This is a genomic window from Nonomuraea sp. CA-141351 (assembly GCF_050944675.1).
Classification (GTDB): domain Bacteria; phylum Actinomycetota; class Actinomycetes; order Streptosporangiales; family Streptosporangiaceae; genus Nonomuraea.
The window spans coordinates 3,603,800-3,719,142 of record NZ_CP191982.1 but is presented as its reverse complement, the minus strand read 5'-3'; the positions used below and the strand labels follow the sequence as shown (position 1 = coordinate 3,719,142).

Sequence of the window (115,343 nt, the reverse complement as noted above, 5' to 3'; positions counted from 1 at the left end):
GCGGCGGCCGAGACGGTGGCGGGCTGGCGACAGCCTCCGACCGCCGTGTGCGCCTACAACGACGAGGTGGCCCTGGCGCTGCTGGCCGGCATGCGGAAGCTGGGCACGAGCCTGCCCGTGATCGGCGCCGACGACATCCCTGCGGCCCGTTTCGCGGTCCCGCCGCTCACCACGGTCGCCCAGGACAGCGGTGAACTCGGCGCGCGCATCGCCGCCGCCCTGCTCAGGGCGCTGAACGGCGAGCCCTCACAGCTTGACGTGCTGCCGGATGCCGGCATCCGGGTGGTCGAGCGCGAGTCCGCCTGAAAGTGCTGGGGGCGGGCGACTCGCGCTCGGCCGTTCATGGCGCCCGGAGATCAACGCTACTATCACGTGTAAGTGCTGTGAACCGATACCGGCCGGAGGCTGAGAACCCATGTCCCCGCAAGACGTGACCGTCACCGGCGATCATCCGCCTGTCCCCGTACGGGTGTATCCGGGGACCGGGGAGCCCGGCAGACCCGGTCTCGTCTGGATGCACGGCGGCGGCTTCATCGGCGGCTCCCTGGACATGCCCGAAAGCGATGCGGTCTGCCGCGCGCTGGCCGCGAACGGGATCACCTGCGTGAGCGTCGGCTATCGCCTGGTTCCCGGCTTCGGCGACCGCCGTGCCCAGCGCGCTGCCGACGCCGTCCGGTTTCCGCTTCCTCTCGACGACTGCGAGCGTGCCTGGGCGTGGGCGCGGCACCATGTCGACGACCTCGGCGTCGACCCGCGCCGCCTGCAGGCGGCCCTCCCTCCGCTGGGTCCGGAGCTGCGCCGCAGCCTGCGCGGCCTGCGGCGGCTGGGGATTCTCCCCCACCTCGGTGTCCTGGATGGCGCGCAACTACGTTGGGCGCGCGAACCTGGATCGGCTGCCGGAGGCCTTCCCCGGCGGCCGTGATCTCACAGGCTGCCCGCCGACGATGATCGTCAACTCCGAGCGGGACAGCCTCCGCGCCTCCGGCGAGGCCTGCGCGGACGAACTGCTCGCCCACGGGCGGCCTGTGGAGGTGAGGACGGAACCGGGCACCTCCCACGGCCTTCTGAACCGTCCGCGGCGAACGGCCTTCCACCAGACCATGGGCACCTTCAGCACGTGGCTGTCCCGATAGGCGCCCGGCGGCGGGCCTGGCGCGTCGGCGAGGGCAGGACCGGTCGCCGTGGCCGATGTCAGGTGAGCGTCGCAGGTCACATGTGAGCGCCGCCGTCGATGCGGATCTCGGTGCCGGTGATGAACGCGCCGTCGTCGGAGACGAGCATGGCGACGACGCCGGCGACGTTCTCGGGGCCGGGCAGGCCGTCGCTGATGGCGGAGGTCAGCTTGAGGAAGAGGTTCCAGTCGGTGTCCTCAGGCACGAGGGAGCCGATGTTGTTGGTGATGCCGCTGCTGATGCCGCCGGGCACGACGTTCACGGCGCGCAGGCCCTGCTTGGAGTACTCCAGGGCGAGGCTGTGGGTGAAGGAGGCGATGCCGCCCTTGCTGGCCGAGTAGGCGGCCATGAACGGGTGGGCGTAGAAGGCGGCGGTGGAGCTGAAGTTCACCACGACGCCCCGGCCGGACTCCAGCAGGGCCGGCAGGGCGGCCCTGGTCATGAGGAAGGTTCCGGTCAGGTTGACGGTGATGATGCGGTTCCACAGCTCCAGGGAGCAGTCGTGGGTGTGCGCGCCGCGCAGGATGGCCGCGGTGTTGACCAGGGCGTCCAGCCCGCCGAGCCCGCTCACCGCCGAGGAGACCACCTCGATGACCGAGCCTTCGTCGGCGATGTCGGCCGGGGTGACGGTGAGCCGGTCGGCGCTGCCTTGCTCGGTCGCCAGGGCGAGCGTCTGCTTCAGGCCGTCCTCGGCGATGTCCGTGGCCACCACGCGGGCGCCTTCCGCCAGCAGCCGCAGTGCGGTGGCCTGGCCGATGCCGGAGGCCGCACCGGTGATGAGGATGCGGCGGTCGGTGAGTCGCTGCATGAGAGGGTTCACTCCGTTTCAGTCGATGGTGCAGGTCAGATGGTGCAGGTCAAAGGGAGGTCGGAGGCGGAGCGGCCGATGCGCAGCCGGTGTGGGCGGCGGGACGGCTCGTGCGGGGCGATGCCGATCCGTACCGTGATCGTCTGGCCCGGTGCGGCCTCGGCGGCGGCGAAGCCGGCCAGGCGCAGAGCGCCGTCCTGCTCCAGATACGCCTGGACGACCTCGCGGCCCGGGCGGTCGCCGGCGTTGCGGAGCGTCACCTCCACGGCGTCGTCCGCGGTCTCGGCGCGCAGGTATTCCCAGGTGGTGTAGGACAGGCCGTGGCCGAACGGGAACAGCACGCCGTCGGGCCGGTAGGCGCGGTAGCCGATGCGGTCGCCCTCGGCATAGTGCAGTACACCGTCGACGGGCTGCGTGGACAGGGTCGGGACGTCGGCCTCGGTGGCGGGGAAGGTGGTGGGCAGCCGGCCGCCGGGTTCGGCGCCGGTCAGGATGTCGGCGATAGCGTCGCCGCCTTCCTGGCCGGGGAACCAGGACCACAGCAGCGCCGCCGGTTCGTGCGCCCAGGGCATCAGCCACGGCGCTCCGGCGTTCACCACGACCACGGTGCGGGGATTGGCCGCGCAGACCTGGCGGACCAGCTCGTCCTGCCGTCCGGGCAGTGCCAGGCCGGCGCGGTCGAGGCTCTCGGTTTCGGTGTCGGCGTCGCTGCCGACCACCACGATCGCCACGTCGGCGGCGCGTGCCGCCGAGAGGGCGGCCCGCAGCTCCTCTTCGTCGGTGCCGCGCGGCGCCTCGTAGCCAAGCCCGGTCAGGGTGACCGGGTAGGGCAGGTTGCGTTGCGGGCTGATCAGCAGTTCGACGTCGATCGGGCCCGCGTCGGCGGTGAAGGTGAAGGTGTGCGAGGGCGGGTTCAGCAGCAGGGCGGCGATGTCGTCGCCGTCCTGGAGCCGTTCGCAGGACTGGTCGGCGTTGCCGGGAACGCGCAGGGTGTGGCGGCCGGTGCCCAGGACCGACAGCCGGTGCACGCCGGCGGCGGGCAAGGTGAGGCGGGTGCGTACGACCAGCTCGGCGACCTCGTCGCCGAGGATGATCGGGAACCACCAGGGAGCGGGGTCGCGGTGCTCGGCCGTCAGCACGGTGCCGTCGGCCGCGCGGTGCTCCAGCCGTACGCCCTGCTCGCCGGTCTCGGGGTCGGTGGCCAGACCGGGCGGCAGAGGCCGCAGCTTGGCGTGCGGGAAGATGCCGGCGTGGACGGTGATCTCGGTGTCCTCGCCGAGCACCCTGCGCAGCCCTTCGAGCGGCGTGACCACGTGCTCGGGGGTGACGTGGGCGCTGCCGCCGCCCTGGGCGGTGAACCGCACCGCGTTCGGCCCGATCAGCGCGACCTTGCGCAGGCCCGGCCGCAGGGGCAGCAGGCCGTCGTTGCGGAGCAGGACCGAGCCGCGGATCGCCAGCTCGCGCAGGCGGTCGCGGACGTCGCCGGGAACGGGCGGGGCCGGGGTGGCGGGGACGCCTTCGAGCGCGCCGGTGCGCGCGGCCAGCCGCAGGATGCGCAGCACCTTGTCGTCCACGACCTCGGCCGGGACGCGCCTGTCCTCGACCGCCGCCACCAGCGCGTCCCCCCATGGCCCGTCCGGGCCCGGCATGACCAGGTCCAGCCCGGCCAGGGCGGTGGCCTCGCAGGACCGGGCGGCGGTCCAGTCGGAGACCACGACGCCGTCGAAGCCCCATTCCTCCTTGAGCACGCCGGTCAGCAGGTCACGGTGCTCGGTCATGCTCTCGCCGTTGACGCGGTTGTAAGCGGCCATCACCGCCCAGACGCCGGCCTCGCGCACCGCCGCCTCGAACGGCGGCAGATACACCTCGCGCAACGTGCGCTCGTCGATGCGGGCGTCGTAGGTCATCCGGCCGGTCTCGGAGTCGTTGCCCACGAAGTGCTTGACGGTCGCCGCGACCCCCGCCGACTGCACGCCCTGGATGAAGCCGACGGCGATGCGGGAGGTGAGCAGCGGGTCCTCGGAGTAGCACTCGAAGTGGCGGCCTCCGAGAGGCGAGCGGTGCAGGTTGACCGTGGGGGCGAGCAGGACGTGGATGCCCATCTTGCGGGCCTGGGCGCCCATCAGCCGCCCGGCTTCGCGCGCCGTCTCCTCGTCCCAGGCCGCCGCCAGGGAGGTCGGGCTGGGGAACAGCAACGAGGGCGGGATGTCACCGCCGAAGGAGGTGCCGCGCGGCCCGACGGGGCCGTCCGACAGGGCCAGCGCGGCCAGCCCGGCCGACGTCACCGGGGTCAGCGTCCAGGCGTCGGCCCCGGTGAGGAGGGCGACCTTCTCCTTCAGAGTCATGGCGGCGAGGCGGCGCAGCAGGTCCGCCTCATCGATCAACGGCACGGTGTCAGTCCTTCTGGAGCCCGGCGAAGCCGGTCTCGATCTCGGTGGGCAGGTGGTCGGCGTTCGGGATCAAGGCGATGGCCTCGCGGACGGTCATGTTCTGGGCGGCGGAGTCCAGACCCGTCTTCACATACTCGGCGATCTCCGGCATGTGCCGGACGATGGCGTCGGTGACGACGCGCATCGCGCCGGGCCGGTCGGCCACCTCGGCCAGGGTGCTGTCAAGGGTGAGCGGCGCGGAGGCGGCATGGATCTCGGCGTAGGGAGAGGTCCAGCGGTGGGTGCCGGAGCCGACCGTGTGCCGGTCGCCGCCGGGCAGCGTGACGTGCGCGGTGGTGTTCGGTGGGACCACGGCCTCGACGGCGAGCGTGCCGTTGCCGATGCGCCAGGAGGCGGCGGCCAGGCCGTAGGGGGTGCGCAGCCGGGCGGCGGCATGGGTGAGCCCGCCGCCGGGCCGGGGACTCACGGAGATCTCCCGGTAGCCCGGCGCGGCCGGGGCCAGCCCCGCGACCGTGCGGTGCAGCCAGTCGGCGACGGCGCCGAAGGCGTAGTGGTTGAAGGAGGTCATGCCGCTGGGGTTGACGGTGCCGTCGGGCAGCAGGCTGTCCCAGCGCTCCCAGATCGTGGTGGCGCCCTGCGTGACCGGATACAGCCAGGACGGGCACTCGCGCTGCAGCAGCAGCCGGTACGCGGCCTCCGTCTCGCCCGCCTCGGCCAGGGCGTCGCAGATGAGCGGGGTGCCGACGAAGCCGGTGGCGACCTTGTAGCCGCTCGCGCGGACCAGCTCCACCAGGCGGGAGGCGGCGCGGGCGCGCCGGCCCGGCTCGGGGAGCAGGGCAAACTCCAGGGCCAGGGCGTAGGCGGTGGGCGAGTCGCTCAGCAGCCGCCCGGAGCCGGTGACGTACTCGGCGGCGAAGGCGCGGCGCACCTGGTCGGCGAGCTCCCGATGGGGAGCGGCGTCCTGCCCGATGACCTCGGCCGCCTGGGCGAGCAGGTCGGCCGAGCGGGCGAAGTACGCGGTGGCCACGATCTCGGGATAGGTGCGGGCCTGCTCGGGCCGGTTGGCGGGCGCGGCAGGGTCGAGCCAGTCCCCGAACTGGAAGCCGCTGTCCCAGAGCCGGTCCGGCCCGGCCAGGCCGGCGACGTGCTCGACCCAGGCGCGCATGCTCGTGAACTGCCGTTCCAGGATGCCGGTGTCGCCGTAGCGGCGGTACAGCACCCACGGGACGATCACGGCGGCGTCGCCCCAGGCCGCGGCGGCGTTGGAGGCGGAGGTGACGTTCGGCACGACGTGCGGCACCAGGCCGTCCTCGCCCTGCTCGGCGGCCAGGTCGGCGAGCCAGGAGGACAGGAGGCCGGCGCTGTCGAACAGGAAGGACGCCGTGGGAGCGAAGACCTGCAAATCGCCCGTCCAGCCCAGGCGCTCGTCACGCTGCGGGCAGTCGGTGGGCACGTCGAGGAAGTTGCCGCGCATGCTCCACACGACGTTCTCGTGCAGCCGGTTGACGAGAGGGTCGGAGCAGTCGAACCAGCCGGTGCGCTCCAGGTCGGAATGGCAGACGACGGCGACCACGTCGTCCACCGGTCCCGACACCTCGGCGTAGCGGAAGCCGTGGAAGGTGAAGCGCGGCTCCCACGTCTCCCCTTGCGCGTCGCCGCGCAGGAGGTAGGTGTCGGTGGCCTTGGCGGTGCGCAGTGGTGTGACGCACAGCTCGCCGTCCTGCAGGATCTCGGCGTGCCGCAGCGTCACCTGGTCGCCGGCGGAACCGGTGGCGGTGATACTGAGGCGGCCGACCAGGTTCTGGCCGAAGTCGTAGACGGTGGCGCCGCTCGGGGTGACGCGCTTCTCGACGGGGGCAAGGGTCTCGGTGCGGCGCACCGGCGGCCCTTCCGGCGCCACCAGTGTGCCCAGGTCGCGGTCCACGATCTCGACCGGCGACCAGCCGGAGTCGTCATGGCCGGGCGACGACCAGCCCCGGCGTTCCAGCCGGGCGTCGTGGGTCTCGCCGTCGTACAGGTCGGAGGAGAGCAAGGGCCCGGACGCGGCCCGCCACGACTCATCGGTCACGTGCCGCTCCACCGTGCCGTCGTCGTAGACGATCTCCAGCTGGGCCAGCCAGGCGAGCCGATCGCCGTACAGGGCCCGCTTGCCCTCGAAGCCCAGCCGTCCCCGGTACCAGCCGTCGCCCAGGGTCGCGCCCAGGCAGTTGGTCCCCTCGCGCAGCAGGTCCGTCACGTCGAAGGTCTGGTAGCGCAGGCGGTGCTGATAGGCGGTCCAGCCGGGTGCCAGCACGTGGTCGCCGACGACCTCGCCGTTCAGCTCCGCCTCGTACACGCCCAGCGCGGTGGTGTAGAGCCGGGCGGCGCGCACGCCCCGCCGGACCTCGAACTCGCCGCGCAGCAGCGAGCCCTCCCCCGGGCTGACGAACGCGGCCGACCAATCCTCCCGCGCCAGCAGCCCCGCCTCCACGAGCGCGGGCTCGCTCCACGCCGACCACCCGTCGGGGCCTTCGACGCGCACCCGCACCGCCGCTCGCTCGCGCGCTGCCAGCGGCGCGAACGGCCAAGGCACCAGGACGGATTCGGCCGACTCGGCCCGGACTCGCTCGCCCCGGGCCTCGACCTCGTAGGCGCTCTGCCGCCAGTCCGGCGTGCCGGTCTCGACGGACCATGACAGGCGGGGTGTGGGGGGTGCCGATGCCCAGCGGTTCACGCAGGTGCTCGAAGCGGATGGTGATCACTCGGACGAACTCCTTGCTTACACGTGTTAGTGCGGTCACCGTACACCCTTGGCGAGCCGGCCCGTCAACCCGGCGACATACTGTGGCAGGGTGCCGACCGGCCCGCGTCACCCCACACCGGCGGCGCCGACCTGCTGTCTCAGGTGCTGACCGGCAGATCGCCGGACAGGGTGGCGCCATCGACCACCCGGCCTTCGGCGACCCACAGAACCGGCTCACCAGACCGAACGCGGCGTCTTCCCAGAATGAAGTTCCGGATCGTACTTGCACGTGTTAGTAGCGGTGGTTAACATCCGGGACACATCTCCGCCTTCTCCCTCTGTGGGGTCCACATGAGCCTGCACCCCGGTGGCAGCGCGTCGCCAGCACCCACCCTCCCGAGAGTGGGCCCTCGATACATCTGGTTGATGGTCCTGGGCCAGTTCGGGGTCTTCTTGGCCTTCATCACGCCGTTGGCCATCTCCCTGTCCGTCAAGGTCAGCCAGCTCGCACCCGGACGCGAGGAGTATCTCGGCTACATCACCGGCATCGGCGCTCTCGTGCCGCTCCTGATCGGACCCCTGTCCGGCACGTGGAGCGACCGCACCCGCACCCGGCTGGGCCGCCGCCGTCCCTTCATCATCGGCGGCATGCTGCTGGGCGTCATCTCCCTCGTCGTCATGGCGACGGCGCCCAGCGTCCTCGTCCTCGGCGCCGGCTGGGTACTGGCCCAGCTCGGCTGGGGCACCACCTTCGGCGGATTGAACAGTTCCCAGGCCGACCGGCTACCCGAGGAACAGCGCGGCAAGGTGGCCGGGCTGTGCGGCTTCGCCACGCTGGTCGCACCGGTTGCGGGAGTCGCCCTGGCCGGAGTCCTGGGCGGGGATCCCCTGCTGCTGTTCCTCGTCCCCGGCGGGGTCGGCGTACTGTCCGTGCTGTTGTTCGTCTGGCTGGTCGGCGAGGCCGACAGCCGCGGCCTGCCCGCCGCCGAGCCGCTGACCGCCCGGTCGCTGCTGCTGAAGTACACCTGGAGCGTCCGGCGCTTTCCCGACTTCTCCCTCAACTGGCTGGGCCGCTTCGCCTTCTACTTCGGGCTCACGCTCAACACCACCTTCACCGCCTTCTTCTTCGCCTCCCGGCTGGGCGTCACCGTCGAACAGGTCGCGGGCACCATCGCGGCGATCTCCGGCATCGGCGTGCTGGCCACCGCCGGAGGCGCGCTGGGCGGCGGCTTCCTGTCGGACAAGCTGCGCCGCCGCCGCGTGTTCGTCCTGGGCGCCGGCGTGATCTATGCCCTGGGCACGGTCACCATAGCGCTGTCGTCCGACGTCCCGCTGCTCTTCACCGGATCGATCATCAGCTCGCTGGGCCTGGGCGTGTTCTCCGCCGTGGACCAGGCCCTCGCCCTCGACGTGCTGCCCGAGCGGGAGACCCACGCGGGCCGCTACCTGGGCGTCTTCGGCTTCGCCACCTCCATACCGCAATCCGCCGCGCCGTTCCTCGCGCCCCTGCTCCTGGCCGTCGGAGCGGGCGGCGCGGAGAAGAACTACACGTTGCTCTACCTCGTGGCCGCCGCCTGCACGCTGGCCGGCGGCCTGATCGTCCTTCGCATCAAATCCGTCCGCTGAGGAGCGGCCGGCCGTGACCTGAGGCCGCCGCGTACTCCCCTCGCGTTCATCCCCGGCGTCTCCGGCGAACTGCGCAACGACCTGAAGGAAGCCCTCTCATGAACCTGCAAGACAAGGTATCCCTGCTGTCCGGCCGGGATTTCTGGAGCACCAAGCCGGTCGGCGACGTGCCCTCCGCCGTGCTGAGCGACGGCCCGCACGGCGTGCGCCGGCAGACTCGGGAAGCCGACCACGTCGGCATCCACGAGAGTCTGCCCGCCACCTGCTTTCCTCCCGCGGTGGCGGTCGGCTCCAGCTGGGATCCGGCCGTCGCCGGCCGCCTGGCCGCCGCCGTGGCCATCGAGGCTCGCGCGCTGGACGTCCAAGTCAGCTTGGGGCCGGGTGTGAACATCAAGCGCTCGCCGCTGTGCGGGCGCAACTTCGAGTACTACTCCGAGGACCCGCTGCTCACCGGCGTGCTGGCCACCGCCCATGTCAAGGCGCTGCAGGCGGGCGGCGTCGGCGCGTCGGTCAAGCACTTCGCGGCCAACAACCAGGAGACCGGCCGCATGCGGGTCAGCGCCGAGATCGACGAGCGCACCCTGCGCGAGACCTACCTGCCGTCCTTCGAACGCGTCGTCAAGCAAGCCAGACCCGCGACGGTCATGGCCGCTTACAACAAGGTCAACGGCCTCTACGCCAGCCAGCATCCCTGGCTGCTCACCCGGGTACTGCGCGAGGAATGGGGGTTCGACGGCGTCGTGGTCTCCGACTGGGGCGCCGTCAACGACCGGGTCGCGGCGCTGAAGGCGGGGCTGGACCTGGAGATGCCCGGCAACCCCGCGAACGACGCCACGATCGTCCAAGCCGTCCGGGACGGCGAGCTCGACGAGGCGGTCGTCGACCGCTCCGTCGCGCGGGTGCGTGCCATGGCGCGCTCCTGGCGGCCGGAGCCTGCCGCGTTCGACGTCGATGCCCATCACGCGCTGGCCCGCGAGCTGGCCGCCGAATGCGCCGTGCTGCTGAAGAACGACGGTGACACCCTGCCTATCAGGCCGGAAGTACAGACGATCGCGGTCCTCGGGCCCTTCGCCGCCGAGCCGCGGTTCCAGGGCGGTGGCAGCTCCCACGTCACCCCCACCCGCGTCGACAGCCCGCTGGAGGAGATCAGGAGGCTCGCCGGCGACCGGGTCATCACCTCCGACCCCGACAACGCCGACCTGGCGATCGTCTTCGCCGGGCTGGCCGACCTCGACGAATCGGAGGGGTACGACCGGGCGGGCATCGATCTGCCCGCGGAACAGGTCGAGCTGATCCGCGCCACCGCCGCCGCGGCCCGCCGTACCGTCGTGGTCCTGTCCAACGGCGGGGTGGTGTCGTTGGAGGGCTGGCACGACGAGGTGGACGCCATTCTGGAGGGGTGGCTGCTCGGCCAGGCGGGCGGGGGCGCGATCGCCGATCTGCTGTTCGGCGTCGCCGCGCCCTCCGGGCGGCTGGCGGAGACCATCCCGACGCGTCTGCAGGACACCGCCAGTTACCTGAACTTTCCCGGTGAGCAGGACGTGGTCCGCTACGGCGAGGGCGTCATGGTGGGTTACCGCAACCACGAGACGGCCGGGCGGCCGGTCCGCTATCCCTTCGGCCACGGGCTCACGTACACGACTTTCGCTGTCAGCGACCTCACGGTGCGGGCCACCGGCGACGACAGCGCGCGCGTTTCCGTCACCGTCGCCAACACCGGCAGGCGGTACGGCAAGCACGTCGTCCAGCTCTATGTCGCCACGCAGGCCGGACCGGTCCGTCGCCCGGCTCGCGAGCTGCGCGCCTTCACCAAGATCGGCCTCGAACCCGGCCGGTCCACGACCGTGACCTTCGACCTGGACGCCCGTGCCTTCGCCTACTGGGACATCAAGGAGGGCCGCTGGCTGGTCGCGCCGGGCGACTACACCGTTCAGATCGGTGAGAACGCCTCGGCGATCGTCGTCGAGGAGACGATCAAGCTCGCCGGTGAAGTGATCGCCAAGGAGCTCACCATGGACTCCAGCGTCGGAGAATGGTTCGCCCACCCGCAGGTGGGCCCGGTGCTCATGCGACACATCGCCGCCACCATGACCGAGGAGCAGCAGGCCGTGGCCGCCGAGCACCAGGACCTGCTCAAGATGATCGAGTCGCTGCCCATGCACCAGTTCCTCAGCCCCATGGGGGTGCAGCTCCCGGATGAGGCCGTGCAGGAGATGATCGAGCTGAGCCGGAGGCCCCAGTGAACACGCCGAGCCGGCTGAGGGTGGACCACCTCGGCGAAACGCTGGGCACAGACGTCGCCCGGCCGTGCCTGTCCTGGTGGCTGCCCGCAGGATCGACCCATCAGCTCGCTTACCGGATCCGCACCCAGGACTGGGACTCCGGCCGGATCGAGAGTGACCGGAGCCTATTGGTTCCCTACGTCGGGCCGGAACCGGCCGCCGGTCAGCGGGTGACCTGGCAGGTCAAGGTCTGGACCGATCTCGGCGAGAGCGGCTGGTCCGCGACCTCGTTCTGGGAGCGGACGATCGGCGCCTGGACGGCCCGCTGGATCGAACCGGCCGAGGACAGCACACCCGAGCCCGGCAGACGCCCCGCCTACCTGCTGCGGCACGAGTTCACCCTCGACGCCGTGCCTGCCCGGGCACGCCTGTACGCCACGGCCCACGGCGTCTACGAGGTGTTCGTCAACGGCGTGCGCGTCGGCGACCAGGAAGTCACGCCGGGCTTCACCGCCTACCACTCCCGCCTGCACGTGCAGACCTATGACGTCGGCGCGCAGCTGCGCGCGGGATCCAACGTCATCGGCGCGGTGCTGTCGGACGGCTGGTACCGGGGACGGACCGGCTACGAGCGGATCCCCGACGGGTACGGCACGCGCACTGCCTTCCTCGCCGAACTCCACGCCGGTGACACGGTGATCGGTACCGGCCCGGACTGGCGCTCGACCACCGGGGAGATCGTCGCCGCCGACCTCATGGACGGCCAGGAGAGCGATTTCTCCCGTGCGATCCCGGGCTGGTCGCGCCCCGGGCTGGACGTCAGTGCCTGGCAGAAGGTGAGGCTGCCGGACCTGACGGCCGAGGGCAGGCTGACCACCAGCCCCGCCCCGCCCGTCCGCCGGATCGAAACCCTCACGCCAGTGGCGATCACCAGCCCGCGTCCCCGCGTGCAGGTGGTGGATTTCGGGCAGACCATCAGCGGCTGGGTACGGCTGAGCGCACCGCCCGGGCAGGTCACCCTGACCCACGGGGAGGCACTCGGCCCCGACGGCGACCTCACCATGGACCACCTGGCGGCCGTGGACCACGCCACCGGGACGAAGCTCGACACCGGGCAGCAGGACCGGGTCACCGCCGCGGGCGGCGAGGTGTTCGAGCCGCGCCACACCACGCACGGCTTCCGCTACGTGCGCGTCGAGGGCCACGACGGGCCACCGGACGTCGAAGCCGTGGTCGTCCACACCGACCTGCGCCGCACCGGCTGGTTCACGTGCAGCGACGAACGGATCAACCGGCTGCACGAGGCGGCGGTGTGGAGCTTTCGCGGCAACGCCTGCGACATCCCCACCGACTGCCCCACCCGCGAACGCGCCGGCTTCACCGGCGACTGGCAGATCTTCCTGCCCACCGCCGCGTTCCTGTACGACGTCGCCGGGTTCTCGATCAAGTGGCTGCGTGACCTCGCGGCCGACCAGTGGCCGGACGGACGCGTCCCCAACTGGGCCCCGGAACCGGGCCGCGACCGGCGCGCGGACGAGACCTACACCTACATGAACGGGTCCGCCGGATGGGGTGACGCCGCCGCCATCGTGCCCTGGCAGACCTACCTCGCCTACGCCGACGAGCGCATTCTGGCCGAGCAGTACGCGTCCATGACCCGATGGGTCGATTTCGCCGCCACCCGCGCCCGCGAGGGCCGCCATCCCGAGCGTGCCGCCGCCCGCCCGCAACCGGCTCCGCACGAGGAGTACCTGTGGGACACGGGCTTCCACTGGGGGGAATGGACCGAGCCGCAGCAGGATCAGCCGTTCTGGGCCATCGACCAGGGGATCGTGGCCACCGCGTACCTCCACCTGTCCGCGAAGCTGCTAGCCCGCACTGCCGCGGTGCTGGGCAAGGACACCGACGAGGCCCGCTACGCGGCCTACGCGGACAACGTCCTGGCCGCGTGGCGGGCGGAGTTCATCCGTGCCGACGACACGCTGACCGTCGACACCCAGGCCACCCACGTGCGCGCGCTCGCCTTCGGTCTCGTGCCGCCGCGACTGCGCAAGCAGACCGCGCTGCGCCTGGTCGAGCTGATCCGCGCGGCCGGCACGCACCTGGGCACCGGGTTCCTCGCCACGCCGTTCCTCCTGCCGGTGCTCGCCGACACCGGCCACCTCGACGTCGCCTACGAACTGCTGTTCCAGGACAGCGTCCCGTCCTGGCTCGCGATGATCGACCGCGGCGCCACCACGATCTGGGAGGACTGGGACGCCATCGCCGACGACGGCACCCCGAAATCGTCCCAGAATCACTACAGCAAGGGTGCGGTCATTTCCTTCCTGCACCGCTACACCGCCGGCATCCGGCCGCGCGACGACGCGCCGGGTTACCGGCACTTCGACATCCATCCCCAACCCGGCGGCGGCCTCACCTCCGCCGAAGCCCAGCTCGACTGCCCCTACGGGGGTATCACCAGCCGCTGGAGGATCGACGACGGCACGTTCCACCTCACCGCCACCGTCCCGCCCGGCACCCGCGCCACCCTCACCCTCCCGGACGGAACCACCGTCGACGTCGGCCCGGGCCTGCACCAGCACACCTGCCCGGCCACATGAGCACTGGGCCACCCAGCCGGCCGGGCCGGGTTCGTGCGGGCCTGTCATGGGCGTCGCGGCTCCTTCTTCCGTGGACAGGAGCGATGTCCTTTTCGACATGACGGAGTGGCACACCGTGTGGTCGCAGGCCATCGACGAGCGTGGGCCGGTAGCGCGGTGCGCGGCGTAAAGCCTCGAGCTTGTGGGTGCGGGCGTAGCGCTTGACGGTGCCCCGCGACAGGTTCAGGCGGCGTGCGCATTCCAGCAGGCCGACACCCTTGCCCAGCAGCTGGTGGATCTGCTCCCAGCACTACCGTGGCCCATGCCGGAGGACGTCCTCGACTAGGGTTCTGACCTGCGAACTTATTGCTTCTGGGCCGCAGGAGGGTGATTTCCACTCTCTCGCTACCCATGCGTTTGACCTGCGCCTATTCACCGGGGCCAAAGTCACGGGAAAGGTGGGAGACCGAAAGGAGACCGCGAGTTCCGGGCTGGCACCGCGAGCCCTGTGCCGAGCACCGCACGGGCTGCCAGCTTGTCCTGATGTATCCGTACCGTCAGTGTGCCGGTGGGGTGGTGTCCGAAAGTCGGCCGACCTGATCGCCGGATCGGCCCATTCGGCATTCCCAGGCCAGGGCCGTGACCACACCGATGGCATAGGCGACCAGGTCCCATGGGTCGGGGAACGCGCCGACCAGGACACCGCCGATGCCCGGCGGCGTCATACCGACCGTCTGATAGATCTCGACGGCGGCGGCGATCGCGGCTGTGGCCAGGGCGCGGCGTGCGGCGGTGGTGCGCCACAACAGGCCCAAGAGCGCGTAGACCAGCATGGTGGCGCTGACGTCGCTCACGTAACCGCGAATGAACGGTTGTCCCGGACCCCGGTAGAAGAGGACGAACGCGCCGATGACCAGGGCGAAACCACCCAGAAGGAGCATGGCGCGGCGCATGAGGCTGACGTCTTCTCCGTATTTCGGCCATCAGGACGAACCTGATCATAGAACTCGTCGCTCATGACCGCACGCTGATCGCGTTCGGCCTGAAAGACGACACCTTCCCGGGCTGGGCGGAGCAATTGCCAGGCCCCACCCGCGCGCCTCATGCACCTGGTCGGAGGTGACGCCGTCGAGCGCGCTCGTGACTTCGTGGGCAACGAGCACCTGCCAGTCGGCGAGCAGCGCCCTCGCCACCCCCAGGCGCTGCCGCTCGCCGCCGGACAGTTGGTGCCCTTCCTGGCCGATCGTGGTGTCCAGGCCGTCCGGCAGCGACGACCTGCTCGGCCACGCTCACCCGGTCGAGGGAGGATGTGATCGACTGCGGTGGATCAGTAGCCGACGATTCCGATGCCCGGGGAGGGCAAGCGGACTCGTCGTCATGTGAAAGGCCCGTCACTGTCTCTGCTTCGGAGTCAGGGAAAGTCGGGTCCGGTCCCCTAGCCAGGCCGCTTCGAGGATCGCGGTCAGGCTGGCGGTGTCGGTCGGGCCTGGATGGTTCTGGATCAAGCGGGTGACGCCACCGGCCATCTCCGCGAAGCGCGGGAGGTCGGCGCGTGCCACGCCGATGTCCGCCAAGGTAGCAGGAATGCCGATGTCGGCAAGGAGCCCGTCGAGCCAGGTGAGGAACGTATCCGCGGCCTCGGCATCCGAGGCGTCGGTCACGTCGAGCCCGCACACCCCGGCGAGGATGGCCAACCGGTCGCCGATGGCATCCCTGGCCGCGTCCAGCGCGTAGGGCAGCAGCAGCCCGACGCCCAGGCCGTGCGGTGTGTGGGTGGCTGCGCCGATGGGGTACTGGAGCGCGTGCGGAGCCGCGTTGCCCGCGTGGGAGAACGCGAGCCCGGCCAGCATGGACCCATAGGACATGTCCGCGCGCGCGTCCTTGTCGCCTCCGTCCCTGACGACATGGGGCAAGCTGCGGGCGATCCGCTCCGCGGCCAGGAGCGCGTAGTGATCGGTGATCGGGTTGCGGCCGAGGAAGACCTGTTCCACCGGGTCGCGCGGTCCGTGGGCCCGGGGTCGCGCGGTGTAGCTCTCCACCGCGTGGCAGAACGCGTCGATGCCGGAGTGGGCAGTGACGGTCGCCGGGCAGGTGTAGGTGAGCTCGGGGTCTACGATGGCGAAGTCGGGCACGATGTGGACGCTGGAGACCCCCACCTTCAGCTCGCGGTCCGGGTCGGTCAGCACCGAGACGGGCGTGAGCTCGGAGCCGGTGCCTGATGTCGTCGGGACCGCGACGAGAGGCGTCGTCGGCCCCGGCACCTTCGACTCCCCGTAGAAGTCGCGCGGCGTCCCGCCGTGGCACCGGATGACGCCGACGATTTTGGCGAGGTCGATCACCGTGCCGCCCCCGATGGCGAGGATGACGTCGGCGTCCACCTCCGCGGCGGCCGAGACGGCCAGGGCGACATCGGTGAGTGGCACGTCCGGGGTCGCGTCGGCGAACACCCCGACGACTTCGACCTTCTCCCGTACGGCGGCCACGATCTCGGCCACGCCCGGCTGCCCCAGAAGAACCCGGTCGGTCACGATGAGGACTCGCGAGCCACACTCGGCCACCACTCGTGGGATGTTCTGCGCGACCCCTTCGCCCACTATCAGCTGGCGTGGTCCGCGGACGGTCTCAAGCATGTCAGTGCCTCTCTGGAACGTCGGCGGTGATGTGCCGGGCGGACGTCCGGGTCACCTGCGAGACCGGGACGGCGTCGGCAAGGTGGGCTGCCGGGTGGCGCGGGCGCGCACGCCGGCGGAGTCGGCGGCGTCCCGGGGTGCCGGCGGGTCCGTGCCGGCCATGGTCAGGGTCCCGCCCCACGGGTGGAGGCCGGTCAGGTCATGTGCGGGCAGGGCGCGGTGATCCCCGGCGGGCGCCCGGAGCAGAAGGCCGGTCACGGTAGGTCGATCGCCGCGTAGGTGACGTCGAGATACTCGAGGATGCCCTCGTGCGACCCCTCCTTGCCGATCCCGGACTGCTTCACCCCTCCGAACGGAGCTGACGGGTCCGAGATCAGACCGCGGTTGATGCCGAGCATGCCCGTCTCCAGCCGCTCGGCGAACCGGAGCGCCCGCTGGAGGTCACGGGTGAAGACGTATCCGGCCAGGCCGTGCTCGGTGTCGTTGGCCTTCGCGATCACCTCGTCGTCGGACGTGAACGAGATGATCGGGGCCACCGGGCCGAAGATTTCCGTCTCCAGCATCCGCGCGTCGTCGGGCACGTCGACGAGGACCGTGGGCGGGTAGAAGTGGCCCGGCCCATCCGGGCGCTCGCCGCCCACCAGGACACGGGCTCCGCGATCGACGGCGTCGGCGACGAGCTCGTCGATCTTGGTGACCGAGGCCTCGTCGATCAGCGCTCCGACGTCCACGCCGTCGTCCAGACCATGGCCCACCGAGAGCGCGCCCATCCTCTTGGCGAAGCGTGCCGTGAACTCCTCGTGCACCGGCTCCTCGACGTAGATGCGGTTGGCCGCGATGCAGGACTCCCCGAGGTTGCGCATCTTGGCCACCATGGCACCGTCGAGCGCGACGTCCAGGTCCGCGTCGGCACACACGATCAGGGCCGCGTTGCCGCCCAGTTCCATGGAGGTGCGCAGCACCTTGTCCGCCGCCTGCCGGAGCAGAACGCGCCCGACCTCGGTCGACCCGGTGAACGAAAGCTTGCGGGTCCGACGGTCGGCCAGCAGCGCCGAGACCACCTCGCCGGCACGCTTGGTCGTCACGACGTTGACGACGCCCGGAGGAACACCGGCCTCCTCCATGATGCGGGCCAGGAACAGCATGGTGAGGGGCGTCTGGGCCGCCGGCTTGGTGATCGTCGTGCAGCCCGCCGCCAGCGCAGGAGCGATCTTGCGGGCGCCCATGGCCAGCGGAAAGTTCCATGGCGTCACGAAGACGCACGGTCCGACCGGCCTCGGCACGGTGAGGATGCGATATCCACCGGCGGGAGCGGTGTTGTAGCGCCCCTCCACGCGCACCGCCTCCTCGGCGAACCAGCGGAAGAACTCGGCGCCGTAGGCCACCTCTCCGCGAGCCTCCGCGAGCGGCTTGCCCATCTCGAGCGTTATCAGCCGGGCGACCTCTTCGGATCGCTCGGTCAGTGCCCGGTACGTCGCGGTCAGCAACTCCGACCGTTTTCGCGGTGGGGTCGCCGCCCACTCCGCCATTGCCTTGCTCGCCGCGTCCAGAGCGGCGAGCCCGTCAACGACGTCGGCGTCCGCCACCTCGGCGATGGTCTTGCCGGTGGCCGGGTCCTCGACGGTAAAGGTGGCTCCGCCGGCAGCGTCGCGCCAGGCGTCGCCGATCCGGAGCCGCCGGTGCTCGGGGGCCAGGACGTTCATCGGGTCACTCATTGCGTCGTCTCCTGTGATGTTCTCGGTGATGTCCGGCGTGACCTCAGCGATTGACCTCGCCGTCCTGCGCGATCACCTTCCGGCCTCGGACAGCGCCAGCCCGGTGTCCGCATCGAACAGGTGCGCACGGTCCAGGTCGACCGTGACAAGCAGCCGCTCGCCCGGCGTGCCGGTGACGGTGGTTCGTGCCTTGACCTTGAGGATCTCCGTCCCCACCCGGACGTCGACCACCGTCCGGTCACCGAGCGGCTCAAGGCCGTAGAGCTCACCCGGCAACGACGCGTCCCCACGCTGCTCGACGGACAGGTCCTCCGCGCGCAGGCCCAGCAGCAGCGGACGACCGTCCTCAGCCGTGGTCCAGCGGGGCCGCGGCAGCGTCCAGCCTTCCGCGCCGACCAGACGATCTCCCTCGGCGTGGCAGGCGAGCAGGCTGATCGGCGGGCTACCGACGAATCCCGCGACCCACTGGTTGGCCGGACGCTCGTACACCTCGGCCGGCGTTCCGACCTGTTGCACCTTTCCCTCCTTGAGTACCGCGACCTGGTCGGCCATGGACAGGGCCTCGACCTGGTCGTTGGTCACGTAGACGAAGGTCGCTCCGAGGCTCCGGTGGATGCGGGTGAGCTCGGTGCGCATCTCGACGCGGAGCTTGAGGTCGAGGTTCGTCAGCGGCTCGTCCATGAGGAACGCGCGCGGACGACGGACCAGCGCCCGGGCCAGGGCGACCCGCTGCATCTCACCACCCGACAACTGCGCGGGACGACGCTGCAGCAGACGTTCGATGTGCAGCAGGCTCGACATCCGCTCGACGGCAGCGGCGATCTCGCTCGAGGAACAGCGGCGTGCCCGCAGCGGCGAAGCGATGTTCTCGTACGCCGTGTGCCGCGGGTAGAGGGCGTAGTTCTGGAAGACCATGGCCAGGTCGCGTGCGGCCGGGCTGTCACCGGTCGCGTCCCTCCCGTCCAGGTGCACCGACCCGGCGTCAAGCTTCTCAAGGCCGGCGATCGCTCGCAGGGTCGTCGTCTTGCCTGCCCCGGAGGGTCCGAGCACGACGAAGAACGAGCCGTCCGGTATGTCCAGCGTCACCCCGTCCAGGGCCTGGACTTTGCCGAAGGACTTGCACAGCCCGCGCACTGCCACGGTTCCCATCAGGCCACCAGCTCTTCCGTGCTCACGTCGTAGACCGGCGGGGGCCCGCCGGTGTGCCGCAGCCCGACCGGTGCGTCAGCGGTGAAACGGACAGTCGGTGGCATCCGAACCCGTACGTCGCGCTGTCCGTCGTGGTCGACCACGTAGATGATCTCGTCGCCCAGCCACTCCGCCGAGACCACGCGGGCCGGGACCGAACATTCCGCCCCTGGTTCCGTGACTTCCAGCGCCTCCGGCCGGACGCCCGCGACAAGGCGACGGTCGCGCGGCAGGCCCGGCGGTGGCGTGAGGGCCAGCCCGCCCTGACTGCGCAGCTTCCCGTCGGCCACCTCCACCTCGATCAGGTTCATCGGCGGGGAGCCGATGAACGCGGCGCAGAAAAGACTCGCCGGACGGTCGTAGACTTCCAGCGGCGTGCCGATCTGCTCGACGCGGCCCTTGTTGAGGATGGCGATTCTGTGGCCGAGCGACATCGCCTCGACCTGGTCGTGAGTGACGTAGACCATCGTCGTCCCCAGCTCCCCCTGCAGGTGCTTGATCTCCGTGCGCATGTCCGCCCTCAGCTCCGCGTCCAGATTGGTGAGGGGTTCGTCCATGAGGAATGCGCGCGGTCGTCGCACCAGGGCGCGGGCGAGCGCGACGCGCTGCTGCTCCCCGCCGGACAGCCGGTGCGGTCGCCGGTCCAGGAGCGGACCGAGCCGCATCAGCCGGGCGGCCTCGTCGACCCGTTTGCGCACCTCCGCCTTGGGCAGTCCCTCGGCCCGCAGCGGGAACGCCAGGTTGTCGCGGGTTCTCAGGTGCGGGTAGAGAGCGTAGAACTGGAACACCATGGCGATGTCGCGGTCGGCGGGCGGCAGGTCGTTGACCAGCGTGTCGCCGATGCGGATGTCGCCCGTCGTCTGCCTTTCCAGGCCGGCTACGGCTCGCAGCGTGGTCGTCTTGCCGCAACCCGAAGGGCCGAGCATCACGAACAGCTCTCCGTCGCGGATGGACAGGTCTACGTGATCGACTGCGACCGTCCCGTCCGGGTAGCGCTTGTGCAGGGCGCTCACCTCGATGCCCGCCATCAGCGTCGCACCGCCCCGAGCGTCACACCGGCGACGAGGTGCTTGCGCACCAGGTAGGCGAAGACGAGCACCGGCAGGGCGAACACCACGGAGGCGGCGGCCACGAGACCCCAGTCCACTGTGGTTCCGCCGATGAGGCCGGCGATGGCGGGCGGGGCCGTCCGCACGTCGTCACTGGAGGTGAGGAAGATGGCGAACACGAACTCGTTCCAGGAGAAGATGAGTGCGAAGACCGCCGTCGCGGCGATGCCGGGCAGGAGCAGGGGAAGGGTGAACCGCCAGAACGCCTGCAAGCGGGTGTAGCCGTCGAGCATGGCGGCGTCCTCGTACTCCGCGGGCACCTCGTCGACGAACCCCTTCATCATCCAGATCGTGAACGGGACGTTGAAGGCGGTGTAGATGAGGATCAGGCCGAGCTTGGTGTCGATGAGCCCGACTTGGCGGTACATGAGGAAGATCGGGATCACGACCACCACGGGCGGCATGAAGCGGGTGGACAGGATGAAGAACAGCTGGTCCTTCTTGGCCTTCACGGCGAAGCGTGAGTAGGCCCAGGCCGCCGGGACCCCCAGCACGGTGGCCAGCGCCGTGGAGACCCCGGCGACCAGGACGGAGTTGAGGAACGAAGCGGACAAGGTCGAACGACCGCCGCCGGAGGCGACGAACACGTCCTTGAAGTGCTCCATGGTGACCTTGAAGTCGAAGAACTTGGCCGGGATGGCGTAGACGTCCCGGTTCTCCTTGATGGACGTCTCGATCATCCACAGCACCGGGAAGAGCATCACGATGGCCAGCACGGTCAGCAGCGCGACCTCCAGCACGGCGCGGCCCCGGCCGCCGAAGCGGCGCGAGGGGGGCGTGTGATCCCGGGCTGAACCTGTGGACACGGCCTCGTCGACGGAGAGGGCCATCAGTCCTCCTTGAGCTTGTTCAAGTAGCGCAGGTAGAGCTGCGTAAGGACGATGACGATGAGGACCATGAGAATCCCGTACGCCGAGGCGGTTCCGGTGTTGAAGCCCAGGAACGCGACCTTGTAGACGTGGAACGACAACGTCTCGGTGGAGACCCCCGGGCCTCCGCTGGTGAGGATGTAGACAAGGTCGAACAGCCGGAAGGCCTCGATGGCCCTGAACAACACGGCGATGAGGAGCAGCGGCCACACCAGCGGAAGAGTGATGGTGCGGAACTGGAACCACTCGGACGCCCGATCGATCGCGGCGGCCTCGTACAGGTACTTGGGAACCGCGGTGAGGCCCGCGAGTGCGATGAGCATGATGAACGGCGTCCATTGCCAGGTGTCGACCAGGATCAGGGAGATCAGTGCCGTTCGCTGCCGGGTGAGCCACTCCACCTGCCCCAGGCCGAGCGAGCCGAGCATGCTGTTGATCACGCCGAATTGCGCGTCGAGCATGAATCGCCAGAACAGCCCGACCACGACCGGCGACAGCATCATCGGAACCAGGAACAGGGTGGTCAGCAGTCCTCGTCCGTGCGTGCGCCGTGAGATCAGGTAGGCGATGGTGAAACCGAGCACGGTCTGCAGGGTGACCGCGCCGGCCACGTAGATCAACGTCGTCAGGGCCCTCTGGTGGACCTGCGGCGAAGTCAGGATGGCGGTGTAGTTCTCGAACCAGAGGAACTGGGCGGGCCCCCCGCGAGTGGCCGAGTAGTCGGTGAAGGACAGGTACAACGCCCACAGCAACGGGAACACCGACATGGCGAGCAACAGCAGCAGCGCGGGAGAGGTGAAGGCCACGGCGAGCCCGCGGTCGCTCAAGCGGCGGGACCTGCCCGGTGCGGGCGGCGTCGCGGACGCCACCTGCCCGGGGTGGTCGGTCGTCAGAGGGGCGGAGTCACTCACAGTCCGCCGCCGCCCTTGCCGCTGCTGGCGTTGAGCACGCCCTGCTGCTGCTTGGCGATGTCGTCGAGCGCGGCCTTCGGCGCCTTCGCGCCGTTGAGAGCCGCGTTCACGTTGGTGTTCTCGATGTCGACGAGGCGCGCGTACTCGGGCACGTTCCACATGTCCCGCATCCGCGGAACCGAGTCGGTGTACACCTGGTTGAACGGCTGGGCGTTGAGGAACTCGGGCGACTCCAGGGCGTCCGTACGCGATGGCACGCCACCCGCCGCGGCCCACTTCTTCTGGATGTCACCCTGCTCGAACCACTTCATGAAGTTCAGGGCCTCCGCCTGGTTCGCCTCGGGCGAGTAGGCCGACACGTGCATCCCCATGCCGCCGAGAGGCACCAGGTTCGTCTTCTGGCTCGGCAGGGTGGCGAAGCCCAGCTTGTCGAGAATCTGCTCCCGCGTGGTGCCGAGCGTCGACTGCTTCGGGTCGAGCAGGCCGCCGCTCGCGGCGATCCAGTTGAACGCGATGCAGGCCTTGCCCTGGGCGACCGCCGCGTTCACCTCGTCGATGAACCAGTTGCCGGAGCCCTTGGCGGTCAGCGGCTTCATCTTGTTGACCAGGACGTCCATCGCCTCCTGGCCCGCGGCGTCGTTGAGGACGCCGTCGATCTTGCGCGTCTTGGGGTCCCAGAGGTTGCCGCCGTAGACGCCGTTGACCGTGTTGTAGGTTACGGCCGCGGCGTCGGAGCCGTTGGCCTGGTGGAAGGCCAGCCCGCTGACGCCAGGGTTGTCCGCCTGGCACTTCTCGGCGACTGAGATCATCTGGTCCCAGGTCTGCGGTGGCTTGTCGCCGATCAGGTCCTTACGGTAGATCATCGTCCAGGTGTCGCCGAGCAGCGGCAGTCCGTACAGGCTGGCGTTTTCGTCGCGCTTCCCGGTCTCCGCCTGGGGGAACTGGCCGTAGGCCGCCAGAAGGTACGGGTTGTAGGCCTTGACGTCGATGTTCTTCTTGACGAAGTCGGTGATGTCGAGGATGTTGCCGTTCGTCACGGCCTCGCCGATGTGTTGCGAGTCCAGGATCGGGATGTCGAAGTCGGTCTTGTGTGCGGCGAACTGGGTGAACATCGCGTCGTGCCAGTTCGCGTTCGGCACGGTCTTGACCTTGATGGTCACGTTCGGCCGCCCCTTGGTGTACTCCGCGTTCGCGAAGGCTTCCAGCGCGTGGGCGGGGGGCCAGTCGAACCAGATGAAGCTGAGGGTCAGCGGATCCTTGGTGAGCTCCGGGATGGTCGACGGCGCCTTGGGGGCGCTGCCGTCCTGACCGCCGCAAGCCGCCACGGTCGTGGCCACTAACATGGCCGCCGTAGCCAGCCGCGCCTTTCGACCGGGAACCGACAATCGTCCTGTTCGCTTGGGATACCGCATCTTCTTGCCTGCTTTCTGGGGGGATTTGTGGAGCCTTGCCGCGTGCTTCGCCGAGCAGTTGCTGGGTTGGTCAGGCGTGTTGCCGGCTGTCGCAGGGGCTGATCAGCAGACCGGCGTCACGAGTACGCCGCGACTTCATGGGGCTTCAAGCAGTCGGGAAGTCCTTCGGGTCCTGGTACGGCCCGAAGGCGAACCGAAGAGGACGTCGAGCATGCTCATAAGAGCTCCAACTGATCGAAGCGGAGCGATGGCGGGCGATTCCCCGATGGGTGAAGGATGGCTGGCGTCCGCCACCTTTCCTATACGATCCGAGTGGGAGCGTCAACATCCCGCAATACCGCGACCGATGCCGGCAGGTTCCCGAAGACGCAAGAAAGGACCTCACGTGACGATGGACGACGAAGCGATGATCGCGCGGCGCCGTGGGGCCATGACGGGCGGAATCCCGCGGGGAAGATCTCGCGGCCGGCTCGCCGACGAGGTGTACGACACGCTGCTCGGACAGATGATGTCGCTACGGATCGAGCCGGGCTCCCGCGTCACGATCGACGCCCTGGCGCGAGAGCTGGGGGTCTCACAGACGCCGATCCGGGACGCTCTGAACCGCATGGAGGCCGAGGGCCTGGTCGTGCGTGTGCCTCACGCCGGCTATCGCATTCCCCCCCAGATCACCCGTCACCGATTCGAGGACATGCTCGAGGTCCGCCTGCTCCTCGAGCCGGCGGCGGCGCGCCGATCCGCCGAACGCGCATCCTTGCAGCAGGTGGCCGGTCTGCGGCGGCTGCTGGAGGAGATGGCGGAGCTGGAGGGAGGCGACGGGCTCATGGCCTATGGCGCCTTCGGGCTGCGCGACGCCGCTTTTCACGATCTCGTCGCCCTGAGCGCGGAGAACCAGGTCATCCGCGAAGCGCTCGCCCGCCTGCACACGCACGTGCACCTGTTCCGGCTTCTCCACGACACCCAGGTCACTCACCTGGCCATGGCCGAGCACGAAGAAGTCCTGACCGCGATCGCCGCGCGTGACCCCGACGCCGCCGCCTACGCCATGCGCCGGCACATCCTGCGGTCCGGCGAGCGGTTCCGGCGATTGTTCGACGAGGCCGAGGGCGCGGACGGAATGGTGGTGGAGGCTTGACGGGCGGGCCGGGCCGGGGAATGCTAAGTCAACCCGATCGGATCGGATTGGATCCATCTCACCCGCCCCCGATGCGAGGAGAAGCAGGTGCCCAGAGCGCTGCTCCTGACCGGCGACGCCGCCGAGGAGCTCGACACCATGTATCCCTACTATCGCGTACAGGAGGGCGGCTGGGACGTCGACGTCTCGTCACGGACGATGCGTGACGTTCAGCTGGTCATCCACGAGTTCGACCCCAACTCCGACGCCTACGTGGAGAAGAACGGCCGGAAGTTGCCGGTCGACGTACCCTGGGCCGAGGTCGACGTCGAGCGCTATGACGCCCTCATCATCCCCGGGGGACGTGCCCCCGAGTGGATCCGGGTCGACGCCGACGTCAGGCGCATCACCGAACACTTCTTCGCGCGCAACCTCCCGATCGCGCTGGTGTGCCACGGCGCGCAGGTGCCGGCTGTGTACGGGCTGTTGAAGGGCCGCAAGACGGCGTGCTTCCCGCCCATCACCGGTGACATGGAGAACGCGGGCGCGACGGTCATCGACGCTCCCGACGTCGTGGACGGCAACCTCGTCTCCTGCAGGGGGTGGCCGGACATGCCGAAATTCGGCAGGGCGATGATGGAGGTCTTCTCGAAGTCCATCAACTCCGCATCGGCATGAGCGCACCTGGCCCGTCCCGGTGACGGCATCCCGGACCGTCACAGTCGACGGCTCCCCCGTTCACGTCATGGAGAGCGGCACCGGGCCCGCGGTGCTGATGCTGCACGGCTCCGGACCCGGTACGACCGGATCCGGCGCCTGGGCAACGACGGCACAGGCGCTGGGCGCGTCCTGGCACCTGGTGGCTCCTGACCAGGCGGGGTTCGGCCGCACACCGCTCCCGGCCGGCTCCAGGGGCGGGCTCCGGCTGTGGACGGAGCAGGCCGCGGGCCTGATGGATGCTCTCGGTGCCGAGCACTACGCCGTGGTGGGCCACTCCATGGGCGGCGCCGTGGCGCTGGCGTTGGCGGCCGCGCGTCCCCGGCAGGTCACCCATGTCGTGGCGGTCTCGACGATGGGCGCCCCCGGGGCACCGCTGTCCGCCGAGCTCGACGCGATCTGGGCCGCCCCTGCCGACCCGCTCGGGGCACGAGACATGTTGAGTCGGCTCGTCCTCGACCAGGCGCTCGTGACCGAGTCGGCCGTCGCCGCCCGTGCGGCCGCGATGCGAGCCGGGGCGGCCGCATTCGCGTCGTTGTTCCCTCCACCCAGGGCACGCTGGGCCGACGACCTCACCCTCTCGGCACGAACGCTGGCAGGGGTGCGCGCGCCCGTGCTGCTCATCCACGGTGCCGAGGACCGGGTCACCCCGCTCCGGACGGCAGCCCTGCCCCTCCTCGAGCACCTGGCCGATGTCCGTCTGCACGTGCTCGGCCGGTGCGGGCACGTGCCGGCGCTCGAACACCCGCACGACTTCAGGCGACTCCTGTCGTGCTTCCTCGGCCGGGAACGAGGTCCCTGACTCATATCCGTGGGCCGTGGGTTCAAGCCCCGCCCACCCTGCCACTGCGCCTGCCGGAAATTCCATCCGTGCAGTTCAAGCGGCATGTGAGTACTCGTGGAGAAGGGCTTGGTGGGCGCGGTGCCGGTTGTAGAACTCTTCGTACTCACGCGCAGGTGGCGTTCGTTCCAGAGCAGGCAGCGGTCAAGCAACTCGCGGCGGCACGACCGCATCCACCACTCCATGATCGCGTTCATTCGCTCAGATCATCATGCCGCGGCGGTGCAGACCTCACGCCCCCGAGACTCGAGGTACGTAATCACCATCCAGCGCTGGCCTGCACGGATGAATTTTCGGCACCCGCACCGCGCCGAGGGCGTGGAACTGGTCGGTGAGAACGGGTTGTTGGGCTGGCTGACGAAGCTGGTGCTGGAGTCCGCGCTCGAGGGCGAAATCACTGACCATCTCGGTTATGACAAGCACGAGCGAGGCGGCGGGAACGAGAGCGGCAACAGCCGTCGCGCACGGTGCTGGGCGGTATCCGAAGGCCGGCTCCGGCCAGTTCACCGCTGATGCGCTGGTAGCCCCATGAGGGATTCTCCCGGGCCAGGCGCAACACCGCCTCCCGGACGTCCGCGCGGGTAGAGGGACGGCCCGGGCGCTTGGACCGGTAGGTCCACCGGCGCGTCACTGGGGCACGGTGCCAGCGCGGCAACGTCGCGGGAGTGAGGAAGAAGGCATCCCACGACGGGCGAGGAATCAGCCGTAACAAGGCCGCGAGCGCGGCCCGATCCCCCGGATGGAGATCGGGCCGGTTCACTTGACGGAGCAATACGGCAACCTGATGACGAAGCACCACGATCTCCGCTGCCTTGGCCCGATCATCGCGACCCAGCAGGACCAGGAACTGAAAGACACGCCCGAGGAAGAGGCAGAGGGAAGACCACAGCACCGTCAGCAGGATGCCCGAGACCTCATCATGCTCGAGCCACGAACCCCCACGTCAACTTCGGCGGCTGAGTTTCCGCACCCCACAGGGCCCTCGCCATGGCAGTCCGTCACCCCGGTGGCCACCACCGGCCCGGAGCGCGAGGACCTCGGCCGCGCGGAATGCCTGCGCCTGATCGGGCAGCGCGGCTCGGGCCGGATCTCCTTCGGCGACACGCTGCTCCCCGTCGGCTACGCGGTGCGCCCCCACACGGTGACCTTGCGCTCACTGCATGCCGTCCACGCCGACCTCGCCGACGGGACGTCCTTCGTCTCAGGGGCGGCCGTCGTCCTCCAGGTGCACCGCATCGACCCGCACCGGCTGCACGGCTGGAACGTCCTCATCCAGGGCCCGCCCGGCCGCTGCACGCGGACGGGCTGCCCGGGCTCCGCCTCGAACTCGTGCCGCACCAGGTCACCGGACACCTGGTCTACGAGCCATCCCTGTTCCGAGGCCCTATCTCAGGCCGCCGACGGACAGGCCGCCGCGCCAGTGTCGCTGAAGCGTGAAGAAGGCGATGACGAGCGGGATGACCGACACGAGCGCGCCCAGGATGATGAGGCTCCAGAGGGACGTGCTGCCCGCGTTGTTGGCCGAGGCGATGCCCTGCCACATGCCGAGCCCGACGGTGACGGGGAAGAGGCGGTTGTCGGAGAGCATGGCGAGGGGCAGGAAGTAGTTGTTCCAGGAGGCCACGGCGGACAGGAGCAGCACCGTGACCACCGCCGGCCGCATCAGCGGAAAGGCGACCTGGACGAACGTCCGGATCTCCCCCGCCCCGTCGGCCCGCGCCGCGTCCAGAATCTCGTCGGGGACCGCGTCGCGCGCATATACGTGCATCAGATAAACGCCGAACGGGTTGAGCAGTGAGGGCAGGATCACCGCCCAGATCGTGTTGGTCAACCCCAGTTGCGAGAACATCATGAAGGTAGGAATCACCAAGGCCGTCGCGGGCACCATCAACGCGCCGAGCACGAGGGCGAAGGAGAAACGCCTGGCGGCGAAGCGGTATTTGGCGAATCCGTAGCCGGCCATGACGGACAAAACCGTGGCCCCGGCCCCGCCCGCGATCGCGTACAGGGTGGAGTTGAGGATCCACCTGCCGTAGATGCCATTGTCGTAGGTGAACAACTGCCGCAGGTTGCCGAGATAGTCGATGTGGCCGGCGAACCACAAGGTGTTGCCGCCCCCGAACAGTCCGGGGGCGTCCTTGGAGCTGTTCACGATGACCCACCAGAACGGCACCAGGAAATACACGACCAGAAAGCCGAGGAGCACCTGCAGCGGGAGGTGGCGTGACGGCCGGCGGCGGGCGCCGGCCAGGAAGCGGTCACTCATCACAGAAAGCTCCTCCGCTTGCGAGTGAAGAACAGAAAGGCGTAGACGCCGACGAACACGATCCCGCCGAGAGCGAAGGAGATCGCCGATCCGTAGTTGAAGTTCGCGAGTGCGAACGCCTGCTGGTACGCGTACATGTTGGGGGTGAAGTCAGGACCGATCGTGCCGGCCGCGAGGGAGCGCAGGATTTGCGGTTCGTTGAAGAACTGCAAGGTGCCGATGAGCGAGAAGACCAGGATCAGGGCCAGCGCGGGGGTGATCAGCGGGATCTTGATCCGCAGCGCGATCTGCCACTTGCCGGCGCCGTCCATGCGGGCGGCCTCGTAGAGCGCCGGGTCGATGCCCTGGAGCGCCGCGTACAGGATGATCATGTAGTAACCGGCCCACTGCCAGGTGACGACGTTGACCAGGCCGTAGAAGATCAGGTTGGTGCTCAGGAAATCAGGCGGCGTGGTGCCGAACCAGCCGAAGACTTCGGTGAGCGGCCCGAAGCTCTTGCTGTACAGGAATCCCCACATGACCGCCCCGATGACTGTGGGAATTGCGTAGGGAAGGAAGATCATGAGGCGCGAGAGGCGGGTGAACAGGGAGGTCACGGCGTCCAGGATCAACGCCATCCCGAGCGCGACGATGATCTGCAGCGGGATGGACACCAGCGAGAAGCGAATGACGAACCACGACCCCGAGAGGAAGCTGGGGTCGGTGAACGCCTTCACGTAGTTGTCGAGAAAGACGAAGCTGGTGCCGCCGATCAGCTTCTTCTGGAAAAGACTCAGATACAGCGCGTACCCGAGCGGCGCGATGAGCAACGCCAGGAAGACGATCCCGAATGGCCCGACGAAGAGCCACCCCATCAGATGCTCACGGAGGCGCACCTTACCGCGGATCTTGTGTGTCTTCTCTTGGGTGCTGGACACACCCTCTTCTAGCAGGAGGGACATCTTGGGCTCCGGGAAGTCGATGCGGGGAAACAGCGGGCAGGCCGGCCGGCCTCAGACGGCGCGGCCCCACCCTGCTCGTCACTGAACGGTGAAACCTTGCTCTTTGGCGTACTTCACCACGTCTTCCTGCAGCCGGTCGGCGGCCTGCGCACCGGTGACGGAGCCCTCGATGAGCGCGCTGACCTGCTTCGTCAAGGCGTCGAAGTAGTACTGGCCGAACGGGCTGTAGGTCATGCCCTTGTAGGCGTTCGCCGCGGGCACGTAGACCTCCTTGTTCGCCTGCTGGCCGTCGAAGAACGCCACCTTCAGGTTCACGAACTCGGGGGAGTTGAGCGCCTTGAGGTTCAGCGGGAAGATGATCTGGTTGGTCCAGCCGTCGGTGAGCGACTCCTTGTCGGCGTACAGGCCGTACGCCACCTTCGCCGCGAGTTCGGGGTTCTTCGCCTGGCTCGTCACGGAGAAGGCAGACCCGCCCCAGTTCACCTGCACCGGGTTGGCGGGATCCCACTGCGGGAGCGGCGCCACCGCGAACTTGCCGGTGTCCTCGCCCTTGCCGACACCGGCACCGGTGAGGTAGCCGGGCGCCCACGCCGCCGAGATGTACGTGGCGTATTTACCGTTGATGACGCCGGAGATGTACTCGGGGGTGAACTGGTCCTGCGTCCCGACCAGCCCCTTCTTCGCCAGGCGCGCCCAGTAGTCGAGCACGTCCTTGGAGCCCTGGTCGTTCAGCTTGACGCCGACCTTTTCTGGCTGCGCCGGGTCGTAGGCGAACGGAGACGCGCCCTTCTGTATCTGCAGTGCCATCGTGAGGGCTGAGACGTTCGCGGCGAAGTCGCCGAAGTGCGGGCCGCCCGCGTCCTTCATCTTCTGCGCGGCCTGCTCGTACTCGTCCCAGGTCTTCGGCGGCTTGATGTCGTACTTCTCGAAGAGGTCCTTCCGGTAGATCATCGCCATCGGACCACCGTCGACCGGCACGCCATAGACCGCCTGACCGACGGAGACGTCCTTCCACGCGCCCTCGCTGTAGTCGGCCTTGACGCGGTCATAACCGTACTGCTTGATGTCGACGAGCGACTTCTGGATCTGGAAGGTCGGGATCCGGTCCATCTCGATCATGATGACGTCGGGCGCCCCTGTGCCCGCCGAGATGGCCGTCTGGAACTTGTCGTACTCGTCGCTGCCCTGGCCGACGTTGGTCCAGCAGACCTGCACCTCACCGTTCTGCTTGTTGAAGTTGTCGACGACGAGTTGCGTGTTGGGGTACCAGCCCCACATCGTCACGACCGGCAGGTTCTTCTTGGGGATCGTGTTCGTGCAGTTGCTGGCGACGGCGTTTCCGCTCGGGTTGCTCGGGTTGCTCGCGCTGCCGGCCTGCTGGCCGGAGGAGCAGGCGGCGAGCGCGGAGGTGGCGGCGAGCAGGGCCGCCGCGGCGATGATCCTGTTTTTCTTCATTGGCTTGGTTCCCTTGGGGATCGCTGTAGGAGAGCGATCGAACGGGACGGGGAACAGGTGACGCCACCCGAACCCCGCCCCCGTGTCGATTCTCTTGTGAGCGTTAACATTGCCCCGGGTGCGACATGTCGCCCGGGCCGGGCTTCCGTCAGCGCTTGAACAGGCGCGGTGCCAGGTCGATGAGGTTCTTCTGCCACACGTCCCAGCCGTGCGGCCCCGGAGTGACCCCGTCGAACTCGTAGCGGATACCGAGGTTGTTCAACGTGGTCAGGGACGTCATGAACGACGGGTAGACGAAGTCGGTCTGGTCGCCGACGTACAGGCGCAACAGCTTCGTCCCGTTGTTGATCGCCTGCGCGTCGACGCCGGCGCCGCTGCCGAACCCGGCCGAGAACGCCGCGACGTACGCGAACTGACCCGGGCGCGCTTTGAGCAGCGTGAGCGTCTGCCCACCTCCCATCGAGAGGCCGGCGAGGGCCTGCCGCGACGGGTCGCTGGAGATGTGGTACCGGGCACGGGCCGCCGGAACGATGTTCTCCAGCAGTTCCTTGGTGAAGTCGGACACGTTGCCGTTGCCCATCACCACCACCATCGGCACCAGGTCCCCGTCGAGGAACCGGTGGTCGAGGATCTGCTTGGCGCGGCCCATCTCCACCCAGTCGGTGTAGCTCTGGCCGCTGCCGTGCTGGAGGTAGAAGACGGGGTACGGCTCCGCGCGGTTCGGGTCGTATCCCGGCGGGGTCCAGACCAGCGCGGCCCGGTCCTGGTTCGCGACGGTGCTCCGGTACGTCAGGCTCTCCACCTTTCCGCCCTGGCCGGCGGGCACGTCGGAGAGCAGCCGCGACCTCTCGCCGTTGACGAGGAAGGTGCTCCAGGTCGGCTCGGAGGTCACCTTCGTCGGGTTCGACACGTCCTTGACCGAGACGCCGTCCACCATCAGCCGGTAGTAGTAGAACCACGGGTCGAGCGGACCCACGGTCGCCCGCCACCGGTCGCCCTCGCGCGACAGCCGGACGCGCAGCCAACTGCCGTTGGGAGCCACGTTCGCCCACACCTTGACACGTTGGGCGTCCTTGAAGTCGGTTGTGGTCTCGAAGGTGACGAAGCGGTCCTCGCTCACGAACGGCGTCGGCGTGGTGCCGGGGGCCGGCGGGTTGAACTCGCCCTTCAGCCGCCCATGACCGGCGCTCGGGCCGTGGTCCGACACCTTGCGGAACAGCCGCGGCACGAAGTCGATGAGATTCTCCTGCCAGGCGTTCCAGTTCGCCCCGGCGTCGGGGTTGACCCCGTCGAACTCGTACGTGATCCGGGCGCGGTCCAGCGCCTTCGTCAGCCGGTTGGTCGCGTTGTACGCGGGATCCGTCACGTTCCCGGTGTACAGGCGCAGCAGCTTGATCGCGTGCGCGTCCGGCCGGCCGACGCCGTCCGTCAGCAGACCCGAGAACGAGCCGGCGTAGGCGAACTGAGCCGGGTTGGCCAGTGCGGCACGTAGCGCCTGCGTCCCACCCTCGGCCACCCCGGCGATCGCCTGGTGCGCCGCGCCGCGGTGCACGCGGTAGCGCTCCGCGACGGCCTTCTGGAGCTCCTTGTCGCCGGCCGCCGCGTCACCGTCGCTGATCACGACCACCATCGGCTCCATGGACCGCTGAGCCGACAGGTTGTCGAGGATCTGCTTGGCGCGACCGAGGTCGAGCCAGTCGGTGGCGCTCACACCGGTGGCGGACTGCAGGAACAACACCGGGTAGGCGTTGGGGCCCTTGCCCGAGTACGCCGGCGGCAACCACACCAGCGCCGACCGCTCCTGGCCCTTGGTCCGGTAGGTGAGGGTCTTGACCTTGCCGCCCTGCCCTTGAGGCACGTCCGCGAGCAGGCGCACCGAGTCGCCCGCCACGAAGAAGGTGCTCAGGAGCGGCTTGGACGCGACGCTCGTACCGTTCGTCGGGTCCTTGAGACCCTTGGTGTCATCGCCCGTGACCTGGTAGGTGTACAACCCCGGCTTGAGCGGGCCGAGGACCCCGGAAAAGGCGGTGCCCCGGCGGGTAAGGCCGAACTCCGCCCAGGTGAAGGAGGGCCCGAAGTTCCCCTCGATGACGACCCCGGACACCTGGCCCACGGCTGCCTCGACGGAGGCCACCGGAACGGTGAACGACGCGTAGCCGTCCTCGGAGACGCTGAGCCATGGCGTGTCCGCCGCCGCCGGCCGTGGCGCGAGCAGCACTGCCGCGATCAGCATGGCTCCGGCGGCCATCGCCACCGCGAATCGGCGTACGCCAATAGGCCGCGAACTGCCGTGATAGGCTAATAAACGCATGTTTAAACTCCCTTGATGGTTGGCTGCGGATGGCACCCGCCTGGCCGACCTGACTCATTGGTGAATGTGCTGCGGGTTTCTGTGTGCACGTACCTCCATGGGTAAGGGGTTTGCATCTGAACGCTCGGTGGCTCGAGCGTTCAGATGTGTCCGGGCGCCACACTGTGTGTGGCGCCCCGCTTTCAGGGCGTTCTGGGTGCCGCGGTGGAGCCGCGTACCACCAAGCGGATGGGAAGCACTATCTGGTGTGGGCCCTCCCAGTTACCGTTCACCAGCGACCTCAACATGCGGGCGGCCTCGAACCCGAGCCGGTACATCGACTGGTCCACCGTGGTCAGCCCCGGATCGCCCAGCGCCGACTCCGGTATGTTGTCGAACCCGGCCAGCGACAGGTCGCCGGGAACGCTGAGCCCCAGTTCCTTCGCGACCTCCAGGGCCTTCAGGGCCATCCCGTCGCTCGCCGCGAAGATCGCCGTCGGACGGTCCTCCCTGTCCATCAGCGCCCGTGCGAGCGGGACCGCGGACTCGGGGTTGAAGTCTCCCCTGGCGATCAACGTGGGGTCGACCGGCACCCCGGCTGCGGCCAGTGCTCTGCGGTATCCCTCTTCTCGCAACCATGCCGCCTCTAGATTGGACCTGCCCGCGATGAATGCGATCCGCCGATGCCCCAGGGCGAGCAGATGCTCGACGACCGTGGTGCCCCCCGCGAGGTTGTCCGCCGTCACCGACGGCACCGTCGAGTCCCGCGCCGGATCGATGGCCACGACCGGGGTGTTGCTCCGCACGTCGCCCGAGGGCGTGATCACGATGCAGCCGTCGGTGAGCGTGCCCGACAGGCGGGCGAGATGCCGCCGCTCCCAGCCCTCGGAGTACGTTCCGTAGAGGTCGCTGTTGGCGTAGATGATCAGGTCGAAGCCCGACTGGGTCAGCGCCTCCATCACGCCCTTGAGCACTTCGGCCGTGTATGACTGGAAGCTGTGGCTCACCAGGCCGAGGACGTTGGTGCGGCTGCGCCGCAGGCTGGTGGCCACCAGGCTCGACTCGTAGCCGAGGTGCTCGATGGCCGAGCGGACCTGTGCGATGGTGCTCGCGCTGACGCCGTAACGGCCGTTGACCACCCGGGATACGGTCGCGGTCGAGACGCCCGCTAATCGCGCGACATCGCTCATCGTTACCGGCGCACCGCCCTCGGCCATGCAGCCCTCACTAGTTGCAATCGTTATCGGTTACGTTTGCAGCGTTAACGTAAACGATAACTTTTGCCGAAACAAGACCTTTTCGGCCGACCGAACATCACGAATTAGACCGGCTGGAACGCTGGGCGTATCAGTGCGATGAGGCGGGCCCCATCGAGTCGCGGACGCTGAGGGTCGTCGCCAGCTGCAGGTGCCGCGAGGCGGGCTGAACGCCGTCCGCCATGCCGAGCACGGTCTTGACGGCCATCCGGCCCATGCCGACGAGAGACTGCCGGACGGACGTGAGCCGGGGCGTCGGCCGTCCCCAGGCGCGATCCTCTCCATGAGATCAGCGCAGCGTCAGGCGGAGCAGCAGGTCCTTGACCTCCGTCGCCTCGAATCGTTCGCTGCCGGCGGACGGGTCAGAGCAGAGCAGCACCGGCGCGTCGGCGGGGTCCGCGGGAAGCAGCCCATGTGAGCCGCGTACGGCGCGAGCACCCTGGTCGAGGCCGACGACGTTCATGAGGTAGCGCAGGCCGAGCTTCTTGCGCAGCAGTGCCGCGCCGGCCCTGAACCACGCCTCGGGCTCGGCGAGCAGGACCAGTTCGCCGGAGCGGGCGTGGTCCAGGCCGTGCGCCTTCCGGCGACGGCGAACGCCTGCGAGGTCCACGGGTCCTCTCGCGATCGTTCACCGGGACGGTGGGCGGCGGCCACTGTGCGGCCGCCGCCCGGCGTGATGGGTCATTCGGAGGAGAAGGCGGCGTCGAAAGCAGCGGCCGGTGGGGTGATGGCGTTGAGCGAGCGGATGTAGGCGAGGGATTCCGGCGCGCCGTGCAGACGGTCCATGCCCGCGTCCTCCCACTCGATGGAGATCGGGCCGTCGTAGCCGATGTGGTTGAGCGCGCGGAAGCACGCCTCCCACGGCACGTCGCCCCGGCCGGTGGACACGAAGTCCCAGCCACGCCGGGGGTCGGCCCACGCCAGGTGGGAGGCCAGACGGCCGCGCCGGCCGTCGCGGGTGGCCACCCGGGCGTCCTTGCAGTCCACGTGGTAGATCCGGTCGGCGAAGTCGAGGATGAAGTTCGCCGGGTCCAGGTCCTGCCACACCATGTGCGAGGGGTCCCAGTTCAGCCCGAAGGCCGGCCGGTGGCCGATGGCCTCCAGCGTCCGCACCGTGGTGTGGTAGTCGTAGGCGATCTCACTCGGGTGCACCTCATGGGCGAAGCGCACTCCGACCTCGTCGAAGACGTCGAGGATCGGGTTCCACCGGTCGGCGAAGTCGGCGTAGCCCGCCTCGATCATCGACGGGGGCACCGGCGGGAACATCGCCAGCGTGTGCCAGATCGACGAGCCGGTGAAGCCGACGACGGTCGTCACGCCGAGCGCGGCCGCCGCGCGGGCTGTATCCTTGATCTCTTCGGCGGCGCGCCGCCGAACGCCTTCGGGTTCGCCGTCACCCCAGATACGGGCGGGCACGATGCCCTTGTGGCGCTCGTCGATGGGATGGTCGCAGACCGCCTGGCCGACCAGGTGGTTGGAGATCGTCCACACCCGGAGGTTGTACTTGGCCAGGGTCTCCTTCTTGCGTTCGATGTAGGAGTCGTCCGCGAGGGCCTTGTCGACCTCGAAGTGGTCGCCCCAGCAGGCGATCTCCAGGCCGTCGTAGCCCCACTCCGACGCCAGCCGGCAGACCTCCTCGAACGGCAGGTCCGCCCACTGCCCGGTGAACAACGTGACCGGCCTCGTCATGAACCCTCCACAGTGATGAAGCGGCTGCCCTCAGCCGCGCTCTGCTCGACCGCCGCCAGCACCCGCTGCACCCGCAGGCCGTCCTCGAAGGACGGTGCGGGGTCGGTGCCGGCGGCGATCGCCTCCAGGAAGTCCTTCGTCTCGTGGACGAAGGCGTGCTCGTACCCGAGGCCGTGGCCCGGCGGCCACCACGCCCCGGCGTACGGGTGGTCCGGCTCGGTGACCAGCACCCGCCGGAATCCGTGCTCGGCGCTGTCGATGGTGTGGTCGTGGAACCACAGGTCGTTCATCGACTCGAAGTCGAAGGCCAGGCTGCCCAGGGCGCCGTTGATCTCGATGCGCAGCGCGTTCTTGCGCCCGGTCGCGAAGCGGGTGGCCTCGAAGGAGGCCAGCCCGCCGCCGCTGAGCCGTCCGATGAACAGCGCCGCGTCGTCCACGGTGACCGCGCCCCTCCCGGTTCCGCCGCCGGCCGAGAGCCCGGCCGAACTGGCCGCCAGGGGACGCTCCTTGACGAAGGTCTCGGTCAGCGCCGCCACCCCGGTCAGCCGCTCACCGGTGATGAACTCGGCGGTGTCGATGATGTGGGCGCCGATGTCGCCGAGGGCCCCGGAGCCGGCCTTGTCCTTCTGGAGCCGCCAGACCAGGGGGAATTCCGGGTCGACGATCCAGTCCTGCAGATACTGCGCCCGTACGTGCCGGATCTCGCCGAGCATGCCTTCTTCGACGAACCGCCGGGCCAGCGCGACGGCGGGCACGCGGCGGTAGTTGAAGGCGACCATGCTGCGCACGCCGAGCGCGGCCGCCTCCTTCGCCACCGCGGCCATGGCCTCGGCCTCGGCGACGGTGTTGGCGAGCGGCTTCTCGCAGATCACGTGCTTGCCGGCCGCCAGCGCCGCGATGGCGATCTCGGCATGCGAGTCGCCGGGCGTGCAGATGTCGACGATCTGCACGTCGTCGCGGTCGAGGAGGCGCTTCCAGTCGGTCTCCGCGCCGGCCCACCCCAGCTTCTCGGCGGCCTGCGCGGTCGCCTCGGCGGATCTGCCGGCCACGGCCACCATCAAGGGCCTGAACGGCAGGTCGAAGAACGCGTCCACGCTGCGCCACGCCTGGGAGTGCGCACGACCCATGAACGCGTAGCCGACCATGCCGATCCCGATGACAGGCCTCATGACTCGAACCCGAGGGGCAGGTACTGGGCGGCGTTGTCCTTGGTGATGGTCTCCGAAGCCAGGGTGATCGACTGCGGCACCTGCTGCTCCAGCAGGTCGCTCATGCCCTTGCCCTGAGCGATCAGCCGGGCGATCTTGATCGCCGAGGCTGCCATGGTGGGGGGATAGGTGACGGTGGCCTTCAGCACGCCGCTGTCGGCCTGGATGTCACGCATCGCATTGGCCGAGCCCGCGCCGCCGACCATGAAGAACTCGTTGCGACCGGCCTCCTTGATCGCCGCCAGCACGCCGATGCCCTGGTCGTCGTCGTGGTTCCAGATCGCGTCGATCTTCTTGTGCGCCTGGAGCAGGTTGGCGGCCACCTGCGTTCCGGACTCCACCGTGAACTTGGCGTCCTGTTGCGCGGTCACCTTGAAGCCGTACGTCTTCAGCGCGTCGGCGAAGCCCTTGCTGCGGTCCTGGGTCAGCGGCAGCGTGGCGATGCCCTGGATCTCCAGGATGATCGGGTTGGAGACGCCCTTGTCCTTCAGCGTCTTGCCGATGTGGTGTCCGGCGGCCACACCCATGCCGTAGTTGTCCCCTCCGATCCAGGCCCGGTACGACAGCTTGTCCGGGAAGACGCGGTCCACGTTGACCACCGGGATGCCCGCGTCCATGGCCTGCCGGGCAACCTGGTTGAGCTGCTGGCCGTCGTTCGGAAGGATCACCAGCACGTTGACCTTCGCCTGGATCAGCGACTCCACCGCCGAGATCTGCTGGTTGATGTCGTTGGTCGGCTCGACCGGCTTGAATTCGACGTCGGTGTACTGCTTGGCCGCGTCCGCCGCGTTCTTGCTGATGGCGGCGATCCAGCCGTGGTCGGCGGCCGGGGCCGAGAAGCCGATGACGACCTTCTCGCCAGGGGCGTCGTTCCCGTCCTTGGCCGCGGGAGCGGGCGCGGGCGCGCTCGCCTGCTGGGTGGCGACCGGCTCGTTGCTGGTGCAGGCGCTGACGAGGGCACCCGCGCCGAGGGCGGCGCCGCTGAAGAGGAAGCCGCGCCGGGCGACGTTCTTGTCCATGTCTTCTCTCCTTGCTGAAGCCGGAAGGCTTGCGATCCGGCCCTGGTGTCAGGTGTGTGTTTTGAGGCTTCGCCGCTGCAGCAGCACGGCGGCGACGATGATCGCGCCCTTGGCGATGAGCTGGTCGGCGGTGTTCAGGCCGTTCAGGATGAACAGGTTGGTGATCACAGTGAAGATCAGCAGACCGAGGATCGATCCGATGATCGTGCCCCGGCCGCCGCTCAGCAGCGTCCCGCCGATGATCACTGCGGCGATCGCGTCCAGCTCGTACAGGTCGCCGTGTGTGGACGATCCGGTCGTGGTCCTGGCCATGATCAGCACCGCGGCGATCCCGCAGCACAACCCCGACAGGGCGTACAACAGCAGCGTGTGCTTGCGCACGTCGATGCCGGCCAGGCGGGCGGCCTCGGGATTGCCGCCTACCGCGTAGGTGCGCCGGCCGAACGTCGTGCGGTTGAGCACTAGCCAGCCGAACAGCACCACCAGCGCGAACACGTACACCAGCAGCGGCAGCCCGAGCACCCGCGTGGTCGACAGGCTCACGATCATCGAGTTGTCCTGCTGCACGAGCTGTGTGCGCTGGTTGGACATCCGCTGCGCCAGGCCGCGCCCGGCCACCATCATCGCCAGCGTCGCGATGAACGGAACCATCCGGCCATAGGCGATCAAGATCCCGTTCAGCAGGCCCGCGCCGGTGCCCACCAGCACCGCGCACACGATCACCACGACCGGCCCGTAGGACTGGGTCGCCAGCGTGGTCGCCCATACCGACGCCAACGCCATCAGCGCGCCCACCGACAGATCGATGCCACCACCGATGATCACGAACGTCATGCCAACAGTGATCACCCCGATGGTCGAGGCCAGCGCCAGGATGCTCACCAAGTTGGAGGAGGTGGCGAAGTTCTCCGGCCTCGTCACCAATCCCACGATCGCCAGCAGTGTCAACGCCGCGACCAGCCCCAGATGCCGGACCTCACCCAGCCGGCCGAACCGCCCGCCCGGTCCCGCCGCCTTCAATCGCGGACCAGTCGGCGCGGCCCGATCAACCTCAGTCATGCGATGCTCCTTCGGTGGGGGGATGTGCCACATCGGATCCGGGCCTCTGTCCTGCGGAGACCATCACCAGGTCGAGCACCCGGTGCTCGTCCAGGTCCTCGGCCGGCGCCTCATGGACGATCCGGCCCTCGCGGATGACCAGCACGCGGTCGGCCAGGCCCAGCACCTCAGGCACCTCGCTGGACACCAGCAGCACACCGATGCCGTCGTCGGCCAGCTTGCGCACCAGCGCGTACAGCTCGGCCCGGGCACCGACGTCCACCCCACGCGTGGGCTCGTCCAGCAGCAGCAGCTTGCGGTCCTCGGCCAGCCAGCGTCCCAGCACCGCCTTCTGCTGGTTGCCGCCCGACAAGGTCCTGATCGGCCGGCGCGGATCGGGCGGGCGAATGTCCAGCGCCTGCGACAGCCGTTCGGCCTCGGCGAACTCGGTCCGGCGGTCGAGCCAGCCCAGCCACCGCGGCCTGGTGTAGCGGCTCAGGCTCGCCAGCGTGATGTTCTGCGCGACGGGGTGGTCCAGCAGCAACGCCTGCGCCTTGCGCTCCTCGGGGGCTAGGCCCATGCCCATCCGCACCGCGCGGGTCGTGCTGCCCGGCCGCACCGTCCGCCCATCGAGCACGACCCGGCCACCGGCCCGCCGCGCGCCGTAGATCGCCTCGATGATCTCGCTGCGGCCGGAGCCGACCAGGCCCGCCAGGCCGACGATCTCCCCGGTCCTGATGCTGAACGACACGTCCGCGAACCGGCCGGGCAGCGTCAGATTCTCCACCCGCAGCACCTCGGGCCGCCCCTCGTGGGCTCCCCTGCCCGGCCGGGACGGGAAGACGTACTCGACGTTGCGGCCGGTCATCAGCGCCACGATCTTCGAGGTCGGGGTGTCCTTGGCCGCCAGCCCCACCGCGACCGTGCGCCCGTCCTTGAGCACGGTGACTCGGTCGCCGATCTCGCGGATCTCCTCCAGCCGGTGGGAGATGTAGATCACCGCCACGCCCTGAGAGGTGAGGTCACGGATCACCCGGAACAGGTTGCCGACCTCGTCGTGGTCCAGCGCGGCCGACGGCTCGTCCATGATGATCACCCGGGCCGAGTGCGACAGCGCCCTGGCCATGCTGACGATCTGCTTGTGGGCCGGCGACAGCGAGCCCACCTCGGTGCGGGGGCGGATCTCGCCGTGCCCCAGCCGCTCGAGCAGCTCGGCCGTCGCCCGGTCGGCCTCGGCCCGGCGGGAGAACCCGAAGGTCGCCCTCTCGTGGCCGAGGAAGATGTTCTCCGTCACGCTCAACCCGTCCACCAGATCGAGTTCCTGGTAGATGGTGGCGATTCCGTGGCTCATCGCCGCGGTCGGCGGCGCCAGCCGTACGGGCGAGCCGTCGAGCAGCACCTCGCCCTCGTCGGGTTCGTGGGCACCGGACAAGATCTTGATGAGCGTGGACTTCCCGGCGCCGTTCTGGCCGAGCAGACAGTGCACCTCTCCGGCTCTGACCTCAAGGTTCACGCCGTCCAAGGCGCGCACGCCCGGGAACTGCTTGACGATTCCTCGCATCACGAGCAGCGATGACGAGTCGGATGGTGACCGCGGCACAGGGCCTCCCTCGGTTACGGTGTGGCCGTGCCCGCCTGATGGCCCCGCCCGCCTGACGGCGCCGGTTGGCACCGCCGCGACGGCACCGAGGTCGGCGTCAACGGTGCCGGTGCGGCTTCGGGTGACCGATCAGGCGGGCGGGACGTTCTGGGTGGGAAGGGGCACAGGGAAAAGGGCACAGGGGTTTCCGCCCGCCCGGCCGCATGCCCCATGGCCGCGGCACGCGAGATGGACGGGGTGTGCCGAGGCGGTGCGGAACAGGACGGCCAGGCGGACGGAAGGTTCAGGGAGCGGGCGGTAGATCGGGACCGCGTGCCGGCACGCGGGTGAGGCTGACTGTGGTGATCAAGCCATCGGGGTTCCCTCGATAACCCCGATGGTTGGAGGCGTTCGGCTCGAGATGCTTGTGGGGTCGGACAGTGCTCGTTCCACGACTACTCCGGCCGCTCCGCGTGAGGCAGCGCCGAAGCCGAGGCCGGAGGCGACGAACCGGCAGCGCTCGACGGCATCGCTCATGCCCAGGCGTGCCAGCGTCTGTTGCGCTGCGGGGATCATCAGGTCGGCGAGTCGCGCGAAGTATCCGCCAAGCACGATCACCCGTGGGTTGAAGAGGTTGACCAGCATGGCCGCCCCGATTCCGAGCCACCGGCCCACCTCCGCGGCGGCGGCGTCGACGCGGGGATCTCCTTCGGCCCGTCGGTGCTCGATCTCGGCCAGCCGCTCCTCCGGGTCACGGACGAGTTGCGGGCCCTTGCCGTACGCGCAGTCCGGTGTGGCCATGCGCACCAGCGCGGCCAGCCCGACTTTGGTCTCCCAGCAGCCGACCCGGCCGCAGCGACACGACTCGCCGGAGGGATCGATCACGACGTGGCCGACCTCCCCCGCGAATCCGTCCGCTCCGCCCAGCAGCCGGCCGCCGGCGATGACGCCGCCGCCGATGCCCACCTCGCCTGTGAGGTAGACCAGGTCGGAGGTGCCCGCCGCGACGCCCGAGGTGTACTCGGCCAGGGCGGCGAGGTTGGCGTCGTTGTCCACCGCGACGGGGATGTCCGCGGCGATGTTCGCGTGGGAAAGCCGCTCCGCCACCGCCACCCCGCGCCAGCCGAGGTTCGGGGCGACGACGACGGTGCCGGTGGTGGCGTCGATCAGGCCGGGGACAGCCACGATGATTCCGGCCGGCGTGATCCCGAGCCGGTCGAGGTCGGCGACGGTCCTCTCGGCCATGCGGGCCAGCTCGTCCAGCGAGCGTTCCGGGCTGGAGCCCATGGCGTCGAAACCGATGCGCCGGTCGATGATCACCCTGCCGGCCAGGTCGGTGGCGATCGCGGCGATGTAGTCGACGTTGACCTCCATGCCGAGGGCGCCGACCCGGGAGCCATCCAGGGCGAGGGCGACACCCGGGCGGCCGACGGAGCCGGCGTGCTGCGGCCCCATCTCCTTGACCAGTCCGCGCGCCTGCAGCTCGCTCACCAGACTGGTGACGGTCGCCTTGTTCAGCCCGGTCGCGGCGGCGACGGCCGATCGGGTGCACGGGCCGCACGCGCTGACGTGACGCAGCACGAGGGCGAGGTTGGAACGGCGAACGGTGGCCTGATCCGCGGGAACTCCCGCGGACCCGCCGCGACTCATCAAGTCGGTCGCGCGGCCGTCGGCCCGGCTGTGGTCCACGCTCCTCCTCGATTAGTTCAGATGGCAAGCCGAATTAAAAGCACGACTTCCTGCGGGCACAAGTATTAAATCGTTCGCAACTTGCATAACGTTCCGATAACTGGAGCGAGAAACGTGGCGGAAGTGCACGGAAGCGAGCGATGCCAACTCGTTACGGACTTGAGGGGTGCGTGATCCGACATCGCCGTGTTACAACCCTGATAATTGATCTCGGAGACAAACAAAGGGGCAGGTGGTGCGGGTGGCGTACAGACCGTCCCGCTCCCGCTCCCCTGGCGGCGCCGCGCCGACGGGTCCCGCCACGCTGCGCCGGGCAAACCTCTCGCTGGTGCTGCGCGAGCTGCGCGACCACACATCCCTGTCTCGTGCCGAGATCGCGCAGGCGACCGGGCTGCACCGGGCCACCGTCTCCAATCTCATGGCCGAACTCCTGGAACGGCGGCTGGTGCGGGAGGTCGGTGTCGAGCACGTGGGCGCGATCGGGCGTCCCAGACGGGCGGTGGCGCTGCACGGCGCGCACGTCGGCGCCTTGGGCATGGAGATCAACGTCGACTACATCGCCGTCCACGGCACCGACCTGAGCGGCCGGAGCCTGGTCGAGCGCCGGGTGGTCCACGACGCGATGGGCAGTGGCCCGGACAGCGCCGTGCGCCGGCTCGGGCTCGTGGCCAAGGAGGCCGTGGAGGCGATGCGGCGGGCCGGAGCGGTCCCGACCGGCATCGCGGTGGCCGTCCCCGGACTCGTGGACGTTACACGCGGCGTCGTGACACTCGCGCCGAACCTCCACTGGCGCGACCTGCCCCTGGCCGAGCAGCTGAGCTCCATACTCGGCCCGCGGAGCGTGCCGGTGCGGGTGGACAACGACGCGAACCTCGCCGCCCTGGCCGAATACACCTCCGGCGTCGCCGCCGGCACGCCCCACCTGGTCTATCTCACCGGAGAGGTCGGCGTGGGCGGCGGCATCATCTCAGGCGGCGAACTTCTGCGCGGAGCGGACGGATTCTCCGGCGAGGTCGGACATCTGCGGGTCGACCCTAACGGCGACCAATGCGGCTGTGGCCGCATCGGCTGCTGGGAGACCAAGGTCGGCCTGGCCGCGCTCGTACGCGCGGCCATGCCCGGACAGGCCTACGGGTTGCCCGGCATGCCGGTGCCCGATCCCGGCGAACGGGTGGCCGACATCGCCAGGGGCCTGGCCTCGGGCGACCGGCGGATGATGACGGCGGTAGCGCAGGTCGGCGAGTGGCTCGGGCTCGGCGGCTCGATCCTGGCCAACCTGTTCAACCCGCGGGTGATCGTCATCGGCGGCTACTTCGCCTCACTGGCCCAGTGGCTGCTGCCGCACGCACAAGATCAGCTGCGACGGCTCGTAGTGGCCGCTCCCGCCGCCGAGTGCCGATTCGTCGCCTCCACGCTCGGCTTCGGCGCCGCCTCCCGGGGCGCCGCGAGCATGGTGGTCAACCACATCATCGACGATCCGACGACGATCTTGGATTCACTCCGCAGGCCGGCACCTTACTGACGGCCCCACAGACCTGGAGACGGCACCCTCCAGCAACCCGCACTATCCGCTACCACCAAGTGGCAACAGCGCGGCGGCGCGCGCCTTGCCTGACGTCCCCCCAGTCAGGAAGGGTTTTCCATGTCACCACGTCCTCGAACATGGGCGCGGGCGGCGGGGCTGCTCAACGCGGTCCTGCCAGAAGGCGGACGACGCCCGAGACGTCGAACCGCTACCACGATGGCTTTAGCCCTCGTCGCCCCTTTCCTCACGCTCCTTGCGGCGCCCGTGAGCGCCGAGGCCGCCACGGCGGCGGAGCCCGCCTTCAAGGTGCTCGTCTTCTCGAAGACGACCGGATTCCGGCACGACTCGATCCCCGAGGGCATCGCGGCCGTGCAGAAGCTCGGCCAGGACAACAACTTCGCGGTCGACACGACCGAGGACAGCGCCCTGTTCACAGACCAGAACCTGGCGCAGTACCAGGCCGTGGTCTTCATGTCCACGACCGGTGACCCGCTGGGCACCCAGGAGCAGAAGGACGCCTTCCAGCGCTACATCCAGGGCGGCGGCGGCTTCGTGGGCGTCCACGCCGCCGCCGACAGCGGCTACAACTGGGCCTGGTACGGCAAGCTGGTCGGGGCGTACTTCAAGCAGCACCCGGCGATCCAGCAGGCCACGGTCAAGGTCGAGGACCCGGCGCACCCGGCGACCAAGGATCTCCCGACGACCTGGACCCGTACCGACGAATGGTACGACTACCAGGCGAACCCGCGTGGCACGGTCCACGTGCTGACGTCGATGGACGAGAAGTCCTACACCGGCGCCACGATGGGCGCCGACCACCCGAACACGTGGTGTCAGGACTTCGACGGCGGCCGTTCGTGGTACACCGGGCTCGGCCACCTCAAGGAGAACTACAGCGAGCCCAACTTCCTGAAGCTGCTGCTCGGCGGCATCCAGACCGCCGCCGGCGCCGTCAAGGCCGACTGCTCGGCCTCGCAGAGCAGCAGCTTCGAGAAGGTCACGCTCGACGACAACACGTCGAACCCGATGATGCTGGACATCGCCAAGGACGGCCGGGTCTTCTACATCGACCGGCTCGGCGAGGTCAAGATCATCAAACCGGCCGGCGGCACGGTGACGGCGGCGAAGCTGAACGTCTTCACCGCCAACGAGAGCGGCCTGCTCGGGCTGACGCTCGACCCCGGCTTCGACTCCAACCACTGGGTCTATCTCTACTACTCGCCCACCGGGACGAACGTCGACCGGCTGAGCAGGTTCACCGTCACCGGTGACACCGTGGACCTGACGAGCGAGAAGAAGATCCTCGACGTCCCGGTGCAGCGCGCGGAATGCTGCCACCACGGCGGCGGCATGGTGATGGACCCCAAGACCGGAAATCTCTGGCTGGGCACGGGTGACAACACCAACCCGTTCGCCTCCGACGGCTACGCTCCGCTCGACGAGCAGTCCGGCCGCGCCAACTGGGACTCCCAGCGCACCGCGGGCAACACCAACAGCCTGAGCGGCAAGCTGCTGCGGATCCACCCCGAGGCCGACGGCACCTACACCATCCCGTCCGGCAACCTGTTCGCGCCGGGCACGGCGAAGACCAAGCCGGAGATCTACGGCATGGGCTTCCGCAACCCGTTCCGGATAGGTCTCGACCCCAAGACGGGCAACATCATGCTCGGCGAGTACGGCCCCGACGCCAACGCGGCGAGCTCCACCCGGGGTCCGCAGAACACGGTCGAGTGGAACCTCGTGTCCAAGCCGGGCAATTTCGGCTGGCCGTACTGCATCGGCAACAACACCCCGTACGTCGACTACGACTTCGCCACCAAGCAGTCGGGGTCGCCGTTCAACTGTGCCGCGCCGGTCAACGACTCGCCGAACAACGACGGCCTGACCAGCCTGCCGCCGGTGATCCCGGCGACGATCTGGTACCACTACGCGGCCGACCCGCAGAACTTCCCGGAGCTGAGCGGTGGCGCGCCGATGGGCGGCCCGGTCTACCGCTCGGATCCGAACCTGCAGTCGGACGTGAAGTGGCCGGCGTACTGGGACGGCAAGGCCATCTTCGGCGAGTGGAACAACGACAAGGTGTGGTCGTTCCAGCTCGACGAGAACGGCGGCAAGGTCGTCGAGATGAACCCGATCCTCGGCTCCCTGTCGTTCAAGAAGCCGATGGACATGAAGTTCGGCCCCGACGGCGCGCTGTACATGATCGAGTGGGGCTCCGGCTTCGGCGGCGACAACGCCGACTCCGGCGTCTACCGCATCGAGTACACCAAGGGCACCCGTCCGCCGATCGCCCGTGCCACGGCGGACAAGACCGACGGCCCCCTGCCACTGACGGTCAAGTTCTCCAGCGAGGGCAGCCGGGACCCGGAGGGCAAGACGCTCACCTACGCCTGGGACCTCGACGGTGACGGGGACACCGACTCCACCGACCCCAACCCCACCTTCACCTACGAGAAGGGGGGCGATTACAGCGTGGTCCTGACCGTCAAGACCCCCGACGGCAAGACCGCCACCGCCAGCGTGTCGATCAGCGCGGGCAACACCCGTCCCACCGTCAAGGTGGACGTTCCGCCGAACGGCGCCTTCTTCGAGTTCGGCGACCAGGTGAAGTTCAAGGTCACCGTCACCGACGCCGAGGACGGCACGATCGACTGCGACAAGGTCAACATCCAGGCGATCCTCGGCCACGACAGCCACGGCCACCCGCTCGACCAGCTCAAGGGCTGTGAGGGCACCCTGCAGACCCAGCAGGCGGGCCACGGCGAGTACGACAACCTCTTCTACGCCATCGAGGCCAGCTACACCGACGGGGGCGCCAATGGCGCCGGACCGCTGACCGGGCGGGGCCAGATCATCCTGGAGCCCAAGCGCAAGCAGGCCGAGCACTTCGCGCAGACCGGCCGGGTGGCCGACGGCAAGGGCACCGACGCCGCAGGCGTCCAGGCGGAGAGCACGACCGACCCCCAGGGCGGCAACCAGCACATCGCGTTCGTCCAGGACGGCGACTGGTGGTCGTTCGACCCGGTGAACCTGTCGAACGTCACCGCGATCCGGCTCCGGGCCTCCTCGGGCGGAACCGGCGCAACCGTGCAGGTCCGGGCGGGCAACCCCGAGACCGGCGCTCTGGTCGGCTCGGTCGACGTGCCGCCCACCGGTGGCTGGCAGACGTTCACCGACGTCACACTCGACCTGACCAGCCCACCGACCGAGAGCGGACCGCTGTACTTCGTCGTGCGCAAGCCGGCGAGCGCGGCCGACAATGCATACCTGGCCAACTTCAACTGGGTCGACTTCGTCGGCAAGGGCGCCACGGACAACCAGCATCCGGCCGTGACCGCGACGGCGACCCCGGCGACGGGCGTCGCCCCGCTGAAGGTCGCCTTCAAGGCGACGGCCACCGACCCCGAAGGCGACCCGATCACCTACAAGTGGAACTTCGGGGTGACCGGCGCGCCGGAGCCCACCACGGCCGAGGCGAGCTACACCTACACCGCGCCGGGCAGCTACACGGCCACGGTGACCGTGACCGACGACAAGGGCGCGTCGGCCACCGCCCGAGTTCCGGTCAAGGTGGACGCGGCGGCCACGGTCTGCTTCACCGGCCGTTCCGACGACTTCCTGGGCAGCCAGCTCGACCGCAACCGCTGGTCGGTCATCCGGGAGAACCAGGACCTCAAGGTCGCGGACGGCAAGCTCGTGATCCCGACCTCGACCACCGACATCTACAGCACGGGCGGCAACACGCCGAACATCGTCGTGCAGCCGGCGCCGTCGGGCGCGTGGACCGCCACCGCCAAGCTCACGCTGGACGCGCGTGACGCGTACCAGCAGGCGGGCCTGCTCATCTACGGCGACGACGACAACTACGCCAAGATGGTGCTCGAGGCGCGGTCGACCTCGGGTTCCGACCACGCCAGCCGTATCTTCCAGTTCATCCGGGAGGAGAACGGCAGCCCCAACGAGGTGTCGCAGAGCAACTCGGCCAACCTCGGGGACTCCTACCCCGACACGGTGTACGTGCGGTTCGTCAGCGACGGCACCAACATCACCGCCCACTACTCCTCGGACGGCACCACATTCACCGCGATGCCGCAGACCAAGCCGCTCGCCGGGATCGCCAACCCCAAGATCGGCCTGATCTCGCTGGCCGGGGCCAACCACCCGGTGGTGGACGCGTCCTTCGACTGGTTCCACATCACGCCGGACGACAAGGCGACGGCGCCGGCCCCGGACGACGAGTTCGACGGCACCGCGCTCGACTCCTGCCGCTGGAACGCGGTCGTGCGCCCCGACGCCACGGCGGCGCGCGTCGCCAACGGCAAGCTGGCGCTCGACACCACGACCGGTGACATCTACGGGACCGGCAACAGCGGCCCGAAGAACTTCATCCTGCAGACGGCGCCGAGCGGCGACTGGACGCTGGAGACCAAGCTGGACGCCTCAGCGCTCAACGAGCAGTACCAGCAGGGCGGCCTGATGGTGTACACCGGCGACGACGACTACGTGAAGCTCGACTTCCTCACCACCAACGCGGCAGGCTCGACGGTGGCTCGGGGCATCGAACTGCGCAGCGAGGTCGGCGGCACCGTGCAGAACCCGCAGCCGCAGGTGAACAACCTCACCGGCGGCGTGTGGTGGCTGCGGCTGAAGAAGGCGGGCACCACCTACACCGGCTCCTACTCCTCCGACGGCCAGAGCTGGACGGATCTCTCCGCGACGGTGGAGAACACCGCGGTGGCCACCGGCGCGAAGGTCGGCGTGTACACCATCGGCACCAGCCAGTCGGCGTCGAAGACGGTCACGTTCGACTACTTCCACCTGACCAAGGCAGGCTCGGGCGGGGACAAGACCGCGCCCGTGACGACGGCGACGACCGATCCGGAGCAGCCGGCGGGCGGCACCTTCACCGGTCCCGTGTCGGTCACGCTGAAGGCCACCGACGAGGACGGCGGCAGCGGGGTCGACAAGACCGAGTACCAGCTCGACGGCGGTGACTGGACCGCCTACACCGGACCGGTCACCGTGACCGGCGACGGGCAGCACGGGCTGAAGTACCGCTCGGCCGACAAGGCGGGCAACGTCGAAGAGGCCAAGACGCTGACGCTGACGATCTCGGCGTCCGCGCCGCAGGTCAAGCTGACGGTCTCCGCCTCCTCCCGCTGCATAGGCACCTCGGCGTACGTGGCGGTCACGGCCGTCAACGGCTCGGACGTGCCGGCGACGGTGACGCTGACCACCCCGTTCGGTTCGAAGACCGTGGCCGACGTGGCCCCGGGCAAGCAGGCGTACCAGTCCTTCAACAGCCGGGCCGGGCAGATCGACGCGGGCACGGTGACCGTGAAGGGGACCGCGACGATCGGCGGCGGGCAGGTCACCTCGTCGTACGACGCCGCCTACCCGGCGCTCAGCTGCCGCTGAGCGCCGATAGCAGAACCGGGGCCGGCCGGCCGAGCAGCCGACCGGCCCCACCCCCTCAATGGAGCGAACACATGAAAATGAACCGGACTACACAGATACTCGCCGCGGCGATGCTCGGTGTCGCGCTCGCCGCCGCCGGCGTCGGCGTGGGCGGTCCCGCGGTGGCGGACGACGACCCCGACAACGGCATCGACGTGTCGGTGACGATCGAGCCGAAGACCACTCCCGGTGAGGTGTCCATGACCGTCGCCGACAACGGCGGAGTGGCCCTGCAGGAGGACGGCTCCAACGCCGCCGCCCGCCAGTTCGTCGGCACCCTGCCGACGGTCACCGTGACCGACAGCCGCCGGCCCGAGGAGATCCCCGCCGGTGACTTCTGGGCGGTCGTCGGCCAAGCCAGCGAGTTCACCGCGACGAGCGGTTCGGCGCCGCCCATCGGCCCGCAGTACCTGGGCTGGCGGCCGCGCCTGCTGAGCGGCTCCTCCTCCGGTGCGGTGGAGGCCGGTGAGCCCGTCTCCAGCGTCATCTCAGACGGCTCAGGAGCGCCCACCGTCGGCCTGCAGGGGCAGGAGCTGCTGGTGTCGACGGCGAACTCCGCCGACGAGATCGGCACCTGGCAGGTCAACGCCGACCTCGCGCTGCGCACTCCCGCCGACGTCGCCGCCGGCGAGTACCACTCGACTCTGACGCTCTCCCTCTTCAACCAGTCCTGAACCGGAGGCAGGACGCCATCGCCCGCTGTGGGCATTCGGGACCTGTGCCGGCCTGGCACAGGTCCCGGACGACCACGATGAGACTGGAGACACCTCTGTTGACCACAAGCCGTTCGCGAGGCGCCCTCGCCCACCTCGCCGTCTTACCCGCCGTCGGCGTTGCCCTGCTGGTCGCCGTCCTGGTCACCACGGTCGCGTTCGCGACCCCGTCCGACGCCGACACCACCTGGTCGGTCGTTCCGGCCAACGCCGACGGTCCTGACGGCCGCAGCGTCATCGACCTCGAACTTGCCGGCGGGCAGCAGGTGGTCGAGCATGTGGCGGTCATCAACCGCTCCACCCAGCCGGTCGACTTCGCGATCGACGCCAACGACGGCTACCTGACCTCCAAGGGCTACTTCGACATGCGGCCCTCGGACGCGAAACCGACCGACGGCGGCTCCTGGATAGCGGTTCCCGAGAAGGTGACCATCGCCGCCGGGGCCACCTCCGTCGTGCCGGTGACGGTGTCGATCCCCCAGAACGCTACACCGGGCGATCATCCCGCAGGTGTGACCGCGTCCCTGGAGACCGTCTCCGGTCAGGTACGGGTCCAGAACCGGGTGGGCGTCCGCCTGAACATCCGCGTCACCGGCGACTATGTGGCCAAGGTGGCAGTAACCGACGTGCAAGCCGAGTACACGGGATCGTGGAATCCCTTCGCCGCCGGATCCGTCGAGGTGACCTACACCGTGGCCAACGTCGGCAACGTCCGGCTGGTCGCGGACAACCGGGTCCTGACGTCCACGTTCGTGGGCGAGAACAACTGGAGTGACCCGTCCGCGGCCAAGGCCAGGGAGCTCATGCCGGGCGGCAGCCGCACATTCGTCGCACGGGTGCCCGGCGCCTGGCCGCTGGGTCCCATCGGCACGACGGTCACGGTGATCCCCTCGCCCGCGGGCAAGCCGATCCCGGGCGTCACCGCCCAGCGGATGGCGATCGACACCACGGTCTGGGCCCTGCCGTGGCCGCAGCTCGCCCTCCTCGTCCTCCTCATCCTCGCGCCCTTCGCCATCCGGCTGGTCGCCGCCTGGCGCCGCAGGCGCATCGAGAAGCTGATCATGCTCCACAGCAAAGGCGCGCCTCAGGAGGCGTGAGCGCCATCGACATCCGTCCTCAGGAGGTGGCGACCATCAACCGACCCAGGCAACCGGCCCCCGCACAGGGTGCGACGTGGGCCCGCGTGCTCGCCCTCGCGGTCGCGTTCGCGCTCGGCGCGATCGTGGCCGGCGGTGTGGTGTTCGCGCTGACCCGGCCGGACTCGATCGAGCAGACGGCCGACCGTCTCCGTGCCGAGTCCGCCCTCCGCGACAAAACGCAGATCAAGACACTGACGGAGCTGGCCCGCGGCACGCGGGCCCGGCTCCTCTCCGTGCTCGACGGGCTGAGCCGGGCCATGCCGTCCGACGGCACAGCGGGGCCCGTCGCGGTGACCGCCGCCGACGTCGAGGCCTGGCAGCAGGCGGCCGCCGCGGCCGTCCAAGGCTTCGCCGACCCGCCGTCCGGTGAGACCGCCACCAACGTGGCGCGGTCGAGTCTCGCCTCCGCCGTACGGCAGCTCGCCACGACCGTCGACACCTACGCGGCCGCGCGGGTTTTGACCGGACCGGCCCGCGCCGCCGCCATGGATCTGGCCGTACGGCAACGCGCCGACGCGCTCTTCACCTGGTCGATCGGAGCCACCGCTCTCGACGCCGTGAACATCGACGCGGGCTACGGCCACCAGCACGTGTTCCTTCCGACATCACCCGGCGAAGGGGCGCTCACCCCCGACACCGAACCCGAGGGGAGTCACGACTCGTGAACAAGGCACCGGCATACGTCCTCACCGTCCTGCTGGCCGGGCTCATGCTGGTGCTCGGCGCACCGGCGGCCTCCGCCCACGGCGGGCCGATCAAGCTGGAGGTGACGGGAGACGGCGCCGACAACATCAACGTGCTGGTCACGTACAAGAAGGACGGCCATCCCGTAACGGAGATCGTCGAGGCCACGCTGAAGGCGACCTCGGCAGACGGCCGTTCCTTCGGGCCGGTGCCGCTCAGGTCGGCGCCCGAGGGCCAGAACCTCTACCACTCCGCCGAGCCGCTGCCGAGCGGCGAGTGGCGGGTCACCGTGACCGCGACCGAGCCCTCCAAGGCGAAAGCGACGGTGAAGGTGAAGGCGGGCGTTGTCGCCGCCTCCCCCGTGGCGGCGACCGCCCCCGCAACGGGCCAGGCGACGGGCCAGGCGACGGCGCCCGCGCGGAACAAGGCCGCCGCGCCGGCGACCGTGATGGACGACCAAGGTGCGATGGGGACTCTCCTCAAGATCGGCATCATCGTCCTCGTGGCGCTCGTCGCCCTCGCGGCCTGGATCGCCCTCGCCTGGCGGCACCGCATGGGCGTCCGGCGCTGAATTCGGCCGGCCGGGGATTGGCGAAGACAACAGGAGGGCGCAACCGACCAGGACCTCGCCGGGGCCGTGTCAAAGCCGCTGCCCGCGCTGCTCGTGGGCGGCGGCGAGGATGGGGTGGGCGCTGGCCGTCCAGGTGTAGGCGCGGTCGCGCAGGCCCTCGCCGGTGCGCGCGTCGAGGTTCTCCGCGAAACCGGACTGCTCACACAGCCGCCGGAAGCGGGCGCTGATCTCGTCGGCCAGGCCGGCGTGCAGCGTCTCTGGTTCGAGCCGGAAATGGCCAATCCGCACTCGGATCTGATCCGCGAGCATCCCGGCTGGCTGCTCGCCGACCCGCGCCGGCTGCCGCGGCCGCACCGCAATCAGCACGTCCTCGACGTGGCCAGGCCGGAGACGTACGCGTACCTGCTCGACCGGATCAGCTCCCTGGTCGCCGAGTACGGGATCGACTACATCAAATGGGACCACAACAGGGATCTGGCCGAACCCGTGCACGACGGGCGGCCGGGCACACACGCGCAGACGTCGGCTGTCTACCGCCTCCTCGACGAGCTGCGTGGACCAGCCTGCTGGTCCCGTACGAGCTGATCGGGACGCACGTCGGCTCCGCCCGCGCCCACCTCAGCGGCCGGACCACGAGCGTCGGGTTCCGCTGCGCCACGGCGCTGTTCGGCCACGCCGGGATCGAGTCGGACATCACTGCCTGGACGGCCGCCGACCGGGCCGCGCTGGCGGAGTGGATCGCCCTCTACAAGGAGCTGCGCCCGCTGCTGCACTCGGGGGACGTCGTGCGGGTGGACCATCCCGACCCGGCCGCGTGGCTGCACGGCGTGGTCGCACCCGACCGGCGCCGGGCCCTGTTCGCCTACGTCCAGCTGGAGACCTCGGTCGCACAGCGGCCCGCACCCATGCGGCTGCCCGGGCTGAACATGAGTGCCGAGTACGTCGTCCGCGCGATCCACGGCGAGATCTCCGGCCCCGAGCAGCACTGGCCGGACTGGGCCAAGGCCGGCGAACTACGGCTGACCGGCGCGGCCTTGGCCGAGATCGGCCTGGCCGCCCCCGGCTTCACGGATCGGCCCGGCAACGCGTTCCTCTTCACGCTCGGCTGATCACGCCGTCCACCCGGGCGCGACCCGCGTGGACGGCGCCGACCCTGCCCATGGAGGTCGCCATAGCTGGCCGCGACCGTTCGTGCCCAGACGGACCCTGCCGTGAATCCTGGGATCGCCGGTAAGGGCGTATTCGAACCCGGCCACACCCTTCCGACCGGCGGGCGACCCGGCCGCGGCTTGGGCGCTGCAGGCTCCTGGACTGCCCTCTGCCGAACTCGGCGCCGACGTCGCAGCCTGGGTCCGATATCCATCGTCGGGCTCAGTGAAGTGAGGCAGAGAACGTTATCTGCGGACTGTAGTGACACGGGCTTGATGACACCAGATCCCGTTCTCGAACTGTGATGGATATCCGCAGAGCACCCTATCGGAGCGGGCGTTCTACATCGATGATGCGGAACCGAGTGATTAGAAAACGGTTGCTGTGAACTCTTGACCGGTTCGGTCGCTCCCGGCATCCTCGACACCTAGGCGGGCAAGCGCTTTCCTGTGTAGCCGCCTGAATGGAGGACCGTGCCATGTTCGATGTTCTGCGTCGAAGCAGACTCTTCGCGAATCCGACTCCAGCCGCCGCAGGCGCCCACATCCGTCGACTCGGCGCGTTCCCCGCAGCGCTCCTGCTCGTCACCGGACTCCTGTCCACGGCAGCCCGGCCGGTCGCCGCGCAGGATCTCGGCACATGCGCCCCGACATTCCAGCCCACCGTCAGCGAGCAGGGGTTCGTCCACCCAGGCGTCGGCCTGACCCAGCCGATCCTGGAGAACGCCCGCCGGCAGATCGCCGCGGGCGCCGAACCCTGGACCTCGTCGTTAAAGGCGATGCAGCGGTCGTCCGCGGCTGGGACCGGGGTGACCTCGTCCAACCGCAGCAGCGCCGACCCGACCAAACCCGCCTCCGACGCGTTCAACAGCCAGGGCTTCAACGGCCGCTTCATCGCCGACGGCCTCAAGTCCTACACGCAGGCGATCCTCTACGTACTCACCGGCGAGGAGGTCTACCGCAAGAACGCCCTCGACATCATCCGCATCTGGGAGCAGATGGACCCCGACAAGTACGAGTACTTCACCGACTCGCACATCCACACCGGCATCCCCCTCAACCGCATGGTCTCCGCCGCAGAGCTGCTGCGCTACACCTCGTGCGCCGACGAGGCGTACCCCTGGACCGACGCGGACACGCAGTCGTTCACCGACAACCTCGTAGTCCCGGTCATCGAGACCTTCCAGAACGACAACAACCACTTCATGAACCAGCACAACTACCCGCTCATGGGTGCGATGGCCGGCTCCATCTTCATGAACGACACCGCCCTCTACAAGCGGTCGGTCGAATGGTTCACGGTCAACGCCACCGCGAAGGACCAGGGCTTCAACGGCTCGATCTCGCGGCTGTTCCGATGGGTCGACACCAACGACGCCACCGGCGAGCCGATCGACGACCCGCACGTCCAGCACGCCGAGATGGGACGCGACCAGGCCCACGGCGGCGGCGACCTCACCAACGCCGCGATCATCTCCCGCATGCTGCTGGCGCAGCAGACGAAGGTCGACCCCGTCGACGGCACCGTCTCCGACGCCCCAGACGCAGTGGGTCCCTATGAGTTCCTCGGCGACCGGATCCTCGCCGCCGCCGACTACTTCTGGCGGTTCATGCTCGGCTACGACACCCCGTGGACCCCGATGGCGTACGCCATCTCGCCTGATGGCACCATCCGCGACACCTACAACCACATCTCGAACAGCTACCGCGGGCGCTATAACACCGCGAGCTTCTGGGACATCTACTACTATTACGCGTTCACCCGCGGCAAGGACGTCAGAAAGCTCGCGCCGTACTTCGCCGAGGCGTACGCCAAGCGCAACGGCCCCCTGTTCTACTACGGCGGCGGCCTCAGCAACGCGTGGGACAACGTGGACGGCGGCGGCGACTCGTGGCTCTTCGCGCCCGCCTCGGCGGCCGGGCAAACCGTGCCGCCGCTGCAGGACAGCCCGACGATCCTCGAAGTCGAGAACAAGTACACCCGGCTCTCCGGCGACGTCGAGCACGGAACCGACGCCGGCACCGCATACGTGCGGATGTCGACCGCGCGCCCCGGCTCCGAGATCGCCTACCTCAGCGGCTCGAGCAGCAAGCAGCTCCTTGCCTTCCGGGTCCGCACCGACGGCGAGGTCCGGCTGCGCATCGACCGCCACGACGACCGCACGATCCTTGTGCCGGACACCGGCGGCGAATGGCGGTACGTCATGTACCCGCGCTCCATCGGGGACATGCTGTTCATCCAGGCCACCGGCGACGGGGCGACCATCGACGTCGATCACATCAACACGAATGCCGCCGCCGAACTGACACCGCCCACCTTCGACAACACCTCGACCGCCCGCATCGTGAGCTGGAAGGGCGCGACCGCCACGGCCGACCTCTCCGCGCACTACGCCGGTGCCGACAAGCTCGCCTACACGGCGCGGGGACTGCCCGCCGGGGCGACCCTCGACGCCTCCACCGGGCGGCTGACCTGGACGCCCGCCGCAGCCGGCTCGACCGTCATCACCGTGACGGTCTCCGACGGCACCACCCTGGCGAGCCATCCCGTCGTCCTCGCCGCCGCCCACAACCGCTCGGGCGCGCTCGCGCTCGCCCAGCAGGGCCACGACACGGACGCCGAGTACGTCTCCGACGCCGAGGCCGCCTTCGACCAGGCGCTCACCACTGCCCAGGCCATGGGCAAGAAGGGTACGGACGACGAGTACCTCGCCGCGCTGACCCACCTCGTGACGGCGGTCGACGGACTCTCCCTCGTCTCCCCGCACACGGCCGTGGACGGCAGCCTCGACTATCCCTCGCTCGTGATCACCTCCACGGCCGGGGCCAACATCGGCAACCTCGTCGACGGCGACAACCAGTCGGGAACCGGGTACGCCCAGGCGGTCAGCCTCTCCCACACCTTCGACTTCGGGCTCGACTTCCGAGTCTCGGCGACCCGCTTCGGATTCCAGAGCAACATCTTCGCCGACCGGCTCGCGAACTCCACCGTCTACGGCTCGAACGACGGCAGGAACTGGACCCGGCTGACCCCGGGCGTCACCCGGTTCACCCAAGACTTCAACACCCTCGACGTCGCCCCCGCTCTGCGCGACAAACAATTCCGCTACATCAAGGTTCAGATGCTCCAACCCCTGCCGGACGTGCTCTACGGCATCGTCCGCAGCCTGTTCGAAATGACCGAGTTCCACATCTACGGCGACCGGCACGAGATCGGCAACTTCGTCAAGGCGACCTCGATCGCCTCCGACCAGGCCATCGCAGGCAAGATCATGGTTGGCGACACCGTCGACGTCTCGGTCACCGCGAAGAAGCCGATCACACAGGTCACCGTCACCGTCCAAGGTGTGACGGCGAAGGCGAACTCCGACGACGGCGTCAATTGGGCCGCCTCAGTCAAACTCGACGACGTGGCCCCCGGCGGCATCCAGGTCGCGGTCGACTACCTCGACGCCAACGGCAAGCTCGGGCCGACCGCCTACGGCACCACCGACGGATCGAAGCTCTACATCGCGGGCGACCCCGCGCACTTCATCGACGTGGCCAAGCTGGCCACCGTCACCGCCTCCGACAAACAGTGGCCGGGCAACGGACTGGGCGCCGACGAGGTCGGCTACCTGCTCTTCGACCGCGACCCTGACACGTACGGCGACCTGAACACCGGACCAGGCGCGTACTACGACATCGACTTCGGCGCTCACGCGACCGTGCGGCCCGACGAGGTCCTGATCCTGCCGCGGGCCAGCCACCCCCAGCGGGCCAACGGCACCGTCGTGCAGGGGTCGAACGACGGCCAGACCTGGACCGACCTCACCAAGCCACTCACCGGGGCCGTCGCAAACGGCTGGAGCGACCAGCCCACCTCGGGCGAAGATCACTACCGGTACCTGCGGATATACAACGCCACCAGTTGGTACGGCGACCTCTCCGAGGTCGAACTCTACGGCGACATCAAGTACGACGCATAGTTCGACTCGAAGGCGCACGCATGCGATCCGCCGAGGAATCCCCAGCCGCCTCAGCCAACTGCCAGCCGTTCTTACGCTCCACCGGCGCAGGAGCCCGACCAGATACGCTGGCTCCTGGTCCGCCGTAATCTCACACTCGACGACCAAGGCGAGCGCGAACTGGCCCTCTACCTGTGCTTCGGATCTGCAGGAACTCGGCTGGATCAGCTCGTTCGCATCGCCGGCTCCCGCTGGGCCATCAAGGAGTGCTTCCAGTCCGCCAAGAACGAAGTCGGCCTGGACCAGTGCCAGGTCCGCCGCTACGACGGCTGGCGCCGCCACATCACCCTGGCCATGCTCGCGCACGCCTATCTCGCCGTCACCGCCGCCCAAGCCCCAAAAGCACGTGCGGCCTGGCCGCCCTCACCCCAGCCGAGATCCGCCGTCTCCTGGCACGTCTGACCAGCGCCGCCACCCGTACCCTCGACTACGCCCTGGCCTGGTCCCACCTACGCCGAACCCATCAGACCCGGGCCCGCACCAGCCATTACTGGAACGCTGGCTACGCCACAACAAGATCCAAATCTAGATCACTAGATGAACATCTAATCGGACGACCACCCCTGTCATACCCCTTCTCACTGCTTGACTTCGCTGGTGTGAACCGCCTGGGAAGTAGGAAACGTTGTCTAAATCGGCCTGCCTGCATGAGACCGGCAACGTCCCCGAAACATCAGATTTATGCGAGTGACATCTTGCATCGGAGTACCGCCAGGTTCTAACTTCCGTAGAGACCGTTTTCTATCCGCCTACTCCCCGTTCCCGCCGGCTCGCGCGACGCGTTCCCCCCTTACGGAGAGGTGTCCTCATGACCCGTGAGCAGCTGAAAGCCGCAGCTGTGACCATCATCGCGACGTCCGTCACCCTGGCCGGCTGCGGCGGCGAGCAACCCGCCGCACTCCAGAGCAAGGGACCGGTCACCATCACCTGGTGGTCCTGGGACGAGCACAAGTTCCTCGACCCGATCGTCGAGAAGTTCAACGCCACCCACGACCACACCGAGCTCAAGGCGGTCAAGCAGGCCGACCTTCCAGGCACCGCGGCGAACCTGCGCAATGCCGTGGCCGCGAAGCAGGACGTGCCCTGCCTGGTCAAGAACTTCGGCGAGGTGCCAGGACTGGCCGGTGAAGGGCTGCTGGAGGACGTCACGGAGGAGTTCGAGCCGTACACCAAGAAGGGCCTGTACAACGAGCCGGCCTACGCCGGCGCGCAGGCCGGCGGCCGCTACTACGGCGTCCCTTCGGGGTTCAACCCGTCATTCATGATCATCAACCGGGCCGCCTATGACAAGTACGGCATCGCGCCGCCCAAGACCTGGGACGAGCTGATCGCGGCGGGCAAGGAGCTGAAGAAGCACGGCGTCTACGTGATGAACCTCGCCGGCGAGGACCCCTCCACGCTGGTCAACCTGACCCAGCAGGCCGGCGGCACCTGGTACAAGGTCGAGGGCAACACGTGGAAGGTGGACTTCCTTTCGCCCGAGTCGCTCAAGGCCGCTGAGGTCATCCAGCAGCTGGTGGACAACGAGCTGGTGGCGAACCAGACCTACCAGGACCGGCCGGCCCTCATCGCCTACTTCGACTCCGGCAAGATGGTGTCCCTGCCCACCTCCACCTGGCAGCTCGGCAACTACGAGCTCAACTACAAGAAGTCGCTGGGCGACTGGCAGCCCATCGACCTTCCGCAGTTCGCCGACGCCCCCGCGTTCGTGACGAACGCGCACGGCAGCGCCATCCTGGTACCGAAGGGCTGCCAGAACGTGAAGGAGGCGGTCGAAGCGGCCGTCTGGATGACGACGAGCAAGGAAGCCGTCGACGCCAGCTACCAGGAGGACACCAAGCAGTACGCCTGGCCGGGCGCCATCCCCGACCCGAGCCCCTGGGTCGACTCCGCAGTGCCGGCGAAGTTGTTCGGCGAGCGCCGCGGCGAGGCCAAGGACGTCATCCTCAAGGCGGTCAAGAGCGCCCGTGACCCTTGGGTGGTCGGTCCTAACTACACCGGCGTGTTCACCGAGCTCCAGGACCAGTGGGCGCAGATCGTCACCAAGAAGGTCACGGTGCGCGAGGCGCTGGAGCACATGCAGAAGTTCACGGTCGACGACCTCAAGGCCAAGAACATCAATGTCCAGGGCTGACAGCATGGCCTCGCCCGCCGTCATGACCTGGCGGCGGATCGCGGCGATCAAGGGAGCCTCCTTCACCGTCCCGTTCTTCCTCGGGTTCGTGCTGTTCACGGCGGTGCCGATCGTCCTGGCGCTGCGCGAGAGCATGTACACGACCAAGAGCTCCGGGCTCGGGTTCGGCGAGAAGACCATCGAGTTCTCGGGGCTCGCCAACCTGCTGAAGGGCGTGGGCGACGAGCGATTCTGGACGGGGATGGGGCGGGTGGCGCTGTTCGCGGCGATCAGCATCCCGCTCATCCAGGTCGCGAGCGTCGCCGTGGCGCTGCTGCTCGACGCCGCCACCCGGAAGGTGGCGGCGCGGTTCCGGCTGGCGCTGCTGATCCCGTACATGATCCCGGGGATCGTGGCGACGCTCATCTGGATCTATCTTTACAGCCCCGACGTCGGGCCGCTGACGCCGTTCTTCTCGTTGTTCGGGGTGAACGCCGACTTCTACAACGGCGAGCTGATCTGGGTGTCGATCGGCAATCTGATGGCGTGGGGCGGCATCGGGTTCAACATGCTCATCGTGTACGCCGCGTTGCAGGCCGTGCCTCGGGAGATCTTCGAGGGCGCCCGCGTGGACGGGGCTTCGGAGCTGCGGATCGCCTGGTCGATCAAGGTGCCGTTGATCCGGCGATCGTTGGTGCTGACGACTGTGCTCAGCATCATCGGCACGCTGCAGATCTTCAGCGACCCGATGCTCTTCCGGTCGATGGCGCCGGAGACCGTCACTCGCGACTTCACGCCGATCATGGGCATTTACGACTGGGCCTTCGCGCAGGGTGACTTCAACTACGCCGCCGCCCTGTCCATCATCCCGGCCCTCGTCGTCGGCCTGGCGTCGGCGATCTTCTATCGGTTCACGAACAAGGCGCCGACCTCATGACCACGATGCTCGACCGCCGTACCGTCACCGCCTCCGCGCCGAGACCCCGGGTGGCGCCGCACAGCAAACGTACGAAGGCGACGGTGCTGTTCGGGCTGATCGCCTTCACCGTGTACTCCGTGGCGCCCGTGTGGTGGCTGATCGTGTCCGCGACGAAGGGGCAGAGCGACCTCTACACGACCAACGGGCTGTGGTTCGCCGAGTTCCGGCTGCTGGACAACTTCAGGGAGCTGTTCTCCTACCAGGACGGCATCTTCCTGACGTGGATGTGGAACACCGTGGTCTACAGCCTCGCCGGGACCGTGGGAATGACGCTGATCTGCGTCGCCTGCGGCTATGGCCTGGCGATGTACCGCTTCCGGGGCCGCGGCGTGATGATGGGCTGCATCATCGGCTCCTTCCTGGTGCCGCACGCGCTGCTCACCATCCCGTCCTTCCTGCTCTACACGGACCTGCGGATGATCGACACACCCTGGGCGATCATCGTGCCGAGCTTCTTCAGCGCCTTCTCGGTATACCTGGCGAAGGTCTACGCCGAGGGCGCCATCCCGCATGAGTTGCTGGAGGCGGCCAGGATCGACGGGGCCGGCGAGTACCGCATCTTCTTCGTCATCGGGGCGCGGCTGATGTCCACGGGCGCGGCGACGATCTTCCTGCTCGGCTTCGTGGGCTCGTGGAACTCCTTCTTCGGCCCTCTGGTCTACCTGCGCAGCCAGGACAAGTGGACGGTCATGCTGGGCCTCTACTCGTGGCTCAAGATCAAGGTGGACAACTCCACGGACCTGACCGGGCTGGTCGTGGTCGGCTCGATCGTCTCGCTGATCCCCATGGTGGCCTTGATGGTGTCCATGCAGCGCTACTGGCGCTCCGGCGTCACCTTGGGCAGCCTCAAATAGAGTGCTGTTGGAAAACGTTGTCTATACTGCGGGATCATGGCCAGGAGAGACGAGCACCGCCAGAACACGATCCGGGACGTAGCGGCACGGGCCGGCGTGTCCGTCTCCACGGTGTCCAGAGTGATGGCCGGCGACTACCCTGTGGCGCAGGCCACCAAGCTGCGGGTGCAACGGGCCATCAAGGAGCTCAACTACGTCGCCAACACCCACGCCCGCGCGCTGGTGGCAGGCAGTACCCAGACGGTGGCGTTCATCGTCAACGACGTGCGCGGGCCCGCCTTCGCCGCCGCCGTGCACGGGGCCGAGCACGAGGCGGCCCGCCGAGGGCGGCTGTGCCTGGTGTGCACGACCGAGGGCGATCCCGAGCGGGAGCTGGCCGCCATCCACCTCATGCGCGAGCAGCGGGCGTCGGCGGTGATCCTCATCGGCGGGGCCGTCGACGAGCCTGCCTACCACACGCGCATGGCCGAGATCGCGCGCTCGCTGGACGCGGCGGGGTCGCGGCTGGTCCTGTGCGGCCGGCCGCCGATCGGCGCCGACATGCCGGTCACGGTCGTGGAGTACGACAATGAGGCCGGCGCCTACGCCGCGACAGCTCACCTGCTGTCCCGCGGGCATCGGCGGATCCTTTTCCTGGGCGGCGGGCCGCCGGGGTTCACCACGACCGCGGGCCGACTGGCGGGGTACCGGCGGGCGCTGGAGGACAACGGAGTGCCCGTCGACCCCGAGCTGATCGAGACGAAAGTGCAATTCAGCCGGGCGTCCGGCTATGAGCACACGCGGCGGTGGCTGAGCTCGGGGCCGCCGTTCACCGCGATCTTCGCCGAGACGGACATCGTCGCGGGAGGGGCGATGGCCGCGGTCTTCGAGGCGGGGCTGAGCGTGCCCGAGGACATCTCGATCGTGGGCTACGACGACATTCCGCTGGCGACGGACCTGCGGCCGCAGCTGACGACCGTGCGCGTGCCGTACGAGGAGCTGGGCCGCAGCGCCGTGCGGCTGGCATTGGAGTTGAAGGAGGGGCGGGCGAGCAGCGGCTCGGAGCAGCATGCCGTCTTCGGCACCCACGTCGTGGTGCGCCAGTCCGTCGCGCCACCCACTCTCCAGTAGCGCGTCGCGCACGGCCCCGGCCAGCAGGGCGGGTCGGCGAGGCCCGCCCGCACCACCAACGCCCCCAGCATGCTGCGGACCGCGACCGATCCTCATGCTCCGATCAGCCATACTCCGGTTCTCTCCTGTCTCCTCTCGCGATCGTTCACCGGGACGGTGGGCGGCGGCCACTGTGCGGCCGCCGCCCGGCGTGATGGGTCATTCGGAGGAGAAGGCGGCGTCGAAAGCAGCGGCCGGTGGGGTGATGGCGTTGAGCGAGCGGATGTAGGCGAGGGATTCCGGCGCGCCGTGCACCCGGTCCATGCCCGCATCCTCCCACTCGATGGAGATCGGGCCGTCGTAGCCGATGTGGTTGAGCGCGCGGAAGCACGCCTCCCACGGCACGTCGCCCCGGCCGGTGGACGAAGTCCCAGCCACGCCGGGGGTCGGCCCACGCCAGGTGGGAGGCCAGACGGCCGCGCCGGCCGTCGCGGGTGGCCACCCGGGCGTCCTTGCAGTCCACGTGGTAGATCCGGTCGGCGAAGTCGAGGATGAAGTTCGCCGGGTCCAGGTCCTGCCACACCATGTGCGAGGTGCGGGTTCCGAAATACATCCGTCCAGGTCAAGCGGCATGCCGGTACTCCCTGAGGACACCACCCAGACGATCACGTCGACGGATGTCGAGCCCAGTGATCGGGGCTCGATCGGCGCCCGGGCCGGGGAGCGGTCGGAGCGGAGCGGCCTGCCGGAGGGCCCGGTGTGGCCGGTGACCGTTGTAGAACGTCTCGAACTCGCGCAGGGCATGAAGCAGGTGACGCTGGTTCCAGATCAACGTGCGGTCCAGCAGTTCACGCCGGCAGGTCTGAATCCAACGCTCCATGATCGCGTTCATCCGGGGGATCCGGGCCCCGGTTCTGACGACGCGAATCCCGGCATCCGCCAGCACCGCGTCGAAGGCCGCAGTGAACTTCGCGTCGCGATCATGGATGAGGAACCTGGCACTGCTACCCGCGTCCTGCAGGTCCATGACGAGGTTCCGGCCGAGCTGGGCGACCCACTGCCCGTGGGGTGCGCGGTGGCGCCGAGGATCCGGATCCGCCGGCTGGCGTGCTCGATGACGGCGAAGACGTACAGCCGGATCCCGGTCAAGGTGCGGACCTCGAAGAAGTCACACGCCAGCAGAGCCTCCGCCTGGCCGCGTAAGAAGTCGGCCCAAGCGGTGTGCTGCCGCCCGGGTGATGGGTCGACGCCGTGGACCTTCATCATCTCCCACACGGTGGAGGCGGCGACCGTGACGCCGAGGGCGGCCAACTCGCCGTGGATGCGCCGGTACCCCCAGCAGGGATTCTCCCGAGCCAGGCGCAGCACCAGCAGGCGGATGGAGGAGATGGTACGTGGGCGCCCTCGACGCCGAGGCGTGCAGGCTGCGGCGTCGCGGCGTCTGAGCAGATCGCGGTACCAGCGCAGGATGGTCTCCGGGCGCACCAGCAACATGAGGCGTCGCAGCTTACCCATCGGCAGGTGACCAAGCAGCCCGGCGAGCACAAAGCGGTCGCCGGAGGTGAAGGCAGGCTTGGGCACCTGGCGCTGCAGGACCGTCAGCTGGTGCCGCAGCACCAGGATCTCGACCTCCTTATCACCGTCACTCCTTGGCAGCAGCCGCAGGAACGCGAAGACGATCGTCACGATGAGGTAGACCAGACGCAGCAGCACGACAGATCATCATGCCGCGGCGGTGCAGACCTCACGCCCCTGAGACTCGAGGTACGTAATCACCATCCAGCGCTGGCCTGCACGGATGAATTTTCGCTACCCGCACCGTTCCGGGCTGAAAATCGGGGTGGTTGCCCGCTGACGTCGTTCCACCTTGGTCCCACCGAGGCCGTGGGTTAGTCGGACGCCGGGAGCCGCGCCATGGGCCCTTCACTGTTGCTTGGAGCACGCGGACTAGATTCGCTTCTTCGCCGACCTGCACTTTTACCCTCGATCATGCCCCAGAACCGGGATCAGCTGCGGAACCCGAGCAAAGAGATGGCAGGCTGTGATCATGCGAACACTCTCAGCAGTGCATTTCAACACCACCGGACCCTGCGACCCGAGGCGCCACTACATGCTGCGGCCCACGCCGCAGCTCCAGCAGGTGCGCAAACTCATCGAAAGAGATCGCTACTTCGTGCTGCACGCGCCCCGGCAGACGGGCAAGACGACCATCCTGGACACTCTGGCCTCCGACCTGACCGCCGAGGGCGACATCGTCGCCCTGTCGTTCTCCTGCGAGCGCGCCAAGGTCTTCAGCGACGACATCGCCGCCACGGAAGCGATTCTGCTGGACTCCCTCCGCGAGACCGCCGACTTGTCGGGATGGCCCGACGAACTGCTGCCACCGGACTCCTGGCCTGAGGGACAGGCGGGCACCCGGTTCGGTAAGGCGCTGAGCGAGTGGTGCCGCCGCTGCCCGCGCCGGGTAGTGCTGTTCCTCGACGACTTCGACGCCCTGCAGGGCACCAGCCTGATCAGCATCCTCGGCCAGCTCCGCCACGGCTACAACGCGCGGCACAAAGGACATCCGTTCCCCGCCTCGATGGTGCTGTGCGGGTTGCGTGACCTGCGCGACTACAAAGTCGCCTCCGGCAGCGACCCGGCACGGCTCAGCCCGGCCAGCTCGTTCAACATCCTCGCTGACTCACTGCGTCTGGGCGACTTCACCACCGACCAGATCGCCGAGCTGTACGACCAGCACACGCAAGCGACCGGCCAGGAGTTCACCAAGGACACCGTGAACCGGGTCTTCGAGCAGACCCAGGGGCAACCCTGGCTGGTCAACGCCCTCGCCCACGAGATCACTTCGGAGATGGGGGTGAGCGGCACCATCACCACCGCACAGGTCGATGAGGCCAAGGAACGACTGATTCGGAAGCGCCCCGTCCACCTGGACGCCCTCATGACACGACTGTACGAGCCCCGGGTGGAACGAGTAATCCGGGCGATCATGGAAGGAACACTGCCGGGCACGGACGTTCCCTGCGACGACGACGTCTCCTACGTTCGCAATCTGGGTCTCATCCGGGGAACCGGAGCACCGGAGATCGCCAACCCGATCTACCGACAGTCCCTGCTGCACCACTCGCCCCTGTGCGCCGACCTACTGCGCCGGGAACAGCAGGGACCTTTCACCGACGAGGCGCTGGCCGAGGCTCGTCTGAGGATCTTCGGGTCCTCAGGTCAGAGTGGTGGCAGAATGTGACCATGCCACCACCCCGAGCAAGATATTTCAACACCACCGGCCCCTGCGACCCGCAGCTCCACTACATGCTGCCCCCCACACCACGGCTTCCCGAGGCGCGCGCGCTCATCGAGATGGACCGCTACTTTGTGCTGCACGCGCCCCGGCAGACCGGCAAGACGACCACGCTGGCCGCCCTGGCGTCCGAGCTGACCGCCGAGGGCGACATCGCGGCGCTGATGTTCTCCTGCGAGGACGCCAAGACGGCCGGTGACGATGTTGCTCTCACGGAGGCGGTTCTGCTGGATACACTCCGCGAGGCCGCCGAGGCCTCGGGATGGCCGGACGAACTGCTGCCGCCGGACCCCTGGCCGCCGCAGGCGCAGGTGGGCAGCCGGTTCCGCAAGGCGCTGAGCGCGTGGTGCCGCCGCTGCCCACGCCGGGTCGTGCTGTTCCTCGACGAGATCGACACCTTGCAAGGCGACAGCCTGATCAGCATCCTCAGCCAACTCCGCCACGGCCACAACGTACGATCGGAGGGGCGTCCGTTCCCCACATCGGTGGTGCTGTGCGGGCTACGCGACCTGCGCGACTACAAGGTCGCCTCGGGCGGCGCCCCCGACCGGTACAACGCGGCCAGCCCGTTCAACATCATCGCCAAGTCGCTGCGCCTGGGCGACTTCACCACCGACCAGATCGCCGAGCTCTACGACCAGCACACCCAGGCGACCGGCCAGGAGTTCACCAAGGACGCCATCGACCGGGTCTTCGAGCTGACCCAGGGACAACCCTGGCTGGTCAACGCCCTCGCCCATGAGATCACCGTTGAAATGGGAGTGACCGGGACGATCGGTGACGGGCAGGTGGAGGACGCAAAAGAGCGGCTCATCCGCGCCCGCGCCACCCACCTGGACGCCCTGGCGGCCCGGCTGCACGACCCCCGCGTCAAACGAGTGATCGAACCCATCGTGGCCGGCACGTCCCCGGGCACGGACATCGCCTTCGACCACGCCGCCTCCTACGTACACGACCTCGGCCTCATCCGGGGCACCAGAGACCTGGAAATCGCCAACCCCATCTACCGGGAAGTCCTGCTCCGGGTCCTGGGCGACCGCACCGAACGGTTCGTACGCGCCGACCCGCACACCTTCGTACTCCCCGACGGCCGCTTCGACCTGCCACGCCTGCTGGAAGAGTTCGTGATCTTCTGGCGCGAACACGGCGAAGTCCTCATCCAGCAAGAGGGCTATCACGAAGCCGCCTGCCAGATCATCCTCATGGCCTTCCTGCACCGCCTCGTCAACGGCGGCGGCTACCTCGACCGCGAATACGCCGCCGGCACCAAACGCCTCGACATGCTCGCCCGCTGGCCCTACAACGGCCCCGACGGCCAACGACTCATCCAACGCGAAGCCATGGAACTCAAGGTCTGGCGACCCGGTGCAGACGACCCGAAGCCCGAAGGCCTGGCCCAACTCGACCGCTACCTCGACCGCCTCACCCTGCCCACCGGCGTCCTGGTCATCTTCGACCGTCGCCCCGAAGCTCCAACCTGGAAGGAACGCGGCGGCTTCGACCAGGCGACCACACCGTCCGGCCGCCAGGTCACCGTCCTGCGCGTGTGACGGATGCCTGAGCGAGTAGAGCGAGTGCCGCCGTATGAAGGCCAGGATCACCGATCGAAGGCACGCCGGTACCAGCGGAGCCAGACATCGGCTACGCGCATACCGAAGTATGCTTGCCCTATGGCCGACACGACACGCATCACAGTGACACTGCCGAGCGACCAGGTCGCCGAGCTCAAGAAGCTCACCGACAACGTCTCCGGTTACGTCGCCGAGGCGGTGGCGCGCCAACTGCGGCACCAACTTATGGGCGCCGACCTGCAAGGTCACCAGGAGGCACATGGGGAGTTCACCGACGAGGAGCTGATCGAGGCTCATGCCAGGATCTTCGGGTCTGCGGGTTCCGACGGCTCGGCGAGCGCGGCGTGATCGAGCACGTCGAAACCGTCGTCCTGGATTCCCAAGGGCTCTCCGCCTGGATCGCGCAGGATCGCAAGATCCTCGCCATGTTTCAGGTGTTCCATTCCATGGGCGCCGACTTCGTCATCGGCGCCAACACCATCGTGGAGGTCAGCCACACACGAGTGGACATCCCCCGCCTGCGGTGGGTGCTCTCCCGGGTGAAGGTTGAGCCGGTGACCGAGAGTGCGGCCAAGCAGTCCGCCGAGCTGCTCAAGGCCGCCGGCCTCCACGGCCACAAATACGCGATCGACGCGACGGTCGCCGAGATGGCGTTGCGCCAGCCAGGTCCGGTGGTCATGCTGACCTCTGACGTGGACGACATGACCCGCTTGTGCGGTAGCCGCGTCCGGCTCATCGGCATCTGAGCGCGCAACAGCCGCCACCTGCCCGGGTTGTCGTTCTCCCTCGATCTACTGATCTCTCGACCGCCTGATCAGGCGTCGTGAGTCGGCATAGGATCGGCCGTTACGAACCCCCGTCTCCCCCGGAGGACCGCATGCCGCAGCTCTCCTCCGCCAACAGTTTCTGGGAGAGCCTCGACGCTCTGGAGAAGCCGGTCAAGGCGGGCGTGCGCAAGGCCATGAAACGGTTCCAGCAGCTCTCCACGTCGATCTGTACGCCGACAAAGGCCTCCACCTGGAGTCGGTGGTGAACGCGCGAGACCCGCGGATGCGCACCAGCCGCGTCACCGAGTTCTGGCGCGGCGTGGTCCTGGCGCCGTAACCGGCACAGGAGAAGGAATTATGCCGCGTCTCTGAGCAAAAGCGCTGATCAGGGACTCGCAACAACGTCAAAGAGGCTTCACGCGAGCGGCAGATCCAGCATCCTGGGCATGGCCAGAAACTGCCCCGAGCACAGCTCTCCTTCTCTGGTCCTCCCCTTTCCTTGAAGAGGTCTTCGTGACTCGGTATGCCATCGACCGTGCCCACAACACGCTTCTGGCGCAGTGGAGCACCGGCATCGGCGACACCGCCATCGTCGTGGCCCGGCTGACCCACGACCAGCTCCACCAGAACACCCGCCGACTCGCCGCGGAGCTGACCCGCCTGTCCCACGTCTGCTGGCGCTCGTACACGCACCCCGCCAGCTCCGCCGACCGGCACAGCCCTCACAGCCTCGGCTGGCACCGACAACAGGAACGGGACGCCTTCGAAAAAATCCTCCCCACCCTGATCGCCACCACGCGACCCACCGACCAGCCGATCGGCACCAAGGTCGAGCGAGCCGCTCACGCCGTTGCCCATGCCCTGCGTGTGCTCGGTACCTCTCAGCTCACCACGCACGTGACCGCCGACGTCGCCGCCGAACTGGCCGCCATCGAACAGGCCGAACGCGGTGACCTGTCCGAACGCGCCCAGCAAGCCGTCGCCCTCAGCCGCGAAGACGCCTCACCCCTGCAGATCTCCCAAGCCGACCGCCTGCTGCACGACAATCCCTTCGGCAGCCAGGACCTCTTCACGGAGGTGGATCCCACCGCGGCCGCCATCGCCGCCGCCCACTGGTTCCACGCCGCCGTCACCATCACCGCCCAGCACACCGGCATGCACCCGATCCAGGTGGTCGCCAGCGCCGAGCAGCACGACAAACCCCTCGCCGTCGAAAGCCTCACCGACATCACCAGAGCCATGGACACCGGCGCCCGAACCCGACACGTCGTCATGCCCCTCATCCGCAACGCCCTCCACATCGCCGACGGCCACCTGCGCGGCATCCTCGAAGTCCAACACCGCATCACCGCCGCCCAGAAACTCATGGGCAAGGCGCACACCGAGCACCCCGGAACCGACCTCGGCCCCGACAGCGTCTACCTGCCCCTCACCTCGCTCGACCCCGCCCGGCCCGCCCCCGACCTCCTCGACAACCTGCTCCACGGCATCCACACCTGCTGGCACCTCTACCAGCACCACACCGGCCCGCAACGCCCCACCCCCGCAAACGTCGAGAATTCACGGCCACAACAACTCCGCCGAGCATTCCTCACCGCGACCCGAGAAGAAGCAGCCGCCCAAAGCGAACGACTGCTGTAGCACCCAGAAAAGCATGCCGACCTCGGATACGGCGCCAGTGAAGCAGCTGTAAGCACTGTCGTCGGAGGTTTGGCCTGCTCCAGGTACGCGGTGTCCGCCGCGCCGAGCTGCTACGCCCCTTCTGCGCACGCGCCTGATCCAAGGCGGCGACGACCCGGAGAAGCTCCAGCGGCAGCGCGAGCGCAACCAGCGTGCGGTTCACTGCGGCAAGCAGGGGCTCTGGTGGGGGCTCGGGGGCGCGATCGCAGGGATTCCTGGCGGGCCACTTGGAATGATCGTCGGGACGGACGGCGGGATCATCGCGGGCGCCGGATCCTGCCTGTGGGGGTGAGGCTGCGCCGCCGTCCGGAGGCCCGCACGCCGGGGCTCCGGACGGCCCCTCAGCAGAGCGAGCGGTCGTCCACGATCCGGACGAGCTCGCCGGTACGCGAATGGGTGGCCGGTTTCGAGGGCCGCACCTCCAGCGCCTTCGGGAACTGATCGTCTTGATCACGTCGGGGATGCAGGGGGCAGCTACTCAGGGCAGCCGATCGTTCCAGTCGCCCAGCGCGCCTCGTACGTGACCTCGTCTCCGTTTGGCAGCGGCTCGACGAGGCCACCATTCGGCTTCAGAAACGCCAGTAGGAACGAACACCTCCGGCGGCAGCTCGCCAACCTGCACGGCCAGTTCATGTCGTGGACCGAGTCGGCGAGCACATGAGCATGTGTGATCGTATGCTGCGCATCTAGCTTGATAGAGCCAGTCGCGTTAACGGAAGGCGAGGTAGAGGCCTGCCGCCGCTGCCCAGGTGACAGGTGGCCGAGCAGGTCTCCGGCACGCCGCCCGGCCGGCCCCGCGACTATGAGGTCCGCCGGCCTCCACCGAGAACCTCAGCGGCACCGTCCGCCCTGGGATCGGTGGCGGCGGCGAGCCCCTCCGGACCAAGCCGTGCCACCTGGACATGGCCGGCATCGTCGTGCGGGCCGGGCCGCGACGCGACGGCGAGTCCGAGGTCGCGGGCGGTGACCGCGAGGGCGTCCGACCCGGGCACGCCAGGTTCGAGCACCAGGGTCGGGTCGGCCAGACCCAGGTCGCGCGAGCCGATCACCCAGCGGGGGCGGGCGAGCAGTCCGGCCAGATCCTCCGCTTCCGCCGCGTCCCCGGCCACCTGCGCCAGGATCCACGGCTGAGCTCTGCCACCCTGGCAGCCGAGCGCCACGACCTTCCCGCCGCCCGTCCCGATGGCCGGGCAGAGCGTGTGCGGCGGCCTCGCTCCTGGGCGCACTTCACCGGGATGACCGGGCACCAGGCTGAAGGCCGAACCTCGGTTGTGCAGCACCACGCCGGTAGACGGCTCCAGCAGGCCGGATCCGAAGCTCTGGAACACGCTCTGGATCAACGTGACCGCGCTGCCGTCGCCGGCCACGGCGGTGATGGCCACCGTGTCCCCCGCGGGTTTCGGCCCGGCGGGTAGCCGCTCCACGCAACGGTCCGCGCGCAGCAGCAGCCCGTCCAGGTCCACCGGGCTCGTCCGCGGGTCACCGAGCAACGCGTCCCTGCGCGCCTCCGCCGACCGGGCACCGGCCAGCAGACCTTCCCCTGCGTCCAGTACGGCCAGCAGCGACGCGCCCTGGCTCGGCGGTGGGGCCGTCCACCAGGTCAGGCCGCCCGCTTCCGCCCGCAGCGGTTCGCACACCTCGGCGCGATGGGCGGCGAAGTCGGCCGCCCGCAGCGGGGAGCCCAGCCCGCGCAGGCCGCCGACCAGCCGCTCCGCGACTTCTCCCGTGTAGAAGGAACGCCAGTCGGCTCCCACCGACTCCAAGGTCCTGGCCAGGGCGGGCTGCCGGAGATCGGCGCCGGAGGGCAGCGGCTCGCCGTCCCCGCGGAGGAGGAGCGTGGCCAGCCCGGGATCGGCTCGGACGACGTCGAGCCTGGCCTTGATGGCTCTGGCCAGACCGTCGCTGACGGCCACGCCGTCGCGGGCCAGCTTCGCCGCGGGTGCCAGGACCCGCCGCAGCGGCAGCGTGCCGCCCAGGTCCGCCAGCGTCGCCCAGCCGGCGACGACTCCCGGCACGGTCACGGTCAGCGGCCCGCCCGGCGGCATCCGCGACGATCCGCCGCGCAACGCGTCGACGTCGAGTCCGCCGGCGGCGGCACCGGCGGAGAGCACCGCCCGGACCTCGCCCTCGGCACTGCGTACCAGCGCCACCAGGTCGCCGCCGACCGAGCACTGGTGCGGGTAGGCCACCGTCAGTGCCGCCGCCGCGGCCAGCGCCGCATCGACGACCCCTCCTCCGGCCGCGACGATCTCCCGCGCCGCGGCCACTCCCGCCCGATGCGGCGCCGCGATGGCGATACTCGCCTGAGTGGCGCCCTCCTGGGCGATGCCCGCCTGGGTCACGTCAGCTCCGGTCGATGAGGATCGCGCGGGCGAACGACCCGTCCGCGCCGACCAGCTTGGCCGGCAGGCACACCAGCTCGTACGGCCCGGCCGCGACCTGGTCGAGGTCGGCGTTCTCCAGGATCAGCACGCCGGACCCCAGCAGGGTGTGGTGGGCGTCCCAGGTGTCGGTGCGGCGGTGGCTCTCGATCGTCAGGTAGTCGATGCCGACCAGTTCCACCTTCTGCTCGACCAGCCAGGCGGCCGCCTCCGGGGACAGGCCGACCCAGTTGGGCGCCCGGTCGGTCTCCTTCAGTGGCCCCGCCGAGTTGCTGGTCTTCAGCAGGACCCGGCGCTGACCGGCCGCCCCGGCCTGAGCCAGGTGGGTGACCTCGATGTCACCCTCCACGTGGGTCAGGTCGACCACGACGGCCGGGCCGACCAGGGATTCGAGCGACACCTCGTCGATGGGGGTGGCGCCGTCGACGAAGTGCGCCGGCGCGTCCACGTGCGTGCCGGTGTGGGCGCCGAGCCGCCACCGGGTGACGTTCGACGCGTCGCCGTTGGCCAGCGACTCCACCACTTCGACCTCGGGCTTGCGCCCCCAGTGCAGCATCTGGGGATGGATGGGCAGGGTGATGTCGTAGATCTTCACTTCGTGTCTCCGGGTCGGTGCGCTGGATCTGGCCACGGCTCGCGTACGGCGGCGGCGACGGCTCGCGCGGTCGTGTGCACGCAGCGGTCGAACTCGGCCGCCCCGTGCTCCGCGTTCGCCTCGGCGACGTCGCGACCCCACACCCCCGTCTCGCTGACCTGGTCCATCCGGTAGTCCCAGAACGAGTCGACGTCGACGTGAGAGGTCGCCCGGTCCATCCGGACCAGCCCAGGATGCAGGTGGAGCATGACGGAGGTCTCGAAGTAGTTGGCGTGCATCAGGGCCCTGCCGTACGTCACGTGGCCGTCGACCTCGGGGCCGGGATACATGGTGACGTAGCCGAGCGCCCTGACCCGCGAGTCGCGATGACGTACGCGGAGCTTCTCCGCGGACACATCGAGCGAGCCGTTGTTCCAGATGTGGCCGTTGAGCAGCACGAACTGGCGTACCCCCGAGGCGTGCAGGGAGTCGATGACGTCCTCGACGACGCTGATCAGCGTTTCCGGGCGCAGCGCCACGGTCCCCGCGAAGTCGCCGTGCGAGCCGGACACGCCGAAGCTGAGCGGCGGGATGACGGGAACGCCGGTCAGCGCGGAGACGCCCTGCGCGACCGCCTGGCAGATCAGCGTGTCGACGTTGAGCGGCAGGTGCGGTCCGTGCTGCTCGACGGCACCGACCGGGATGATCACCGCGTCGCGCTCGGCGGCCGTGGACCTGGCCTCCTGCCAGGTCAGTTCTTCCCAGAGCACGGCGCTGCCGGTGCCGCCGAGTTCGGCGGCGAGCGCGGGAATGTCCAGGCCGCTGGTACGAGCGGTCATGAGGTCTCCTTTCACCATTGGCGGCGGCTCTTCTCGGGGAGCAGGTCCAGCGCGCCCATCGCTTCCACGGTCTCTCCCGCGGTGATCCATACGGTCGCGTCGGGGCTGTAGTCGCTGATCAGCTCCCTGCACACCCCGCACGGCGCGATGATCCGGAACTGCCCCGCCGGCTTGATCTGGACGGAGACGACGCTGTCCACCTGGAGCGGCGCTTCCGGGGCGAGGGCGCCGCGGGCCGCCCCCATGGCGACGCCTTCCGCGCAGATCGAGCTGCGCCGGCAGGAGCCCTCGACGTGCACGCCCGTGTGGACGGAGCCGTCGGCCGTGCGCAGCGCGGTGGCCACCTCGTGCCTGCCCTGCCGCCACACCCGGGCGAGCAGGTCCTGCGCGAGTGAGAGCAGCTCCACGTCCGGTCCCGGCATCGTGGCGGGCGGTGTCACGGGCCGTACCCCCTCGGCGCTCACGTGGCGAGTCCGAGGAGCCTGGCCATGTTGCCGCCCTCCACCAGGGCCCGGTCCTTCTCGTCCGGAATCGCCTTGGCGATCTTCATGCGTTCCAGGTCGAAGTCGGAGCCCGGCCATTCACTGCCCATGAGGATCTTCTCGGGACCCAGCCGGGCGTAGGCCCGTTTCACGTCGCTCATCAGCGTGGCCGAGGTCTCGAGGTACACGTGTGGCTGGCGCTCGGCAACGATGATCGCCTCGGGCACGTTCCATACCGCCCCCATGTGGGCAATGATCGTCGGCACGCCCGGATGGCTGCGGGCGATCTCCTCGATGGCCAGCGGGGCGCAGAAGGCGTCGTCGAGTGCGTTGATCAGCACCATCAGGCCACGCCGTGCGCACGCCTCGAAGACCGGGTCGAGCAGGCCGTGGTCGGCGACGTGGTAGCCGTGCAGGCTCGGGTGCAGTTTGAGTCCGGGCAGCCGGGCGTCGGCGATCCTGTCGATCTCGTCGAGCGCGTCGTCGGCCTGGGGCAGCACCTGACCGAAGCCGAACAGGCGGTCCGGGTGTGCCTTGGTCAGGCCGATGATGAAGTCGTTCTCGACGCGCTGGGCGAGCGAGCAGACCATCGCCATGTCGACCCCGGCCGCGTCCATCCTGTCGAGGATGCGCCGCGGGTCGAAGGGCACGTACGGCGGCGGCGCCTCGCCGGGACGCGCACCGGTCAGGTAGTCGGACCTGCCGCGCACGTCCTGCGTGGTGTTGTACGCGTCAATGATCAATCGTCAGTCTCCTTGGCTAGGTGGCAGCGGACCTGCCGCCCAGGTGCGATCTCGTGTAGTTCCGGCCGCTCGGTGCGGCACCGGTCCTCCACGAGCGGGCAACGGGTGCTGAACAGGCATCCGCGCGGCGGGTTGGCCGGGTCGGGCAGGTCTCCGTCGAGCACGATCCGTTTCCGGCTCGCGCGCAGAGACGGCACAGACGACAGCAGCGCACGGCTGTAGGGGTGCGCGGGACCGGCGAAGAAGTCGTCCCTGGCCGCGGTCTCGATGATCTGTCCCAGGTACATCACCGCGACCCGGTCGGCGATGTGCCGCACCACGCCCAGGTCGTGCGAGATGAACAGCATCGTCAGGCCCCGGTCGCGCACGAGATCGGTCAGCAGGTTGACGACCTGGGCCTGGATCGACACGTCCAGCGCGGAGACCGGTTCGTCGGCGACCACGAAACGGGGCGAGGAAGCCAGGGCCCGGGCGATGCCGATCCGCTGACGCTGGCCACCGGAGAACTCCCCCGGCCGCCGCTTGCCCGCCTCGCGGCCCAGCCCGACCAGGTCGAGCAGCTCGCCGGCGGTGTCCGCCGCTGCTGCGCGGGTCGCGCTCCGGGCCCGTACCAGCGGCTCGGCGACGATGTCGGCGACCTTGCGGCGCGGGTTCAGCGAACCGAAGGGGTCCTGGAACACCATCTGCAGGTCCGCCCGGGTCTCGCGGAGGGCCCGGCCGCGCAGCCGGGTGAGGTCCCGGCCGAGGAACTCGATCCGTCCGGCGGCCGGTGCGATCACCCGCAGCAGCGCCCGGCCGAGCGTGGACTTGCCGCAGCCGGACTCCCCGACCAGGCCCAGCGTCTCGCCCTCGAAGATCTCCAGGTCGAGGTCCCTGAGCACCTGGACCTTCCCCGCCGACCGCCCCGGGAATTCCACGCGCAGTCCTTCGGCCCGGATCAGCGGCACGCTCATGGCCCGCCCTCCCCTTGATGTACGGCGGCTCCCCCACGTACGGCAGCGCGTCCGGGCTCGTCCAGGACGCAGGCGTCCAGATGGCCGGGACCGCCGAACCGCCTGGTGAGATCGGGCGGCGACGAGCAGGCGTCGTGAGCGGCGGCGCATCTCGGCGCGAAGGCACAGCCGGGCGGCCGGTCGATCCCGGTCAGCGGGCTGCCCGGGATGGCGGGCAGCCGCTCGGCGACCGGCCCGTCGATGGGCGGCACCGAGGCGAGCAGGCCCATCGTGTACGGGTGCTGCGGCGACTCCAGCACCTCCGCGCGCGTGCCCTGCTCGACGATCCGGCCCGCGTACATCACCGCCACCCGGTCGGCGATCTCGGCGACCACGCCCAGGTCGTGGGTGATGATGATGATCGACGTCCCGTGCTCGGCGCGCAGCCGCTCGAGCACCCTCAGGACCTGCGCCTGGATCGTGACGTCCAGCGCGGTCGTCGGCTCGTCGGCGATGAGCACGGCAGGGTCGTTGGCCAGCCCCATCGCGATCATCACCCGCTGACGCATGCCGCCGGAGAGCTGGTGCGGATAGGCCCTGGCATTCTCGCCCGGATTGGCGATGCCGACCTCGCCGAGCAGTTCGACCGAGCGCTCCCAGGCCGCGGCGCGGGACACGTCGGCGTGCGTCCTGATCATCTCGCTGACCTGGGCACCGGCCCGGTGCAGCGGATTCAGCGCGGCGAGCGCGTCCTGGAAGACCACCGTGATGTCCTTGCCGCGGACCCGGCGCAGCTCGGACTCGCGCGCCTCGACGAGGTTCACGCCGCCGAAGGAGACCTCGCCGCTGATGTGCGTTCGCGGGCCGCGGTTGAGTCCGACCAGGCTCATCGAGAGGGCGGACTTCCCCGAGCCGGACTCGCCCACCAGGGCCAGGATCTCCCCTCGGCGCAGCGTCAGGTCCACCCCGGCGACCGCGGGCAACCGGCCGTCCAGCACGTCGAATTCGACGCGCAGGTCGCGCACCTCCAGCACCGGCTCGCTCACGACATCACTGCGGCCGCGGCGGTCAGGATCACGTCGGTCACCCGCGCTGAGTGGACGAGGGTCGTGTAGTGGCTGCCGGGAACGCGTTCGAGCGTCGCGCCCATGCGCTCCGCCATGTCGGCCTGGATCTCCGGGCGCAACGTGCGGTCCTGCTCGGCGAGCACGTACCAGCTGGGCAGTTTCCGCCAGGCGGGTTCGCCGGTGGCCTGCTTGAAGATGAGGTCCTCGGCCGCCCGGCCCTCGGCTTCGACGATCGCCCGCTGCTCCGCCGACAGGTCCCAGCCGATCTCCGCCCAGAACTCCGGGTCCGGCTCGGACTTCCAGTCGCCGTTCGGCCCGCGCCGCATGTACTTGGAGATCTCGGCCGGCTCGTACCGCTCCACGATCTCGTTCACCGATTCGCCCTCGTCGGGGGCGAAGGCCGCGATGTAGACCAGTCCGCGTACCCGGGGATGCCGGCCGACGTTGGTGATGACGGCACCGCCGTAGGAGTGGCCGGCCAGCAGGACCGGGCCCGTGGTGGCCTCGACCGCCGCCAGCGTGTTGGCGACGTCGTCCGCCAGCGACGTCATGGGGTTCGTCACTGTCACCACGTGGTGGCCGCGCGCGGTCAGCAGCGGGGCCACGGCTGACCAGGTGGTCGGCCGGCCTCCGGCACCGTGCACCAGAACGATCTCCAACGGGGTCATCCTTTCCTCAGCCGCGGATCGAGGACCAGGTAGAACAGGTCCACCGCGGCGTTGACCAGAGTGAAGAGCAGGGCGATGGCCAGCGCGGCACCCTGGACGACCGGGTAGTCACGCTGGAGAACACCGTCCACGAGCAGGTTGCCGACGCCCGGGTAGGAGAAGACCGTCTCGGTGATCATCGAACCGCCGAGCAGCGAGCCGAACTGCAGGCCGAGCACGGTCACGATGGGCAGCCAGGAATTGCCCAGCACGTGCTTGCGCACCACGACGCCCTCGGTCAGGCCCTTCATCCGCGCGGTCCGTACGAAGTCGTCGCCGAGCACCTCCAGCACGGACGCTCGCACGATGCGGGTGATGAACCCGGCCATCGACAGGGCCAGCGTGGTCGCCGGCAGGATCAGGTGCTGGACCCAGGGCCACACCAGCTCGGGACGGTTCTGGAGGATCGCGTCGAGCAGCACGAAGTTCGTGGTCGGGTGGTAGGCGAGCGAGCTCGGCAGCCGGCCGATCACGGGCAGCCAGCGCAGCCACACGCCGAACACCACGATGCCGATGACGCCCAGGGCGAACCAGGGCAGCGAGAAGCTCACCGTCGCCGCCGTCCTGGTGGCGGTGTCGATCCAGCTGCCCCTGCGCAGGGCGGCGATCACCCCGGTCACCACGCCGAGCAGCACCGCGATGACCATCGACGCCAGGGTCAGCTCGATGGTGGCGGGAAGCGCCCCGCCCAGCAGCCCTACGATGCTGTTCCCGCCGTAGAAGGATGAGCCGAGGTCCAGCCGCAGGAGATCGCCGAGGAAGCGCGCGCACTGCGTCAGGATCGGCTCGTCGAGCCCGAGCGCCTTGGTGACGCGGGCCTCGTTGGCGGCCAGCTCCGCGGCCGTCAGCGTCTGCCCGCCGCCCGCGAGCGCCGTCGCGGGCGAGCCGGGCAGCAGGCGCATCGCGAGGAACACCACCGTACTCAGCGCGAACAGCACCACGGGCACGGCGAGCAGCCTGCGAATGACGAGGGCGGCCAGCCCCGATCCCCGCATCACGCGCTCGCCTGAGGAGCCGGCGTCCCTCGCGGGTCGAGAGCGTCACGCAGGTCGTCACCGGCGAAGTTGCACGCCATGACGAGCACCAGGGTGAGCGCGGCGGGCAGGACGACCAGGCGCGGAGCGGAGAACAGGAACTCCTGCCCGGCTTGCACCATGTAGCCCCAGTCCGGGGTCGGCGGCTGGATGCCGAGGCCGAGGTAGGAGAGCCCGGCGGCGAACCCGGCGGCGACCGACAGGGTCATGACGACTTGCGCGAGCATCGGGCCGGCGATGTTCGGCAGGATCTCCTGCACCATGATGCGAGGCGCGCGGGTGCCGCCGAGCCTGGCGGCGACCACGTAGTCGCGGGCCGCCTCCCGCGCGGTGAGCGCCCTGGCGAGGCGGGCCAGGCCGGGTGCGAGCGACACCCCGACCGCGACCACGAGGCTCACGGTGCCCGGTCCGGCCGCGGCGACCAGCAGGATGACGAGCAGGATCGACGGGAACGCCAGCGCGAGGTCGACGAGCCGCATGACGAGGCCCTCTGCCCGGCCTCCGGCGAACCCCGCCACCAGCCCGACCGCGGTGCCGAGCACGGCGGCCAGCGCGGTGGCGAGGAAGGCCACCGCCAGCAGCGGGCGCGCGCCGTACACCAGCCTGGCCAGCGTGTCGCGGCCCAGGTCGTCGGTGCCGAGGAGGTGGCCGGGTGAGCCGATCGGCAGCAGCGCCCGGTTCGTCTGCCGTACGGGGTCCGCGCCGACCAGCAGCGGCCCCACGAGCGCGACCAGCACCAGTACGGCGAGCACCAGCCACGGGATCGCGGTGGGCCATGACCTGGCGAACGCCCTGGAGCGCCACCACCCGAGCACGGCGGGCACGTTGCCGTCAGACACGTGCGTGCTCCATGAAGCAGCGGTGGTTCGCCAGCGCCTTGACGTTCAGGTCTTTCACCTGCGCCCCGGTGACCACCAGGTTCGTGGAGCAGGCGAGCATCGACAGCACCATGTAGTCCTCCGCCCAGCGGCGCTGGATCTTGGAATAGGCTCCGGTCCGCTCCGGCCCGTCCGGGAGGTTCTTGGCCTCGAACAGCTCATCGGCGAAGGCGCCCGAGCCGTCCAGGGTGTCGAGCCCGGTGATCGTGCTGCCGTACAGGCTGGTGGGGCTGGCCATCGAGCCGACCATGTTGTCCGGGTCGGGGATATAGGAGTTGCGCTCCCAGATCATCAGCTCGTGGAACTCGTCGTCCTTGTCCGCCAGCCGGTTGAAGTACGTGGCCGGGTCCACCGAGTCGGTCTTCACCTTCAGCCCGATGTCGCCGAGATTCTGCGCGATGATCTGTGCGGCCTTGGGGTGCCAGGTGTCGCTGGGAGCCATCAGCGCCACCTCGCGGCCCACCGCCCCGGCCTCCTGCAGCAGTTGCTTGGCCTGTTCCACGTCATGCGCGCTGAGGTCCGCGAGGCCGGGGTCGTGGCCGTTCTGGGCGGGCGGTACGGCGAAGCCCGCGGGTTCCTCGGCCACGCCGAAGAACGCCTGCGCCACGATCGCCGCCCGGTCGATGGCCAGGTTGATGGCCTTGCGGACCTTCAGCTCAGGGATCCGCCTGGCGTCGATCATGAGGATCGCGTCGAAGCCGTTCGGCGTCGTCTGGACGGTGACGGAATCATCCTGCTTCATCTGGTTGACCGCGGAATACGGCGTGAACTGGGTGCCCGACACGTCACCGCTGAGCAGCGAGCTGACCATGGTGGACGGGTCCTGGATCTGGCGTAGCACCAGCCGCTCGACGGGCGGTTTGCCCAGGCGGAACCCGTCGAATGCCTCCAGCGTCACGGATTGTCCCGCGGTGGCCGTGGCGAATTTGAACGGGCCGGTGCCGACCAGGTTCTTGCCGATGCCGGCGCCGTGCTTGTCGAGCGCGGCCTTGGAGATGATCCGCCCGCCGATGTCGGACAGCCGGGCGAGAACGGTGCGGTCCGGCTTCTTCAGCACCATCTCGACCGTGCGCTCGTCCACCGCCTTCAGGGACTTGACGTTGGCGCCGACGCTGGCCAGCGGCCGGGAAGCGCCCTTGGGGAGGGTCTTGTCGTCGGGATCGAACTGGCGGTTGAGGCTGGCCAGCACGTCGGCGGAGGTGAGGGTGGTGCCGTCGTGGAACTTCACGCCCTGCCGCAGGGTGAAGGCATAGGTGAGCCCGTCCTCGGAGATCTCCCACTTCTCGGCCAGATCGGGAGCGGGTTCGTTGGTTTCGAAGGAGATGAAGGTCAGCCCGCGGCATACGCAGTCCACGGCCATCCAGTCGCCGATCGAGGTATAGAAGGCCGGGTCGATGACCGCGCTGGTGGCGTCGATGCCGAGGGTGAGCGTGCCACCGCCCTGTCCCCCCTTCCCGGCGTCTTCGGCCGCGACACCGCACGCGCTGAGCAGCCCGGTCAGACCGAAACCGACCCCCACGCCGAGCAGGCCGGCGCCGCGCAGCAGGGTGCGGCGGGACATCTCGGCCGGCGGTGAGGGGTGCCTCGACGGGATTGACATGGGGGTGTCTCCTCGAACTTCGTGGATCTCATTTTTGAGGGATTGGATCCAAAGAGATGGTTTCGGGCTTTCGAGGCGGTTGTATGTCCGTATTGTTAAGGTCTGATGTCCTAAACCTGGGGAGAACAGCAGTCGTCGCCGGTCACCGCAGGATCGGGGATGTCCATGGCCGGGTTTCGGGCGAAGAAGCCGTCCGGCTCGAACACCAACTTGATGTGGTCCACCGGCATGACCGGCCACTGCTCAGGGCGCGGGAAGTGGTGCGTGCCCACGATCGGCCACAGCACCAGCTCGACACCGTCCAGTGAGCGGTCCTGCTTCTGCCAGACGTGCACGCCGTCCTCCCCCGGCTCGGCGTGGTTCGGATACTGCCCGCCCACGAAACGTTCGGCCGGGTCGGCGGGCGTGGCCCACAGGTGCTGGTGAGTGAACGGCGCCCGCCTGGACGTCACCGATTCCGGACGGCCGAAGGGCCGCGTGGTGTTGGGCATGAGCAGGCGGTAGGCGGTCGGTTCTCCGTACCTGTTGGTGCGCGTGGCGCTCTCCACCCGCCACCGCCTGCCGGTGCCGGGATCGGTACGGCGTGCGGCCTGCGACTCGCGCAGCAGCGGCGTGCGGACGTTGCGCACCGCGTTGCCGTACGGGTCGAGCTCGGGGTCGGTCTCGCCCTCGGCGTGCTCCTCGACCAGCCGGTTCAGCGGGCCGTCCACGGCCGTGTCGAGCCTGATGCCGAAGTAGTGCTGATGCGCGGGCGCCTGGACGTTCGCGCCCACCACCCGGCCGTAGCGCACCTCCTCGCCCTCCTCGATGCCGGAGGCCGACAGGATGCCGGTGAGCTTGATCTCCAGCTCCACCCGGCCGTCCTGGTAGAGGGACCAGTAGAAGCCGTAGTCGTAGTTGGCCACGGTCTGGAAGTTGGAGATGATCAGCCGGCGGGAGCGGCGGACCTGGCTGACACCGCGGCGCAGGTCGTTGTGCTTCCAGAGGACGCCGTCGTCCTCCTCGTGCATGCAGATCGCCTGCGGGATGCTCCTGGCGGTGCCGTCGCCGCCCAGGTAGGCGGCGTCGAAGTAGTGGATGACGCCGAGGCAGTCGCAGCCCAGGGCGAGGGAGTTGGTCAGCGGGCCGGCGCCGTACTCACCCCAGTCGAAGAAGTTCTTGCGGTACTGCGTGGGGTTGGAGTCGAGGTAGGGGACGTACATCTCGTTGCAGGCGGCACGCTTGAGCACCGGCCGGTCCTTGAACTCCAGGTCATGGAGCACCAGCCCTTCCCTGTGCGTGAAACCGACCCGGAACCGCCAGCCCTGCCAGGCGACCTGCCGGCCGTCCACCTCGAAACTCGGGCCGTCGGGCTGGGTGATCTCCAGCCGCTTGAGCCCTTCGCGGTCGGGGCCGAAGCCGCCGCGCTCCAGCGGACCCGCCTCCGCCGAGACCGGGACGACCCCGTGGTCCTCGACCTCCAGGACCTCCATGGTCTGCATGTCGATGATCGGGACCACGCCCTGCACCGGCCGGGCGTAGCCGTTGTCGCCCTCGTGAGTGCGGTGCCAGACGGTGCCCCAGGTCAGCCGGCGGTCCTTGTACTTCTCCGGCTCGAAGCCGCCCATCGACTCCGGGTCGATCATGACCAGCGACACGTCGTGAATGCCGCGCCTGGCCATCACCTCTTTGAACAGCGGGCTCTCTCTGCACGCGCCTGCCGCGGCCCTGGCCTCCTCTGAGGTGATGCCGGGACGCCGCGGGTCCACCGGCCGCCACTCGAGACAGCGCGGCTCGTCACCGAGCAGGACGTCGATCTCCCAGGCGGTCCGCGCGTCGTGGTCCATCGCCACCAGGCCCACCTTGACCTCGCCGCCGGCCGCCTGCCGGGCATGAGCCTCGTCGAGGGTCGCGCCCCAGAACCGGACCCGCTCGCCGAGCCGACCGTCCGCGCGGGCGGCGGCCACGGCCGCCTCGATCTCTGCCGGGCTCAGCGGGTCAAGTGGATGGGTACGGCGAGACCGCCCGCCATCACTTGTGTGGCAGCTCATGAATCACTCCAGTCCGATTCCGAAGCAAGGATCCCATACAATAAGAAATGGATCCAGTCTTAGTCGATTAGGGTCCGAAAGGAGGGGCCTGATCTTGGTATCGTTGACCCGCTTCCCTCCACCGCGCACTCGCGCTCGCGCCACCTTCATTCACGCAGGGGCTCCCCCCAAGACGGAGGCACCATGGACATCGCATCGGGCAGCGCCCTCGTCGACGAGACGGCGGCCGCCATCAGGGCCAAGATCATGTCTGGGGACATCCCGATCGGCGCCCAGCTCAGGCAGGCCGAGCTGGCCACCATGCTCGGCGTCAGCCGCACTCCCGTGCGCGAGGCGCTGCGGCAGCTGCAGACCGGCGGCCTGATCGAGGTGGTGCCCAACCGCGGCGCCGTCGTCCGGGTTCCCTCTCCGTGGGAGGTGCGTGAGGCCTACGAGGTGCGTGCCGAGCTGGAAGGGCTGGCCTGTGAGCGGGCCGTGCGCAGGATCACCGCTGACGTGCTGGCCGAGCTGCGCGCCGCCAACGACACCCTCCGCGAGCTCGGTGGCACCTCGCACGCCGGCCCTGGGCCCGCGCCGACCACGCTCGCCAACGACCGCTTCCACACGCTGATCCACGAGGTCGCGGGCAACGACCGCCTGGCCAAGGTGATCAGGGAGATCAACGAGGCGTTCCCTCGCAACGTGTCCGCCCTGGTGCTGCGGGACGACCCGCGCCACAGGGAGGACAACATCAGGGAGCACGAGCGCATCGTGCAGGCCTTCGCCGACGATGACGCCGAGCTGGCCAGGCGCGAGATGCAGGCGCACGTGATCAGCGCGGGCGAGCAGCTCGCCCGCTGGTACGAACGCCGCTCCGCCACGGTCTTCCGCGGCTAGACCCCCATTCTCGAAGGCGCGAGGAAGTCCAGGTCCGGGCGTTCCTTGCCGGTGGCCAGCTCCGCCAGGGCGACCCCGATCGCTGGACCGAACTTGAAGCCGTGACCGGAGCAGGCGGCCGCCACCAGCACCTGGGGCAGTCCCGGCATGGCGCCGATCGCGAATCTGTTGCGCGGCGCCATCGTGTAGCGGCACGTGATCTCCTCTTCGACGGGTCCGTCCGCCGCGGGCAGGAATCGTCTGGCGAGCGCGAGCAGCGCCTCCCGTTCCTCATCGGTGAGCGGCGGGCGGGCGGCGGCGAGGTCGTCCGCGGGGCCGTGATCGAGGCCGATCTTGACGCCGTGGCCGCCGAACGCCGGAATGCCGTACAGCAGGCCGATGCCGGGCACCTCCACCGAGAACGGGCCGAGCCGCGGCGGGGACAGCTGCTCGGGTCGTGACGCGCCGAGGTGCAGGTTGACGATCCTGACCACCCGCAGCGCCTGCGCGAATCCGGGCAGCAGCTCGGCCGTCCACGGTCCTGCGCACACCACCAGCCGGTCCGCTCGCACGGTGCCGTCCGGCGTCTCGACCCGCACGCCGTCGCCGTCCGCTGCCCAGCTCTTGGCCGGGCAGCCGAAGCGCTGCTCCACGCCGTAGGCCCGGCCGAGCTCGCCCAGGCAGCGCATCGCGCCCGCCGCGTCGATGACGCCGGCGGCCGGGTCGTACAGGGCGGTGAACTCCGGGCCGAGCGCGAGACCCGGGAACAGCTCGGCCGCCCGCCCGTGATCGACCTTGCGGCAGCCCGGCCCGCGCAGCCCGCCGGCCGCCGTCACGTGGCGGGCGAACAGGCCGCCCGTCTCGGTGACCAGCCGCTGGCCGGCGTTGCCTGCCAGGTCCGACCAGGCCTCGTACGCGCGCTCCACGAAGTCGTCCCAGACCGGGGACGGATAGGCGCGCCGGATCATGCGGGTACGCCCGTGCGAGGAGCCCTCGACATGGCCGGCCGGGAACCGGTCCAGGTGAATGACGTGCATGCCGCGGCCGGCGAGCTGCCAGGCCGCCGAGCTGCCGTGCACCCCCGCGCCCACCACGACCACGTCGGCCCGGTCACCGGACGCCCGCGGCACCGGCTTGGCCGCACGGGCCCGGCGCTCGGCGGGTCCGGAAGCGAGAGCAGGTCCGGAAGCGAGAGCGGGCCCAGAGGCGAGAGCGGGCCCAGAGGCGAGAGCGGACCCAGACGCGAGAGCGGACCCAGACGCGAGGTGCGAGATCAGCGCGTCCACGTCGTCCTCGTCGTTGTAGACATGCACCGATGCACGCACCACGGCGGACAGCCCGCGCCGTCCCAGGTCCCACTGACCATGCGTGGCGGGCACGCTCACCAGATGGAACCCGGCGCTCCTGAGCTCACGAGCGGTCTGCGCGGGTTCCTGCCCGTCGCGGACGAACGTCACGATGCCCGAGCCGGGTCCCGGCGGGTCGGCGAGATCGATGCCCGGCACGCCCGCCAGCCCGTCGCGCAACCGGCCGGCCAGCGTGCCGATGCGCTCCTGGATCCGTTCGACGCCCAGTTCCAGGGCCTCGGAGAGGGCGACCCCCAGCCCGAGGCGCAGCGCGTGCGCCGCTTCCCAGGTCTCGTACCGCCGGGCGCCGTCGTCGAGGTCGAAGTGCTGATCGGCCACCCAGCGCGCGCCACGGACGTCCGGGGCCTGCGGCCGCATGACCTCGCGCATCCGCGGGCTGACGTACAGCAGCCCGGTGCCGCGCGGCCCGCGCAGGAACTTACGACCGGTCGCGACCACGATGTCGCAGCCCAGCGGACCTGCGGCGACGGGCAGCTGGCCGGCCGACTGCGTGGCGTCGAGCAGGACGGGTACGCCCGCCGCCCCGGCCAGCGCGCCGATCTCGGCGACCGGCTCGACCAGCCCGGACGAGGTGGGCACGTGCGCCACCGTGACGAGCGCGGCCGGCGTGCGGATGGCCCGCTCGAACGCCGCCAGGTCCACCCGGCCGGAGCCGTCGGCGGGCAGCACCTCGACGTGCACGCCACGAGACCTGCGGAGTTCAAGCAAGTGGAGCGCCGAGCTGACGTAACTGGAGGCGGAGGCGAGGATCCGGTCGCCGGGCCGCAACGGCAGCGCGGAGACCGCCCGCTGCCAGGCCACGGTGGCGCTCTCGACCAGGGCGATGTCGACCGGCTGCACGCCCAGCAGGGTCGCGGCCAGGCCGTACACCGACTCGGTGCGCTCGCGGGCCGCCTCGGCGGCCTCGTACCCGCCGACCCGGGCCTCCAGGTTCAGGTGGTCGATCACCGCGGTCAGGGTGGCGGCGCTGGGGAGGGCGGCGCCGGCCGCGTTGAAGTGGTGAGCGTGCCGCGTGCCGGGCGTGCCCGCCCGCGAGGAGGAGAAGGTGCTCATAGGGCGACGACGACCGTCTTGCGTTCGCAGTAGGACAGCAGCGCGTCGTCCCCCAGGTCACGGCCCAGCCCGGAGTCGCCGACTCCGCCGAAGGACAGCGCCGGGTCGAAGACGTTGTAGGTGTTGACCCACACCGTCCCGGCCTGCAACCGGGCGGCCATCCGGTGCGCGCGGGACAGGTCGCGGGTCCAGACCCCCGCGGCCAGGCCGTAGGCGGTGTCGTTGGCGATGGACACCGCCTCGTCCTCGTCCTCGAACGCGATCACTCCGGCCACCGGCCCGAAGATCTCCTCGCGGGCGATGCGCATGTCGTTGGTGACCTCGGTGAACAACGTCGGCTCGACGAAGAAGCCGGGCCGGTCGGGCACACCGCCGCCGACCGCGAGCGTGGCGCCCTCGGCGAGCCCCGCCTCGATGTAGGACAGCACCTGGGCCCGCTGCTCCTCCGACACCAGCGGGCCGACGGTCACGCCGCCTTGGAGCCCGTCGCCGACGGGAACCTTGCGGGTCGCCTCGATCAGCCGTTCCCGCATCTCCGGCAGGATCGAGCGCTGGATCAGCAGCCGGCTGCCCGCCGTACACATCTGGCCCGAATGGCCGAAGCAGGCGCGCATCGCAGTGAGCACCGCGGCATCCAGGTCGGCGTCCTCGAACACGATGTTGGGGCTCTTGCCGCCGAGCTCCAGCGTGAGGCGCTTGGCGGTGGGCGCCGCCGCCGCCATCACCTCCTTGCCCACCTCCGTCGAGCCGGTGAACGACACCTTCGCCACGCCGGGGTGCCGCGTCAGCGCCTCACCCACCGCGCCGTCTCCAGTCAGCACGTTCAGCACACCGGGCGGCAGGCCCGCCTCCGCGCAGAGCGCCGCCACCCGCAGCATGGTCATCGGCGTCTGCTCGGCAGGCTTGACCACCACGCAGCAGCCGGCCGCCAGCGCGGGCGCCAGCTTGAAGCAAGCCGTCATGATCGGGAAGTTCCACGGCAGGATGAGCGCCGCAACCCCCACGGGTTCCAGGACCGAGTAGGCGTGGTGGGCACCGCCGTCGATCGGTATCACGGCGCCGTTCAGCCTGGTCGCCGCGCCCGCGAAATGGCGGAAGGTCCGGGCGCTCATGCCCGTGTCCGCGCGGGAACGCTCGATCGGCTTGCCGTTGTCACGCGTCTCCAGCACGGCCAGCTCCTCGGCGTGCTCCTCGATGAGGTCGGCGATCCGCTGGAGCACGCGGGTGCGTTCGATCGGCGGCATCCCGCTCCACCGCCGGTCGGCGTGCGCCCGCCCGGCCGCGGCGACCGCGGCGTCCACGTCCTCCTGCTCGGCCTGTGCCACCCGGGCGATCACCTCGCCCGATGCCGGGTCCAGCACCGGGAACGTGCCCCGCTGCCCCGGCGCGATCCACTCTCCGTCGACAAGAAACGACTCCTCGGTGATCAATTGAACCTCTCTAGAACAGCTGGAAGTACTCGCGCTGCTCCCAGTCGGAGACGTGTGCGAGATAGCGGGCGAACTCGGCGCGTTTCAGCGCGGAATACCAGGTCACGGCCTCCTCGCCGAGATCACGGGCGAAGACGGGGTCGGCGTCGAGCGCATCGAGCGCACCGGCGAGGGACTTCGGCAGGTCGCTCGCCCGCGCCGCGTACGGGTCCTCCACGGGCGGGCCCGGATCCAGGCGCCGCGCCAGGCCGTCCATGCCGCTGACGACCTGGGAGGCGATGTAGAGGTAGGGATTGGCGGCCGGCTCGCCGGACCGGTTCTCCAGCCGGGTGCCGGCGCCGCCGACGACCGCGCGGACCATCGCTCCCTTGTTGTCGGCACCCCAGACGACCCGGTCGGGAGCCAGGCTGAACGGGAGATAGCGCTTGTAGCCGTTCACGGTCGGAGTGGTGAAGGCGGTCGCGGCACGGGCGTGTTCCAGCAGCCCGCCGAGATAATGCCGGGCCACCGCGGACAGACCCTCGGGCGCGGCGAAAACCGGAGCACCGGTCGCGTGGTCGGTCAGCGACTGGTGCAGGTGCCATCCGGTCGACGCCGTCTCCGCACCCGCGGGCCTGGACATGAACGTCGCGTGATATCCGTGCCGCCGGCAGATCTGGCGTACGGCGGCGCGGGTCAGCATCACGTCGTCGGCGGCCCCGGCGGCGTCGCGTGCGTGCAGGGTCAGCTCCAGCTGGTTGGGGCCGAACTCCAGCTCGATCGAGCGCAGCGGCAGGTCGAGCCCGGTGAGCCCGCGGTGCAGGAGCTGGACCAGGTCGTCGAGCTGGTCCAGCCCCTCCTCGTGCAGGAGCTGCGAACCGCCGCTCACCGGCGAGGTCGCGCGCGGCAGGCCGGGGGCGCCGGGCCTGCCCACGTGCCGCTCGGTCATGTCCTCCGTCGAACGGAACACGTGGAACTCCAGCTCCACGCCGATCGTGAGGTCGTATCCGGCCACGGCCAGCGCCCCCAGCCGGGAACGGAGCACGCTCCTGGTGCAGAACGGCACCGCCGTACCCGTGGGAAAGCGCACGTCGCACAGCACCCAGCCGGTCCGCTCCGCCCACGGCAGCACCCGGAAGGTGGTCGGGTCGGGGACCAGGACCACGTCACCCGCGCCCGCGAATCCGGCCACGCCGACCCCGTTGCCGGGCTCGAAGACCGGGAAGGCCGTCTTGCCCGAGGTGTCCTTCAGCAGCAGTGACGAGGGCGCGGTGACCCCGGAGCGAAGCGCTGCGGGCACCGCCTCCCTGACCAGGGTCTTGCCTCTGAGCACGCCGTGCTGGTCGGCGAAGGAGAAGCGGACCAGCTCCAGGCCCAGCTCATCGATGACCCTGCGCATCTGGCCGGCGGCGGCGTACTGGCGCTCGGTCCACAGCCCGTTGCGCGAGATGAAACCGTCACGGTCCGCGGCGAGCATCGGGCGGGCGCTCGGCCCGTCACCCCCTTCGGCGACCGGCCGCTCGTCGGCGCTACGCATGAGCCGCGCCATCGCCGGCAGCCGTGTCCTTCTCGGCTTGGCCGGGCACCCGGGGATCGGCTTCGCCGAGCGCCCAGGAATTGGCCTCGCTGGACGCCCAGGGAGAGCGGGAGCGACGCTCTGCCTCGCGGTCCCGCCAGCCCTGCTCCCAGCCGTCGGACGGGGTGACGGTGTCGATGGCGAGAGGCCCGGTGAGGGCCTGCGCCGCGGCCTCGTCCACGGGCAGTCCCGGAAGTGGTTTGCCCGCCTCGAGATCGTCGATGGCGCGCAGCAGCAGCCGCCGGTTCGCGGTGACGGCGCGGTCGGACACTCCCAGCCGCTCCACGGTCCGGTCCTGGATCCGGCCCATGCTCTCCACCGCCCACTGGTCGTGGACGTTGATGTCGAGGCCCATGCCCGTGTAGGTCAGCTCGCGCTGCTCCTGGGCGTCGAACCCCCAGTTGTTCGACCTGTTGCGGAGCGGGCGGTAGTCGGGAAGCGACACCTCGCTCAGCCGCTGCCGCAGCAAGGTCTCCTTGTCCGCAGGCTCCTCGAAGTCGTAGAGGATCATGTACCAGTAGTGGTTCTCGTCGTCGATCGGCACGTGCCACTGGCAGAACACCTTGCTGTTGCCGAACGGCACGACGAACGCGTTGGGGAAGAGCAGGTTGGTGATCCGCACATGCCGGAGCTCGCGGTCGCCCTCGGCCAGGGTGCGGAGTGCGAACACCCGCAGCCCGTGCGCGTCGGCCTCGACCTCGATGTCCGGCCGGTAGCTGTCGCCGACCAGCTTGGACAGCTTCTGCCCGGTGCCCTCGACCTCCTCGCTGAACTGCTGGCCGTACGTCTCGCGCGGGTCCTCGCGGATGAACCGGTGCAGGAAGGAGACATGGCTCGGGTCGATGCCGCCCTCGAGCCCCTGCAGCCAGTTGCACTCCCACAAACCCTTGAAGGCGAAGGTGTACGCGTCAGGCGCGCGGAAGCAGTCGTAGGCGGGGAACGGCGGCGGGTCTCCGGCGCCGAGGTAGGCGAAGACGATGCCGTTGCGCTCCTGGCACGGGTAGCTCGGAATGCGGATCTTCGCGGCGAAGGTGCTGTGCGCCGGCTCAGCGGGCTGTTCCAGACAGCGACCGTCAGGACCGTACAGCCAGCCGTGATAGAGGCAGCGCAAGCCACCGTCCTCGTGCCGGGCGAAGGCGAGGTCGACGCCCCGATGCGCGCAGAAGCGCCCGACCAGGCCCCAGTTGCGATCCCCCCTCCCGAACAGGACGAGGTCCTCGCCCATGATTCGCACCGGCTTGACCGGCCGGTCGTCGGGCATCTCGGAGACCAGGGCGACCGGTTGCCAGTAGGACCGCAGCAGCCTCCCCAGCGGTGTGCCTGGATCTGACCGTGTGACGCGCTCGTTGTCCTCGCGCTTCAGCATGGGATCTCCTCACGTCCGCATCCGATTCGTCCAATTTTGGATCCAACTTTGACATAATCTCACCCCAAATACCATGCTTAGGACAGCAAGAACGGAGGATTGCCAGGTCAGCGTGGGGACTGCTGCATTCGCTGACCGCCACCGCTCTATAGAGCCCGCAGCGCGCGCCACCGTCCGCGGGCACGTTCCGCGCACCGAGATCACGATGATCTTCGGCTTCGGCGACGAGGACCGGGTGAGCGATCCACGCACCGGCGGCGAGAGCGTGGTGCGCTCCTTCGTGGCCGGGCTGCACGACTCCTATGTGCTGGCGACCCACACGGGGGCATCCCACGGGATCCAGGTGGACCTGACGCCGATCGGCGCCGGGATGCTGCTGAGCGTGCCCATGCAGGAAGTGACCAACCGCGTGGTCGGGCTGGAAGCGTCCCCGGACGTTTCGCACGGCGACTATCCGTGGTGAACGTCGCGGCTCACGGCGTAGCGTGGGAAGTAGCTATGGGTCGTCTACCTGCGGGGGGTTGTGATGACTTTTTCCGCCCGGGTGACGCAGGAGCCCGATCGCATCATCCTGGATCTCGATGGTGAGCTGGACCTGTGCTCGGCTCCCCGCCTGCTGAGCGCTGTCAGTGACGCGCTAACACGGGAGCCGCACAACCTGCTCGTGGACGCGGCCGGATTGACCTTCTGCGACTCGAATGGGCTGGAAGCACTGTTGGAGGCTCAAGGCAAGGTCACCAGTGCGGGCGGGACCATGGAACTGGCTCACCCGACCGGCAGAGTCCGCCGCGTCCTGGAACTCACAGGACTGAGCCGCGCCTTCACCATCACGTAGTGCTGCCTGCCGCGCAGATGACGGACGCCGGCCTGATACTTCGCAGCAGGCCCCAACGAGGAGCTGATACAGCCTCCCAGACGGGGTCCACCCAATCCTTCTCAACCCCATCCAAGCCATCTCGTCGCAGGTCAAGGCACAGACAGGCCTCATCTACGATCACGCCGGGATCGTTCACATCCGTCGCAGTCCGCATAATTGGGTTTACGGTCTCTTCTTGGCCTACGTGGAAGCTGGCCCGTCCATCCTTGAGTCCACGGTGCCGGGTTCCTTCGAGGTCGCTAGCCCGAAGGTAGGCCCAGCCTGGGGACGGTAACTCGATGGGAGCCGTCCCCACATGGCTGACTTTCCGCGGTGGGTGGTCAGATCGCCGCTCCACAGCCGACGCATCACCTCGATGGCCTCCTCCAGCATCTCCAGCCGTTCGGCGGCCGGCGGGAGTCGACGATGTGCTCGTTCAGCGCCTCGCCTGTGCCGACGCCGAGCTGGAAGCGTCCGCCCGTCAGTACGGCGCCGGTCGCGGCGGCTTGGGCGATGACGGCGGGGTGAATGCGGACCAGCGGGCACGTGACCGCTGTCGTGATCGGCAACGCGACCGCCTCGGCTGTCTCGCGATCACGCCGCAGATGTCGCCGGCGCGCTCACCGACATCGGCACAGCAGCGGCGCCGAGCGTTTCCGCGACTAGCGATCGTCAGCATGCCTGACCGCGGGAATCCAGCCACCTGCCAAGACCATGGCACGCTGGCGGGCGGACAGGCGGTGCCGGAGGATCACGCCACCGGCGTTGATCTGGTTTCCTGTCTCCACCGCCTTGCGCAGCCCGTCCAGCCGCAGTTCGTCGCCCTGGGCGATTCGGTCGTAGTCGGCTTCGTCGGCGAACTCCAGTGCCAGGACGCCGAAATTGGCAAGGTTCTGCCAGTGGATGCGCGCGAAGGACTTGGCGATCAGGACCCGGAGCCCGAGGTAGCGGGGGACGATGGCGGCGTGCTCCCTGGAGGAGCCCTGGCCGTAGTTGCGCCCGCCGACGATGGTGTGCGGCCCCGCGGCGCGTGCCCGCTGAGGGTAGGTCTCGTCGATCTGTCCGAAGGCGAAGTCGGCCAGCGCCGCGATGTTGCTGCGGTACGGCAGCGCCCGCGCGCCGGCAGGCAGGATCTCGTCGGTGGAGACGTCGTCACCGACCTTGAGCAGGACCGGCAGGGTGAGCGAGTCCGGCAGCGGGTCCAGCTCGGGAAGTGAGCCGATGCTGTCGGCCTTGACCAGGGCGACCTGGCGGGCCTCCGCGATCGGCAGGGGGCGCTGCAGCGGGGTCGTGATGGCGCTGGCGATTCGCGGCTGCCGTACCTCGGGGAGATCCAGGCCGAGGTCGCGCGGGTCGGTGATGGCGCCGGTGAGCGCGGCGGCGGCGGCGGTTTCCGGCGAGCAGAGCCAGACCGAGTCGTCGTGGGTGCCCGAGCGGCCGGGGAAGTTGCGGGGGAAGGTGCGCAGGCTGTTGCGGCCGACGGCGGGGGCCTGGCCCATGCCGATGCAGCCCAGGCAGCCGGTCTGGTGGATGCGGGCGCCGGACTCGATCAGCGCGGTGAGTGCGCCGGTCTTGATCAGGTCGGCCAGGACCTGTCGCGAGGTCGGATTGATCTCCAGAGAGACCTGTGGATGCACCTGTCTGCCGCGCAACATCTCCGCCACCACAGCGAAGTCGCGCAGGCCCGGATTGGCCGACGAGCCCACCACGACCTGGTGGACCGGCTCGCCGGCGACCTGCCGTACCGGGACCACGTTTCCCGGCGAGCCGGGCCTGGCGATGAGCGGTTCCACCGCGGACAGATCGATCTCGTCCCGCACGTCATATCCGGCGTCCGGATCGGCCGCCAGCTCCACGTAGTCGCCGGCCCGTCCCTGGGTGTCCAGGAACTCCAGGACCCGCTCGTCGGAGGGAAAGACGGACGTGGTGGCGCCCAGCTCGGCGCCCATGTTGGCGATCACGTGCCGGTCCATCGCGCTCAGCGCGTCCAGCCCCGGGCCGTGGTACTCGATGATCTTCTGTACGCCGCCCGAAACCCCGTGGCGGCGCAGCAACTCCAGAATGACGTCCTTGGCGCTCACCCATCCCGGCAGCGCGCCCGCCAGACGTATCCCCCAGATCCGTGGCATGGTCACATGCAGCGGCTGCCCGGCCATGGCCATCGCCACCTCCAGACCGCCCACGCCGATCGCCAGCATGCCCAGTGAGCCGGCGGCGCAGGTGTGGGAGTCGGCGCCGGCAAGCGTCCGTCCCGGCACGCCGAAGTGCTGCATGTGGGTGGGGTGGGAGACGCCGTTGCCTGGCGGCGAGTACCAGATCCCGTAGTGCCGGCAAGCCGAGCGCAGGAACAGGTGGTCGGCCATGTTGCGCTCGTCGGACTGCAGGAGGTTGTGGTCGACGTACTGCGCCGCCACCTCGGTGCGTACCCGGTCCAGGCCCAGCGCCTCCAGCTCCAACATCACCATCGTCCCCGTGGCGTCCTGGATCAGCGCCTGGTCGACGCGCAGCCCGATCTCCCCGCCCGGCCGCATCTCGCCGCCGGCCAGATGCGAGCTGATCAGCTTCTCGGCCAGATTCACCGCTCCACGCCCCCATGGACGGCCTTTTCGAAGTGCTGTGGGAAAGCTCTGTCCCTCAGGTCGCCCTGCCCCCGGGCGCCTGTATCAATCGGCGAGATCCAACCAACTTACGGGGTGGCTCCCGGCTCGCGCCCCGCATGTGACGTGCTGTCACGGCATCCGCGGCGCGCGGTTCTCACTCAGGAGACGGAACGAGGCCTTGATCATGGCACTGAAAACGATCAGCCAGACAGCGGCGGGTCGCGACGCCGTACATGCCGACCGGAAAGACCATGGTCGTCCTGCGCACCGTCTTCGAACGGCCCGTCACCATCGAGGCCAGACAGTCGCACTGAAAGCACGGCAGGTGGTCATGACGGCGCCCGGGGGCGACCTGTGGCGACGACGTGGCGCCCGCAGATGCAAACGACACATCAGCGCGTGATGCTCCGACGCCATGGCTGCGTCGTCCCGTTCTCGGGGCGGTCGTAGCCGGCGGCTCTTTCTGACCTGTCAGGGCTGGAAGTGGCTGATCAAAAGATGCCGGCAGGGTCCGTGGCCGGTGTAGGAAGGCCGGCGGAAGTGGACCGGAAGAGGGCCGTCCTACGCTCATTCCCGCCCGCGGCCTGGCCAGCCGATCTACGATTTAGAGAATTATGCGACGAAAAATACCCATGCTCGCCACCGCCTTCATGATGTTGGCGACGGTTTTACCGTTATCGGCGACCCAGGCGGCCAGCGCCGCGAACGACGAAGGGAAGCGCGGCATCACCTGGGGACCATGTGAGGAGGAGCCGACCGTCGAGTGCGGCACGCTGGCCGTGCCGATCGACTGGTCCAAGCCGTACGGGGCCACCATGAAACTGGCGCTGGCGCGGCGTAGGGCCACCGATCCGTCCGCGCGGATCGGCTCCTTACTGACCAACCCGGGTGGGCCCGGCAACTCCGGGGTGAATGACATCCTGCGGCCGTCCGGGTTCAGTGAGGAGGTTCAGCGGCGGTTCGACATCGTCGGCTACGACCCCCGGGGCGTGGCTCGCAGCGGCTCGACGACCTGTACGGCGTCGGTGTACAACGAGATGCCGTACCCGGTGATGACCAGCCAGGCCGACTACGACAAGTGGGTGGCCTTCGATAGGAAGCTGCACGCCGACTGCCGTAAGCAGACCGGCCCGCTGTACGACCACCTCGACTCGGCCAACGTGGCACGTGACATGGACGCCATCCGGGCCGCGCTGGGCGAGGACAAGCTGACCTCCTACGGCGTGTCGTACGGCACGCTGGCCCAGCAGATGTACGCCGAGATGTACCCGAACCGGATCCGGGCCATGGTGCTGGACAGCAACATGGACCACAGCCTGAACGTCAAGGGCTTCCAGGTGACCGAGGCGGCCACCGTCCAGGACAGCTTCGACGAATTCGTCGCCTGGTGCGAGCGGGACACCGACTGCGTACTGCACGGCCGCGACGTCAAGGCGCTGTGGAAGGGGCTGCTGGAGAAGGCTGACCGCGGCGAGCTGTACTGGCCGGGCTTCACCGACCGCCCGGTGAGTGCGCACAACCTGCTGTGGCTGGGCGTGGTGCTCAACGAGGCGCCGGTCTGGCGTCAGGAGGCCAAGGTGCTGCTCGCCCTGGACGGCGGGCCGGTACCGGACGACATGGGCAACCCGCCCGGCAACGGGCCCGTGGACGGCGAGTTCGCCGAACTGCCGACCGCGATCCTCTGCCAGGACTGGAACCTGTCGCTGCGCAACTACGACGAGTACGCCGAGGTGATGCGCGTCTCCAACGCGGTGGCGCCTGACCTGCGCTACAACCCGATGCCGATGGGCGACATGCCGCTCTGCCAGAGCCACCAGGTCCCGGTCAACAACCCGCAGCATCGGCTGCGGTACACCGGGAGCACGCCGCTGCTGGTGGGCACTTCCATGCACGACCCGGACACGCCGTACGAGTGGTCGGCGAACGTGGCCCGCCAACTCGGCGCCAAGGCCACGCTGCTCACGTACGAGGGCTGGGGCCACGGCATCTACGGCATGACCCAGTGCACCACGGAAGCGATGGACAACTACCTGATCTCGCTGACCGTGCCCGCGCAGGGCGCCCGCTGCCCGGCGGAAGAGCCGCAGGGCTGAAGCCGGACGGTGCCGGGCTGACACCCATCAGCCCGGCACCGTGCTGGAAAAACAGTTGGACGTGCTCGCGTACCTGCTGATAGGTTTCCGCGAACCGTGACAAGCACGCGAGGAGGTGAGACCCATGAACGCTGTATCGATGTGGGTGCTCCCCCTCGTCGTCACGGTCGGGCGATTGACGTAGGTGTCGCCTGGGAGCGCCGCAACAGGGCAATCCCGGAAGGCAACATCTTATGGAATCTGTGCATCTCACCGCCCGTACCGACGGGCAGGCCGTGACGATCGAACGCGTCGCCGACGGCTCATGGCACGCCGTGGAGGACGACCAGGTGGTCGGCCGCGGCGACATCTCAGGCAGGCCCGACGGGCGGATGTTCGTCAGCATCGATGCCTGGCACTGCGCCGTCTTCGACCGGCTCGCCGGCGCCATGCTGGCGGAGCTGCCGAGGCCGCTGTACACGCTGGTCGACGAGGACGACCTCGACCTGGCCTCGCATTGGGGACGGGCCGGGTTCACGGCGCGGCGGCGCGAGTGGGAGTGCCTCGTGCCGACCGACCCGGGCCTCACGGGGCTCGGCCCGGTGCTCCCGCCGCCGGGGGTGACGATCGGGCCGGCGGAGGAAGGCCCGCTGCGGGCGCTGGACCGCGTGATCCGCGACGAGGTCGAGGCCGCCGTCGGCTGGCGGGAGATGCCGGCCGAGGTGCTGCCCCGCCCGGCCGCGCCGGACCTGTCGAGGTACACGGTGGCGGCGGAGGCCGGCGAATACGTGGGGTTCGTCCGGCTGGCGGCGGTCACCAGGCAGCCGCGGATCGGGCTGGTCGCCGTACGGTCCGGCCGCCGGCGCCGCGGGATCGGGCGGGCGCTGCTCGCCCGCGTACTGGATGACCTGCACCGCCGCGGGATCGAGGCGGCGTCGGCCGAGGTGAACGAGTCCAACACGGCGGCCATGGCACTGTTCGAGGCCATAGGTGCCCGCCGTACGGGCAGCAACCTAGAACTGGTGCTGGAAGGAAGTGAACAACATGGCTAGGACAGCAGGCGGCATAGAAGTCGAAGGCACCGTCACCGAGTGCCTGCGCAACGCCACCTTCAGGGTGGAACTGGAGAACGGGCACAAAGTGCTGGCCCACATCAGCGGGAAGATCCGCAAGAACTACATCAAGATCCTCCCCTTCGACCGGGTGCTGGTGGAGCTCAGCCCATACGACCTGACCCGCGGCCGGATCCTCTACCGTTACCGCAACTAGGCGATGGCGTCGATCAACCTCGCGATCTCCGTGCCGAGTTCGGTCAGCGTGTATTCGGCCCGGAGCGGCGCGGCGCATCGGTCCGTCGTTCCGCTGGGGAGCGACGAGCACGCAGTGCACCCAGTTGCGAACGAGCACGTCGATGACCGTACGGGCCGCGCACTTGATCGGCGAACCACTGGGCGTCCGTGAGCCCGCCAGTCTGCCGCGTCACGGTCCGAGCGGGCTATGAAGGTCCTGTCGGCGGTGCAACGCCTTGTCGGGTGGTGACGCTGGTCGGCTGGCGATCCGGTATTCGCTGATGAGGCCGCCGGGGATGGCTTTGCGGTGGACGCCGTGGTCGGCCAGGTCGATGGGGGTTGTCGGTCCTGTTTCGGCCTGGGCCTCCGAAGCCGGATGCTCGCCTGGAGTGCCTGCCGGTCGAAGGTCGCGTAGGTCAAAGTGGGCGGCGAGAAGTCACGAGGATGCCGTCGTCATCAGAGAAGAGCTCGGCACCGGGGTGGAAGACCGCGCCGCCGAAGCTGACCGGGACGTCGCGTTCGCCGGTGCCCTGCTTGCCGCTCTTGCGGGGGTTGGAGCCGAGCGCCTTGATGCCCAGGTCCAGCTCGCGCAGTGCCACGACGTCCCGGACGGCGCCGTTGATCACTATGCCGGCCCAGCCGTTCGACACCGCCAGGCCGGCGATGACGTCGCCCATGAGCGCGGTGTGCAGTGAGCCGCCGCCGTCCACGACCAGCACCCGGCCCTCCCCGGGCTCGCCGAGGATCGACTTGAGCAGGGCGTTGTCCTCGTGGCAGCGGACGGTCACGACAGGGCCTGCGAAGGCGCGGCGGTCGCCGTACTGACGCAGTTGCAGGTCGCAGGAGTCGAGCTGGTCGCCGCGCTCGTCGTACAGGTCGGCGGTGACGATGGTCATGATGAGGAGCCTTTCTACGGATCGACGGGAAGCCGCCGGGCGGCCACCCCGGCCCAGCCGAGGCTGAGCGCGGTCACGAGCAGGACGCCCCCAGTGCCGAGGCCGGCGGCCACGAGGCCGGCCGCGCCCGGGATGACGAGCTGGCCGGTACGGTTGCCGACCAGGCGCAGCGACATGGCCCGGCCCCGCATGCCGGCCGGGGCCGACTCTGCCAGCCACGACATCGTCAGCGGTTGCCCCACGCCGAGGCCGAAGCCCACGACGACGAGCAACGCTCCCAGCAGCCACAAGGGCATGGGCACCGGGGTGAGCAGCATGGCGAGGGCCGCACCGAGCGTGCTGACGACCAGCAGCCGGCGCCGGCCCACCGCGCGGGACAGGCGGCCGAGGAAGAAGCGCGAGGTCATGGACGCCAGGCCACGCAAGGTGAGCAGGAGCCCCACGGTGCTCGCCGTCAGGCCCAGCTCGGTGCCGAGCGCGGGCAGGTAGGTCAGAGTGATGTCCACCGCGGCCAGCACCACGCAGCTCGTCAGCAGGGCGTGCGCGAGGCCGGGCATGCCCAGCAACGACCGCAGGTCGCCGCCCTCTGCATTCGACTGGCCGGACGGGTGGCTGGGCAGCAGCGCCGACAGTGCGAGCAGCAGCACGGCCAGGCCGCATGAGGCGGCGAAGATACGGCCGGTGTCGGGGATGGCACCCGCACCGCCGAATGCGGCGATCAGCATCGGGCCCGCGGCCTGGCCGAGGGAGGCGGCGAAGGTGTAGTGCCCGAAGGCGGTGTCGTGGCGGCCGCGTTCGGTGGTGTTGGCGACCAGTGCCTGCTGGGCGATGACGCTGCCCAGGTGACCGGTGCCGAGCAGGATCCCGGCCACGACCAGCCCGGCGACGGTGTGGCCGAGTGCGGCGAAGGCTACGGCGGCGGCGGTGAGCAGGAAGGCGCCCGCCACCGCCATGCGCCGCTCGCCGTAGCGGTCGGCGGCATGCCCGGCGGGCAGGGCCAGCAGCAGCGGCGCCAGCGCGAAGCTCGCGCCGAGCACGCCAAGCCAGGCCGACGGCACGCCCAGCTCGATCGCGCGGTACGACATGGTGGGACGAAGCACGAAGGTGATGACCTGAGTTCCGACAGAGTGAGCCAGCAGGACGGCGTGCCGATGCCATTCGTCAGGCATCGGTCTCGCCTGCGTCAGCGGTATCTGATTCGGTCTCACCCGGCACAGCGTGCTTGCGCAGGCGCCAGGCGGCCTGGGCGCCGAGGCTGGTGTCGATGTGCTCGCGCATGACGGCCGCGGCCGAGTCGGCGTCGCCGGCGATCACGTACTCCAGAAGGGCCTCGTGTTCGGCTGCCTTGCGGTCGCGGGCGGCCTGTCCGCGCTCGACCTCCAGGGCCAGACGGCGGTAGCGGTCGGCCTTGTCCCACAGCCCATCGAGGGTCTGAATGAGCAGGTCGTTGTGCGAGGCGGAGTAGAGCGCCGCGTGGAATTTGCGATGCTCGACGAGCTGCTCGTAGGCGGGGTTGCCGGGCAGCGGCTTGAGACCGTCGAGGGCGGCACGCATGGCGGCGATATCGGCTTTCGTCCGGCGTTCGGCGGCCAGCGCGACTGCCATGGGATCGAGGCTACGGCGCAGCTCCAGCAGGTCGCGGGCCTCCTCAGCGGCCAAGGGCGCCACCCGGGCGTCGCGGTGGGCGTCGAGCTCGACCAGGCCCTCGCTCTTCAACCGGCGCAACGCCTCACGTAGCGGTGTGGTGCTGATGCCGATCTCCCGGGCCAGTTGCGCCTGCGCGATGACGGAGCCCGGGGGCAGTGTCCCGGACAGGATCAGCTCTTTTACACGAAGGTAGGCGAAGTCTGCCTTGGTGGTGTAGAGCTCAGCCGCTGATTCGCTCATCGCAGTCCTGTCTGATCGGTAGCCGTTATAACCTACACCGATCTCCCGACAAATCAGCAAGTATCAAGAGACATAGAGCCCGCGTGCTTCTATGAGCACGTGGACGTTATGAGGTATCTGAGCGGATCGTTGCGTTACATTCCAGAAACGAAGGGTTGACGTCATAGGTTATAACGACGCAGAGTGTGCGGCATCGCAGGCGACGGCGGCCGGCCGCGATCCTGTCCGGCAACCGCAACTTCGAGGGCCGCATCCAGCCGGAGGTCCGCTCCAACTACCTCGCCTCCCCGCCACTCGTCGTCGCCTACGCCATCGCCGGCAGCATGGACCTCGACCTGACCGCCGAACCCCTCGGCACCGACCCCGATGGCCGTCCCGTCTACCTGCGCGACCTGTGGCCCAGCCCCGACGAGGTACATGCCGTCATCGAGGAGGTGATCCGGCCGGAGATGTTCACCCGCGCGTACGCCGACGTGCTCGAGGGCGACGAACGCTGGCGCAGCCTGGACGTCCCCGGCTCGGCCACGTACCCGTGGGACCCCGCCTCCACTTACGTGCGTCGCGCCCCCTACCTCGACGGCATGTCACCGGAACCGCCGCCGCTCACCGACATCACCGGCGCCCGCGTCCTGGTCAAGCTGGGCGACTTCATCACCACCGACCACATCTCACCGGCCGGGGCCATCCTCCCGACCAGCCCCGCCGGCCGCTACCTGACCGAGCTGGACGTGCCCCGGGGCCGGCTCAACACCTACGCCTCCCGCCGCGGCAACCACGAGGTCATGATGTGCGGCACCTTCGCCAACGTCCGCCTGCGCAACCAGCTCGCCCCCGGGACCGAAGGCGGCCTCACCCCGAACCTCCTGGCCGACGGCCGGATCACCAGCGTGTACGAGGCCGCCCGCGCCTACCAGGCCGCCTCAGTGCCCGCCGTCGTCCTGGCCGGCGAAGGGTACGGCGCAGGCTCCTCCCGCGACTGGGCCGCGAAAGGGCCCGCGCTGCTCGGCGTGAGAGCCGTCCTCGCCAAGTCCTTCGAACGCATCCACCGCTCGAACCTCGTCGGCATGGGCGTCCTCCCCCTGCAGTTCCTCCCCGGCCAGGGCCCCGACGAGCTCGGCCTGACCGGCCACGAGAGCATCACCATCACCGGGCTCGCCGCACTCGACGGACCGGACCTCCCACCGACGCTGACCGTCGCCGCCGACCGCCTCACCTTCCAGGTCCGCCTCCGCCTCGACACCCCGCGCGAGGCCACCTACTACCGGCATCGCGGCATCATGCCCTACGTCCTACGCCACCTGCTCCAACATTGAGACCTCTTTCGCGTTCCTCTCCTGCCTGACCAGCGCAGGATGGCCGTGGTCGCGTAGGTTGCAGTCAAGAGGAGCTCGGCCGATCATCATGCCGCATGCGTCTGCTGCGGGCCCGAGCTCGCGCACGCCGCGCGAAGCCCGACATGCCCACGAGCTGGGCGGACGCAATTAGCGGCAGGCGCAGTGCCCTTGTATCACTCCGCGAACCGGGGCCCGCGGGGTGCGTGCGCGCCGAACTCCCAGCCGTTTCCAGCCCGCTCCGGCACCGCTGGCCCGGGTGTACATGGAACTCGGGGCGTACGTGCACGACGCACCCGCCCAGGTGCTGGGCACGCCGTAGACCTCCGGACTGGTCCGAAGGTCTACGGTCATTCAGACGGTCCCCAACACTTGCGGGCCGCCGACAAGATCAGATCGGCATCGAGGAGGTCACACGCCAGCCTTGGCTATTGGTCGGCGCATTGGAGACGATGTCGGTCTGGGTGCCGTGCCACCAGCATCTGTTGTCTTCGAGCTGCCAGTAGGCCACGTCGTAGGTGATGTCGAAGGTGTCCACTCCGAATTCACCCATCAGGCGGGTGTGCGGTGGGACGGGGTTGCTGGCCGTAATGGTGGTCGACGACGTCATCGACTTTGTGACGCTACTGCTGACCGAGGCGGAGAACGTCACATCCAGAAGCTCGGATTTGAACGTGTCGCTGACTCCGAGAGTGACCGAATTGGTGACCGAGAATGTTTTCGACTCGGTTGTGGAGAAGGTCCCCATCCCAGTGGTGTCGGTTCTGTTGTCGACGAACGCCGTGGCAACTGGAATGAATCTCGGTGTCACCTGCCTGATCCAGAAGGTGAGAAGGACGTGCTTGTGGGTGTGGCCGTCAGGGAATCGAAGGAACCTGACGATGGGATTGCCATTCTCGTCCTTGAAGTTCGGATCGGCGGTGGACTGGTCGAACTGGTAGTGGTAACTTTCGCCTGGATAGGGCAGGCAGGTATAGGCCGCCGATGCCGTTCCCGGGATCGCCACCAACAGTCCTGCGGCCAGCGCCAGCGCCAGCGCAAACCGGCGCCATCGACGTCGGATCTTCCCTCGGTCAACTGTCGTCGACATGAAGTCCCTCCTTCGCGAGCGTTCTTACATCGAGGCATGCATCGCCTACGAGGCCGGGTGACCCGACCTGAGCACCCTGGCCACGTGCGTGATCCATTGGCGACACGCTCCCTTCGCGTGCACCGATAGGCAGGTGTTAAGGAGCGCTGAGATCTGATGCGCCTGGGGAAATGGATCCGTCTAAGACGGTAGGGCCGATTCCGCCTCATGTCTGGATGAACACCGTTGCTCTATTCGTCAGGAAACGGAGAGTCAGCTGATCAATGAAGGCCGGTCCTGTGATGAGCGTCAGCGCGATCATCTGACTGCCGGGACGCTACGGCGATGGCATGGCGTGGCTATGACTCGGCGATGACTCCGCCCGTCATCCGCACGCCTTCCTGCGGCGAACAGTTCGCAGAGGGCTGGGACGGGAGGCACGGGGCGATGCGGTTTCGGATGCTGGGGCCGTTACGGGTCCACACCGGCGGTGAGTGGGCACGGGTGGCCGCCGAGCAGCAGCGGGTGGTCCTGGCTGTGCTGCTGGTCGAGGCCGGGCGAGTGGTGGACACGGACAGGCTGGTGGACGCGGTGTGGGGTGAGCGGCCACCGCGGACGGCGACCAACACGATCGCCGCGTACGTCACGCGGTTGCGCCGGCTCGTGGGCGGCGACGTCCTGGCCGGGCGACGGCGCGGCTATGAGCTCCTCGCCGACGACGATGGCGACATCGACGCGGTGGTGTTCGAACGAGGCGTGGCGTCAGGGCGGCGCGAGTTGGAGGCGGGCCGTCTCGAGAGCGCTGCGGCAGGGCTGGGCCGGGCGCTGGCAGTGTGGCACACTCCCGAGCCCGTGCTGGCGGATGTGCCGCCTACTCGGTGGGTGGAGGCGCGGGCGTCCCAGCTGGAGCAAGTGCGGCTGGGTGCGGTCGAGGACCACGCCGATGCGCGGCTGCGGCTGGGCCGGCACGCCGACATCGTTGAGGAGCTGGATCGCCTGGTGCGGGAGAACCCGCTGCGCGAACGGCGCTGGGCCCTGCTGATGACGGCCCTGGATCGGTGCGGGCGGCGCGCCGAGGCGCTGGAGGCCTACCAGCGTGCGCGTCGCGTCCTGCGGACCGAGCTGGGTCTGCAGCCGGGGCCGCGGCTGCGAGAGCTGCAGCAAGCGATCCTCATGGAAAACGAGCGGGAGGCCGCCGCGGAAAGCCCGGCCATGTCGCGGGCGGTGCCGGGCCGGCTGCCCGCGTGCGGCGACCCGGTCGCGACGCCGGTGGCCCTCATGCGGGGCTGGCCGCTGGTGGGGCGGGACGGAGAGCTGGACACGATCCGGTCGTGCCTGGGGCGGGGCGAGGCGAAGGGCGTGGTGATCTCGGGCGAGGCGGGCATCGGCAAGACCCGGCTGGTCCAGGAGATCCTGGCACTGGCGCAGGCCCAGGGCCGCCGCACCGAGTGGGTGGCGGCGACGGGCGCGCTGGCCTCGATCCCGTTCGGCGCGGTGGCCAACCTGCTTCCCGCGGGCCAGATCCCCGACGACCAGGGCTTGCCGGTGCTGGTGGCGGCGGCCGAGCGACTACAGGAGTACGGCCCGGCTCAGCGCGTGGTCATCGGCGTCGACGACGCGCACCTTCTCGACACGGGATCGGCGGCCCTGCTCGGTCATCTCGTGGCGCAGGGCCTGGCCTTCGTGGTGGCGACCTGCCGCGCGGGAGTGCCCGTACCCGACACGATCACGACGTTATGGAAGGACGGCCACGCGCCATGGCTCGACCTCGGGAGCCTGCCGGCGGCCGCCGTGGACCGGCTGGTCGACCACACGCTCGACGGGGACGTCGACGGGGTGACCCGGGGCCGGCTGCGCGAACTGGCGGCAGGCAACCCCCTGGCGCTACGCGAGCTGTTGTCAACGGCCATTGCCGACCAGACTCTTCAGCAGAGGCACGGCGTGTGGCACTTCACCGGCGGCTACCGTCCTCAGGGCGCCCTCCGGCAGCTGCTCACCGACCGGCTACACCCGCTCGAGCCGCGGACGCGCCTGCTGCTGGAGCTGCTGGCGTGCGGTGAGCCACTCCCGCTCGCCCTGCTGGCGCAGCTGGTGGACCCGGCCTGCGTCGACGAAGCCGAAGCCCACGGACTGGCCGTCTCCGAGCGCGAGGGCAACCGCCTGCACCTACGGCTGGCCCACCCGCTCTACGGCGAGGTGCTGCGCGCCGGCCTGCCCGCCGCCCGCGCACGACAGTTGTGGCGGCGGCTCGCCGACGCCCTGCTGAGTACCCGGCTGCGCCGTCGAGACGACCTGTTGCGCGCCGCGATCTGGCAGGTCGAAGGCGGCGCGGTGGTACGCGCGGACGTTGTGCGGCGAGGCGCGCGTCAGGCCATCGACCGGGCGGATCTCGCACTCGCCGAACGGCTTGCGCGAGCGGCCCGGGACGCCGAACCGTCCGTGGAGGCCGACGCCTTGCTCGCTGAGGTGCTGGAATACCGGGGCCACAGCGGTGAGGCGGCAGCCGTCCTGCAGGAGGAGCCCCCGTCGGGCGATGAGGAGTTGCTTCGATGGGCGCTGATCCGCGCCGAGACCGCGTACTGGGGGCACGGCGATGCCGTCGCGGCCGAGCAGGCCCTGGACCTCATTGGCGGCCGGCCGGGGGAAGACCTGGCACAGGGGATCCGCTCGTGGATCCTGCTCCACGACGGACGCTGCGCCGCCGTGCTCGATGTCGCCGACCAGCTCCTGGCCACCGGCTCGGCAGGCGCGCAGGCTCTCATCTGGGCCACCGCCGCGGCCACCGCGGCCGCCGGCTTCCTCGGGCGCGCGGAAGAGGTCACCGATTACCACGAGCGAGGGCTGGCCCTGGCCGCGGCGAGTCAGGCGGAGCTGCCCTGGGGCGTGGTCGAACTCGACATCGCCCGATGTCTGGCCTACCTGGCCATGGGCGACATGCGCACGGCGTGGACCATCGCCGACGAGGGCTACCGACAGGTGCTGTCAGGCTCCAGCCCGATGATGTCGGCCGGCCACGTCGGCTTTCGCGGGCTGGTGGAGTGCGCCCGGGGCAAGCCGGCCAGCGCCGGCAGATCGCTGCGCGAGGCGATCAGCGCACTGGAGGGCAGAGATACCCTGCGGCTCACCCGTACCTTTCTGGCGGGGTTGGCCACGGCGTGCGCCCTGAGCGGCGAGCCACGCAACGCCCGTATGTGGATGGACCGCGCCGACCTGGCCGCCAACGGCGCCAACCGGCTCTTCACCCCATGGGCCATGCTCGGCAACGCGTGGACTCTGGCCGCCGAAGACCGGCTCAACGACGCGGCGCACGCCGCCCGGTACGCGGCCGACCTGGCCCGCGGCATCGGGCTGCCCACAGTTGAGGCGCTGGCCCACTACGACGTGCTCCGGCTCGGAGGTGACACCGACCGGCATCGGCTCGACGAGCTCGACGCGATGCTCGCCACCCCCATGAGCCGCGCACTGACAACCGCGGCTCGCGGGCTCCAGCAGGCGAACGGCAAGGCGCTCAGCGCTGCCGCCGGGACCTTCGTCCAGCTCGACCAGCACCTGCTCGCCGCCGAGGCCACGACCTGCGCGGCCGGGATCTACCGTAAGGCCGGATTGGCGAGTCAGGCGGCGCTGGCGCGCGAGCGGGCAGCCGCGCTGCACCGGCAATGCGAGGGCGCCGTCACGCCGTTGCTCAAGCGCGAGCAGATCTCGCACGTGCTCACGCGCCGCGAACGCGAGGTGGCGCTGCTGGCCGTCCGGCACACCAGCCGGACCATCGCTACACTCCTCGGGTTGTCGATCGCCACCGTCAACAACGCCCTGGCCCGCGTGTACACCAAACTCGGCATCTCCAGCCGGGCTCAGCTCGCCGACCTCCTCAACGTCTCCCGGGAATGACGGTCTCCGGCACCTGGCCACACGAGCGACGGCCTCTTGTTCTCTCGATGGGGATCCGCTCATGCCCCTTTCAGCCATGCCGCGTCGGCAGGAATCTGCGGACGGTCCCGCTCGTCCACCCGCGGCGGCCGCGTTTCGTACGTCGGCTCGGGCATGTGCGATCACATTGTGCGTCGCCTGATCGCCGCCTCGAGGTTGTCGAGCTCGTCGCCGCGATGGGCGCGGTGCTGCTGCGTCCAGGTTTCGTCGTGGAGGGGATCGACCGTCATGACCACGTTCGTACGGTCACCGGCGACCTCGATGTCGATGGTCGTCAGGTGCTCATACGGCTCGTGGCCGGGCACGAAGTCGATCCGTGACAGGTAGGCGAGACGGGTCGGCGGTGCGACCTCGGTGAACGTCTTACGCAACTCGCTCGAGAGCGGCATGCCGGCGTTGCGCATGAACGCGACCTGTTCCGGCGCGGTCGCGGTCATGGTGTACCGCAGCTGACCGCTGGGCCTGAGCTCCAGCTCACTCACCCGGGTCTCGAAGCCGTCGGGGGCCCACCACTCCTCGAGGCCGGCGGCGGTGGTACACAGCTCCCAGATGAGCTCCGCCGGAGCGTCGTAGGTACGCTCGAGCCGCGCGGCCTTCGGGCTGGGCGTGGGTTCGGTGGTCATCGATTCTCCTCGGTTGGTTGGGTTGGGGTCGGCGTAGGAGGATGGGCAGGTCGGCGCTTCCCTGGCTGTGTTCAGTCCCAGCGGCTGATTTCGCCTGCGGGATAGGCTGCGAACGCCTCGCTCTCGGCGCCGGTCTTGAGGCTGGTCAGGTAGGCGCCCCAGTTGGTGCTGCATCCGCTCATGAATTCGCCGGCCTGTTGCCAGCCGGCGTGGGTGAACAGAAGAGTGGTGCCGCCGTCGCCGCGGGGTCGGAGGGTGAAGGTGATCCCGGTGTCGATCCAGGTGTCGGGTCCGTCGGTGACCCGCCACACCACCTGGTCCGGGGTGTCGGTCAGGACCTGCATGACGGCGGCGGGCTGCTCGGCGTCGCCGAAGTAGACGCTGAAGCTGGAGCCGATGGTGTGTCCGCCGGTGAGCGGCCGCCCGGTCCACCAGCGGGCGATGCCGTCGGTGCTGGCGATGAGGTCGTGTACGCGCTTCGGCGGGGCGTCGATGCTGATGCGGTGCAGGATGTCAGGCATTGTGGGTCCCTTCGGTCGGGCGGCGACGAGGACGTCGGCCGGGTCGGTGTGGGCGGTTGCTTGGGGGGCGGTCGTCAGGCCCGGTACCCAGCGCGGCCGGATCACGGTCACGGTGGACGGGGATCGGGCGTTCGTCATCGGCTCCTCCAGCGCCCTCGCCGCCCCCCTCGGGCGGATCTACAGCAGTGACGAACGGCCAAGCGCCGGACGGACACCACCGCGGGAAAAAATCGGCCGGCGGTTGCTGTCCGTCCACGGCGACGCTGTTCGTCTGATACTTGACGCGGCACCAACCCGTGACTTGGAGGACTCATGCAGTACGCGCTGTTGGCCTACACCCCGGCGGAGGACACGGACCGGGCGACGCGCCCGATTCCGAGTACCCTTGCCCCCCTGCTCGACCGGCCGAACGTCACCGGCTGGGCACGGCTCCACGCTGAGGAGTCGGCGACGACGCTGCGCAACGACGAAGAACGGATACTGCTGACCGACGGACCGTTCATCGACAGCAAGGAGTACCTCGCCGGCCTGTTCCTGATCGAGGCCGACAACCTCGACGGGGCACTCGCCACCGCCAAGGAACTGCTCCAGGAGACCAGACCCGGCACCGCGATCGAGGTGCGGCCCATCCTCGACGGACGCTTCCGTGGCGCTTGACGCCGTCTTCCGCGACCAGTGGGGTCGCGTGCTGGCCACACTGGTCGGGATTCTCGGCGACATCGAACTGGCCGAGGACGCGGCCGCCGAAGCGTTCGCCATCGCCGCCGAACGCTGGCCATGCGACGGGGAACCCGCCAACCCCATCGGCTGGCTCGTCACGACCGCGCGCAACCGCGCCATCGACCACCTGCGCCGCCAGCAGGTCCTGGCCGACAAGACGAAACTGCTCGCCCGCGACCTCGAGACCGGGCCACAGCCACCGGAGGCACTCATGGATGACGCTGCCACCATTCCGGACGAGCGACTGGAGCTGATCTTCACCTGCTGTCACCCGGCGCTCGCCCTCGAGGCCCAGGTGGCGCTCACCCTGCGCACCCTCGGCGGCCTGTCCACCGACGAGATCGCGCTGGCGTTCCTCGTCCCGTTCGAGACCATGAGCAAGCGACTGACCAGGGCCAAACACAAGATCCGTCACGCGGGCATACCGTTCGCCCTGCCACCCGATCATCAGCTACCCGACCGGCTGGCGGCCGTCCTCGCCGTGGTCTACCTGATCTTCAACCAGGGCTGGGGCGGCGGCCGCGTCGACCTCGCCGCGGAGGCGATCCACCTCGGCCGGGCGCTCGCCGGCCTGATGCCGGACGAGCCGGAAGTACTCGCGCTGCTGGCGCTGATGCTGCTGCACGACGCGCGCAAAGCGGCCCGCCTGCGCGACGGGCAGATCGTCCCCCTCGACGACCAGGACCGTACCCGGTGGGACACGGAGCAGATCGACGAGGGCCGAGCGCTGCTGCAGCGGGCCATGGCACGAGAGAGCACCGGGCCTTACCTGGTCCAAGCGGCCATCGCCGACCTGCACCTGCATGAGCCCCGCGACTGGCGGCAGATCGCCGCGCTGTACCAGACGCTCGCCGGACAGACCCGCTCTTCGATCGTCGAGATGAACCGGGCCATCGCCGTGGCCGAGATCGACGGCCCCGAAGCCGGCCTGGCCATCCTCGACCGCCTTGACCTCGACCATTACCGATACTTCCACTCCACCCGCGCCGAGCTCCTGCGTCGCGCCGGCCGCGACGGCGAGGCCCACCACGCCTACCGCCGGGCGCTCGACCTCGCGCAGACCGAGCCAGAACAGCGCTTCCTTGCCGACCGGCTGGCCGAGACCACACCCTCTGTCCGGAGTGAGCCCGGCCGCGCCGGCACATGATGGGTGCCATCACCGCCCAAGTGCTTGGACTGGCTCGTACTGCCTCTGGGGATCAGTAGGTGCGGCCACGTCTGTATGAAACGTAGCGGCATGCCAGGGCCTGCCCTCAGCAACACTTCCCGCGCACGTTACGCCGTGGTCAGCGCATCGAAGGAACGGTGAAAGGAAGCCGCGTCGTCGGCCCCACCGGCCTGACCCTCGACTTCGGCGACTTACGGGTCCGCCTCATCGAGCGGGCCGAGCATCTCAGCACCGCCTACGCCGGGCGGTGCCACCGGTAGCGGCGTTCCGGACGGCCGGTGCCGCCGTACCGCAAGGAGACCTCGACCTGGCCGATCGCGGTGAGGTGTTCGAGGTAGCGGCGGGCGCTGACCCGGGAGATGCCCACCTGGGCGGCGCATTCGGTGGCCGACAGCGTGCCGCCGGTCTCATGGAGCGCCTGTTTGACCAGCTGCGCCGTCTCCACGCTCATGCCCTTGGGCAGCGCGGTGGACGTCGCCGAGCCGCCTCCGGCCAGGAACCGGTCCACGTCGGCCTGGCTGGTGATGACCGTGGTGCCCAGGCCGGCGCGCTGGGCGGCGTACCGTTCCAGGCGGACCCGTAGGTCGTCGAAGTCGAACGGCTTGAGCAGGTAGTCGCTGACGCCCCGGCGGGCGGCGCCGCGGACCGCGTCGAGCTCGCGGGCGGCGCTGATCACGATGACGTCGCACTCGTGCCCGGCGGCGCGGATCCGGGTGATGACCTCCAGGCCGAACAGGTCCGGCAGGTAGAGGTCGAGCAGCACCAGATCGGGGTGCAGCTCCGCGATGCGGTCGAGGGCCTGCTCACCGGTGCCGGCCGTGCCGATCACGCGGAAGCCTTCGACCTGGTTGACGAAACTGCTGTTGACCTTCGCGACCATGAAGTCGTCGTCCACGACCAGTACGTCGATCATCTCGAGACCTCCATCGCCTCGTGCCCCGAGACCTCGCCGGCCTGGCCGACGGACATGCGGGCGGTGAACATGGCGCCGTCGGCGGTGTTGGCGACCGCGACCTCGCCGCCGCGGCGGCGGCAGACGAGCTGCGTGAGCGCCAGGCCGATGCCGCGCTCGCCGCCCTGGGCGGCCTTGGTGGTGAAGCCCCTGGTGAACACCTCATGGGCGAGCTCGGGCGCGACGCCCGGTCCTGAGTCGCGGACGACGATCTCGACGCTGGAGGTGTCCTGGCGCAGCTCGACCTCGACCCAGGCGTCCTCGCCGGAGCCGGAGGCCGCGTCGATGGCGTTGTCGACGAGGTTGCCGGTCACGGTGGCCACGTCCGCGGCGTCCAGCGGGTCCAGCCGGCCCAGCGCGGTGCGTTCGGAAAGCCGCAGTTCGACACGTCGTTCGGCGGCGAGGGAGGACTTCGCCATCAGCAGAGCCGACACCGAGGTGTCGCGGATGCGGCTGCTGAGGCTCAGGTCGAGGGACTCGCGGTGCTTGCGTATCGCACGAATGTAGCGGACCACCTCGTCGTGCTCCCTGACCTGGATCAGGCCGGAGATGACGTGGAGCTGATTGGCGAACTCGTGCGCCTGGGCGCGGAGCAACTCGGTGGAGCTGCGGAAGGAGCCGAGCTCGCGTTCGAGCTGGGCCAGCTCGGTACGGTCCCGCAGAGTGGTCACCGAGCCGAGCCGGCGCCCGTCCTTGTCGATCATCATGCGGTTCATCACCAGCACCCGCCCCCGGTGGATGGCGATCTCGTCGCGGGCCTCGTCGGCCCCGGTGAGCACGTCGTACAGGCGGCCCTCGATGCCCAGCGCGGTAAGGCTCATGCCCACGCAGTGATCGGGGAGATCCAGCAGCGCCTTGCCCATGTCGTTGACCAGGGTGAGCCTGCGCTGGGGATCGAGCGCGATCACCCCTTCGGCGATGCCGTGCAGCATGGCCTCGCGGTGCTCGGTCAGGCCGGCGATCTCGCGGGGCTCCATGCCGAGGGTCTGACGTTTGATCCTCCTGGCCAGCAGCCACGATCCGACGCCGCCGAGCACGCTGGCGACGCCGAGATAGGTCAGCAGGTACGAGGACGCGCCGGCCAGCCGTTCCCAGAGCGTGGGAGCGGCCACGCCGATCGAGACCGTGCCGAGGTGGCGGCCGTGGTTGGCCGTGGTGTCCCCGAGAACCGGCACCTGGGCCGCGACCTCGGGGATCCCGTCGATCACCAGGTGACCGGACCACCCTCGCGCCTGGGCGACGCCGGGGTCGCCCAGCGGTAGCGCGGCCCCGACGATGGTGGTGTTGGTGGAGCTGACGATCGTGCCGGCGGCGTTGGCCACGGTCACCGAGGTGACGCCGGACTGCGTCAGCGTCGAGTGCACCACCGGGGCGAGCACCTCGCCGGGCGCGGGCTGGTCGATCCGGGCGCGTACGAGAGGGTTCCACGCCAGTTGCTCGGCCAACGCGGTCACGCGCCGTCCCTCGACGCGGTCGAACGTCGCCGCGGACTGGGCCAGTGAGATCGCGCCGACGGCGAACAGGACCACCACGACGATGGCCAGTTGCAGGCTCAGCATCTCGCCGGCCAGGGTCGGGCGGCGGCGTCTCACGAACACAATGAACACAATCTCCGCTGGTCACACAAGGCAGACGACCGGTCGGCCGGGTTCGCATAATCATGGCGCTGCACTTCTCAACGCGAAAGAGACCATTGTGAGAAATCGGACCTTCCTCGGCGCTCTGGCGGCGCTGTCGATGCTCGCGCTCAGCGCCTGCGGGGCGACCGCGGCCAAGCAGCCCGGCACGGGCGCGGCCGGCGAGCCCGTCAGCGGGCTGCGCATCATGGTGCCCAACACCCCCGGCGGCGGCTACGACACCACCGCGAGGACCGCCGCCAAGGTCATGGAGGACACGAAGATCGCCTCAGGCGTCCAGGTGTTCAACCTGCCCGGCGCAGGAGGCACGGTCGGCCTGCAGCGCACGATCAACGAGAAGGGCAACGGCAAGCTGGCCATGCTGATGGGCCTGGGCGTCGCCGGCGCCTCCTACGCCTCCAAGTCCGAGGCGACGCTGACGCAGACCACGCCGATCGCCAAGCTCATCGAGGAGGCGGGCGCGATCGTGGTGTCGAAGGACTCGCCGTACCAGACGATCAACGACCTGGTGGAGGCGTGGAAGAAGGACCCGAAGAAGGTCACGGTCGGCGGCGGCTCCTCCCCCGGCGGGCCTGACCACCTGCTGCCGATGCAGCTGGCCAAGGCCGTCGGGATCGACCCCAAGCAGGTGAACTTCGTCGCCTACGCCGGCGGCGGCGAGCTGCTGCCGGCACTCCTCGGCAACAAGATCGCCTTCGGGGCGAGCGGCTACGGCGAGTTCCTCGACCAGGTCGAGGCGGGCACGGTACGCATCCTCGCGGTGACCAGCGCCGAGCCCATCGAGGTGGTCAAGGACGTCCCCACGCTCAAGGCGTCCGGCATCGACCTGGTCTTCAGCAACTGGCGCGGCATCGTGGCGCCACCTGGGATCAGTGACGCGGACAAGAAGACGTGGATCGACGCCGTCACCCGGATGCACGACTCGCAGGAGTGGAAGGCCGAGCTGACCAAGCGCGGCTGGACCGACTCCTTCCTCACCGGCGACCAGTTCACCGCCTACCTCGCCGAGCAGGACAAGAGCGTCGCCGCGATCCTCTCCGAACTCGGGCTGGCATGAGCCTGGACACATCGGCGCCGGTGAAGGACCGCGCACAGTACGGCGTGTGCGCGGCCCTCGCCCTGACAGGCGTCCTGGTGATCGCCGACGCTCTGCAGATCACCCATCTGACCAGCAGCAACGACCCCATCGGGCCCCGCCCCGTCCCCATGCTCCTGGGCGCCTGCCTGCTCGCCGTCGCCGTCGCGTACGGCATCGACGTCGCCCGCGGCGGCCGGGGCGAGCCGGAGGCCGGTGAGGACGTCGACCTCACCACCCGCGTCGACTGGCGCACAGTGCTGCTGCTGATCGGCGCCTTCCTGCTCAACGCGGCGCTGATCGACTGGCTGGGCTGGGTCATCAGCGGGACGGTCCTGTTCTGGGGATCGGCCTTCGCCCTCGGTAACCGGCACCACGTGCGCGGCCTGCTGATCGCCGTCGCGCTGGCGTTGATCACCTTCTACGCGTTCGCGATCGGCCTCGGCGTCAACCTCCCGGCCGGCGTGCTGCAAGGAATCCTGTAATGGACAACCTGAACCTCCTGCTCGACGGCTTCGCGAACGTCGTGTCCCCGGGTAACCTCCTGGTCGCCCTCATCGGCGTGATCGCCGGGACCGCCGTCGGCGTGCTGCCCGGCATCGGCCCGGCCATGACCGTGGCACTCCTGCTGCCGATCACGTACGGCATGGACCCCACCCAGGCCTTCATCCTGTTCGCCGGCATCTACTACGGCGGCATGTACGGCGGCTCCACGACCTCCATCCTGCTCAACACCCCCGGCGAGTCCTCCTCGGTCATCACCTCCATCGAAGGCAGCAAGATGGCCAAGGCCGGGCGGGCCGCCCAGGCCCTGGCGACCGCCGCGATCGGCTCGTTCGTCGCCGGCACGATCGCGACCCTGGCGCTCGTGCTCGTCACGCCCTTCGTGGTCAGCTTCGCCATCAGCCTCGGCGCGCCCGACTACTTCGCCATCATGCTGCTGGCCTTCGTCGCCGTCTCGGCCACGCTGGGCAGCTCGCGGGTCCGCGGTTTCGCGTCCTTGCTGATCGGGCTGGTCATCGGCACGATCGGCATCGACGCGGTCACCGGCCGGCAGCGACTCACGCTGGGCATCCCGCAACTCGCGGACGGCATCGACGTGGTCGTCGTCGCCGTCGGCATCTTCGCCGTCGGCGAGGCGCTGTGGGCGGCCGCCCACCTGCGCCGCAAGGCCGCGCCCGTCGTACCGGTCGGACGGACGTGGATGGGCGCCGAGGACTGGCGGCGATCATGGAAACCCTGGCTGCGCGGCACCGCCCTCGGCTTCCCCTTCGGCGCCCTGCCCGCCGGCGGCGCCGAGATCCCCACCTTCCTGTCGTACGCCACCGAGAAGCGGCTGGCCAAGCGGCCGGAGGAGTTCGGCAACGGCGCCATCGAAGGCGTCGCGGGGCCGGAGGCCGCCAACAACGCCTCCGCGGCGGGCACCCTGGTGCCGATGCTGGCCATCGGCTTGCCCACCACGGCCACGTCCGCGGTCATGCTCGCCGCCTTCGAGTCCTATGGCATCCAGCCCGGCCCACTGCTGTTCGAACGTCAGCCGACCCTGGTCTGGACGCTGATCGCCAGCCTGTTCGTGGGCAACCTGCTCCTGCTCATCCTCAACCTGCCTCTCGCCCCCGCCTGGGCCCGGCTGCTGCGCATCCCCCGCCCCTACCTGTACGCGGGCATCCTGTTCTTCGCCTCCATGGGTGCCTACGCCGTCAACGCCCAGCCGTTCGACCTGATCCTGCTGCTCCTGCTCGGACTGCTCGGCTTCGGCATGCGCCGCTTCGGG

General features: G+C 69.4%; 95 protein-coding genes and 7 pseudogenes (2 of these 102 running past the window's edge). 45 read left to right on the top strand and 57 right to left on the bottom strand.

All coding sequences use genetic code 11. From position 1 onward, the window contains the following. The 3 genes from ACQPWU_RS17595 to ACQPWU_RS17585 all read left to right on the top strand — a co-directional run. On the top strand, positions 1-306 hold the final stretch of the coding sequence (locus tag ACQPWU_RS17595; protein WP_433441282.1) for a LacI family DNA-binding transcriptional regulator. The gene continues 687 nt to the left of window position 1, outside the view; the window shows 306 of its 993 coding nt (coding positions 688-993); the start codon falls outside the window, past its left edge; its stop codon occupies positions 304-306. 109 nt (positions 307-415) lie between these two features. Further along, positions 416-922: an alpha/beta hydrolase gene (locus ACQPWU_RS17590; protein ID WP_433441279.1), complete on the top strand. Its 507-nt coding sequence runs from the start codon at positions 416-418 to the stop codon at positions 920-922. Beyond that, on the top strand, positions 855-1,133 hold the full coding sequence (locus ACQPWU_RS17585) for an alpha/beta hydrolase fold domain-containing protein (protein WP_433441277.1): 279 nt from the start codon (positions 855-857) through the stop codon (positions 1,131-1,133). Before ACQPWU_RS17590 ends, ACQPWU_RS17585 begins: the two co-directional genes overlap by 68 nt. Before the next feature lie 76 nt (positions 1,134-1,209). Here the strand turns inward: ACQPWU_RS17585 and ACQPWU_RS17580 are convergent, their stop codons facing one another. From ACQPWU_RS17580 to ACQPWU_RS17570, 3 genes are read right to left on the bottom strand one after another with little or no spacing between them, the layout of a single operon-like run. Further along, on the bottom strand, positions 1,210-1,980 hold the full coding sequence (locus tag ACQPWU_RS17580) for an SDR family NAD(P)-dependent oxidoreductase (RefSeq protein WP_433441275.1): 771 nt from the start codon (positions 1,978-1,980) through the stop codon (positions 1,210-1,212). Between the two features lie 35 nt (positions 1,981-2,015). Beyond that, complete coding sequence (locus tag ACQPWU_RS17575) at positions 2,016-4,370, bottom strand: glycoside hydrolase family 3 protein (RefSeq protein WP_433441273.1); 2,355 nt, start codon at positions 4,368-4,370, stop codon at positions 2,016-2,018. Between the two features lie 4 nt (positions 4,371-4,374). Then, positions 4,375-7,083: a family 78 glycoside hydrolase catalytic domain gene (locus ACQPWU_RS17570; protein WP_433441271.1), complete on the bottom strand. Its 2,709-nt coding sequence runs from the start codon at positions 7,081-7,083 to the stop codon at positions 4,375-4,377. Between the two features lie 411 nt (positions 7,084-7,494). Between ACQPWU_RS17570 and ACQPWU_RS17565 the strand changes: the two genes are divergently transcribed. The 3 genes from ACQPWU_RS17565 to ACQPWU_RS17555 all read left to right on the top strand — a co-directional run bounded on the left by ACQPWU_RS17565 (position 7,495) and on the right by ACQPWU_RS17555 (position 13,543). After that, the gene (locus tag ACQPWU_RS17565) at positions 7,495-8,718 is read left to right on the top strand and encodes an MFS transporter (RefSeq protein ID WP_433441269.1); all 1,224 of its coding nucleotides are present in this window, start codon (positions 7,495-7,497) and stop codon (positions 8,716-8,718) included. Between the two features lie 98 nt (positions 8,719-8,816). Next, positions 8,817-10,961, top strand: coding sequence for a glycoside hydrolase family 3 C-terminal domain-containing protein (locus ACQPWU_RS17560; protein WP_433441267.1), 2,145 nt, complete (start codon positions 8,817-8,819; stop codon positions 10,959-10,961). Beyond that, positions 10,958-13,543 (top strand): family 78 glycoside hydrolase catalytic domain, encoded by a 2,586-nt coding sequence (locus ACQPWU_RS17555; protein WP_433441265.1) that lies wholly within the window; start codon positions 10,958-10,960, stop codon positions 13,541-13,543. The genes ACQPWU_RS17560 and ACQPWU_RS17555 overlap by 4 nt, the downstream gene beginning before the upstream one ends. 115 nt (positions 13,544-13,658) lie before the next feature. Here ACQPWU_RS17555 and ACQPWU_RS17550 read toward each other — a convergent pair. The 11 genes and pseudogenes from ACQPWU_RS17550 to ACQPWU_RS17500 all read right to left on the bottom strand — a co-directional run. Continuing rightward, a pseudogene (locus tag ACQPWU_RS17550) lies at positions 13,659-13,829 on the bottom strand (ISL3 family transposase); the annotation flags it as partial. A 250-nt stretch (positions 13,830-14,079) separates the two neighbouring features. Beyond that, on the bottom strand, positions 14,080-14,475 hold the full coding sequence (locus tag ACQPWU_RS17545) for a DUF2809 domain-containing protein (protein ID WP_433441264.1): 396 nt from the start codon (positions 14,473-14,475) through the stop codon (positions 14,080-14,082). 45 nt (positions 14,476-14,520) lie between these two features. Next, positions 14,521-14,790, bottom strand: a complete 270-nt coding sequence (locus ACQPWU_RS17540) for an ATP-binding cassette domain-containing protein (protein ID WP_433445228.1) — start codon at positions 14,788-14,790, stop codon at positions 14,521-14,523. 123 nt (positions 14,791-14,913) lie between these two features. After that, a complete protein-coding gene (locus ACQPWU_RS17535) occupies positions 14,914-16,152 on the bottom strand; it encodes an iron-containing alcohol dehydrogenase (RefSeq protein WP_433441262.1) in 1,239 nt (412 codons plus the stop codon). A gap of 51 nt (positions 16,153-16,203) precedes the next feature. Further along, positions 16,204-16,410 (bottom strand): hypothetical protein, encoded by a 207-nt coding sequence (locus tag ACQPWU_RS17530; protein WP_433441260.1) that lies wholly within the window; start codon positions 16,408-16,410, stop codon positions 16,204-16,206. After that, positions 16,407-17,867, bottom strand: coding sequence for an NAD-dependent succinate-semialdehyde dehydrogenase (locus ACQPWU_RS17525; RefSeq protein WP_433441258.1), 1,461 nt, complete (start codon positions 17,865-17,867; stop codon positions 16,407-16,409). The genes ACQPWU_RS17530 and ACQPWU_RS17525 overlap by 4 nt, the downstream gene beginning before the upstream one ends. 72 nt (positions 17,868-17,939) lie before the next feature. Beyond that, entirely contained in the window at positions 17,940-19,016 is a 1,077-nt protein-coding gene (locus ACQPWU_RS17520) for an ABC transporter ATP-binding protein (RefSeq protein WP_433441256.1), read from the bottom strand. Beyond that, complete coding sequence (locus tag ACQPWU_RS17515; protein WP_433441254.1) at positions 19,016-20,083, bottom strand: ABC transporter ATP-binding protein; 1,068 nt, start codon at positions 20,081-20,083, stop codon at positions 19,016-19,018. Before ACQPWU_RS17515 ends, ACQPWU_RS17520 begins: the two co-directional genes overlap by 1 nt. After that, positions 20,083-20,994, bottom strand: coding sequence for a carbohydrate ABC transporter permease (locus ACQPWU_RS17510; protein WP_433441252.1), 912 nt, complete (start codon positions 20,992-20,994; stop codon positions 20,083-20,085). The genes ACQPWU_RS17515 and ACQPWU_RS17510 overlap by 1 nt, the downstream gene beginning before the upstream one ends. Next, positions 20,994-21,944 (bottom strand): carbohydrate ABC transporter permease, encoded by a 951-nt coding sequence (locus ACQPWU_RS17505; RefSeq protein ID WP_433441250.1) that lies wholly within the window; start codon positions 21,942-21,944, stop codon positions 20,994-20,996. The genes ACQPWU_RS17510 and ACQPWU_RS17505 overlap by 1 nt, the downstream gene beginning before the upstream one ends. Continuing rightward, positions 21,941-23,287, bottom strand: coding sequence for an extracellular solute-binding protein (locus tag ACQPWU_RS17500; RefSeq protein WP_433441248.1), 1,347 nt, complete (start codon positions 23,285-23,287; stop codon positions 21,941-21,943). Before ACQPWU_RS17500 ends, ACQPWU_RS17505 begins: the two co-directional genes overlap by 4 nt. A 460-nt stretch (positions 23,288-23,747) precedes the next feature. Between ACQPWU_RS17500 and ACQPWU_RS17495 the strand changes: the two genes are divergently transcribed. The 4 genes and pseudogenes from ACQPWU_RS17495 to ACQPWU_RS17480 all read left to right on the top strand — a co-directional run. Further along, positions 23,748-24,491: a GntR family transcriptional regulator gene (locus ACQPWU_RS17495; RefSeq protein ID WP_433445227.1), complete on the top strand. Its 744-nt coding sequence runs from the start codon at positions 23,748-23,750 to the stop codon at positions 24,489-24,491. An 87-nt stretch (positions 24,492-24,578) separates the two neighbouring features. Then, positions 24,579-25,148, top strand: a complete 570-nt coding sequence (locus ACQPWU_RS17490; RefSeq protein WP_185074998.1) for a DJ-1/PfpI family protein — start codon at positions 24,579-24,581, stop codon at positions 25,146-25,148. A gap of 67 nt (positions 25,149-25,215) precedes the next feature. Continuing rightward, positions 25,216-25,989, top strand: a complete 774-nt coding sequence (locus ACQPWU_RS17485; protein ID WP_433441246.1) for an alpha/beta fold hydrolase — start codon at positions 25,216-25,218, stop codon at positions 25,987-25,989. A 345-nt stretch (positions 25,990-26,334) separates the two neighbouring features. Then, positions 26,335-26,487 (top strand): annotated as a pseudogene (locus tag ACQPWU_RS17480) (IS256 family transposase); the annotation flags it as partial. Positions 26,488-27,412: 925 nt separating this feature from the next. On the opposite strand, the gene ACQPWU_RS17475 reads toward ACQPWU_RS17480, so the two are convergent. From ACQPWU_RS17475 to ACQPWU_RS17415, 13 genes and pseudogenes are all read right to left on the bottom strand, one after another. Beyond that, a complete protein-coding gene (locus ACQPWU_RS17475; RefSeq protein WP_433441244.1) occupies positions 27,413-28,294 on the bottom strand; it encodes a carbohydrate ABC transporter permease in 882 nt (293 codons plus the stop codon). Next, positions 28,294-29,211: a carbohydrate ABC transporter permease gene (locus ACQPWU_RS17470; protein ID WP_433441242.1), complete on the bottom strand. Its 918-nt coding sequence runs from the start codon at positions 29,209-29,211 to the stop codon at positions 28,294-28,296. Before ACQPWU_RS17470 ends, ACQPWU_RS17475 begins: the two co-directional genes overlap by 1 nt. A gap of 102 nt (positions 29,212-29,313) precedes the next feature. Then, positions 29,314-30,690, bottom strand: coding sequence for an ABC transporter substrate-binding protein (locus tag ACQPWU_RS17465; protein WP_433441240.1), 1,377 nt, complete (start codon positions 30,688-30,690; stop codon positions 29,314-29,316). Between the two features lie 148 nt (positions 30,691-30,838). Continuing rightward, positions 30,839-33,001, bottom strand: a complete 2,163-nt coding sequence (locus ACQPWU_RS17460) for an alpha/beta hydrolase (RefSeq protein WP_433441238.1) — start codon at positions 32,999-33,001, stop codon at positions 30,839-30,841. Positions 33,002-33,183: 182 nt separating this feature from the next. Then, positions 33,184-34,170, bottom strand: coding sequence for a LacI family DNA-binding transcriptional regulator (locus tag ACQPWU_RS17455; protein ID WP_433441236.1), 987 nt, complete (start codon positions 34,168-34,170; stop codon positions 33,184-33,186). 157 nt (positions 34,171-34,327) lie between these two features. Next, positions 34,328-34,495 (bottom strand): annotated as a pseudogene (locus tag ACQPWU_RS17450) (substrate-binding domain-containing protein); the annotation flags it as partial. Positions 34,496-34,525: 30 nt separating this feature from the next. Then, on the bottom strand, positions 34,526-34,846 hold the full coding sequence (locus ACQPWU_RS17445; protein ID WP_433441233.1) for a hypothetical protein: 321 nt from the start codon (positions 34,844-34,846) through the stop codon (positions 34,526-34,528). 71 nt (positions 34,847-34,917) lie between these two features. Then, positions 34,918-35,925: a sugar phosphate isomerase/epimerase family protein gene (locus ACQPWU_RS17440; protein WP_433441230.1), complete on the bottom strand. Its 1,008-nt coding sequence runs from the start codon at positions 35,923-35,925 to the stop codon at positions 34,918-34,920. Continuing rightward, on the bottom strand, positions 35,922-37,094 hold the full coding sequence (locus ACQPWU_RS17435) for a Gfo/Idh/MocA family protein (protein WP_433441228.1): 1,173 nt from the start codon (positions 37,092-37,094) through the stop codon (positions 35,922-35,924). The genes ACQPWU_RS17440 and ACQPWU_RS17435 overlap by 4 nt, the downstream gene beginning before the upstream one ends. Further along, positions 37,091-38,152, bottom strand: a complete 1,062-nt coding sequence (locus ACQPWU_RS17430; RefSeq protein ID WP_433441226.1) for an ABC transporter substrate-binding protein — start codon at positions 38,150-38,152, stop codon at positions 37,091-37,093. The genes ACQPWU_RS17435 and ACQPWU_RS17430 overlap by 4 nt, the downstream gene beginning before the upstream one ends. A gap of 48 nt (positions 38,153-38,200) precedes the next feature. Then, positions 38,201-39,211 (bottom strand): ABC transporter permease, encoded by a 1,011-nt coding sequence (locus tag ACQPWU_RS17425; protein ID WP_433441224.1) that lies wholly within the window; start codon positions 39,209-39,211, stop codon positions 38,201-38,203. Continuing rightward, on the bottom strand, positions 39,204-40,790 hold the full coding sequence (locus ACQPWU_RS17420) for a sugar ABC transporter ATP-binding protein (RefSeq protein ID WP_433441222.1): 1,587 nt from the start codon (positions 40,788-40,790) through the stop codon (positions 39,204-39,206). Before ACQPWU_RS17420 ends, ACQPWU_RS17425 begins: the two co-directional genes overlap by 8 nt. Positions 40,791-41,135: 345 nt before the next feature. Continuing rightward, positions 41,136-42,350, bottom strand: a complete 1,215-nt coding sequence (locus tag ACQPWU_RS17415) for an ROK family protein (protein WP_433441220.1) — start codon at positions 42,348-42,350, stop codon at positions 41,136-41,138. 349 nt (positions 42,351-42,699) lie between these two features. Between ACQPWU_RS17415 and ACQPWU_RS17410 the strand changes: the two genes are divergently transcribed. The 6 genes from ACQPWU_RS17410 (at position 42,700) to ACQPWU_RS17385 (ending at position 52,547) form a co-directional block, all read left to right on the top strand. Next, positions 42,700-43,980: an ROK family protein gene (locus ACQPWU_RS17410; protein WP_433441218.1), complete on the top strand. Its 1,281-nt coding sequence runs from the start codon at positions 42,700-42,702 to the stop codon at positions 43,978-43,980. A gap of 219 nt (positions 43,981-44,199) precedes the next feature. Beyond that, complete coding sequence (locus tag ACQPWU_RS17405; RefSeq protein WP_433441216.1) at positions 44,200-49,401, top strand: ThuA domain-containing protein; 5,202 nt, start codon at positions 44,200-44,202, stop codon at positions 49,399-49,401. A gap of 71 nt (positions 49,402-49,472) precedes the next feature. Beyond that, complete coding sequence (locus tag ACQPWU_RS17400; RefSeq protein ID WP_433441214.1) at positions 49,473-50,114, top strand: hypothetical protein; 642 nt, start codon at positions 49,473-49,475, stop codon at positions 50,112-50,114. 98 nt (positions 50,115-50,212) lie between these two features. Continuing rightward, on the top strand, positions 50,213-51,250 hold the full coding sequence (locus ACQPWU_RS17395) for a COG1470 family protein (RefSeq protein WP_433441212.1): 1,038 nt from the start codon (positions 50,213-50,215) through the stop codon (positions 51,248-51,250). Then, a complete protein-coding gene (locus ACQPWU_RS17390; RefSeq protein ID WP_433441210.1) occupies positions 51,247-51,957 on the top strand; it encodes a hypothetical protein in 711 nt (236 codons plus the stop codon). Before ACQPWU_RS17395 ends, ACQPWU_RS17390 begins: the two co-directional genes overlap by 4 nt. After that, complete coding sequence (locus ACQPWU_RS17385) at positions 51,954-52,547, top strand: hypothetical protein (RefSeq protein WP_433441208.1); 594 nt, start codon at positions 51,954-51,956, stop codon at positions 52,545-52,547. The genes ACQPWU_RS17390 and ACQPWU_RS17385 overlap by 4 nt, the downstream gene beginning before the upstream one ends. A gap of 69 nt (positions 52,548-52,616) precedes the next feature. Here ACQPWU_RS17385 and ACQPWU_RS17380 read toward each other — a convergent pair whose 3' ends face one another. Further along, a complete protein-coding gene (locus ACQPWU_RS17380) occupies positions 52,617-52,835 on the bottom strand; it encodes a hypothetical protein (RefSeq protein WP_433441206.1) in 219 nt (72 codons plus the stop codon). On the opposite strand from ACQPWU_RS17380, the gene ACQPWU_RS17375 reads away from it, so the two are divergent. The 8 genes and pseudogenes from ACQPWU_RS17375 to ACQPWU_RS17340 all read left to right on the top strand — a co-directional run bounded on the left by ACQPWU_RS17375 (position 52,821) and on the right by ACQPWU_RS17340 (position 62,758). Next, complete coding sequence (locus ACQPWU_RS17375; RefSeq protein WP_433441204.1) at positions 52,821-53,132, top strand: alpha-galactosidase; 312 nt, start codon at positions 52,821-52,823, stop codon at positions 53,130-53,132. The two genes, ACQPWU_RS17380 and ACQPWU_RS17375, sit on opposite strands and share 15 nt — an antisense overlap. Then, entirely contained in the window at positions 53,111-53,656 is a 546-nt protein-coding gene (locus ACQPWU_RS17370; protein WP_433445226.1) for an alpha-galactosidase, read from the top strand. Before ACQPWU_RS17375 ends, ACQPWU_RS17370 begins: the two co-directional genes overlap by 22 nt. Before the next feature lie 518 nt (positions 53,657-54,174). Further along, positions 54,175-57,663, top strand: coding sequence for a putative Ig domain-containing protein (locus ACQPWU_RS17365; RefSeq protein ID WP_433441202.1), 3,489 nt, complete (start codon positions 54,175-54,177; stop codon positions 57,661-57,663). A gap of 183 nt (positions 57,664-57,846) precedes the next feature. Continuing rightward, positions 57,847-58,104 (top strand): annotated as a pseudogene (locus tag ACQPWU_RS17360) (IS701 family transposase); the annotation flags it as partial. A gap of 406 nt (positions 58,105-58,510) precedes the next feature. Next, positions 58,511-59,836, top strand: coding sequence for an ABC transporter substrate-binding protein (locus tag ACQPWU_RS17355; RefSeq protein ID WP_433441200.1), 1,326 nt, complete (start codon positions 58,511-58,513; stop codon positions 59,834-59,836). After that, positions 59,823-60,752 (top strand): carbohydrate ABC transporter permease, encoded by a 930-nt coding sequence (locus ACQPWU_RS17350; RefSeq protein WP_433441198.1) that lies wholly within the window; start codon positions 59,823-59,825, stop codon positions 60,750-60,752. Before ACQPWU_RS17355 ends, ACQPWU_RS17350 begins: the two co-directional genes overlap by 14 nt. Then, positions 60,749-61,648, top strand: a complete 900-nt coding sequence (locus ACQPWU_RS17345; RefSeq protein WP_433441196.1) for a carbohydrate ABC transporter permease — start codon at positions 60,749-60,751, stop codon at positions 61,646-61,648. Before ACQPWU_RS17350 ends, ACQPWU_RS17345 begins: the two co-directional genes overlap by 4 nt. A gap of 36 nt (positions 61,649-61,684) precedes the next feature. After that, positions 61,685-62,758 (top strand): LacI family DNA-binding transcriptional regulator, encoded by a 1,074-nt coding sequence (locus ACQPWU_RS17340; RefSeq protein ID WP_433441194.1) that lies wholly within the window; start codon positions 61,685-61,687, stop codon positions 62,756-62,758. 198 nt (positions 62,759-62,956) lie between these two features. On the opposite strand, the pseudogene ACQPWU_RS17335 reads toward ACQPWU_RS17340, so the two are convergent. The 3 genes and pseudogenes from ACQPWU_RS17335 to ACQPWU_RS17325 all read right to left on the bottom strand — a co-directional run. Beyond that, a pseudogene (locus tag ACQPWU_RS17335) lies at positions 62,957-63,329 on the bottom strand (sugar phosphate isomerase/epimerase family protein); the annotation flags it as partial. A gap of 30 nt (positions 63,330-63,359) precedes the next feature. Next, a complete protein-coding gene (locus tag ACQPWU_RS17330) occupies positions 63,360-63,629 on the bottom strand; it encodes an integrase core domain-containing protein (RefSeq protein ID WP_433441192.1) in 270 nt (89 codons plus the stop codon). Continuing rightward, positions 63,626-64,450: a hypothetical protein gene (locus ACQPWU_RS17325; protein WP_433441190.1), complete on the bottom strand. Its 825-nt coding sequence runs from the start codon at positions 64,448-64,450 to the stop codon at positions 63,626-63,628. Before ACQPWU_RS17325 ends, ACQPWU_RS17330 begins: the two co-directional genes overlap by 4 nt. A 334-nt stretch (positions 64,451-64,784) precedes the next feature. Here ACQPWU_RS17325 and ACQPWU_RS17320 point away from each other — a divergent pair, with 334 nt between their 5' ends. From ACQPWU_RS17320 to ACQPWU_RS17290, 7 genes are all read left to right on the top strand, one after another. Continuing rightward, positions 64,785-65,981 (top strand): ATP-binding protein, encoded by a 1,197-nt coding sequence (locus ACQPWU_RS17320; RefSeq protein ID WP_433441188.1) that lies wholly within the window; start codon positions 64,785-64,787, stop codon positions 65,979-65,981. A 65-nt stretch (positions 65,982-66,046) separates the two neighbouring features. Next, on the top strand, positions 66,047-67,585 hold the full coding sequence (locus tag ACQPWU_RS17315) for an AAA family ATPase (RefSeq protein ID WP_433441186.1): 1,539 nt from the start codon (positions 66,047-66,049) through the stop codon (positions 67,583-67,585). A gap of 120 nt (positions 67,586-67,705) precedes the next feature. Beyond that, the gene (locus ACQPWU_RS17310; RefSeq protein WP_433441184.1) at positions 67,706-67,954 is read left to right on the top strand and encodes a hypothetical protein; all 249 of its coding nucleotides are present in this window, start codon (positions 67,706-67,708) and stop codon (positions 67,952-67,954) included. Further along, positions 67,951-68,352, top strand: a complete 402-nt coding sequence (locus tag ACQPWU_RS17305) for a DNA-binding protein (protein ID WP_433441182.1) — start codon at positions 67,951-67,953, stop codon at positions 68,350-68,352. Before ACQPWU_RS17310 ends, ACQPWU_RS17305 begins: the two co-directional genes overlap by 4 nt. Positions 68,353-68,483: 131 nt before the next feature. After that, complete coding sequence (locus ACQPWU_RS17300; RefSeq protein WP_433441181.1) at positions 68,484-68,639, top strand: hypothetical protein; 156 nt, start codon at positions 68,484-68,486, stop codon at positions 68,637-68,639. A gap of 247 nt (positions 68,640-68,886) precedes the next feature. Next, positions 68,887-70,014, top strand: a complete 1,128-nt coding sequence (locus ACQPWU_RS17295) for a hypothetical protein (RefSeq protein ID WP_433441179.1) — start codon at positions 68,887-68,889, stop codon at positions 70,012-70,014. A 327-nt stretch (positions 70,015-70,341) separates the two neighbouring features. After that, a complete protein-coding gene (locus ACQPWU_RS17290; protein ID WP_433441177.1) occupies positions 70,342-70,494 on the top strand; it encodes a hypothetical protein in 153 nt (50 codons plus the stop codon). Between the two features lie 359 nt (positions 70,495-70,853). Here ACQPWU_RS17290 and ACQPWU_RS17285 read toward each other — a convergent pair whose 3' ends face one another. The 12 genes from ACQPWU_RS17285 to ACQPWU_RS17230 all read right to left on the bottom strand — a co-directional run bounded on the left by ACQPWU_RS17285 (position 70,854) and on the right by ACQPWU_RS17230 (position 83,320). Continuing rightward, positions 70,854-72,395, bottom strand: a complete 1,542-nt coding sequence (locus ACQPWU_RS17285) for a gamma-glutamyltransferase (protein WP_433441175.1) — start codon at positions 72,393-72,395, stop codon at positions 70,854-70,856. A gap of 1 nt (position 72,396) precedes the next feature. Beyond that, on the bottom strand, positions 72,397-73,029 hold the full coding sequence (locus ACQPWU_RS17280; RefSeq protein ID WP_433441173.1) for a cyclase family protein: 633 nt from the start codon (positions 73,027-73,029) through the stop codon (positions 72,397-72,399). Beyond that, entirely contained in the window at positions 73,026-73,847 is an 822-nt protein-coding gene (locus ACQPWU_RS17275; RefSeq protein ID WP_433441172.1) for a creatininase family protein, read from the bottom strand. Before ACQPWU_RS17275 ends, ACQPWU_RS17280 begins: the two co-directional genes overlap by 4 nt. Before the next feature lie 11 nt (positions 73,848-73,858). After that, on the bottom strand, positions 73,859-74,311 hold the full coding sequence (locus ACQPWU_RS17270) for a hypothetical protein (RefSeq protein WP_433441170.1): 453 nt from the start codon (positions 74,309-74,311) through the stop codon (positions 73,859-73,861). Further along, complete coding sequence (locus ACQPWU_RS17265) at positions 74,308-75,072, bottom strand: amidohydrolase family protein (protein ID WP_433441168.1); 765 nt, start codon at positions 75,070-75,072, stop codon at positions 74,308-74,310. Before ACQPWU_RS17265 ends, ACQPWU_RS17270 begins: the two co-directional genes overlap by 4 nt. After that, a complete protein-coding gene (locus ACQPWU_RS17260) occupies positions 75,069-76,025 on the bottom strand; it encodes an ABC transporter ATP-binding protein (protein WP_433441166.1) in 957 nt (318 codons plus the stop codon). Before ACQPWU_RS17260 ends, ACQPWU_RS17265 begins: the two co-directional genes overlap by 4 nt. Further along, the gene (locus ACQPWU_RS17255) at positions 76,022-77,050 is read right to left on the bottom strand and encodes an ABC transporter ATP-binding protein (RefSeq protein ID WP_433441164.1); all 1,029 of its coding nucleotides are present in this window, start codon (positions 77,048-77,050) and stop codon (positions 76,022-76,024) included. Before ACQPWU_RS17255 ends, ACQPWU_RS17260 begins: the two co-directional genes overlap by 4 nt. Next, positions 77,047-77,730, bottom strand: a complete 684-nt coding sequence (locus ACQPWU_RS17250) for an alpha/beta fold hydrolase (protein WP_433441162.1) — start codon at positions 77,728-77,730, stop codon at positions 77,047-77,049. The genes ACQPWU_RS17255 and ACQPWU_RS17250 overlap by 4 nt, the downstream gene beginning before the upstream one ends. A 5-nt stretch (positions 77,731-77,735) precedes the next feature. Further along, a complete protein-coding gene (locus ACQPWU_RS17245; RefSeq protein ID WP_433445224.1) occupies positions 77,736-78,773 on the bottom strand; it encodes an ABC transporter permease in 1,038 nt (345 codons plus the stop codon). Beyond that, positions 78,773-79,651, bottom strand: a complete 879-nt coding sequence (locus ACQPWU_RS17240; RefSeq protein WP_433441160.1) for an ABC transporter permease — start codon at positions 79,649-79,651, stop codon at positions 78,773-78,775. The genes ACQPWU_RS17245 and ACQPWU_RS17240 overlap by 1 nt, the downstream gene beginning before the upstream one ends. After that, entirely contained in the window at positions 79,644-81,290 is a 1,647-nt protein-coding gene (locus tag ACQPWU_RS17235) for an ABC transporter substrate-binding protein (protein ID WP_433441158.1), read from the bottom strand. Before ACQPWU_RS17235 ends, ACQPWU_RS17240 begins: the two co-directional genes overlap by 8 nt. A 110-nt stretch (positions 81,291-81,400) precedes the next feature. After that, positions 81,401-83,320 carry a primary-amine oxidase gene (locus ACQPWU_RS17230; protein ID WP_433441156.1) on the bottom strand — a complete coding sequence of 640 codons (1,920 nt, stop codon included), beginning with the start codon at positions 83,318-83,320 and terminating at the stop codon, positions 81,401-81,403. A gap of 183 nt (positions 83,321-83,503) precedes the next feature. Here ACQPWU_RS17230 and ACQPWU_RS17225 point away from each other — a divergent pair, with 183 nt between their 5' ends. Then, a complete protein-coding gene (locus ACQPWU_RS17225; RefSeq protein ID WP_433441154.1) occupies positions 83,504-84,196 on the top strand; it encodes a GntR family transcriptional regulator in 693 nt (230 codons plus the stop codon). On the opposite strand, the gene ACQPWU_RS17220 is transcribed toward ACQPWU_RS17225, so the two are convergent. Genes ACQPWU_RS17220 through ACQPWU_RS17205 form a run of 4 tightly spaced genes read right to left on the bottom strand, consistent with a single transcriptional unit; the run spans position 84,193 to position 90,946 of the window. After that, complete coding sequence (locus ACQPWU_RS17220) at positions 84,193-86,595, bottom strand: FAD-dependent oxidoreductase (RefSeq protein WP_433441152.1); 2,403 nt, start codon at positions 86,593-86,595, stop codon at positions 84,193-84,195. The two genes, ACQPWU_RS17225 and ACQPWU_RS17220, sit on opposite strands and share 4 nt — an antisense overlap. Then, positions 86,592-88,025, bottom strand: a complete 1,434-nt coding sequence (locus ACQPWU_RS17215; RefSeq protein ID WP_433441150.1) for an aldehyde dehydrogenase family protein — start codon at positions 88,023-88,025, stop codon at positions 86,592-86,594. The genes ACQPWU_RS17220 and ACQPWU_RS17215 overlap by 4 nt, the downstream gene beginning before the upstream one ends. A 10-nt stretch (positions 88,026-88,035) precedes the next feature. Continuing rightward, positions 88,036-89,541 carry a glutamine synthetase family protein gene (locus ACQPWU_RS17210; RefSeq protein ID WP_433441148.1) on the bottom strand — a complete coding sequence of 502 codons (1,506 nt, stop codon included), beginning with the start codon at positions 89,539-89,541 and terminating at the stop codon, positions 88,036-88,038. Continuing rightward, positions 89,534-90,946 carry a Rieske 2Fe-2S domain-containing protein gene (locus ACQPWU_RS17205; protein ID WP_433441146.1) on the bottom strand — a complete coding sequence of 471 codons (1,413 nt, stop codon included), beginning with the start codon at positions 90,944-90,946 and terminating at the stop codon, positions 89,534-89,536. The genes ACQPWU_RS17210 and ACQPWU_RS17205 overlap by 8 nt, the downstream gene beginning before the upstream one ends. A 205-nt stretch (positions 90,947-91,151) precedes the next feature. Here ACQPWU_RS17205 and ACQPWU_RS17200 point away from each other — a divergent pair, with 205 nt between their 5' ends. Further along, on the top strand, positions 91,152-91,409 hold the full coding sequence (locus ACQPWU_RS17200) for a hypothetical protein (protein WP_433441144.1): 258 nt from the start codon (positions 91,152-91,154) through the stop codon (positions 91,407-91,409). A gap of 63 nt (positions 91,410-91,472) precedes the next feature. Then, positions 91,473-91,781: an STAS domain-containing protein gene (locus ACQPWU_RS17195; RefSeq protein ID WP_433441141.1), complete on the top strand. Its 309-nt coding sequence runs from the start codon at positions 91,473-91,475 to the stop codon at positions 91,779-91,781. 345 nt (positions 91,782-92,126) lie between these two features. Here ACQPWU_RS17195 and ACQPWU_RS17190 read toward each other — a convergent pair. Both ACQPWU_RS17190 and ACQPWU_RS17185 read right to left on the bottom strand, forming a co-directional pair. After that, positions 92,127-92,383, bottom strand: a pseudogene (locus ACQPWU_RS17190) (LLM class flavin-dependent oxidoreductase); the annotation flags it as partial. An 81-nt stretch (positions 92,384-92,464) separates the two neighbouring features. Next, positions 92,465-94,381 carry an aconitate hydratase gene (locus ACQPWU_RS17185; RefSeq protein WP_433441139.1) on the bottom strand — a complete coding sequence of 639 codons (1,917 nt, stop codon included), beginning with the start codon at positions 94,379-94,381 and terminating at the stop codon, positions 92,465-92,467. A gap of 635 nt (positions 94,382-95,016) precedes the next feature. Between ACQPWU_RS17185 and ACQPWU_RS17180 the strand changes: the two genes are divergently transcribed. From ACQPWU_RS17180 to infA, 3 genes are all read left to right on the top strand, one after another. Beyond that, positions 95,017-96,495, top strand: coding sequence for an alpha/beta fold hydrolase (locus ACQPWU_RS17180; protein WP_433441137.1), 1,479 nt, complete (start codon positions 95,017-95,019; stop codon positions 96,493-96,495). Positions 96,496-96,728: 233 nt separating this feature from the next. Beyond that, complete coding sequence (locus ACQPWU_RS17175; protein ID WP_433441135.1) at positions 96,729-97,526, top strand: GNAT family N-acetyltransferase; 798 nt, start codon at positions 96,729-96,731, stop codon at positions 97,524-97,526. Continuing rightward, on the top strand, positions 97,519-97,743 hold the full coding sequence (gene infA / locus ACQPWU_RS17170; RefSeq protein ID WP_433441133.1) for a translation initiation factor IF-1: 225 nt from the start codon (positions 97,519-97,521) through the stop codon (positions 97,741-97,743). The genes ACQPWU_RS17175 and infA overlap by 8 nt, the downstream gene beginning before the upstream one ends. Positions 97,744-98,179: 436 nt before the next feature. Here infA and rraA read toward each other — a convergent pair whose 3' ends face one another. Genes rraA through ACQPWU_RS17155 form a run of 3 tightly spaced genes read right to left on the bottom strand, consistent with a single transcriptional unit; the run spans position 98,180 to position 100,546 of the window. After that, entirely contained in the window at positions 98,180-98,659 is a 480-nt protein-coding gene (gene rraA / locus ACQPWU_RS17165; protein ID WP_433441131.1) for a ribonuclease E activity regulator RraA, read from the bottom strand. Between the two features lie 14 nt (positions 98,660-98,673). After that, positions 98,674-99,828, bottom strand: a complete 1,155-nt coding sequence (locus tag ACQPWU_RS17160) for an MFS transporter (protein ID WP_433441129.1) — start codon at positions 99,826-99,828, stop codon at positions 98,674-98,676. Beyond that, complete coding sequence (locus ACQPWU_RS17155) at positions 99,821-100,546, bottom strand: GntR family transcriptional regulator (protein WP_433441127.1); 726 nt, start codon at positions 100,544-100,546, stop codon at positions 99,821-99,823. The genes ACQPWU_RS17160 and ACQPWU_RS17155 overlap by 8 nt, the downstream gene beginning before the upstream one ends. A 215-nt stretch (positions 100,547-100,761) precedes the next feature. On the opposite strand from ACQPWU_RS17155, the pseudogene ACQPWU_RS17150 reads away from it, so the two are divergent. Then, positions 100,762-101,859, top strand: a pseudogene (locus ACQPWU_RS17150) (aconitase family protein); the annotation flags it as partial. Positions 101,860-102,268: 409 nt separating this feature from the next. Here ACQPWU_RS17150 and ACQPWU_RS17145 read toward each other — a convergent pair. Beyond that, positions 102,269-102,967 carry a hypothetical protein gene (locus ACQPWU_RS17145; RefSeq protein ID WP_433441125.1) on the bottom strand — a complete coding sequence of 233 codons (699 nt, stop codon included), beginning with the start codon at positions 102,965-102,967 and terminating at the stop codon, positions 102,269-102,271. Between the two features lie 351 nt (positions 102,968-103,318). Here ACQPWU_RS17145 and ACQPWU_RS17140 point away from each other — a divergent pair, with 351 nt between their 5' ends. Then, entirely contained in the window at positions 103,319-106,834 is a 3,516-nt protein-coding gene (locus ACQPWU_RS17140; protein ID WP_433441123.1) for a BTAD domain-containing putative transcriptional regulator, read from the top strand. 161 nt (positions 106,835-106,995) lie between these two features. Here the strand turns inward: ACQPWU_RS17140 and ACQPWU_RS17135 are convergent, their stop codons facing one another. Both ACQPWU_RS17135 and ACQPWU_RS17130 read right to left on the bottom strand, forming a co-directional pair. Then, complete coding sequence (locus ACQPWU_RS17135; RefSeq protein WP_433441121.1) at positions 106,996-107,496, bottom strand: SRPBCC family protein; 501 nt, start codon at positions 107,494-107,496, stop codon at positions 106,996-106,998. Positions 107,497-107,567: 71 nt separating this feature from the next. Then, a complete protein-coding gene (locus ACQPWU_RS17130; RefSeq protein ID WP_433441119.1) occupies positions 107,568-108,155 on the bottom strand; it encodes an SRPBCC family protein in 588 nt (195 codons plus the stop codon). Positions 108,156-108,329: 174 nt separating this feature from the next. Between ACQPWU_RS17130 and ACQPWU_RS17125 the strand changes: the two genes are divergently transcribed. The 3 genes from ACQPWU_RS17125 to ACQPWU_RS17115 all read left to right on the top strand — a co-directional run bounded on the left by ACQPWU_RS17125 (position 108,330) and on the right by ACQPWU_RS17115 (position 110,165). Then, positions 108,330-108,674 (top strand): YciI family protein, encoded by a 345-nt coding sequence (locus ACQPWU_RS17125; RefSeq protein ID WP_433441117.1) that lies wholly within the window; start codon positions 108,330-108,332, stop codon positions 108,672-108,674. Next, entirely contained in the window at positions 108,664-109,884 is a 1,221-nt protein-coding gene (locus ACQPWU_RS17120) for an RNA polymerase sigma factor (RefSeq protein ID WP_433441115.1), read from the top strand. Before ACQPWU_RS17125 ends, ACQPWU_RS17120 begins: the two co-directional genes overlap by 11 nt. Positions 109,885-110,042: 158 nt before the next feature. Continuing rightward, the gene (locus tag ACQPWU_RS17115) at positions 110,043-110,165 is read left to right on the top strand and encodes a hypothetical protein (protein ID WP_433441113.1); all 123 of its coding nucleotides are present in this window, start codon (positions 110,043-110,045) and stop codon (positions 110,163-110,165) included. On the opposite strand, the gene ACQPWU_RS17110 is transcribed toward ACQPWU_RS17115, so the two are convergent. Next, positions 110,141-110,818 carry a response regulator gene (locus ACQPWU_RS17110; protein WP_433441111.1) on the bottom strand — a complete coding sequence of 226 codons (678 nt, stop codon included), beginning with the start codon at positions 110,816-110,818 and terminating at the stop codon, positions 110,141-110,143. The genes ACQPWU_RS17115 and ACQPWU_RS17110 overlap by 25 nt on opposite strands. Further along, the gene (locus ACQPWU_RS17105) at positions 110,815-112,455 is read right to left on the bottom strand and encodes an ATP-binding protein (protein ID WP_433441109.1); all 1,641 of its coding nucleotides are present in this window, start codon (positions 112,453-112,455) and stop codon (positions 110,815-110,817) included. The genes ACQPWU_RS17110 and ACQPWU_RS17105 overlap by 4 nt, the downstream gene beginning before the upstream one ends. Before the next feature lie 97 nt (positions 112,456-112,552). Here ACQPWU_RS17105 and ACQPWU_RS17100 point away from each other — a divergent pair, with 97 nt between their 5' ends. The 3 genes in view from ACQPWU_RS17100 to ACQPWU_RS17090 are tightly spaced (each overlapping or abutting the next) and all read left to right on the top strand, a layout consistent with a single transcriptional unit that may run on beyond the window. After that, positions 112,553-113,551 (top strand): Bug family tripartite tricarboxylate transporter substrate binding protein, encoded by a 999-nt coding sequence (locus tag ACQPWU_RS17100; RefSeq protein WP_433441107.1) that lies wholly within the window; start codon positions 112,553-112,555, stop codon positions 113,549-113,551. Then, entirely contained in the window at positions 113,548-114,054 is a 507-nt protein-coding gene (locus tag ACQPWU_RS17095; RefSeq protein WP_433441105.1) for a tripartite tricarboxylate transporter TctB family protein, read from the top strand. Before ACQPWU_RS17100 ends, ACQPWU_RS17095 begins: the two co-directional genes overlap by 4 nt. Further along, positions 114,054-115,343 carry the 5' portion of a tripartite tricarboxylate transporter permease gene (locus tag ACQPWU_RS17090; protein ID WP_433441103.1) on the top strand. 198 nt of this gene lie beyond the right edge of the window, so the window shows 1,290 of its 1,488 coding nt (coding positions 1-1,290); the start codon lies at positions 114,054-114,056; its stop codon lies beyond the right edge, outside the window. The genes ACQPWU_RS17095 and ACQPWU_RS17090 overlap by 1 nt, the downstream gene beginning before the upstream one ends.

Coding starts and splice junctions, on each gene's coding strand:
- ACQPWU_RS17590 (WP_433441279.1), top strand. CDS start 416: ATGTCCCCGCAAGACGTGACCGTCACCGGCGATCATCCGCCTGTCCCC.
- ACQPWU_RS17585 (WP_433441277.1), top strand. CDS start 855: ATGGCGCGCAACTACGTTGGGCGCGCGAACCTGGATCGGCTGCCGGAG.
- ACQPWU_RS17580 (WP_433441275.1), bottom strand. CDS start 1,980: ATGCAGCGACTCACCGACCGCCGCATCCTCATCACCGGTGCGGCCTCC.
- ACQPWU_RS17560 (WP_433441267.1), top strand. CDS start 8,817: ATGAACCTGCAAGACAAGGTATCCCTGCTGTCCGGCCGGGATTTCTGG.
- ACQPWU_RS17545 (WP_433441264.1), bottom strand. CDS start 14,475: ATGCGCCGCGCCATGCTCCTTCTGGGTGGTTTCGCCCTGGTCATCGGC.
- ACQPWU_RS17535 (WP_433441262.1), bottom strand. CDS start 16,152: ATGCTTGAGACCGTCCGCGGACCACGCCAGCTGATAGTGGGCGAAGGG.
- ACQPWU_RS17525 (WP_433441258.1), bottom strand. CDS start 17,867: ATGAGTGACCCGATGAACGTCCTGGCCCCCGAGCACCGGCGGCTCCGG.
- ACQPWU_RS17520 (WP_433441256.1), bottom strand. CDS start 19,016: ATGGGAACCGTGGCAGTGCGCGGGCTGTGCAAGTCCTTCGGCAAAGTC.
- ACQPWU_RS17515 (WP_433441254.1), bottom strand. CDS start 20,083: ATGGCGGGCATCGAGGTGAGCGCCCTGCACAAGCGCTACCCGGACGGG.
- ACQPWU_RS17510 (WP_433441252.1), bottom strand. CDS start 20,994: ATGGCCCTCTCCGTCGACGAGGCCGTGTCCACAGGTTCAGCCCGGGAT.
- ACQPWU_RS17500 (WP_433441248.1), bottom strand. CDS start 23,287: ATGTTAGTGGCCACGACCGTGGCGGCTTGCGGCGGTCAGGACGGCAGC.
- ACQPWU_RS17495 (WP_433445227.1), top strand. CDS start 23,748: ATGGACGACGAAGCGATGATCGCGCGGCGCCGTGGGGCCATGACGGGC.
- ACQPWU_RS17485 (WP_433441246.1), top strand. CDS start 25,216: ATGGAGAGCGGCACCGGGCCCGCGGTGCTGATGCTGCACGGCTCCGGA.
- ACQPWU_RS17475 (WP_433441244.1), bottom strand. CDS start 28,294: ATGAGTGACCGCTTCCTGGCCGGCGCCCGCCGCCGGCCGTCACGCCAC.
- ACQPWU_RS17465 (WP_433441240.1), bottom strand. CDS start 30,690: ATGAAGAAAAACAGGATCATCGCCGCGGCGGCCCTGCTCGCCGCCACC.
- ACQPWU_RS17460 (WP_433441238.1), bottom strand. CDS start 33,001: ATGCGTTTATTAGCCTATCACGGCAGTTCGCGGCCTATTGGCGTACGC.
- ACQPWU_RS17455 (WP_433441236.1), bottom strand. CDS start 34,170: ATGAGCGATGTCGCGCGATTAGCGGGCGTCTCGACCGCGACCGTATCC.
- ACQPWU_RS17440 (WP_433441230.1), bottom strand. CDS start 35,925: ATGACGAGGCCGGTCACGTTGTTCACCGGGCAGTGGGCGGACCTGCCG.
- ACQPWU_RS17435 (WP_433441228.1), bottom strand. CDS start 37,094: ATGAGGCCTGTCATCGGGATCGGCATGGTCGGCTACGCGTTCATGGGT.
- ACQPWU_RS17430 (WP_433441226.1), bottom strand. CDS start 38,152: ATGGACAAGAACGTCGCCCGGCGCGGCTTCCTCTTCAGCGGCGCCGCC.
- ACQPWU_RS17425 (WP_433441224.1), bottom strand. CDS start 39,211: ATGACTGAGGTTGATCGGGCCGCGCCGACTGGTCCGCGATTGAAGGCG.
- ACQPWU_RS17405 (WP_433441216.1), top strand. CDS start 44,200: ATGGCTTTAGCCCTCGTCGCCCCTTTCCTCACGCTCCTTGCGGCGCCC.
- ACQPWU_RS17400 (WP_433441214.1), top strand. CDS start 49,473: ATGAAAATGAACCGGACTACACAGATACTCGCCGCGGCGATGCTCGGT.
- ACQPWU_RS17375 (WP_433441204.1), top strand. CDS start 52,821: ATGGCCAATCCGCACTCGGATCTGATCCGCGAGCATCCCGGCTGGCTG.
- ACQPWU_RS17365 (WP_433441202.1), top strand. CDS start 54,175: ATGTTCGATGTTCTGCGTCGAAGCAGACTCTTCGCGAATCCGACTCCA.
- ACQPWU_RS17355 (WP_433441200.1), top strand. CDS start 58,511: ATGACCCGTGAGCAGCTGAAAGCCGCAGCTGTGACCATCATCGCGACG.
- ACQPWU_RS17350 (WP_433441198.1), top strand. CDS start 59,823: ATGTCCAGGGCTGACAGCATGGCCTCGCCCGCCGTCATGACCTGGCGG.
- ACQPWU_RS17345 (WP_433441196.1), top strand. CDS start 60,749: ATGACCACGATGCTCGACCGCCGTACCGTCACCGCCTCCGCGCCGAGA.
- ACQPWU_RS17340 (WP_433441194.1), top strand. CDS start 61,685: ATGGCCAGGAGAGACGAGCACCGCCAGAACACGATCCGGGACGTAGCG.
- ACQPWU_RS17330 (WP_433441192.1), bottom strand. CDS start 63,629: ATGAACGCGATCATGGAGCGTTGGATTCAGACCTGCCGGCGTGAACTG.
- ACQPWU_RS17320 (WP_433441188.1), top strand. CDS start 64,785: ATGCGAACACTCTCAGCAGTGCATTTCAACACCACCGGACCCTGCGAC.
- ACQPWU_RS17315 (WP_433441186.1), top strand. CDS start 66,047: ATGCTGCCCCCCACACCACGGCTTCCCGAGGCGCGCGCGCTCATCGAG.
- ACQPWU_RS17310 (WP_433441184.1), top strand. CDS start 67,706: ATGGCCGACACGACACGCATCACAGTGACACTGCCGAGCGACCAGGTC.
- ACQPWU_RS17300 (WP_433441181.1), top strand. CDS start 68,484: ATGCCGCAGCTCTCCTCCGCCAACAGTTTCTGGGAGAGCCTCGACGCT.
- ACQPWU_RS17275 (WP_433441172.1), bottom strand. CDS start 73,847: ATGACCGCTCGTACCAGCGGCCTGGACATTCCCGCGCTCGCCGCCGAA.
- ACQPWU_RS17260 (WP_433441166.1), bottom strand. CDS start 76,025: ATGAGCGTGCCGCTGATCCGGGCCGAAGGACTGCGCGTGGAATTCCCG.
- ACQPWU_RS17245 (WP_433445224.1), bottom strand. CDS start 78,773: ATGCGGGGATCGGGGCTGGCCGCCCTCGTCATTCGCAGGCTGCTCGCC.
- ACQPWU_RS17235 (WP_433441158.1), bottom strand. CDS start 81,290: ATGTCAATCCCGTCGAGGCACCCCTCACCGCCGGCCGAGATGTCCCGC.
- ACQPWU_RS17230 (WP_433441156.1), bottom strand. CDS start 83,320: ATGAGCTGCCACACAAGTGATGGCGGGCGGTCTCGCCGTACCCATCCA.
- ACQPWU_RS17225 (WP_433441154.1), top strand. CDS start 83,504: ATGGACATCGCATCGGGCAGCGCCCTCGTCGACGAGACGGCGGCCGCC.
- ACQPWU_RS17220 (WP_433441152.1), bottom strand. CDS start 86,595: ATGAGCACCTTCTCCTCCTCGCGGGCGGGCACGCCCGGCACGCGGCAC.
- ACQPWU_RS17210 (WP_433441148.1), bottom strand. CDS start 89,541: ATGCGTAGCGCCGACGAGCGGCCGGTCGCCGAAGGGGGTGACGGGCCG.
- ACQPWU_RS17205 (WP_433441146.1), bottom strand. CDS start 90,946: ATGCTGAAGCGCGAGGACAACGAGCGCGTCACACGGTCAGATCCAGGC.
- ACQPWU_RS17200 (WP_433441144.1), top strand. CDS start 91,152: ATGATCTTCGGCTTCGGCGACGAGGACCGGGTGAGCGATCCACGCACC.
- ACQPWU_RS17195 (WP_433441141.1), top strand. CDS start 91,473: ATGACTTTTTCCGCCCGGGTGACGCAGGAGCCCGATCGCATCATCCTG.
- ACQPWU_RS17180 (WP_433441137.1), top strand. CDS start 95,017: ATGCGACGAAAAATACCCATGCTCGCCACCGCCTTCATGATGTTGGCG.
- ACQPWU_RS17175 (WP_433441135.1), top strand. CDS start 96,729: ATGGAATCTGTGCATCTCACCGCCCGTACCGACGGGCAGGCCGTGACG.
- infA (WP_433441133.1), top strand. CDS start 97,519: ATGGCTAGGACAGCAGGCGGCATAGAAGTCGAAGGCACCGTCACCGAG.
- rraA (WP_433441131.1), bottom strand. CDS start 98,659: ATGACCATCGTCACCGCCGACCTGTACGACGAGCGCGGCGACCAGCTC.
- ACQPWU_RS17160 (WP_433441129.1), bottom strand. CDS start 99,828: ATGCCTGACGAATGGCATCGGCACGCCGTCCTGCTGGCTCACTCTGTC.
- ACQPWU_RS17155 (WP_433441127.1), bottom strand. CDS start 100,546: ATGAGCGAATCAGCGGCTGAGCTCTACACCACCAAGGCAGACTTCGCC.
- ACQPWU_RS17145 (WP_433441125.1), bottom strand. CDS start 102,967: ATGTCGACGACAGTTGACCGAGGGAAGATCCGACGTCGATGGCGCCGG.
- ACQPWU_RS17140 (WP_433441123.1), top strand. CDS start 103,319: ATGACTCCGCCCGTCATCCGCACGCCTTCCTGCGGCGAACAGTTCGCA.
- ACQPWU_RS17135 (WP_433441121.1), bottom strand. CDS start 107,496: ATGACCACCGAACCCACGCCCAGCCCGAAGGCCGCGCGGCTCGAGCGT.
- ACQPWU_RS17130 (WP_433441119.1), bottom strand. CDS start 108,155: ATGACGAACGCCCGATCCCCGTCCACCGTGACCGTGATCCGGCCGCGC.
- ACQPWU_RS17125 (WP_433441117.1), top strand. CDS start 108,330: ATGCAGTACGCGCTGTTGGCCTACACCCCGGCGGAGGACACGGACCGG.
- ACQPWU_RS17110 (WP_433441111.1), bottom strand. CDS start 110,818: ATGATCGACGTACTGGTCGTGGACGACGACTTCATGGTCGCGAAGGTC.
- ACQPWU_RS17095 (WP_433441105.1), top strand. CDS start 113,548: ATGAGCCTGGACACATCGGCGCCGGTGAAGGACCGCGCACAGTACGGC.